We start from the raw sequence: 115343 nt of genomic DNA on the forward strand, positions 1-115343 counted from the left end.
GTGTGCTCGTTCGGATCATGCCGGGCTCGTGGGCCCCGGGACCGTGCCTCGCTCCGTGATCCGGCCCGATCCGAACGAAAGACCTCAGTCGCAGCTCAGCGTGGGACCGGCCAGCATCCCGCCGGTGTACAGGGCCTGCCCCCTCGGCATCCAGTAGCCGATCTTCGAGACCACCGTGGAGCACGTGGACCCGAGCGTCACCCGGACCCGCACCTTCTCCGGGTGACCGGGCTGCAGCGCCGTCAGCGTGCAGTCCAGCGCGTACGGCAGCCGGGTCTTCGACGGGTACCGGCCGACCAGCGGGTTGACGCAGCGCGGGTCGTCCGTGGCGATCCGCATGCCGGACGCCTCCTCGCCGATGAGTCCGAGCCGCGCGCTGCCGTCGCCGTCGTCGCTGTCCCGGCGGACGGTGTAGGTCAGGGTGGTGGTCGCGCCCCGGCGCAGGGCGGTCCGGTCGACGGCGATGGCGTGCGTGGGCGCGGGCTTGGGCGCGGTGAGGGTGAGCGTCGCGTGGACGGTGCCCCGGAGGTCGACGCCGGCGGGGGCCGAGCGCACGTGCACGGACGCCGAGATGTCGTAGGTTCCCGGGCCGGAGTAGTCCTGCGTGCCCGGCAGCGTCCCGGTGACCGGAGCCCGGCCGGCGACCCGGACCGTCCAGGTGCCGTCCGTCCGGCAGGCGTAGCGCACCCGGGTGCCCGCGACCCGGCAGGTCGCCGGGGCGGAGACGGCCAGCAGCGGGGTGCCGCTGCCCGCGCACAGGCTGACCTCGGCCTCCTCGCCGTGGGTGCCGCGCAGGGTCCCGGCCGGCGCGCACAGCGTGGCCGGCGCCTCGGCCACCGGGGCCGGCGCGGGCCGTGCCCAGGCCGGCGCGACGAGCGCGAGCGGCAGCAGGGCCGCCCCCGCGAGACAGGTGAGGATGGTCGGACGTGTCGGCACCGCGTTCCTCCGGGCGGCCGGACCGGCCGGGCACCGGTCGTCTGCGCCGAGGATGATCCGACAGTACGGCCATCCGTCCGCTGCCACGCCGAACAGTCACCTGCAGGCAGCAGCCCGGCCACTCCACGAGGCCGTCCGCCGACGCACCCCGCGCACGTACGCCGCCGCTCCGGGAACGGACGCTCCCGTCACCGCGCCTCGCGCACGTACCCCGCACTCCCCGGTGTGGAGACGTCCACGTCCCGGCGGACGATGCTCAGGCGGTCTCCCCAGCGGGCGAGGGCCTTGCGCAGGCCGCTGCCCGTGTACTCGACGTCCACCACGCGGTCGTCGAACGCCCGGGCGTACACCTCGCACTCGTCGTACTGCCCGCACTCCTCGGCGACCGCGAAGTCCAGCCCCACCGCCCTTCGCCGCGCGGCCAGTTCGGCGGTGTTCTTCTGGCCGACGGCCAGGTGCCGGGCGTGCGCGTGCCGGGTGAGCAGCCGCATGAACGCGGTGGCGTCGGCGGCCGTGAGCAGGTGGCGGGAGCGGGTGTAGCTGTCGTAGTTGTCGGGCTCGACGGCGTCGTAGCCCTTCCGGGCGCAGCCGTCGACCCACCGGTTCACCCGCCGCGCCACGCGCTCCCGCTTGGCCGGGGTGCGCAGGTCGAGCAGCGGCTCGTGCCAGTCCTCGTCGATGACCACCCGGCCGCGTGCGTCGCGCAGCAGCAGGTCGGCGGGCCACGAGGAGCGCTCCTGCGGCTGCGCCTGGAAGGCGTTGACGTAGCAGATGTTGTACCGGCCCGGCGCGGGCGGATCGGACCGGTCGCGGCTGACGATCCGGACCCCGGCGGGCGGGGGATAGGCGCCGCCGATCTGGTAGTCGAAGCCGGCGTTGCGCGGGGGCAGCCGGACGGCGGCGGGCGGGGCGGCCGTGCCCCGGTGCGGGCCGCCGGACCCGCAGCCCGCCAGGGCCGGCCCGGCGACGGCCAACGCGAGCAGCGCGGCGGCGGCCCTCCCCGGGCCCCCGGCGCGGGAGACACCCTTCGGGGGCACGTCCGCTCCGTCCTGCCCGCGCCGGGCGGCGCGGCACGTCCCCGGGATCCAATCGTCCGGCCGAGGTCGCCGTCAAGCTGTCGCCGAGGGGGCCGGGAGCACGACGTACGCTCCTCAGTGACCATCGTTCCGAAGGCAGGAGCAGCAACGATGCAGTACGTGAAGCTCGGTTCGACGGGCCTGGACGTGTCGCGGATCTGTCTGGGCTGCATGACCTACGGCCTGCCCGACCGCGGCGTCCACGAGTGGACCCTCGACGAGGAGGCCTCCCGCCCGCTGATCCGGCAGGCGCTCGAGGCGGGCATCAACTTCTTCGATACCGCCAACGTCTACTCCGACGGCACCAGCGAGGAGATCGTCGGCAGGGCCCTGCGCGACTTCGCGAACCGCGACGAGATCGTCCTGGCCACCAAGGTGCACGGCCGGATGCGGCCCGGCCCCAACGGCGGGGGCCTGTCCCGCAAGGCCGTCCTGTCCGAGATCGACCACAGCCTGCGCCGCCTCGGCACCGACTACGTGGACCTCTACCAGATCCACCGCTACGACCACGAGACCCCGGTCGAGGAGACGATGGAGGCGCTGCACGACCTGGTGAAGGCGGGCAAGGTGCGCTACATCGGGGCCAGTTCGATGTACGCCTGGGAGTTCTCCAAGGCCCAGTACACGGCCGAGCTGCACGGCTGGACGAAGTTCGTCTCCATGCAGAACCACTACAACCTGCTCTACCGCGAGGAGGAGCGGGAGATGCTGCCGCTCTGCGCGGACCAGGGCGTCAGCACCCTGCCGTGGAGCCCGCTCGCCCGCGGCCGCCTCACCCGCGACTGGGGGACCGTCACCGGGCGCAGCGCGGGCGACCAGTTCGGCAGCCGCCTCTACCTGGAGGGCGACCGCGCGATCGTCGAGGCCGTCACCCGGATCGCGGGCGCCCGCGGCGTGCCGCGCGCCCAGGTGGCCCTGGCCTGGCTGCTGCAGCGCGACACGGTGGCCGCGCCCGTCGTCGGCGCCGCGAAGCCGCACCACATCGAGGACGCGGTGGCCGCCGTCGAACTCCGCCTGAGCGTCAAGGAGATCGAGGAACTGGAGCAGCCCTACACCCCGCACGCCATCAGCGGTCACTGAGCGGCCGTCGGTCGCGTTCCGTGCGGCGCGAATCCCGTGCCGCACGGATCGGTGAACAGGCGTAATGGAGAAGAATCGGCGTCATTGACGAACTGTCAATGGAGAGGCTGCCGAAGCCGGTGCCGAGAACGGGTGGATCTCTTGTTCGCCGGCGCCGGGCTGTGCAAAAGTGTGCACCGTCGGCGTGCAGACAATTACATTTCCGCTGCATGCGCCAGGCCGCTCCCGTACGCCCCCCACGCTTCAAAAGAGCTGCCCCAGGCGGACGTCCGAGCTGCCCAATCCCGTCCCGTACTTCTTGGTATGGACTAATTCAGCGTTGCGCGTGGAGGAATGCAGCCGTGAATGAGGCAGGTCCCTCGGATTCCGTCCCCACTCCGCGCCGGTTCGACGTATCGGACGAACAACTGAGCGCCGAACTGAAGAAGTGGACCGGAACGACACCCGCGCTCCATCCGGTCGGCGAACTCCTGGACCGCCACTGGGAGGCGGCCTTCGCCTACGCCCGGCTGTGCACCGACGGACCGCGCGCCGCCGGCATGCTGACCACCGCCGCCTTCACCCGGCTGTTCGGCGAGTCCATCCGCCAGGCGGGTCCCTCCGCCGCCTGGCGCCCCCACCTGCTGGTCACCGTCCGCCGGATCGCGGCGGAGTGGGACGGCGACGGCCGCCAGGAACTCCTCCACCCGGCCCTGCGCTCGCACCCCGGCACGGGGGAGCGCGCCTCCGCCCGGCTGCTGCCGCCGTCCTCCCGGCGGCTGCTGTCCCGCGCCTTCCAGCGGCTGCCGCAGTCGTCGCGCGCCGTGCTGTGGCACGCCGAGGTCGAGGCCGAACCGCTCGCCGTCCCCGCGGCACTGCTGGGCCTGGACGAGGAGGACGCCCTGATCGAACTGCGCCGCGCCGTGGAGCGGCTGCGCGAGGAGTGCCTCCAGGTCCACCGCGAACTGGCCCCCGAGGCCGAGTGCCGGCGCTACCAGCGCATGCTGGACGTGACCTTCCGTCGCGGCGGCGTCGACATCGACCCGGACCTGCAGCGCCACCTGTCCGGCTGCGGGCACTGCAGCCGGACCGCAGACCAGCTGGCGCGGTTCAACGGCGGGCTCGGCCTCGCCCTCGCCGAGGCGGTCCTCGGCTGGGGCGCCAGCGCGTACGTGGAGTCCCGGGCGGCCCGCCCCGAACAGCCCACCCCGCCGCCGCCGGCATCGGCGCTCTCCGTGCCGCCGGGCGGCGAGTCGTTCACGTCCGCGGGGGTCGCCGAGCCGCCCGGAGCCGCCGGGGGCATGCCCGGGGCCGACGGCGTCCAGGGGGCGGACGCGGGCCCGGCCGGCAGGCGGTCGAGAAGGGCCGCCCGGGGCACGCGGGCGGCCGCCGGGGGCGGACGCGCGAAGGGCTTCACGCCTGCCGCGGAAGGGCGTTCGGGAGCCGCTGACTCCCCGCCGGCCGCCCCCGGCGCCCAGCCTGGTCCCGGTGCGGCGCCCCGGACGGACGGCCGACCCGCCGGCGCCGGCTCCGCCCCCTCCCTGCCGCCGGGGTGGGACGCGTGGGACGCGGGCTCGGCCACCGAACCGGGGCCGTCCCCGGCAGCCGCTTGGGAGGCGGACGCCGGTCCCGCACCGGCTCGCCCGAGACGGAGCGCGCGCAGGGCCGGTGCGGGACCGCGCGCCGAGGGCCCGGGGCGAGCCGCTCCGGGGGCCGACCCGGTCCGCTCCGCACGGGCGGCGGGCAACGCCGCCGACCCCACCGGCCCCGGCACCTCACGTCGCTCGGCGCAGCGGGCCGCCCGGCGAGTCCGGCGGCGCAACCTCGCCCTGGCCGCCGCCACCGTCAGCGGACTGGTCGTGCTCCCGCTGGTGCTGTGGTCGGTGCTCGGCGCGGGGGACGACCCGGCGCCGGGCGGGGGCGGCACCCCCTCCCGGACACCGGGCAGGACGCCCGCGACCCCGCGCCCGTCCTGGGCCGGCACGAGCGGCGACGCCGACGGGGTGCTGCGCGGCCGGCTGCACAACCTCGCCTCCGGCCTCTGCGTCGGCGTGACCGGCGGGAAGGCCGTCAAGGGCGCCGAGACCGAACTGGCCCGCTGCTCCGCCGCGGCGGGCCAGCAGTGGGAGTACGAGACCGACGGACTGCTGCGCAACGCCTCCGCGCCCGACCTGTGCCTGGACTCCCACCTCGGCTACTCGGTCCGGCTCGCCCCCTGCACCTCCCCCGGCAGGGCCGCCCGCAGCATCCGCTACGACTTCACCCTGCAGGGCGTCCTCGTCCCCCGCTCGGACCAGGACCTGGCGCTGACCCCCGCCGCCACCGACGGCTCGGGCGCCCTCGTGCTGAAGAACCGCACGACGGCGGCCGTCCAGCGCTGGACCGTCGACACCGCCAGGCCGGACCTGGAGATGCAGATCGTCGACTGGGACACCGACAGCACCCCGTCCCCCACACCACCCCCGCCGGTGCAGCCCGCCCCGAAGGCGTCCAGGACCCCGTCCCCGACGCCCACGGCGACCGCGGCGGCCCCGACCGCCGCCACGCCGTCGGGCTCCCCCGGCACCGACTACTGCACGGCCTACCCCGCCTACTGCGACTGGGGCGGCGGCGGGTACGGCGGGGGCGGGTACGGCGACGGCACCGGCCGCCACCGCCGCTGACGTCAGGGGTGGTGCGGCGGATGGTGCGGCGGATGGTGCGGCGGCGGAGGGATCGTCGCCAGGCCGGGCGCCGCCTCCGGCCACACCAGCAGGACCGGGCACGGCGCGTGGTCGACGGTGAACCGCGCCGCCGGACCGAGGCTCCTCGGCCCGAGCCGCGACCGGTCGCCGTCCCGGGCCAGCACCAGCAGGTCGGCCCCCTCGGCGGCGGCCACCACCTCCCGCTCCACCCGGCCCGCGCGCTCCTCGCGGGCACAGGGCCGGCCCAGCCGCTCGGCCGCCGCGTCGAGGATCCCGGCCGCCGACCTCCCGCCGAGGGCCTCCAGGCGGGTCCCCGGATCGCGCTCCGGGTGCCCCCGGCCGAGCAGCCCCGCGAACGCGCCGTGCGCCACGCCGGGCACGTCGGGCCCGGTCACGTGCAGCAGCACCACCTCGGCGTCGTCCGGCGCGTGCGCGCGCACGGCGTCCACACAGGCGGGCCAGGTGCCCTCGACGAGCCAGGCGATCACACGCATCCGGTCGGCCTCCCCACACTCCGGCAACCCGTCAGAGAACCTGCAGCGACCCCCACAGTGCCACCACCGCCACCGCGAGGGAGGACGGCACGGCGAGCAGACCCAGCCGGGTGAACTCACCGAGGTCCACGCCGTGCTCGTGCTGGTGCACGATCCGCCGCCACAGCAGGGTGGCCAGCGACCCGGCGTAGGTCAGGTTCGGGCCGATGTTCACGCCGAGCAGCACCGCCAGTACCGCCCCCGCCCCCGCCGGCGCCGCGAGCGGCAGCAGGACCAGCACGGCCGGCAGGTTGTTGATGAGGTTCGCCAGGACGGCGGCCAGCGCCGCGATCCCGAGCAGCGCGGGCAGCCCGGTACCGCCCGGCAGCGCCCGCCCGAGCACGTCCGAGAGCCCGTTGTCCACGACCGCCCGCACCACGATGCCGAGCGCCAGCACGAACGCCAGGAACGCCGGTGCCGCCGCGCGCACGACCGTCAGCGGGGTCGCCTTCCGCCGCACCAGCGCCCGGCCGGCCAGCACCAGCGCGCCGGCCGCGGCGACCCAGGCCGGCTCCACGCCGAACACCGACGCCACCACGAACCCGGCCAGCGTGCAGCCCACCGTCACCAGCGCGAACAACGGCAGCCCGGGCGCCGGGCCGGTGTCCTCGGCGCCCGGGGCCGCCGCCGTGAGGTCGCGGGCGAAGAACCGCCGGAACACCAGGTACTCGGCGCCGATCGCGACCAGCCACGGCAGCGCCATCAGCGCCGCGAACCGGGTGAAGCTCAGCCCGCTGGCCGCGAACGCCAGCAGGTTGGTCAGGTTGGACACCGGCAGCAGCAGCGACGCCGTGTTCGACAGGTGCGTGCAGGCGTACACGTGCGGCTTGGGCCGCACGCCCGTGCGCGCCGCCGTGGCGAAGACGACCGGGGTCAGCAGCACGATCGTGGCGTCCAGGCTGAGCACGGCCGTGATCGCCGACGCCAGCGCGAACACCGCCGTCAGCAGCCGCACCGGCCGGCCCCTCGCCCACCGGGCCATCCACGCCCCGCACGCCTGGAACAGGCCCTCCACGTCGCAGAAGTGGGCGAGCACCAGCACCGCCGCCAGGAACCCCACCACCGGGCCGAGGCGCGCGGCCTCGGCCCGGGCGTGGTCCAGCGAGATCGCCCCGGTGGCGATCGCGACACCGGCGGCCGGTACGGCCATGACCGCCTCCGGCCACCCGAAGGGCCGCACGACGGCCCAGGCCAGCACGGCGACGAGCAGGACGGCGGACAGGGCCTCGGCGAGCGGGGTGTTCAGGGCGGGTTCCTCGCAGATCGATCAGGCGCGGTAGGCCCCATGAAAGCAGACGGATGATGCGTCCGGCCGCAAGGGGATCACGAGGAGCGGGTACCCGCCGTTCCCAGGAACTCCTCCCAGCCGCCCGCCGGCGCCTGCCCCGGCGCCAGCGTGCGCAGCTTGCGCAGCAGCGCCGGGTCCTGCGCCTCCAGCCAGGCCACGAGCTGCTTGAAGGACACGAACCGCACCTCGTCGTGCTCGGCCATCCGCCCGATCGCCTCCTCCACGGCGTCCATGTAGATGCCGCCGTTCCAGCGTTCGAAGTGGTTGCCGATGAAGAAGGGCGCGCGGTTGGTGTCGTAGGCGCGCCGGAAGCCGGCCAGGTAGGTGTCCCGGGCCTGCGTGCGCCAGGCGTCGTACCGGGTGCGGTCGCCCAGGGGGTTCCCGCCGGACTGGTTGAACATCATGTTGTAGTCCATCGACAGCACCTGGAAGGAGTGCCCGGCGAACGGTATGGACTGCAGGGGGAAGTCCCATATCCGGCCGCCCTGCACCTTGCCCGGCCAGATCTGCAGCCCGCCGGGGGAGCTGGCGTCGTACTTCCAGCCCAGCGCGGCGGCCGTCGGCAGCAGGGCCGCCTGGCCCTCCAGGCAGGGGGTGCGGCCGCCGGTCAGCTCCTTGCGGTAGTCGAAGGGGAGCGGTTCGAGGTCGGTGAAGCCGGTGTTGGTCTTCCACTTCGTCACGAAGCCCACCGCCTGGTCGATCTCGCTGCGCCACTCGGCCGGGGACCAGTTGCGCACGCCGGTCGCGCCGCAGAAGTGGCCGTTGAAGTGGGTGCCGATCTCGTGGCCCTCCAGCCAGGCCGCCCGCACCTGCTGGAGGGTCGCGTGGATGTGCCGGTCGGCGAGGTAGCCGATCGCGGACGCGCCGACCGGGTGCTGCGGCGGCTGGTAGAGGTGCTTCCTGGACTCGGGCAGCGTGTAGATCCCGCTGAGGAAGAACGTCATCGCGGCGCCGTGGTCGGCGGCCACCTTGCGGAACCGGGAGAACAGCCTGTTGCTCAGCTCCCCGGCGCCGTCCCAGGAGAACACCACGAACTGCGGCGGCTTCTGGCCGGGCTTCAGCCGCGCCGGCTTCGGCTGGTGCGGCTGCGCGCCGGTGTCGGCGGTGGAGCCGTCACCGATGAGCCGCAGCGGCCTGGCCTGCGTGGTGCCGTCGCCGGCCGTCCCGTCGACGGACAGCCCGGTGCCGGAGGAGCACGCGGACAGGGCGCCCAGCGCGCCCGCCGCCGCCCCCGCCGTCAGCACACGCCTGCGTGAGATGCCGCTCATCTTGTCCCCGATTCACTGTTCACGGCTCCCTGGCGGAGCCTTTTCGCTGTGTGGTCGAGGGGTTCGATGAGGGCGGCGGGGGGAAAGATCGCGGCGGCCGGGACGTGTTGCCGTCCTGTGACACTTGTGGCGCGCTCATGACGAACCCCGCTGCCCGGGGGCGGGCAGCGGGGTCGCCGGGGGGACGGGTCAGACGCCGGAGCCGGGGCGGAGCACCGTCAGGGAGACCGAGGAGGAGTTCCCCGAGACGGGGACGGCACCGGCCGTCCAGGCCACCTTCAGCTGGTCCCGCTCGTCCGGCGGGGTGACCAGCAGCGCGGCCGGGGTGGCCGTCTTCGCCTCGCTGATCTCGGGGTTGGAGAAGGTCAGGCCCGCCCAGGCGCTCTGCCCGGGCTTCAGGGTGATCGTCACCGGCGAGCCCGACTCGCGCCGCGGGTCGGGACCGAGCTGGCTGCCGGAGGCGCTGACGAAGGCCGCGCCCGGGTAGCCGCGCAGCGTGCAGGTCCGGCCGGACTTGTTGGTGAGCACGACGGGGAAGTTCTCCTGGCCGGCGCCCGGGTCGTTGCGCCCCACGGACGCGCCCAGCTCCGAGGTGTGGCACCGGGTGCTGGTGGCGCCGGTCTTGCCGCCGGTGCCGGTGCCGGTGCCGGTGCCGCTGCCCGCGTCGGAGGAGCCGCTCGACCGCGCCGCCGCGGACGACGCCGGGCCCGCCGGGGTGGAGGCGGCCGTGCCGGCGCCGGGGGAGGAGTCCTTCGAGGTCTCGGTCGCCGGGGCGGCCGTACCGGAGTCCGTCTTCGCCGGCCCGGCCTGGTCGTGCTGGCTGCCGCAGCTGCTCAGGAGGCCCAGTACGGCGATCGCGCCGGCGAGCAGGGCCCCGCGCCGTGCGGACCGGGATGAGTACGCCATGTCGCTCAACACTCCTGGATCGTCAGGGCACGCGGCGGTGCGCGTACCGTCGGCGCCGTGATGCGCCGTCACCACACTTGGATGCCCGCGGTGCCGGAAAAGTTCGGGACGCGCGGGATTCTTTTCCCCGATTCGCCGCCCGGGCAACGTCCGCTCGGCCCGTCGGGCGCCCTCGTTCAGGTGATTCGCAGCGAGCGGAGTATGCCGTCCGTCGCCCTCCCGTCCCCGCGCTCGCGCACCTGTACGTACACCTGCGGCTCGGCCGGGCCGCCCGCCGGGGCGAGCGCGGACTCGGTGACCGTGCCGCCGTCCGGACAGGTGTTCCAGGTGCGGGTCCGGCCGCGCCAGCCGGCGGAGGAGAAGGCCCGGCTGCCGGCGTCGTGGCAGCCGGTGTGGGTGAGGGCGGTCACCCGGGCGGCGACGTCGCCCTGCCCGCTGACCCCGACGAACACGCCGTCCACCGCGGCCCGCAGGTCGGACCAGTGCGCCAGGTCGTCGGCGACCACCAGGCCCGGCTCGTGCCCCGCCCGCAGGCCGAGCGCATGCGGGTCCCAGCCGGAGTCGCGCACCTCGCGGGCCCAGCCGGCCGGCACCTGGACCGCCACCCGGCCGGTGGAGTCCTTCACGGTGGCCGGGCCGGCGGTCCCCGGCCGGTCCAGCACCAGCGTCACGGCGACCGCGGCGGCCGCCGCCGTGACCACCGCGGCCACGACCAGGGTCACCCCGCTCAGCCGGCCCCGGACGGCGTCGAGCCGGCCGTCCCGCCGGGCACCGGAGGCCGCCGCCAGCCGGTCCAGCTCCCCGGCGAACGCCGCCGCCGTGGGCCAGCGCCGCTCCCGGTCCGGCTCCAGGGCGCGCAGCAGCGCCCGCTCCACCTGCTCGCCCAGACCGGGCCTGAGCCGTCCGGGCGGTACGACCTTCCCCGGCGGCCCGGGCACGGTGCCGGTGACCAGCTCGTAGCCGACCGCGCCCAGGCTGTAGACGTCGGCGCGGGCGTCGATGCCCTCCCCGGGCTCGGCCTGCTCCGGGGGCTGGTAGCCCGCCGAGCCCGCGGCCAGGGTGAGCACCGAGGCCTGCGCCAGGCTCTTGGCCAGCCCCAGATCGGCCAGCAGGACCCGCCGTTCGCCGTCCGGCGCCGTGTGCAGCAGCACGTTGGTCGGCTTGATGTCGCGGTGCACGATGCCCGCCTCGTGCAGCGCGGCGGCGCTCCGCGCGGCCAGCGCCGTCAGCGCCAGCGCCTGGGGCACCGGCAGCGGGCCGGCCGTCAGCAGATCGGCCAGGGTGCCGCCGTCGGCGTACTCCATCACGAAGTACGGCCTGCCGTCGGGCAGTTCCCCGAAGTCGTAGACCTGCACCACCCGGCTGGAGCCGGCCCGGCGCAGCAGCCGGGCCTCGGACAGGAAGCGGTCCCGGATGTCGAGCCGGTGCGCCCAGTTCTCGGCGAGGACCTTGACCGCCACCGGGCCGTCCAGCTCGTCGTCGCGGGCGAGCCACACGGTGGCGAAGGCGCCGGTGCCCAGGCGCCGTTCCAGGCGGTAGCGGCCGATCCGCTCCAGGGAGTGCATACGACTATCATGCCTGCCCTGAGATCGACTCCGAGGGAGACCCTGACGTGCAGGACGAGGCGACGGCCGAAGAGCTCGCGCGGCTCGCCGCGACGGGCGACCGGGCCGCCCTGGACCGGCTGCTGGCCGGACTGCGGCCGGAGGTCCTGCGCCGCTGCGGGCGGTTCCTGCCGTGCCGGGAGGACGCCGAGGAGGCCGCCCAGGACGTGCTGCTCCAGGTGGCCCGGCACATCGCCGCCTTCGAGGGCCGCAGCCGCTTCAGCACCTGGCTCTACACGGTCGTCGCCAACTGCTGCCGGCAGAAGTACCGCGAGCTGAAGCGGCGCGCCGCCGAGCAGCCCGTGGCCGTCGAGCCCGCCGAGCGCGTCGACCCGCGCACCACCAGCGTCATCGCCGGCTCCCGCGTCGACCTGCTGGAGGCCCTGGACCGGCTGGAGCGCGAGCACCCGCACCTCGTCGCCCCGCTGGTCTACCGGGACATCTGCCAGCTGGAGTACGCCGAGGTCGCCGAGCGCGTGGGCATCCCCCTCGGCACCCTGAAGTCCCGTCTGCACGAGGCCCGCAAGCAGGTGCGACCCTGGCTGCGCGGGTACTGAGCCCTACGGCTCGTCGGCCGGCACCGTCAGCTCCGCCCAGATCGTCTTGCCCTCGGCGGTGTGCCGGCTGCCCCAGCGCTGGGTGAGCTGGGCGACCAGCAGCAGCCCGCGGCCGCCCTCGTCGAAGGTCTTGGCGCGCCTCAGGTGCGGGGCGGTGTGGCTGGTGTCGGACACCTCGATGATCAGCGTGGCCGCGTCCTGGATCAGCCGCAGCCGGATCGGGTGGGCGCCGTACCGGATGGCGTTGGTGACCAGTTCGCTCACCACCAGCTCCGCGGTGAACGACGCCTCGTCCAGCGACCAGCGCTCCAGCTGCTCCACGACCTGCTTGCGGACCGGCGCGACCAGCGCCGGGTCGGCGGGGATGTCCCAGGTGGCCACCTGCTCGGCGGGCAGCCCCCGGGTGCGGGCCAGCAGCAGCGCCACGTCGTCGGCGGCGCCGCCGTGCGGCAGCAGCGCGTGCAGGACGCGGTCGCAGGTCTGCTCCAGCGGGTCGGTGGACCCGCCGAGCACCCGGTGCAGCCGCTCCCGGCCGGCGTCCCCGGCCGGCCCGGACACCATCAGGCCGTCCGTGTACAGCGCGAGGACGGTGCCCTCGGTCAGCTCCACCTCGGCCGACTCGAAGGGCAGCCCGCCCAGGCCCAGCGGGGGACCGGCCGGCAGCCGCAGCTGGCGCGGCTCGCCGTCCGGCGGCAGCACGACGGGCGGCGGATGCCCGGCCCGGGCCAGGGTGCAGCGCCGCGACACCGGGTCGTAGACGGCGTACAGGCAGGTCGCGCCGACCTCGCCGGGGCTGCCCTCGCCCCCGGACTCGTCCGACAGCCGGACCACCAGGTCGTCCAGGTGGGTGAGCAGCTCGTCCGGGGCCAGGTCGATGTCCGCGAGGGTCCGCACGGCGGTACGCAGCCGGCCCATGGTGGCCGAGGCCTGGATGCCGTGCCCGACGACGTCCCCGACCACCATCGCGACCCGCATCCCGGACAGCGGGATCACGTCGAACCAGTCGCCGCCGACCCCGGCCCGGGCCGCCGGAAGGTACCGGGAGGAGACCTCCACGGCGGCCGTGCGGGGCAGGTTGCGGGGGAGCAGGCTGCGCTGCAGGGCGAGCGCGGTCTCGCGTTCGCGGGAGAAGCGGCGGGCGTTGTCGATGCAGACGGCGGCCCGGGTGGTGATCTCCTCGGCGAGCAGCATGTCGTCCGCGGTGAACGGCTCGGGGCTGCGGTGCCGGGCGAGCACGGCGACGCCCAGGGTCAGCCCGCGGGCCAGGATCGGCACCGACATGGAGGAGTGAATCCCGAACTTCCGCACCCGCTCGCCGCGCGCGGCGTTCCATTCGGTCCACTGGTCGATCTCGCCCGCGGTCAGCGTGGCCCGGATGGTCCGGCCGCCGGTCAGGGCGTCCGCCTGCGGGGAGAAGCCCGGGTACAGCTCGATCTGCCCCGGCTCGGTCACGGCCTCCGGCACCCCCTCCAGAACCGACTGGTGGGCGGCCCGGCGCAGCGCGACCGGAGCCGTGACGCGGGCCGGGGGCTCGCCGCCGTACTCCTCCGGGTCCAGCAGGTCGATGGTCACGAAGTCGGCGAGCGCCGGCACGCACACGTCCGCCAGTTCCTGTGCCGTACGGGCAACGTCGAGGGTGGTGCCGATGCGCACGCTCGCCTCGTTGACCAGCTGCAGCCGCTCCCGGGCCCGGTGGCTGTCGGTGATGTCGTGCGCCACCAGGCACACGCCCCGCACCCGGCCGCCGTCGTCGGTGACCGGCGCCATCCGGGCCAGCCAGGCACGCGGCCGGCGCTCCGAGCCGGCGGTGTTCAGGGAGGTGCGGACGTCCAGCGGCCGGCCCGTGAGGAGGACCTGCAGCATGCTCTGCTCCAGGTCCTCGCCGTGCGGTCTGCCGCCGATCTCCGGGAGTCTGAGGCCCCGGACGCGTTCCTCCGGCAGGCCGATCAGCTCGGTCATCGCCGCGTTCATCCGGCGCAGCCGCAGCGCGTCGTCGTACACGGCGACCGCGCAGGGCGACTGGACCAGGCCCGCCTGGGCGAGCGCGTCGTCGCCGGTACCGGGCTCCTCGGCGGCCAGCGGGGTCACCACCAGCCAGTGCGGTCCGCGGCCGCCGTCCGCCGGCCGGTGGTGGGCGAGCAGCCACACGCGGACCGTACGGCCGTCCCGGTGGCGCAATCCGGCCGATCCGGCCCAGCGGGCACCGGGGGGAAGGTCCGGGACGCCGACCGCGGCGTCCCCGGCCAGCAGCCGGGCCGCCGGGCGGCCCACGACGGCCTCGGGCGGGTGGCCCAGCAGGCGCCGCGCGCCCTCGTTCCACTCCAGCACGGTGCCGTCGTCGTCGATGACAGCCCGGGCCGTCTCCGCGTCGTCGAACGGATAGACCCGGCTCATCGTCCCCGCTCCCAAGCGCACACTCACAGTGAACAGGTGGCACCACTCGCGTCCAGCGTAGTGCGTCGGCCCCGTCCGCGGACCCCGGCCCCCGGCGGGACCGGCCGGCCCGCCGCACTCGTCAAGGGGGGATCCGGCCGATGCGGGGCCACGGGCAGGCCCGGGTGATCACCTTCGGGGGGCCGCGCGGCCCACGGCGCGGGGGTCGCGGCAGGCTTCCCCGTCCGGACCGTTGACGAGATGTCATGTCGGGAACAAGCATGGGGCGTCCGCATCTGGGAGCGCTCCCATGACAGGGGGGCGTCACCCCGCACCTCCTCCGAGGAGCCCAGACGTGAAACGACGCAGAACCGCCCTGCTGTCCCTCGCCGCCCTGCTGGCGACGGCCCTGACCGCGCTGCCGGCCGGCCCCGCCGGGGCCGACGAGGCCGAACAGCTCAGGAACGGCACCTTCGACACCACCACCGAGCCCTGGTGGACCACCGGCAACGTGACCGCGGGCCTGTCCGACGGGCGGCTGTGCGCCGACGTGCCCGGCGGTACCGCCGACCGCTGGGACGCGGCCGTCGGCCAGAACGACGTCACGCTGGTGAAGGGGGAGTCCTACCGCTTCTCCTTCAAGGCCTCCGGCTCCCCGCAGGACCACGTCGTCCGGGCGATCGTGGGGCTGCAGACCGCTCCGTACGACACCTGGTACGAGGTCAGCCCGCAGCTGAGCGTCTCCGGCGACACCTACGCCTACACCTTCACCTCGCCCGTCGACACCACCCAGGCGCAGGTCGCCTTCCAGGCGGGCGGTGCCGCGGACCCCTGGCGGCTGTGCCTGGACGACGTGTCGCTGCTCGGCGGCGTCCCGCCCGAGGTCTACCGGCCCGACACCGGCCCCCGGGTCCGCGTCAACCAGGCCGGCTACCTGCCGGCCGGACCGAAGAACGCCACCCTCGTCACCGACGCCACGACCCGGCTGCCCTGGCGGCTGCGGAACGCCGCCGGCAAGGCGGTCGCCCACGGCTGGACGGTACCGCGCGGCACGGACGCCTCCTCCGGGCAGAACGTGCACACCATCGACTTCGGCGCCTTCCGCGGCCGCGGCACGGGCTACACGCTCGTCGCCGACGGCGAGACCAGCCGCCCGTTCGCCGTCGGGACCGGCGCCTATGAGCAACTGCGCCTGGACTCGCTGAAGTACTACTACACCCAGCGCAGCGGCATCGCGATCCGCGACGACCTCCGCCCCGGCTACGGCAGGCCCGCCGGCCACGTGAACACCGCTCCCAACCAGGGTGACGCGGACGTGCCCTGCCAATCCGGCGGGTGCGACTACACGCTGGACGTCACCGGCGGCTGGTACGACGCCGGCGACCACGGCAAGTACGTCGTCAACGGCGGCATCTCCACCTGGGAGCTGCTCAGCACCTACGAGCGCTCGCTGCTGGCCCGCACGGGCGAACCGGGACGGCTCGGCGACGGCAGCCTGGCCCTGCCCGAGAGCGGCAACAAGGTGCCCGACATCCTCGACGAGTCCCGCTGGGAACTGGAGTTCCTGCTGAAGATGCAGGTGCCCGACGGGCAGCCGCTGGCCGGCATGGCCCACAGCAAGGTGCACGACGCCCAGTGGACCGGACTGCCGCTGCTGCCCAGCGACGACCCGCAGAAGCGGGAGCTGCACGCCCCCACCACCCAGGCCACCCTGAACCTCGCGGCGACGGCCGCCCAGGCCGCCCGCCTCTACCGGCCCTACGACAGGGCGTTCGCGGCGCGGGCCCTGACGGCCGCGCGCAAGGCCTGGACCGCCGCCCTGGCCCACCCCGAGGTGTACCCCGACCCGAACGACGGCACCGGCGGCGGCGCCTACCCCGACGACAACGCCTCCGACGAGTTCTACTGGGCGGCCGCGGAGCTGTACCTCACCACCGGCGAGAAGCAGTTCGCCGGCCACGTGCTGTCCTCGCCTCTCCACACCGCCGACGTCTTCGGCCCCCTCGGCTTCGACTGGGGCCGCACGGCGGCGGCCGGCCGCCTCGACCTGGCCACCGTGCCCAGCAGGCTGCCCGGCCGGGACCAGGTCCGCAGGTCCGTGATCAAGGCCGCCGACCGCTACCTCGCGACGGCCGGAGCCCAGCCCTACGGCATGCCCTACGCCCCCGAAGGCAACCTCTACGACTGGGGCTCCAACGCCCAGGTCCTCAACAACGCCCACGTCATCGCCACCGCCTACGACCTCACCGGCGCGGCGAAGTACCGTGACGCGGCCGTGCAGTCCATGGACTACGTCCTCGGCCGCAACGCGCTGAACATCTCGTACGTCACCGGCTACGGCGAGGTCAGCTCCCACCACCAGCACAGCCGCTGGTACGCCCACGAGCTCGACCCGAACCTGCCGGACCCGCCCCGGGGCACGCTGGCCGGCGGGCCCAACTCGGGCATCCAGGACCCGTACGCGCAGAGCAGGCTCAAGGGCTGCACGGGCCAGTTCTGCTACATCGACGACATCCAGTCCTGGTCCACCAACGAGACGGCCGTCAACTGGAACGCGGCGCTCGCCTGGATGGCCTCCTTCGCGGCGGACCAGGGATAGCGGGACCGTACCCGCGCCACCCGGTCACCTGCGGTACCCGAGGACGGTCATCATGCCGCTCTCGGAGTGGTACTGGTTGTGGCAGTGCAGCATCCACAGGCCGGGGTTGTCGGCGTCGAAGTCGACGACCAGCTTGCGGTGGGGGAGCACGATGGCGGTGTCCTTGCGCGCCCCCACCGCGTCCAGCCCGGCCAGCGCGAAGGTGTGGCCGTGCAGGTGCATGGGGTGCCACATGTCGGTCGCGTTGATCAGGGACACCCGCACCCGCTCACCGGCGCGGACCGGGTGGCGCTGGCGCACGTCGTACGGCCGGTGGTCGAAGCCCCAGTCGTACTTCGCCATGCTGCCGGTGATCCTGATGCGCAGCTGCCGGTCCGGTTCGCGGTCGTCGAGGGCCACGGAGTCGTCCGGGACGAGGCGGCGGGCGGGCAGGATCCTGCCGTCGAGTTCGTCCGGGCGCACACCGGGGCCCGGCACGTCGCGCCCCTTGCCGGTGCGCAGGACGGCGAGGGCCTGGCCCGGCTTGCCCTCGGCCAGGGCGACGAAGGGGAAGACGCCGTCCTTGGCGGTGACGAGGACGTCGTACCGCTCGGCCATGCCGATGAGCAGGGCGTCCGTCGTGGTGTGCCGTACGGGGTAGCCGTCCGTGTGCGTGACGGTCATGGCGTGGCCGCCGAGCGCGACGCGGAAGGCGGTCTCGGAGCCCGCGTTGATGATGCGCAGCCGGATGCGGTCGCCGGGACGGCACCGGAACGTGGACGGGGCGGTGGCCAGCCGCCCGTTGACGAGGTGGTAGGGGTACGCGACGCTGCCGGCCATCCCGTGCAGCAGGCGGCTGTGGGAGTCGCGCAGCAACCGGGACGGGCCGGTGGACCGGTGGGAGGGCGACGAATGGGGGCTCGCCGTCCGGCCGGGATCGGGACGGCCGCCTTCGGGGCCCATGGCCATCCCGGCCATCTTCATGGGGGAGCCGCCCGGGAGCAGCTGGCCGAGCACCCGGTCCGGGGTGGAGCCCTGCACGCCGTCGAGCCAGTCGTCCAGGAGGATGACCCACTCCTTGTCGTAGGCGAGCGGCTCCTTGGGGTCGTCCACGATGAGCGGGGCGTACAGACCGCGGTCCGGCTGCATGCCCACATGGGAGTGCACGAAGTAGGTGCCCGGGTGGGCGACCGTGAACCGGTAGGTGAAGTCGGTCCCGGACGGGATGGCGGCCTGGGTCAGCTCCGGCACGCCGTCCATGTCGCAGCGCACCCGGACCCCGTGGGAGTGCAGCGTGGTGGTCGCCGGCAGCCGGTTGGCGAGGGTCAGGCTGAGGACGTCACCGGCGGTGATCCGCACCAGCGGGCCGGGCACCGACTCCTGGTAGGTCCAGGTCCGCACGGTCCGCCCGCCGAGATCCACCAGGCTCTCGGCGGCCGTGAACCGGACCATGTGCACCGGTCCGGAACCCCGCCGGCGCTCGGCGGCATGCACCTCCGGACCCGACGGGTCGACATATCCCCTGGGTCCGGCGGGAACGAAGTTCCCCTCACCGGTCCTCACGGCCCCGGGGCCGGAGGAGGTACGCGGGCCGTCGCGGGTGCAGGCAGCCAGGAGCCCCGCGCCGGCGGCAGCGATCGGGGCACGAAGGAGAGTACGCCGCGAAGGTGTGTGCATGGAGGAAATAAGACACGTTTTGTGCTCATATCTGATGGATCTGAGGCGGCGCGTCTACTGGTGTCGGTCCCGGCGGATCTCGCCTCGCTCCCCGGCAGGTACCGTAGCGAAGTGCCCATGACCTGGGGATATTTACGCGTGAGTACCCGCGCGGTACCGTGAGGGGCATGCCAGCTCTCAACGTGGAGTTCAGCGAACGCGAACTAGAGGACCTGCGGCAGATCGCCAAGGAGCGGGGAACGTCGATGAAGGCCCTCGTCCGTCAGGCCGCCGCCGCCGACATCGCGCGGCACCGGGCGCTGCAGGAGGGCGCGGAGGCCTTCCGGAGCTTCTTCACCGCCCACGCCGAGGAGTTCGCGGCCGCGTTCCCCGACGACGAGCCCCCCGCCCAGGGCGAGCCCCCCGTCAAGGGCCGGGCCGCCTGAGCGATGTCCTCCGTCATCCACATCGACGTCCCCTGGCTGCTGCAGCGGCACGAGGAGGTCCTGCCCGACCAGCCCACGGTCGACGACTTCTCCGCCCTGGTCGCCGCCGTGGCCCGGCACCGGGTCGACCCGCCCCGGCTCGGCGTGGACTCCGACGCGGCCTGGCGCGCCGCCGCGCTGCTGCACACGCTCGCCGTGCTCAAGCCGCTGCCCGCCGCCAACGCCCGCTTCGCCTGCGCCACGGCCGTCGCCTACATGTTCGTCAGCGGTGCCGGCATCGACCCGCCCTACGGCGCCCTCGTGGACCTCGCCCGCGACCTGATCTCCGGCAAGACCGACGTGTACGGCGCGGCGGACCGGCTGCGTTCCTGGCAGTTGTGACCGCCCCGGCCGGCGGGGAAGCGGCGCGCGGCCACCGGCCGGGGAGTCCGCCCGGGGCGGGGCCGCCGGCCGAGGGGCAGGAGGAACGGGGCCGGCGGCCGGTTTCGCGCGGAGAGCTGCCCGTCCGCGCGCGGCCTTCCGAGGTGGCCGAGGCCCAGTCCACTCCCCTCGCGCGCCCCTCGGGAGCGTGCGTGGCCGTCCGGTGCGTGCGCGTTCTTCACACGGGGCGCGCGGGGACCGGAAGCCGTCGCGGAGAGCCTGCCGGGCCGGGAATTCTGACTTTCCTTCAAAGCCGTCGATGTGCCGCGACCGCCTTGTTGCGTGTGGAGAAGTTGTGCAAGGGTTGCGACACCCGTGCGGGGAGTAATCGCCGATCCTTCCTTGGCAGTTGGGGAACCGGGCCACCGGGCCGGTAGGGCACCGCCGGAATTCCCGCTCCCCGCGCGCATCCAGAGATACGGCACCAACGCACCATTCACGCACCTAAGGAATCTCCTCAGTGCTCACCCCCCACCCCCCTCTTCCTCCTTACCCGCCCGCGGGCGGCGATCCCGGGGAGTCCGACGAGGCCCTCACGGCCCCGCTGCGCGCCGGCTCGGACGCGGAGGCCTCCCGGTCCGCCGCCCTGCTGATGGCCCGGCACTGGCGGCCGGTGCAGGACTACGCGGTCGTCTGCCTGGCCGCGCCCGGACCCCTGGCGCACATGGTCACCGCCGCCGCCTTCCACCAGGTCCTCGGCCGGCTCGCGCTCGGCGAGCCCGCGGACGCGCTGCGGCCCCGCCTGCTGGTCGCCGTCCGGGACACGGTCGCCAACTGGTCCGCCACGGACCGGATAACGGGCGTACTGCCCGGACTGCTGAAGCCCGCCGGTGGCCGCGGCCTGCGCAACGCGAAATCCCTGATACCGGAGAACCGCGCCCTTTCCGAACGCGCATTCCACAGCCTCCCTCGCTTCGAACAGGCGCTGCTGTGGCACACCGAGGTCGAGGCCGAGCCGATAACCGTCCCCGCCGGACTGCTCGGCATGGACACCGCCGGCGCTTCGACCGCACTCGAACAGGCCCGCGACACATTCCGCGAGGGCTGTGTCCGCGCCCACCGGGAACTCGCGCCCAGCACCGACTGCCGCCACTACAACCGCCTGCTCGACGTGCCGATCCGGCGCGGCGGCGCGCTGCTGCCGGACGTCCGGCAGCACCTCGCCGGCTGCTCCTACTGCCGGCACGCGGCCGAGCAGCTGAGCCAGATCGAGGCGGGACTCGGCGTGCTGCTCGCCGAAGCGGTCCTCGGCTGGGGCGCCCGCCGCTACCTCGAGTCCCGCCCGGGCCGCAGGGGTCCCGGATCCACCGGTCCCCGCACCGCCTCCCGGCGCTCCGGGGGCGGCCGCAGACGCGGCGGCGGGAAACCCGGGCTGCTGTCCCGGGTCCCCGGGCCGGGCGGGCGCAGGCGGGCCGGCGGCGAGCCCGGCTGGTCGTCCCGGACGCTGCTCACCGGAGTCGGCGTCGCCTCGGCCGGGCTGCTGGCGACCGTCCTCGTGCTCAGCCTGCTGCCGGACGGCGGCGACGGCACCGACCCGGTCGCCTCCACCGGCGCCCCGACCCCGCCGGCCTCCACCGCACCCCCCGGCACCGCGCGCCTGCCCTCGACCGGTCACCCGGTCCGGCTGCGCAACGCCGGCGCCGGCCTCTGCCTGGACGTCAAGGGCCGTGCCCGGGCGGGCGCGGGGGCGGTGCTCGCCGCCTGCTCCCCGGCGCCCTCCCAGCAGTGGACGTACGACGCCGACGGGCTGCTCCACAGCGGGGCCGACTCCGGCCTGTGCCTGGACTCGCACGCCGACGCCGGAGTGGTCATCCTCGGCACCTGTGCCGGCGCGGGCGCGCGGCGGGGCGACGACGTGCGCTACGACCTCACGGGGCAGGGCGAGCTGCTGCCGCGCTGGGACGACACCCTCGCGCTCGCCTCGGCCGGCGCGACCGCGGGCGCCGACATCGTCGTCAAGGTCCGCGACCACTCCACCGCCCAGCGCTGGCTGACCGACCAGCCGTCCGCGAGTCCCGGCTCCCTCTCGACAGCCGGCACCCGGCCACCCTCGGCTCGGCCGGCCCGGCTCGCGGACGCAGAGGGTTAGTTCCCGCTCCCCGAGCGCCCCGGGCGGACCGCCGCCCGAGGCCCCCGCCCCCTCGGCCGACCGGCCTGCCGGATCGGCAGGGGGCGAGCGGCCCCGGGCAGGTCCTCCGCGGCGGCTGCCGCCGCCTCGACGTGTGTCGGAGCGGCACGTCCGTGCTCCGGCGCGGGCCGGGCCGGCCGCGGCGGGACCGGCCGGCGGGGCCGCTCGCCCCGTCGCTTCCGGGGCCGGCCCCGGCACATCGGTCACCCGCCGCCCGGACGCGCAACGGGGCGTCCGCCGTGAACCGCCGCCGGCGGCGTGTCAGGCGCCCGTCTCCAGGAGGTCGGACGCGGTGACGGTGAGCGGGGTCGCGTGGCCGGAGAGCGCCAGGGTGAGGTCCAGTTCGGCGAGGAGGCTGCGGATGACGTGCTCGACGCCGGCCTGTCCGTCGAGGCCGAGCCCGTAGACGTACGGCCGCCCGAGCAGGACCGCGCGTGCGCCGAGGGCGAGGGCCTTGAAGGCGTCGTCGCCGGTGCGCACCCCGCTGTCGAACAGCACCGCGAGCCGGTCGCCGACCGCCTCGGCGACCCGGGGCAGCGCGTCGGCCGCCGCGACCGACCCGGCCACCTGCCGGCCGCCGTGGTTGGAGACCACCACCCCGTCCACCCCGGCGTCCGCGGCGAGCCGGGCGTCGTCCGGGTGCAGGATGCCCTTGAGCACGATCGGCCCGTCCCAGTGCTCGCGCAGGAAGGCGAGGTCCGGCCAGGTGTGGCCGGCGTCCCCGAACAGGCCGAGGAAGTGCAGCACCGCCGCGTTCGGGTCCTCCTGCACCGGCTTGGCCAGACCCGCACGGAACGCCGGGTCGGTGAAGTAGTTGGCGGTGCCCACCCCGTGCAGGAACGGCAGGTACGCCTGGTCCAGGTCGCGTGGCCGCCAGGACAGCAGCGGCGTGTCCAGGGTGACGACCAGCACCGAGAACCCGGCCGCCCGCGCCCGGGCGAGGAAACTCCTCGTCACCTCGCGGTCCTTGCCCCAGTACAGCTGGAACCACCGCTCGGCGTCCCCCATGGCCTCGGCGACCTGCTCCATGGGCGTGCTGGACGCCGAGGACAGGATGTAGGGCACCCCCTGCGCCGCGGCGGCCCGGGCCGCCGCCGGCTCCGCGTCCGGATGCATGATCGACAGCACGCCCACCGGAGCCAGCGCCAGCGGCGCGGGCAGCACGCGGCCCAGCACCTCGACCGTCAGATCGCGCTCGTGGACGTCGCGCAGCATGCGCGGCACGATCCGGCGCCGGGCGAGGGCCGCCCGGTTGGCGCGCGCGGTGCTGCCGTCGCCCGCGCACCCCGCCACATAGCCCACCGGACCGGGCCCGAGCCGGTGCTCGGCCAGCTCCTCCAGCCGCGTCAGGTCGGTGGGGAGCCGGGGCACGGCACCCGTCATCCCGTTCAGATAGATCTCGTACTGGAAGTCGCCCCAGTGCTTCGCCATCCGTCCCTCCCGCCGGTCGTCACCGCCTCGCCCCGCGGCCCGACCATACCGGCGGGTAGCGGCACCCGCGTCCTGGGGGTCCAGCGGCGCTCCGGGGGGTTTCGCAACGCGACGAGCGGAATGTTTCAGGCCTATTAAGAAGGCGGTGTTTTTCAGCCATCCGGCTGCTTCCATCGATCAAGAACCGCCCAGTTGCACGGCCGACCTGTTCGATTTCCGTGACTTCGCGCCACTGCTTCAACACGCAATGTTACCGAAAGCCGCAGGGTCGATGTGAGTTTCCCGTGGAGACTCGGCAGAGTGGCGCTCGCCGCTCCGGCGCCGACCGGCTGGAGCCCGGCACTCGTCTCTCGAGCGGAAGGATGCACACAATGCGGAACACCGCGCGCTGGGCAGCGACCCTGGGCCTCACGGCCGCCGCCGTCTGCGGACCCCTGACCGGGGGCGCAGTCGCCGCACCGGACGCCGCCCACGCCGCCCCGTCGTCGCTCTACGCGCCCTCGGCGCTGGTGCTCACCATCGGGCACGGCGACAACGCGGCCGCGGCCACCCCGGAGCGCGCCGTCACCCTGAACTGCGCCCCGTCGGCCTCCGGGACCCACCCGGCCGCGGTCCAGGCCTGCGCGGAACTGCGCGGGGTCGGAGGCGACTTCGGTGCCTTCAAGGCCCGCGACGACGTGTGGTGCACCAAGCTGTACGACCCCGTCGTCGTCACGGTCCAGGGGGTCTGGCAGGGCAAGCGCGTCTCCTACGAGCAGACCTTCGGCAACTCCTGCGTGAAGGACGCCCTCAACAGCAGCGTCTTCGCGTTCTAGGACCGGGATCGCAGATGGTTCCCGCTGCGCCGGATCAGGCCCGCAACTGGGGAGTGCGGCCCCTGCGGCGGGGATCTGCGATCTCGCACCGGGACCGACGGGCGGAGTGGGGCCGCCCGCCGGCTCCCGGGCACACAGCCGCTCCCCGGACAGGCCCGTGGGGGGCCCGGCCGGGGAGCGGCGAAAAACAACCGGTTTCAACCAGCGGACCAGAGGCTCTAGGCCTTGCGCCGGTGGCTGGTGTCGCACCACGGGTAGCGGCGACTGCGGCGGCAGGTGCACAGGGCGACCCGGAAGCGGTCGGAGGACACGGTGCTGCCGTCCTCCAGTTCGACCTCCACGGGGCCCTCCACGAGCAGCGGCCCCGGGCGCCGCATCTGGATCCGGCGCGGCCGGTCAGCGGAGTCGTTCGGCACGGATGACCACCAGCTCTTCCTTGTCGTCGGCGGCCGACAGCAGTCCGCGCTGCCGCAGCCAGTTCTCCCGGGAGCGCAGCACCGGGCCGAAGGCGATCCAGCGCCGCCGGACCACCGCGGCCTTCAGATCCGCCTCGCGCAGCAGTTCAAGGGTGCGCTCGGGGCCGCTCAGCGCGGAGTGGACGAGCAGCAGGACGCCACCGGGCCGCAGCAGCCCGGGCGCGTCCCGGCAGATCCGGTCCAGCAGCAGCCGCCCGTCCCCGCCCGCGTCCCAGGCCCGGGCCCGCCCGCGCGGCCCGCGCCCCGCCTCGGGCGCCGGCACGTACGGCGGGTTGGCGAGGATGAGGTCGTACGACCGGCCGCGCACCGGGCCGAAGAGGTTGCCGCGCCGGATCCGCACCGGCAGCCGGGTCAGCCACGCGTTCAGCCGCACGGTCCACACCGCCCGCCGGGAGACGTCCACCGCGGTCACCTCTGCGCCGTGGCGGGCGGCCGTCAGCGCCAGCGCACCGCTGCCGGTGCCCACGTCCAGCACGCGCGTGCCGGGCCGGGGAGCTTCGTCCCGGAGGGCCTCGGCCAGCAGCGCCGTGTCGTCCTGGGGGGCGTACACACCCGGAAGCACCAAAGCGATCACAGGGCGCGGGTACCCGCGCATTCAGGATGTATGGGTTATCTCCGCAGCAAGCGGTACACGCAGGGACGTCCGTCCCGCACGCCACTCGGAGAGCAGGCGCTGGGCCAGCCGGCCCTCCAGGTACTCGGTCGCGTCGATGCCGAACGCGACGTCGCCCGCCAGCTCCGGCTCCTCCTCGAGCAGTCCGGCGATCACCTCGTGCCGGACCACCTGCTCGTGGACCGCGTCCGCCTCGACGTGCTCGTCGTAGAAGAACTCCGCGGCCGGCCCGGCACCCGTACGGCGCATCGCCTCGGCCAGCCGCCGTGAGCCGGGGGAGGAGGTGATCTCCACTTCGGCGAAGTGGCCCACCAGCGCCCCGCGCAGCTCGCGGTGCAGCCCGAACAGGGACATCAGGTTGACGACCGTGAGCATCTCGGCACAGGTCGCGTTCAGGTAGCGCCCGTACGCGGTGTCCAGGCCCAGGTCGTCCATCAGGTCCGCGAACAGCCGGGCGTGCACCCGCTCGGCCCGCCCGCCGCCGAACTCGTCGTACTCCACGGCCGCCATCGCCGCCTTCGCCCGGCCCCACAGCCGCGGCAGCACCCAGGCGTGCGGGTCGGCCTCCTTCAGGTGGTACAGCGAGCGCTGCGCCGCGTACTCCCGCAGCTGCCACAGCTCGCCCTCGTCCCGCAGGAAGTGCGAGACGCCCGTGCCGTCGACCGGTTCGACCAGCAGGGCGCCGAGCGCGTCGTCGAGACTGTCGTGCCCCGGCGTGTCGGCCCGCAGCGCGGACAGGAACCGCCGCTCCAGCGCGGCCCGGACGGCCAGCAGCCCAGGGTCCCACTCGTGCCCCGGGTCGACGCCCGCGAAGCCGCGGTAGTGCAGCTCGTAGCACAGGTACAGGGCGAGCTGGAGGTCGTCGCCGTACGGGTCGGCCGTCTCGGCGTCGGCGGGGCGGGGCAGCGGGCCGTCGCCGCGCAGGTGTGCGGCGACGGCGCCGGAGAGCGGCCCGCGCGCCGGGGGCAGCTGGGGTCCTCGCGCGTGGTGGTTCACGGGCCCCGGGTACCCGCCCCCCGGGGAAACAGCGGTGATCGACCGCACGTCCGCGGGGCCCGGCGGGCCCGGCCGGGACACCCGGCGGGCGCGCCCGGCCCCGCGCGGACGTTCACTCGCCGTGTGCCTGCTCCTGCGCCGCGACGCTGGGAGTGATGGTGTCCCCGGCCTCACCCTTCTCGTGCGCGGCCTTCTCGTGTGCGTCCTCGCCGCGCTTCTCCGCGTCCTCGGCCTCCCGGAACACCTCGCCCAGGGCGGTGTCGGGCCGTTCCTCGCGCTCCGCGCCGGTCATGACGTCTCCTTTCCGTCGTGGTCGGGACTACTGCGTGTTACCCGGCGGCGCGGTCCCAAGCGTCCCGCCGGGCGGTCACATGTGGACGACCGGAGCGGCCGCCGGGTCCTGCCGGGGCACCCCGCGCCGGTGCAGCAGGAACGCGAGGACCGCCCCCGCGGCGAAGAATCCGGCCGACCACCAGAAGGCGGTCGTGTAGCTCTCGATCGTCGCCTGGGCCCGCACCAGCCCGCTCGTGGCGTCGCGGCCCGCCAGGTAGGCGGTGGCGGCGCTCGCGGCCAGGGTGTTCAGCAGGGCCGTGCCGATCGAGCCGCCCACCTGCTGCATGGCGTTGACGGTCGCCGAGGCGACGCCGGCGTCCTCGGCCGCCACCCCCGAGGTGGCCAGCTGCATGGCGGGCGGCATGACCAGGCCGAGGCCCAGGCCGGTCACGACGAGCTGGGGCAGCACGTCGCCGGTGTAGTGGGAGCCGACGCCGATGCCGGTCAGCCAGGCCATGCCGGCCGTGGCGACCGCGAAGCCCAGCGGGATCACCGCCTTGGGGCCGATCCGCGGCAGCAGGACGGTGGTGCCGACCTGGGCGGCGACCATCAGCGCGCCGACCATCGGCAGGAACGCCACGCCCGTCCTCGTCGGGCTGAAGCCGAGGTTGAGCTGCAGGTAGTAGGTCAGGAAGAGGAACACGCCGAACATGCCCGCGCCGCTGATCAGCACCGCGAGGAACGCGGCGCCGCGGTCGCGGTCGAGCAGGATGCGCAGCGACAGCAGCGGGTGCGCGGCCCGGGTCTGCCACCAGGCGAAGGCCGCCAGCAGCAGCCCGCCCGCGATGAGGAAGCCCCAGGTCAGCGGCGAGCCCCAGTCGTGGGTCTCGGCGTTGGAGAAGCCGTACACCAGGGAGAACAGGCCCGACGCGACCAGGACGGTGCCCGGCACGTCCAGCTTGGCGCCCGCCGCGTCGCGGTGGCTGCCCAGGAGCGTCCAGCCGCCCGCGAAGGCGACGACCGCGATGGCCACGTTGACGTACAGGGTCCAGCGCCAGTCGAGCGCGTCGGTCAGCACCCCGCCGAGCAGCAGTCCGACGGCGCCGCCCGCACCGGCGATCGCGCCGTAGACGCTGAACGCGCGGGCCCGTTCCCGGGCGTCGGTGAACGTGGTGTTCAGCAGGGACAGCGCGGCGGGTGCGAGAAGCGCGCCGAAGGCGCCCTGCAGGGCGCGCGCGGTGACCAGCATGGTGAAGCCGTTCGCGGCACCGCCGAGCGCGGAGGCCGCGGCGAAGCCGACCACGCCGGTGAGGAAGGCGGGCTTGCGGCCGAACAGGTCGGCGATCCGGCCGCCGAGCAGCAGCAGGGAGGCGAAGGCCAGCGCGTAGGCGGTCACGACCCACTGCCGGTTGCCGTCGGAGAAGCCGAGGTCGGCCTGGGCGGACGGCAGGGCGATGTTCACGATGGTGGCGTCGAGGACCACCATCAGCTGGGCGACGGCGACGACCGCGAGGATCCACCACCGCTTGGCGGAGGCGCCGGCGGCGGCCTTCGCGGCGGCCCCCGTGCGGGAGCCGTCGGCCAGAGTCTTCTGGGACATGGGAACCATCCCGGGCAAGTCGTTCACGCTCGCCGACGCACAGCTGGACGCACAGCTCGTAAACGAAACGGTTTCGTACACGGTGAGGCTAGACGAGACTCAGCGAAACGGCAACGTTTCGTTTTTTCGGGGCGCGGGGGCGAGGGGGGAGTGCAGGGCCGCCGTGCGGCGGGCTCCCGGGTGCGTGGTGTTTCACGGTGTGGCCCCATGGATACTCCACGCACCCCCGGCGCCGGACGTTGTACGCGCCCGCGCCCACCGTCGCAGTGAGGTCGGTGACCATGTCCTCTTCCCTTCGTCCCGCGGGAGCGCCGAGCCGCGGCCTGCCGCTGTCGGCGGCCGTTCCTCAGGCGGGTGCCGGGGCCCGCGCCGTTCCGGGGCGTACGGCCCTCGTGACGGGAGCCTCCTCCGGCATCGGCGCGGCGGTGGCCCGCCGGCTGGCGGCCGAGGGGGGCTGGCGCCTGGCGCTCAGCGGGCGTGACGTCACCCGGCTGGAGCAGATGGCCGAGCAGTTGCCGGCCACGGCGTTCCCCGCCGACCTCGGCCGGCCCGGCGCCGGCCGGGAGCTGGCCGGCCACGTCCTGGACCACCTGGGCAGCCCGCGCCTGCTGGTGGCGGGCGCCGGCGTCGGCTGGGCCGGGGAGTTCACCGGGATGCCCCGCGCCCGCATCGACGAGGTCGTCGGCGTCGACCTGCTGGCCACCGTGCACCTCGTGCGCGACCTGCTGCCGCACATGGTCGCCGCCGGATCCGGACGCGTGGTGCTCATCGGTTCGCTCGCCGGCAGCGTGGGCGTGCGCGGCGAGGCCGTGTACTCCGCCGCGAAGGCCGCCCTGGGCGCCTTCGCCGACGCCCTGCGCTACGAGCTGCGCGGCACCGGTGTGGGCGTCAGCCTGGTGATCCCGGGCGTGGTCGACACGCCGTTCTTCGAGCGGCGCGGCGCCCCGTACCGGAGGGGCTGGCCCAGGCCCGTGCCGCCCGAACGCGTGGCCGACGCGGTGTGGAGCGCGGTGCGGTACGGCAAGGACGAGGTGTACGTCCCCGGCTGGCTGCGGCTGCCCGTCCGGGTGCACGGCACCGTGCCCGGACTGTACCGGCGGCTGGCCGCCCGCTTCGGGTGAGCGGGCGCGGGCGGGAACGCACCGGCGAAGGAGCGTAGGAGGCGAGTCATCGATGGCATCCCCGTCCGGGCGGCCGTGGCGGACCGCGGCGCTGCTGCTGCCGCTGACCGTCGCGGGCGCGCACATCGGGCCGGCGGCCACCTGGCTGCCGGCCGTGCGGCGCCTGCTGTTCCCCCGGCTCGCCGGCACCGGGCACCGCCGGCACGTCGCGCTGACCTTCGACGACGGGCCGGACCCGGCGTCGACCCCCCGCTTCCTCGACGCGCTGGACGAACTGGACGTGAGGGCGACGTTCTTCCTGCTCGGCTCGGAGGTCGTACGGCATCCCGCCCTGGTCCGCGAGCTGGTCGGGCGCGGGCACGAGCCGGCGGTGCACGGCTGGACCCACGACCGCCCGTGGTGGCCCGCCCCCGCCCGTGACGTCGCGGAGGTCCGGCGGGCCGTCCGCGCGGTCCACGACACCACCGGGCAGCGGCCCGTGTGGTACCGCCCGCCGTACGGCATCCTCACCTCGGGCCGCTGGCTGGCCGCCCGGCGGGCCGGGCTGCGGCCGGTGCTGTGGTCCGCGTGGGGGCAGGACTGGACGGCCGACGCCACCCCGGCCTCCGTACGCGCCCGGGTCGCGGCGGACCTGCGCGGCGGCGGCACCGTCCTGCTGCACGACACGGACCGGGTCGCGGCCCCCGGCTGCTGGCGCTCCGCACTCGCCGCCCTGCCCGGCATCGTCGACGGCTGCCGCGAGGCGGGCCTGACGGTCGGCCCCCTGCGCGAACACGGCCCGGGCCCGCTCCTGCCCGACGGACCACCGCCGGCCGGCCCCGGTTCCTGAGGGCCACCGCACAGACACGGGCGGGCGACCCGCCCGACGGGTCCGCGCTCCGGGGCTGCGGGGGAGTGGCACCTCGCACGCCGGTGTGCCGGATGGCCCCGGCACCGGGGTGAGGGGCGCCCCCGGGCGTGCGGTGCTCGGCCTCCACCAGGCCCATGCCGGCCGGATTCGCCTCGGCCTCGTCGATCGACTTCGCACCGAAGTCGCGGATGTCGAGCAGGTCGGCCGGGGTGCCGCCGACTGGCCTGGTGGCCGCCGGCGTGCCGTGGTCCCGCCGGCGAGTCCCGGCTCGGAGAGCCCGTACGCCGAGCGGCTCCCGCGCGTGAGCGCGCCGGGGCGGAGGCCGCCAGCGGCGGCCGGAGATCAGGACGGCCCTTCGGTCAGCCCCGCCACGCACGCCAACGCGTCGCCGCGGAACAGCGCGCGGCCGCGGGCCGCCCGGTCCGCCCGTTCGCCGCCCCCGTCCGGGAGCCGGGCGAGTGCGTCCAGCAGGGCCGGGCCGTCCGCTGCCAGCTCCGACAGCCCGAGGCCGGCCATCCGGCGCACCCCCTCCGCGCCGTGCCCGGGCAGCGGCCGGTGGCCCACGACGGGCAGCCCCGCGGCGAGGGCCTGGACCGCGGTCTGGCCGGCGGCGTTGTCCACGAGCGCGTACGAGGCGCCCATCAGGCCGGGCATGTCGTCGACCCAGCCCAGCACCACCGCGCCCGGCACCCGGGACATCCGCGCGAGGAGTCGTTCGTTGCGGCCGCACAGCAGCACCGGCAGGTACCCGGCACCGGACAGCAGCCCGGCCGTCTCCGCCGGGCGGGACGCCGCACCCCAGGCCCCCGCGGAGAGCAGGACCGGGAGGCGGCCGGGCGCGTCCGCGGCGAACCGCTCGCGCCACCGGGCCGCACCGGGGGCCGGCGCGAGGAAGCCGGGCGGGACGACCGGCCCGGTCGTCACGGCCGGGGTGGCCAGTGAGCGGCCCACCTCGCGCGCGGCCCCCTCCGTCAGGCACAGGTACCGGTCGTTGCCCGGGTGCAGCCACTGCCGGTGCACGGCGAAGTCGAGCAGGAACACCGAGCTCGGCACCCGCAGACGGCCGAGCGCCCGGAGGTGGCCGGTCAGCTGCGCGGCCAGGTGGAAGACGGACACCACCGCGTCGGGGTCCAGCCGGTCCACGAGGTCCGTCAGCCGGTCCCCGGCGAGCCCGGCCAGCGGGACACCGCTCGGCCGGGGTCCGGCGCCGCCGCGCATGAACGCGCCGTACAGCCCGGCGTACACCCACGGGAAGTGCCGCACCGACGCCTGGTAGAAGCGCCGCAGGCCCGTCCCCAGGCCGTACGGCAGCAGCTCCAGGACGTCCACCACGTGCGGCTCGACACCGTACGTCCCCGCGCGGCGGGCCAGCTCGGCGGCGACGGCGTCATGGCCGGCCCCCATGCCGGCGCTGAGGATCAGGGCCCGGCGGCGGCCGGCCGGGGCTTGCTCGTCGCGGGGCGTTCCGGCGGAAGGGGGCACGGACTCCGATTCTCCGCCGCCGAAGGACGTAAACGACGCAAGCCGGGACGCCGTGTCGCCGCGCGCCCGCCCGTTACGCCAGCTGCCTGCGCACCAGTTCGTGCAGCCGGCCGCCGGTGTCCGCGAGGAGCTGCGCGGGCGGGCCCTGCTGGATGACCTTGCCGTCCTCCATCACGATCACCCGGTCGGCGTCCAGGACCGTCGACAGCCGGTGCGCGATGACGACCCGGGTCGCGTTCAGCTTGCGGGTGCTCTCGATGACGACACGCTGGGTGTCGTTGTCCAGGGCGCTGGTCGCCTCGTCGAAGAAGAGGATGCGCGGACGGCGGATCAGCGCCTGGGCGATCATCAGGCGCTGGCGCTGACCGCCCGAGATCGCGCCGTTGCCGGCCACGATCGTGTGCAGGCCCATCGGCATCCGCCGGATGTCCTCCGCGAGCCCCGCCAGCTCGGCCGCCGCCATCGCCTCCTCCGGCGTGTACGGCTCGGTGCCGCAGATGACGTCCAGGATCGACCCGGTGAACGGCTGCGCGTGCTGCAGGACCACTCCGCACTGGCGGCGCACCGCCGACTGGTCGAGGGCCGCCAGGTCCTGGCCGTCGTACAGGACGCTGCCGGAGACCGGCTTGTCGAAGCCGATCAGCAGGCGCAGCAGCGTGGACTTGCCGCAGCCGCTCGGGCCCACGACCGCCACGAACTCGCCCGGCCGCACGGCGAACGACACGTCGTCCAGGACGAGCGGGCCGTCGTCGGCGTACCGGAAGGACAGCCGGCGGGCCTCCAGCGCGCCCGACAGCGGGCCCGGGCGGGTGCTGCCCGAGCGCACCTCGGGCGTGGCGTCCAGCACCGGCCTGATCTCCTCGAACAGCGGCAGCGCCGCCACCGCCGACACGAAGGCCCCGGTCAGCTGGGTGACCGAGGTCAGCACCATCGTCACCGAGGTGCTGAAGGTGAGGAACGCCGCCGCCGACATCGCGCCCTTCGCCGGGCCGGCCAGCAGCATGAACATCAGCAGGGTGCACACCGGCAGGTACACCGCGCCCAGCACCGAGGTCAGGTTCCTGACCCGGCCCACCTGCTGCTGGAGCTCCCGGCTGCGCGCGAACTGCCGGGCCCAGGCCGCGTACGCGTAGTTCTCCGCCGCCGCCACCCGCAGCTTCGGCAGGCCGCGCAGCGTCTGGAACGCCTGGTTGTTCAGCTTGTTGCCGAGCACCACCAGGCGCCGCTGCCCCCGCACCTGCCACAGCCCGAGCCCCAGGAACACCCCCGCGATCACGACGAGCATGCCGACCGCGGCCAGCGCCATCGGCACGCTGTACCAGAACAACAGGCCGAGGTTCATCGCGCCGACCGTGACCGACTGCGCGACCACCGGGCCGACGCCCGCCAGCAGCCGCCGGATCGCGCTGATGCCCATCGCCGCGCTGGCGAGCTCCCCGGTGGAGCGCTGGGTGAAGAACCGGGTCGGGAGCCTGAGCAGCCGGTCCCAGACGGCCGGCTGGAGCGCGGCCTCGATCCGGCCCTCCAGGCGCAGGATGGTCAGGTTCTCCAGCAGCGTGAACGCGGCCGACACCACGCCGGCGACCATCACCGCCAGGCACACCTGGACGATCAGGCCCTCCTCGGCCCGCGGCACGTACTCGCCAAGCACCTTGCCGGTCGCGATCGGCACCAGCGCGCCGATCACCACCGTCACCAGCCCGGCCAGCAACAGGTTGGCCAGGTCGCCGCGGGTGCCGCGCAGGCTGAACCGGAGCAGCCCGAACGGCCCGAGCCGCCGGTCGGGCAGCGGCCGGTAGAACATCACCGCACGCGGCTCGAACTCCTCCGCGTTCGCCTTCTCGATCGGCGTCTCGCGCCCGGTCCCCGGGTGCACGGCCACATAGCCGCCGCGCCGCCACAGCAGCGCCACCGGCGCCCCGGACAGCGCCCGGCGCCCGACCAGCGGGCCCACGTTCTCCCGCCACCAGCGGCCCTCCAGCCGCACCGCCCGGGTACGCACCCGCGAGGCCAGCGCCACCCGCTCGACCGGGTCGAGGCGCTCGCTCTCGGCGCCGCTCTGCGCGGGCTCCGCCAGCCTGATCCCGGCCGCCTCGGCGACCAGCCGGCAGGCCGCGTACCCGGCGTCGGCGTCGGCGGCCGTCGTACGGCGCGCCGAGCGCCTGCCGATCGATGCCAGCAGGGTCCGGTCGGCCTGGGCGCGCACCGCCTCACCGGCCTTGATGCCGGCCGCGGCGCGCGTCTCGTGGGTGCGCTCCAGCTGCTCGATCCAGCGGTCCAGCGCGGTCAGCAGCCGGTACTGCTGGTCGACCACGGACTGCCACAGCGCCGGGTCCATCAGCAGGTCGGCGGCGGCGTCCGCGCCGTACAGCGAGCCGTACTGCACGCTGCCCGGCGGCACCTGCATCCAGAACACGTCGTCGTCGGCGGGCGCGGCGGCCCGCTCCTCGGCCATCGGCGCCTGGAAGAGGACGGACAGCCCGCGGCCGACCCCCAGGGCGACGGCGTACTCCAGGGGACTGGTCGCCGGCGGCACGTACTGGGGGTTGCCGTACGCGTCGTACGACCAGGTCTCGGTGGGGGCCGGCTGGTACAGCTCGCGCAGGCCCACGCGGTGCACCACGCAGTCGCGCACCGGGCGCGCCACCAGCGTGTGCTGGGGCCCGGCGACCGGGCCGAGCAGCAGCCCGCCCGCCTCCAGCCGGCCGAGGTGGTGCCAGTGGCCCTGCTGGGCCGCGTCCACCGCGAACAGGTCCAGGGCTCCGGCCGCGACCAGCCACAGCACCTGCGGACCCTCCAGGTCCAGGCGGCCGGAGCCCGCGCAGTCGACCCGCGTGCCCAGCGAGCCGAGCGCCCCGAGCACCAGGTCGCCCTCCTGCCCGTCCTGAACGGCCGTCATCTCATCGCTCCCTGACCAGCGCGGCGTACGCGCCGCCGCGCGCCACCAGTTCCTCGTGGCGGCCGCGTTCGACGACCGTGCCGTGCTGGAGCACGACGATCTCGTCGCTGTCGCGGACCGTGCTCAGCCGGTGGGCGATCACCACGCAGGCGCAGCCGCGCCGGCGCAGGTTGTCCATCACGACCTGCTCGGTCTCCGCGTCCAGCGCGCTGGTCACCTCGTCCAGGACGAGGACGCTCGGCCTGCGCACCAGCGCCCGGGCGATCTCCAGCCGCTGGCGCTGACCGCCGGAGAAGTTGCGGCCGTCCTGCTCGACCCCGCTGTGGATGCCGCCGGGCCGGCGCGTCACCACGTCGTACAGGGCCGCGTCCTTCAGCGCCTCCACCACGGCCTCGTCCGGGATCGACGGGTCCCACAGGGCCACGTTGTCGCGGACCGAGCCCTCGAAGAGGAACACGTCCTGGTCCACGAAGGACACCGAGGAGGCGAGCGCGCCGCGCGGCACGTCCTCCAGGCGGCGCCCGTCGATGCGGATCACCCCGTCCCACGGCGTGTACAGGCCCGAGATCAGCCGGGACACCGTCGACTTGCCGCTGCCCGAGCCGCCGACCAGCGCGACCTGCTGCCCGGGGCCCACCGTCAGGTCGAAGCCGGTCAGCAGCGGCTGGTCCAGCGGGCTGTACCCGAAGGTGACGTTCTCCAGCTCGACGTGCCCGTGCAGCCGGCGCGTGGAGTCACCGGTGCCGGGGCGGGCGTAGAGCGGGTCGGTCCGGAAGTTCTCCACGTCCTTCAGCCGGGCCACGTCGGCCGCGAAGTCCTGGATGCGGCCCGCCACGCCGTTGAGCCGGGTCAGCGGGGCGGTGAAGCGGGTGACCAGCGCCTGGAAGGCGACCAGCAGACCGACCGTGATGTGCCCCTCGACCGCCCGCAGGCCGCCGATCCACAGGATCAGCGCGCTGTTCACCGTGGCGAGGGTCGGCGCGACCACCCCGAGCCAGGCGCTCGGCACGCCGAGCCGCTGCTGCTCCTCCAGGGTGGCGGCGTGCTGCCCGGCCCACTTGCGGAAGTAGCCGTCCTCCCCGCCGGTCGCCTTCATCGTCTCGATCAGCTGCAGGCCGGTGTACGCCGTGTTGGTGAGCCGCGCGGTGTCCGCGCGCAGCTTGGCCGTGCGGGTCGCGCGCAGCCGCACCACCAGCCGCATGGCGACGACGTTGAGCAGGGCCACGCCGATGCCGAGGAACGTCAGCTGCGGGTCGTAGGTGTAGAGCAGGACGGCGTACAGCACGACCACGACCGCGTCCACGCCGGCCGCCGCCAGGTCCCGGGCCAGGGTCTCGGCGACCTGGTCGTTGGACTGCAGCCGCTGCACCAGGTCGGCGGGGGAGCGCTGGGCGAAGAAGGTCACCGGCAGACGCAGCAGATGGCGCAGGAAGCGGGCGCTGGAGAGGGTGGAGGAGATGATCCGGCCGTGCAGCAGGTTGGCCTGCTGCAGCCAGGTCAGCACCAGGGTCAGCAGGACGCAGCCGGCCATGGCGGCGAACAGCACGCCGAGCAGCGAGGTCTGGCCCCCGATGAGGAAGGTGTCGATGTAGGTGCGGCTGAGCGCGGGCAGGGCCGCGCCGACCGCCACCAGCAGCAGGCTGGCCAGGACGGCGGCGGGCAGGGTGCCCGCGGTGCCGCGCAGCCGGGCCGGCAGCGCGCCGAGCACGCCCGGTTTCCGGCCGCCCCGGGTGAAGCCGTCGCCGGGCTCCAGGACCAGCACGACGCCGGTGAAGCCGCCGTCGAACTCCTCCATGGGGACGAACCGGCGGCCCTTGGCCGGGTCGTTGACGTACACGCCGCGGCGGCCGAAGCGGCGGCCCATGCCGTCGTAGACGACGTAGTGGTTGAACTCCCAGAAGAGGATGGCGGGTGCCCGCACCCCGGCGAGGGCCGCGAGGTCCATCTGCATGCCCTTGGCGGTCAGGCCGTAACCGCGGGCCGCCTTCAGCAGGTTGCTGGCGCGGGAGCCGTCGCGGGAGACGCCGCACGCGATGCGCAGCTCCTCCAGCGGGACGTGCCGGCCGTAGTGGCCGAGGACCATCGCGAGGGAGGCGGCGCCGCACTCGACGGCCTCCATCTGGAGCACGGTGGGCGTACGGACCGTGCCGGTACGGGACTTGGGGACCGGGCGCCGGGCGGGGGCGGCGCGCCGGCGGCCGCGGGTCTCCTGGGCGGTGGGGCTCACGGCAGCAGCCAATCGACGGGACGCCGGCCGGCCAGCCGGACCGAGGCGGAGGCGAGGGTCATGGAGTCCAGCCGGAACGGCGGACCGCCCGCGGTGGACCAGCGGTAGCCGCTGCGCGTCCGCGCCGACCGGTCGAGCTCGACCAGGACGGCCACCGGGCGGCCCGTGCGGGTGAGCTGCTCGCCGAGCTGGCTGTCGCCGAGGAACGCGGCGACCGACTGGGCGGACTGGGCGGTGCGGTCCACCGACTTCACCCGGCCGCGCAGCACGCCGTACTTCTGGGCGGGTACGGAGGACACGGTCAGGTCGACGGAGGCGTGCGCGGGGATGGCGGCGGCGTTCTCGGCGGGCACGTACACCGTCGCGTACAGCGGGTCGGAGGCGTGGGCGACCTTCTCCACCGCGGCGACGTCGGTACCGGTCTGCACGATCTGGCCGAGGGTGGCGGCGAGCGCGGTGACCCGGCCGGCGGCGACCGTGCGCACCACCGAAGTGCCCTGGGCGGTGCGCACCTTGAGGACGGGCGCGGCGGCCGGCAGCCGCTGGCCCTGCCGGGCGAGCACGGCCGTGACCTGCCCGGCCACGGGGCTCTGCAGCACGTAACTGCCCTGCCCGTGGGTGAGGACGGCGGGCGCGGCGACCGTGGAGGCGACCGAGCCGGTCACCGCCCAGACGGAGGCGGCCGCCATGACGAGGACGGTGACGCCCAGCGCGAGCCAGCCCTGGGGGCGGGCCAGCCGCACCGGGAGGTCGAGCTCCTCCGGCGACTGGAGCTTGGCGAGGGCCTGTTGGCGGAACTGCACGGAACTTCCCCCACCTGCCTGTGGGTCGGGCGCGTCGGGTTCAGGGCATCGATGAGTCCCGGAACCGGGGGAACGGCTCCGGGACTCAACGGTGAGGCGGTGCGATCAGAGACCGGCGACCAGGTTGGTGACCGGCTGGGTGTTCAGACCGGTGACACCCTCGACCGTGCCGATGGCCGTGTCGACCAGGCCGGAAACCGGGGCGACGCCGTTGACGGCACCGGTCACGGTGGAGAGGGCGTTCACGGAAAGACCGCCGGAGACGGCGTCCAGCTCGGCGTCCGAGATCTCGGCGGTCTCGACCTGGGGGGTGGAGTTCATGGTGGAACTTCCCTTCATATGGATATTCACAAGGGGGAGAGCGGCCCCCTCTGGGGGACAGACGGACGGCCGCGACCGCGGGCGCCGGGCACCCGTCTCCGGGACCCCGGGGCGAGCCCTGCGGTGCGATGGATCAAAGCACGCACGCGGGCCGGGCTTCCAATCAACCAGACCCCTCACCAGGCAACTTGGTCGAAGTGCCGACGCAACCGTGCAGGTGCGCGCACGGCATGTCGGCGACTCCTTCACATGGCGCACGGCATCGGCGCATCCGCGCCCTTGCCCGTCCCGGGCGAATTCCGGCACTCGGCGCCAAAGGCGTGCCGGGGGGCGCGCGGATGTGCAGATCCGCGGGCGGCGGTGCCCTGCTTGGGCATTCGATGTGCAGATTCCCTGAAGCAGGCATTCCGGTACGTGTTCGGAACCGACCGCTACCGAGCGGTCGCTGAACGTGTCGGTCGCGCGGCGATCCGCGGGCGTGCTCTGGCGCGAAGGTGCCGCACGGTGGCCGATTCCCTGTCGCGGGGCGGAAGTTGACAAGCGGAATTGAACGCACCGCTCGACCCGCCCGTACCTACAGCCATCCAGGCGCCCCCCGAACGACTGCCCGACAACGGCAGACCCCCGTACCCAGGAGGTCGAGAAGTTTGAGTCACAAGCGAATGCCCAAGCGCAAGGCCGCGATAGCGGTGGGCGGTGTCGCGGCGCTCGGAGCGGCGGCTCTCCTGCTGCCCAACGCCAACGCGTCCCAGGACAAGGACCAGGCCGCGGGCGCGGCCGGCACCGTGAAGACGCTGAAGGCGGCGGACGCCTCGAACCTGTCCGCGCACTTGCAGAAGGCCCTCGGTGACGCCCTCGCCGGGTCCTACTACGACGGTGCGAAGCAGCAACTGGTCGTCAACGTCGTCAGCGGCGACAAGAACGTGATCGTGCAGGCGAAGAAGGCGGGCGCCGCCGTGCGTCGGGTGGACAACACCACCGCCTCGCTCAAGGCCGCCGCGAGGACGCTGAAGACCAGGGCGACCATCCCGGGCACCGCCTGGGCCATCGACCCGCGCACCAACAAGGTCGCCGTCACCGCCGACTCCACCGTGACCGGCGCCAAGTGGGACAAGCTCCAGTCGACCGTGCGGAGCCTCGGCTCGGGCATGGCGACCCTGAAGAAGTCCGCCGGCGCCTTCAAGACCCTCGTCTCCGGCGGCGACGCCATCTTCTCCCAGGTGCAGGGCGGCGGCGTGCGCTGCTCCCTCGGCTTCAACGTCACCGCCTCCGACGGCACCCCCGCCTTCCTGACGGCCGGTCACTGCGGGGTCGCCGCCAAGGACTGGTCCGACTCCCAGAACGGGCAGCCCATCGCCACGGTCGACCAGGCCACCTTCCCGGGCAACGACTTCTCCCTCGTGAAGTACAACGACGCCACCACGCAGGCGCCCAGCGAGGTCAACGCCGGCAACGGCCAGACCGTGCAGATCACCCAGGCCGCGGACGCGACCGTCGGCGAGACCGTCTTCCGCATGGGCTCCACCACCGGGCTGCACAACGGCCAGGTGACCGGCCTCGACGCCACCGTCAACTTCCAGAGCGAGACGAACCCCGGCGGCGTCGACACGGTCAACGGCCTCATCCAGACCAACGTCTGCGCCGAGGCCGGCGACAGCGGCGGCTCCCTGTTCACCCAGGACGGCGGCGCGGTCGGCCTCACCTCCGGCGGCAGCGGCGACTGCACCAGCGGCGGCGAGACCTTCTTCCAGCCGGTCACCGCGGCCCTGCAGGCCACCGGCGCCACCCTCGGCAACGGCGGCAACGGCGGCAACGGGGCCGGCGGCCAGGCGGGTGCCGGCGACCAGAGCGGCACCGCGGCCCCCTCGGCCTCGCCCGGCGACAACGGCGCCGGGAACGGCGCGGGCGACCAGTCCGGCACCGCCGACCCGTCCGCCACGGCCGGCGACCAGAACGGTGCCGGGACCGGCACGGGTACGGGCGACCAGTCCGGCACGGGTGACGGCTCGTCCCTCAACGGCTCCAACTGACAGGTCCGGCACCGGCTCCGGGCTCCCTGGACCCCCGGGCCTGAGCCGCTCCGAGACTCCCTGACCGGCCCACCGCGGTTCCGGCCGGCAGGGACGGTCCGGTCCTCCGGCGGGAGGGCCGGACCACACCCGTTCCCGGTCGTGGCCCGGGATCCTCACGCACCGGCCCCGGCCCGAGGCTCAGTCGGCCCCATGGGCCCGCAGCAGCAGTACGGCCACGTCGTCCATTCGTCGCCGGGCCGCCGCGCTGTGCCGGACGAGTGCGTCGGCGAGGTGCTCCAGCGGCTGGTCGCCGGCCTCCGCCAGCAGGGCGCCGAGGTCGACGAGGGAGTCCTCGATGTCCACGCCGGGGGACTCCACCAGGCCGTCCGTGTACAGCGCGAGCACGGAACCGGGGGCCAGGGACACCTCGGTCGTCGGGTACGTGGCCGACGCGTCGATCCCCAGCAGCGGCCCGCCGGCCAGGTCCAGCACCCGCACCCGCCCGTCCGGGCGCCGGAGCAGGGGCGGCGGATGCCCGGCGCGCGCCATCACGGCCCGCCCCCGCACCGGGTCGAGCCGCAGGTACAGGCAGCTCGCGAACAGCTCCGCGCCGAGGTCGGCGAGCAGCCGGTTGGTGCTGCGCATGACCTCGTGGGGCTCCTGGCCCACCGTCGTGTACGCCCGCACTCCCGTGCGGATCTGCCCCATCAGCGCCGCCGCCGTCACGTTGTGCCCCTGCACGTCCCCGATCACCGCCGCCGCCAGCGGCCCGGTGGGGACCAGGTCGTAGAAGTCGCCGCCGATCTCCATCCCCTGCGTCGCCGGCAGGTAGCGGGCGGCCGCCTCGATACCGGGCAGCGGCGCCAGCGAGTGCGGCAGGAGCGACTCCTGCAGTCCCTGGGCCAGCCCGTGCTTGGCGTCGTACAGCTGGGCCCGTTCCAGGGCCTGCGCGATCAGCCCGCCGAGGCTGGTGAGCACCGCCCGCTCGTCGGCGGGGAAGACGTGCGGTTCGGCGTAGGCCAGCACACACGTGCCCACCGGCCGCCCCGACGCGATCAGCGGCAGATACGCCCAGGCCGCGAACGGCGTGTCCCAGTGCCGGTCGGGATACAGCCGCCACAGCTGCTCCCGCGAGTCGAAGAACGCCGGCACGCCGCTGACCAGGACGTGCGTGCCCGGGGTGCGCTCGGTCAGCGGCAGCCCGTCGAACCGCTCCACGACCCGGGGGTCCGGGTAGCCGCGGTGCCCCAGCACGTGCAGCCGGCCGCCCTGGGAACCGAGGACGACCAGCGCCTGACTGCCGACCGCCGGGGCGACCTCGTCGGCGACGAGCTGCACCACGTCCTGGACGCCCACCGCCTCCGTCAGTGCCCCGGCCAGGCTCAGCACCTGCGAGATGGTCACCAGCCGCGAGGGCCCGGAGCCCGGCTTTCGCGCCGGACCCGCCATCTCCGCCACCGGCCGGGCCCGGCTGATGCGCAGGCTCAGTCCCGTCGTGCTCGGATACAGACGGAACGACAGCCACTGGCCCGGCGGGCGCAGCGCCACGAACGACGTCACGTGCTGGCTGATCAGCGCGGCCCGGTAGCGGTCCTCGTACATCGGGTCGTTCAGCCACGGCACCGACACCCAGGGCAGGGTGCCCAGCAGCTCACCGGCGGGCCGGCCGAGCAGTTCGGCGGCCGCCGGGTTGGCGAAGGCGATCCGGCCGTGCAGGTCCAGCGAGACCAGGCCGTAGGGCAGGCGGGCCACCATCCGCGCCGCCTCCACCGACCCCAGCGTGCCCGCCACCCCGGAGACCGGTGCCGCCAGCAGGTCGGCCTCGCGGCCCAGCGGCCGGTTCTCCTCGGCGGCCCGCGCCAGCCGGTCGCAGCCGGCCCTCAGCCGTTCGCGCTCCCGGTCGGTCAGCTCCGGCGGATGCCCGCCCGGCCAGGTCACGAACACGGCGCCGTACACGGTGTCCGCCGTCGCCAGCGGCAGCGCGGCCAGCGCGAACGGGTACGGCAGCACCACCGCGATCCGCGGATAGCGGCGCGCCATCTCCTCCTCGCCGCTCACCCACACCAGACGCCGCTCCCGGACCGCGTCCGCGACGGGGATCGGCGCGCTGAGCCCGACCCGCTCCCACGGCGCGGCGAACGCCCGGGGCATGCCCGCCATCACCGCCATCTCCAGGACGGGCTCTTCGGGATGGAGGAGGTAGACCGCGCCGGAGTGCGCGTGCAGCTCCTCGAGCAGGGCTGCCAGCGCCGGCGACAGCAGTGGCCGGCGGCTGCGCGCCGTGGCGGGCGCCGGCGCCCGCCCGGCCTCCGGCCCGTCGGACACGCCGACCACCTCCTCGTACGGCCGCGCGTCGCTCCCCGGGATTCAAGGCTCTCTCGTGCGGACCCCCGGCGCACGGCGAGCGGGGACACCTCGTACCGCCCGTCCGCGACGCGGGGGTGCAGACGTGCTCGGCCGCGTTCGGGCGGCCGGGGCCGGTGCCGTGCCGGGAGCCCGCACAGGGGCTGCGCGACCGGCTCATACGCGCTGTAATGGCGAAGTGGCCAGTGAGGGCGCCGCGGTGCGCAGAACGAGGACGGAACGCGCGGAAGTCGCCCTCTCCACGCTGACCGCCACGCCCGCCGCCCCCGACCGGCTGCGCCGCGTCCTGGAACAGGCACTGGTCTTCGCGGGAGCCGCGTTCGCCGGGGTGTACATGCCCGGCGACGACCCCGCCGTGCTGCGCCTGGCCGAGTCGGCCGGCCTGCCCCGCACGCTGTACGGCCTGCGCGACGGCTACGCGGTGACCAGCGACTCCGTGATCGCCGAGGCGCACCGCACCGGACGGTCGGTGTGGCGCAGCCCGCAGGAACTGGCCGCCTGCTCCGAGTCCCGCCGCACCCCGTCCCCGGACTTCTCCCTGGCCGCCCTGCCGCTCGGCCCGGCCGGCCGCGGCTGCCTCCTCGCCGTCAGCGAGCAGCCGGGCGGCTTCGGCTCGGACGACCGGGCCTGCCTGGAGCTGATCGCCCGGGTGATCCACGTGCCCGCCCCGGCCGGCCCCGCCGCCGACGCCGGCGAACTGACGGCCGACGGCTTCAGCCTGGCCATGGACACCGGCCGGGTGGAGGTGGGCGACTCGATCCTCGGGCTGTTCGGGCTCCGCCGGGAGGAGTTCGACGGCCGGGTGGAGACGCTGCTCGGCCTCACCGTGCCCGAGGACCTGCCCGCCCTGATGTCGGTGGTCGAGGCCGACCACATGTCCATCGGCGAGCGCGAGCTGGAGTTCCGCATCCTGCAGCCCTCCGGCCCGCCCAAGTGGCTGCGGCTGCGCGGCCGCCTGCTGCCCGGCGGGGAGGGCCGCCCGGCCCGGCTCGTCGGCACCGTCGCGGACGCCTCCACCCTGCGCTCCGACGTCACCGACGTCGCCCGCGTGCAGCGCCTGGCCGCCGCCCTCGCCACCGCCGGCACCGTCAAGGACGTCGGGCAGGCCGTCGTCGCCGCCCTGCGCAAACCCCTGCGGGCCGACCGCATCGCCCTCGCCGAACTGGAGAACGACCGCCTCGTCGTCACGGTCCTCGACCCGCCCGAGCCCGAGGAGTGGCCCGACGTGTGGCGCTCGGAGTGGCGCACCGAATGGCCCGACGCGCCGGTGCGCGCCATGCCCACCCTCGGCGCCGCCCTGCGCGAGGGCCGCTCCCGCATCTGGCCCGCCGGCAGCCCGCTGGAGCCCGCCCTCGCCGGCGTCGGGCCCGGCGGCCTCGCCGTGCTGCCGCTGCCCGCCGGGGGCCGGATGGCCGGCGCCTGCCTGATCGGCTGGGACCGGCCGCACGTCTTCGGGCCCGACGAACGCGCCCTGCTCACCGCCTGCGCCGCCCTGGCCGGCCAGGCCCTGCTGCGCGCCCACGCCTTCGACGCCGAGCACGAACTCGTCGGCATGCTCCAGCGCACCCTGCTGCCGCGCCGGCTGCCCCGGCTGCCCGGCGCGGTCGCCGTCGCCCGCTACCTGCCCACCACCGCCGGGCTCGAGGTCGGCGGCGACTGGTACGACGTGATCCAGCTCGCCGACAACCACGTGGCCTTCGTCATCGGCGACGTACAGGGCCACAACGCGGGCGCCGCCACCCTCATGGGCCAGATGCGCACCGCCCTGCGCGCCTACGCCGTGGAGGGCCACACGCCGGACGTCGTCGTCGCGCACGCCAACCGGCTGCTGCTGGACATGGAGACCGACCTCTTCGCCACCTGCGCCTACGTCGACGTCGACATGGAACAGGGCACCGCCTGGTGCGTACGCGCCGGGCACCTGCCGCCGGTGCTGCGGCACCCGGACGGCGCCACCGAGATCCTCGCCGCGGAGGGCGGGCCGCCGCTCGGCGTGCTTCCCCAGGCGGACTTCCCGATGACCCCGCTGCGGCTCCAGCCCGGTGCCATCCTCGCGCTCACCACCGACGGCCTGGTGGAGACCGCCCAGGAGGACCTCGACGTCGGCATGGCCCGGCTCTGCCGCGCCCTGACCGCCGCCGACCCCGGCCACCTGGGCCTGGTCGCCGACGCCCTGCTCACCGGCGCGCACCGGGTCGACGACGTGGCGCTGCTGCTGATGCGCTACGACGGCATGGCCGTACGGCCGCTGCGCGAGAGCTGGACCGTGTGGCGGGTTCCGGAGGCCGCCCGGCACGCCCGCCGCTTCGCCAAGCGGACCCTGCGCACCTGGAACGTGCCGCCGGACGCCCTGGACTCGGCCCTGCTCGTGGTGTCCGAGCTGGTCACCAACGCGCTGGTGCACACCGACGGCCAGGTCCGTCTCGACCTCAGCCTGGTCGGCCACCGGCTGCGGCTCGCCGTCGCCGACACCTCGCCGCGCAGCCCGGTCAAGCCCACGCACATCGGCTGGGAGGCCACCGGCGGCCGGGGGATCCTGCTGGTGGAGGCGGTGTCCGACGCCTGGGGGACGGTGCCGGTCAGCGGCGGCAAACAGGTCTGGGCCGAGCTCCTGGCCGACGGCTGACCCGCCACACGGGTGCTTCCCCCCGGCGTGGAGAGGCGCACCCGGCCGCCGGTGCCTAGGGTCGGTTGATGTGGCACACACCTTCGAAGAACTGGTGCAGAAGCAGCGCGCGGCCGACGCGGCCCACACCACGGTCGAGGACCTGCGGGACGCCTACGGCCCGCCCGCCGAGCGGGGGATGAGGGGCGCCCAGTCGGGCACCTACGAGACCGCCCTGCGCGCCTGGCGCGACCTGGCCCGTGACGCGCAGGCGGCCCTGGCCGAGTACGCCAAGCAGACCGGGCGGTCACGGAGCGAGATCGAGGCCGAGGTGCAACGGGCGGCATCGAGACCGGAGCACGCCTGAGCCGCCGGGCACGGTCTGTCGCGGGTCCGGCTCGCGCTGTGCCGGGCGCGGGTGCGGCCTGCGACGCCGTGCCCGGCTCGTCTCCCACCGGTCGCGCTTGCGCTCCGCCCGTCCGGCCTGGCCCGGCGGGCGGGGGCCGTGCGCCGCCCGTCCGGCCTGGCCCCGGCGTGAGTAGGGCCGTGCTCCGCGCACCCCGCGCACCGCGTCGGTGCCCGGTGTCCGGTGCCGGGTGGCGGCCTTCCCCGGCCTCGAGAAGCCGGGCGGGCCGGTCGCCGGGGAAGCCGTGCCTCCGGGGCCTGAGCCTGCCGTGCTCGGTGCGTCGGCCGCCGGATTCTCCGTGTGCCACCGGACGGCGAAGCTCGCCGGTGCCGTCGCCGCCCCACGCTCGCCGCCGCTGCTCCGATCGGCTGACAGGCCTCCGGTCAGGCATCCGGCCCGCCGCCCCGGGTACCCGGCGCTCATGGACACAGCCATGTACCAAGCAGCCGGAGGCGGCCGGGCCTTTGGATACATCCTTCTCCTCGTCGGGGGGTTCGCCCTGGCCATCGGTCTGGCGTGGGCCGTCTGGGTGGGCATGCGGGTGCGCCGGCGGGAGTCGCCGCCGCCGCGGCCCGAGGAGCAGCCGAAGCTGCCGCCCACCGGCCCGGTCCGCGAGACCCAGGAGATCCGGGAGCCCCACGAGGTGCCCCGGGCGGCCGACGGGAGTGAACGGCTCACCCCCCACCAGCTCGGCAACGTCGGGACCCGGCCGGCCGAGGACCAGAGCCGTCCGCGCTGGTCGCCCGGCTCCAGCGGGTCCTTCGGCGGCGGGGGCGGCGGCCGCACCTGACCGGTGCCGTCCGGCGTGTCCGGGTTTGCGTGCCGTGCGGCGCGGGGACCCGGACACGCACACACCGGACACGGGCCGGGACGCAAGGGCAACGCCGCCACGGCCCCGGGCAGCAGAAGGAAGATGAGCGACGTGACGACCGCGCGCACCAGTGACGAACCCGCCGTCCCCGCCACCGAGACGGGCTGGGAGAAGGCTCCCCGAGGGCCGGGCAAACGCATGCGCACGTGTCTGCCGGCCGTCCTCGAGCGCGACGCCCGGCCCGAGGCGTGGGCGGGCCCGGAAGGCAACATAGTGCGCGGCGAGGACTGAGCCCGAGCCGGAGTCGGAGCCGGCACTTGAGGCCATGACAAACCGGTAGGACAAGCCGGTATGACAATCCAGGGCCACATCGGGTCGATCGCCGTTAAGGTATGGCCAATGAAGGCTCTGGTGCTCTCCGGTGGGTCCGGTACCCGGTTGCGGCCGATCACCCACACGTCGGCGAAACAGCTCGTGCCGGTGGCCAACAAACCCGTGCTGTTCTACGGGCTCGAGTCCCTCGCCGACGCCGGGATCACCGAGGTCGGCATGATCGTGGGGGAGACCGCCGCCGAGATCGAGGAGGCCGTCGGCGACGGATCGAAGTTCGGCCTCGACGTCACCTACATACCCCAGGAACGCCCCCTCGGGCTCGCCCACGCGGTGCTGATAGCCAGGGACTTCCTCGGCGACGACGACTTCGTGATGTACCTCGGCGACAACTTCGTCGTCGGCGGGATCCGCACCCTGGTCGAGGAGTTCCGCGCCAGCCGCCCCGACGCCCAGATCCTCCTCACCCGCGTCCCCGACCCGCGCGCCTTCGGCGTCGCCGAACTCGACGCGGACGGCCAGGTGATCGGCCTGGAGGAGAAGCCCGAGCACCCCAAGAGCGACCTCGCGCTCGTCGGCGTCTACCTGTTCACGCCCGCGATCCACCAGGCCGTCCGCGCCATCCGCCCCTCCTGGCGGGGCGAACTGGAGATCACCCACGCCATCCAGCACCTCATCGACGACCGCGCCGACGTGCGCTCCACGGTCATCCGGGGCTACTGGAAGGACACCGGCAACGTCGGCGACATGCTGGAGGTCAACCGCACCGTCCTGGAGGGCGTGCAGCGGCGCCTCGACGGCGATGTGGACGAGGCGTCCGAGACCGTCGGCCGGGTCGTGATCGAGGAGGGCGCGCGGATCGTCGGCTCCCGGATCGTGGGACCGGCCGTCATCGGGGCCGGCACCGTCGTCACCGGCTCCTACGTCGGGCCGTACACCTCCATCGCGGAGAACTGCCGGATCACCGACAGCGAACTCGAGTTCTCCATCGTGCTGCGGGACTCCTCGATCGCCGGCGTGGGCCGGATCGAGTCCTCGCTCATCGGCCGGCACGTCGAGGTCACCCCGGCGCCCGGAGTACCCAGTGCCCACCGCCTCGTCCTCGGAGACCACAGCAAGGTGCAGATCCGTTCATGAATCTCCTCGTCACCGGCGCCGCCGGGTTCATCGGCTCCCACTACGTCCGCATGCTCCTCGCCGACGACCCGCCGGGCGCCCCCCGCATCACCGTGCTGGACCGGCTGACCTACGCCGGCACGCTCACCAACCTCCCCGCCGGTCACCCCCGGCTCGACTTCGTGCACGGCGACATCTGCGACGCCGGACTCGTCGACAAGCTGATGGCGGACGCCGACCAGGTCGTCCACTTCGCCGCCGAGTCGCACGTCGACCGGTCGATCGAGGGCGCGGGCGAGTTCGTCCGCACCAACGTCGTCGGCACCCAGACCCTGCTGGACGCGGCGCTCAGGCACGGCGTCGGCACGTTCGTGCACGTCTCCACCGACGAGGTGTACGGCTCCATCGAGTCCGGCTCCTGGCCCGAGACGCACCCGCTGGCGCCCAACTCGCCGTACTCCGCATCCAAGGCGTCCTCCGACCTGCTGGCCCTCGCCCAGCACCGCACCCACGGCCTCGACGTCCGGGTCACCCGCTGCTCCAACAACTACGGGCCGCACCAGTTCCCCGAGAAGGTGATCCCGCTCTTCGTCACCAACCTCCTGGACGGCCTGCCGGTCCCCCTGTACGGCGACGGGCGCAACGTCCGCGACTGGCTGCACGTCGACGACCACTGCCGGGGCATCGAGCTGGTGCGCACCCAGGGCCGCCCCGGCGAGGTCTACAACATCGGCGGCGGCACCGAGCTGAGCAACAAGGAGCTGACCGGACTGCTCCTCGATGCCTGCGGCGCCGGCTGGGACCGGGTCGAGTACGTCACCGACCGCAAGGGCCACGACCTGCGCTACTCGGTCGACTGGAGCAAGGCCCGCGACGAGCTCGGCTACCGGCCCCGCCGCGACTTCACCACCGGGCTCGCCGAGACGGTCGCCTGGTACCGGGAGCACCGGGACTGGTGGGAGGCCCTGAAGCACCGGAACACGCGATGAGGTGGCTGGTCACCGGCGCGGGCGGCATGCTCGGCCGCGACACCGTCCACGAACTGGCGGGCCGCGGTGAGGACGTGACCGGCCTGGACCGGTCGGCGCTCGACATCACCGGACCCGGCGCCGTCCGGGACGCGTTCGACGCCCACCGCCCCGACGTCGTCGTCAACTGCGCCGCCTATACGGCCGTCGACGACGCCGAGACCGACGAGGCGCGCGCCCTGCGCGTCAACGGCGACGGCCCCCGGCTGCTCGCCCGCGCCTGCGCCGCGCGCGGCGCCCGCCTGATCCACCTCTCCACCGACTACGTCTTCTCCGGCGAGACCCGCGCCACCCCCTACCCCGAGGACCACCCGCCGGCCCCGCGCACCGCCTACGGCCGCACCAAGCTCGCCGGGGAGCGGGCGGTGCTGGAGGAACTCCCGGGCGCCGCGGTCGTGTTGCGGACCGCCTGGCTGTACGGCGCGCACGGCCGCAACTTCGTGCGCACCATGCTGGAACTCGAGGCCCGCCGGGACACCGTGGACGTCGTCGACGACCAGCGCGGGCAGCCGACCTGGAGCGCGGACGTGGCCGCCCGCGTCGCCGACCTCGGTGCCACGTCCGCGCACGGCGTTCTGCACGCCACCAGTTCGGGCGAGGCCAGCTGGTACGAACTGGCGCGCGAGGTGTTCCGGCTGGCCGGCGCCGACCCGGACCGGGTACGGCCCACCGAAAGCGGCTCCTTCCCGCGGCCGGCACCCCGCCCCGCCTACAGCGCCCTCGGGCACGCACGCTGGCGGGAGGCCGGTCTCGCGCCACCGAGGGAGTGGCGCTCCGCCCTGTACGAAGCACTGCCTCACATCCGCAAGGAGATGTCCCAGTGAAACGGCACGAGTTCCTGCGGGAGCTCCACAAGGTCACCGCGAACCGCAACTACCTGGAGATCGGCGTCAACGACGGCCGCAGCCTGACGCTGTCCCGGGTGCCCAGCATCGCGATCGACCCCGCGTTCAAGGTGGTCACGGAGATCCGCTGCGACGTGCACCTGGCGAAGGCGACCAGCGACGACTTCTTCGCCCGCGAGAACCCGCTCGCCCATCTGCGGGGCGGCCGGCACCCGCTGCGCAACCTCGCCCGCAACCGCAGCCCGTTCGGCTACTGGCGGCGCACCACCCTGGACCTGTCGTTCATCGACGGCATGCACCTGTTCGAGTACGCGCTGCGGGACTTCATCAACATCGAGAAGCACGCGGACTGGGCGAGCGTGATCGTCTTCGACGACATGCTCCCGCGCAACGTGGACGAGGCCGCCCGGGACCGGCACACCGACGCCTGGACCGGGGACGTCTACAAGCTGGTCGAGATCCTGGGCCGCCACCGCCCCGACCTGGCCCTGGTCCTGGTCGACACGGCGCCCACCGGCCAGCTGGTGGTGTTCGGCGCCGACCCGGGCAACACCGTGCTCCAGGACAAGTACGACGACATCATGGCGGAGTTCGAGGTTCCGGACCCGCAGAAGGTCCCCGAGTCCGTCCTGGAGCGGACCGTCGCGGTCAAGCCGGAGGAGTTCCTCTCCGCCGGCTTCTGGAAGCCGCTGGTGGCCGCCCGGAACCGGGGCACCAAGCGCGCCCGGGGCTGGGAGCCGCTGCGCCGCGCGGTGGCGCAGTACGCCGTCGACCGCTGAGCCGCCCGCACGCCGCCGGCCGGTGAAGCCGGCCGGGGAGGCCACCGCCCGCCGACACCGACGCACGGTGTCGGCGGGCGGTGGCCTCTCATCGCGTCAGCCGCCCGACCCTGCCGAGCGCAGCCGCTCGTAGTGGGCGGCGCAGTCGGCGTAGGAGGGCAGCAGCCCGGACCGCTCGGCCTCGGCGAGCGTGGGCGCCGCGGCGTCCTTCTCCGACAGCACCGGCTCGATGCCCGCGGGCCAGTCGATGCCCAGGGCCGGGTCGAGGGGGTGCACCCCGTGCTCGCGCCCCGGCGCGTACCCGGTCGAGCACAGGTACACCACGGTGGCGTCGTCGGTCAGCGCCATGAAGGCGTGCCCGAGGCCCTCGGCGAGGAACATCGCGTGCCGGGTGTCGTCGTCGAGCCGTACCGCCTCCCACCGCCCGAAGGTGGGGGAGCCGACCCGGATGTCCACGACCACGTCCAGCACGGCGCCGCGCACGCAGGTGACGTACTTGGCCTGGCCGGGGGGCACGTCGGCGAAGTGCACGCCGCGCAGCACGCCCAGCCGGGACACCGAGCAGTTGGCCTGGGCGAGCGCGAGGTCGTGGCCGGTGGCCTCGCGGAACTCCTCGCCCCGGTACCACTCGTGGAAGCTGCCCCGCTCGTCCGGGAACACCTTCGGCTCCAGCACCCAGGCGCCGGATATCTCCAACTGCCGCATTCCGTCAGGCCTTTCGCGTCGTCATCGGTCCGCCGAGCAGGCCGCCCAGCATGCGCCGGGCCCGGCCCGCCACCCGCCGCAGCAGTCCGCGCGGCGGCCGGCGGACCACCTGGACGTCCGCCCGGCCCGCCCGCAGCAGCAGCGGCAGCCCGAGCCCGCGGTCCCCGGCCGGCCGCAGCTCCGTGCGCCACACGCCGTTGCGCATCTCGCCCAGCGGCACCGCCGCCCGCAGCAGCGCGTGCGCGCCGTCCGCGGGAGTGAGGACGGCGGCCCGGTCGAGCGTCCGGCCGCCGGCGCCACCGGTCAGCCGGAGGGTGACCTCGGTGGTGTCCGGGACGTACAGCGGCAGCGCGACGGTCAGCACCTCGCGGTCGGAGACCGTCGCGTCGGCCGGGGTCAGCCGGTGCAGGCCCAGGGACTTCACGGCCCGGTCGACGTCCAGGGACAGGTTGCGGTGGCGCTGCGTCCAGTAGGGCAGCACCATCCGGCCGGCGACGAGGCCGGCCGTCGGCAGCGCGGGTGCGGGCGCCGGGGCCGGGCCGAGCCGGCACTCCTTGGTCCAGCCGCCCAGCGCGACGCGGACGTGGGCGTCCCACAGCCCCGCGGACAGCGGGGCGCCGCCCGCGGCGGCGGCGGGGTCGACGGTGGCCGTGCCGCGCAGCACCAGCCGTGTCCGGCCGTCCCCGGCGGGGACCCGGGCGCGGGTGAGCTCGACCGGCTGGAAGAAGGAGGCACCGCTCTCCCGGTCGCGCAGCACCAGGTCGGCGGTCGCGGTCCCGAAGCCGTCGTCGGCGGCTCCGGCCAGCCAGGCGGCCGCCTCGGCCGGGTCGGCGGGCGCGCCGTCGGCGGGCGGGCGGTGGCCGTCCGCGGTCACGGTCAGCGCGCCGCCGGCGTCGTGGTACTCGGCGTCGAACCGCACCCGCAGGGTGCCCTCGTGCCACTCGACGCCCGTCGGGGTGGCCCGGGGCCGCACGCCGGCCTCCCACTCGGCGTAGGCGAGGAGGTCGTCGTACCGGTTCTCCCGGATCAGCGCGGCGGTGATCCGCTGCGCCGGCCGCAGCCCGGGGGCGACACCGGGGCCGAAGCGCTCCACGGCCACCGCGCGCATCTCCTGGAACAGCTCGCGCCGGTAGTCGTCCGGCAGCGCGAGCAGCCGGCGCCCGGTCATCCGCTCCACCATCTCCACCCGCAGCCAGCGGCGCAGCAGCCGGTCGCGCAGCGGTCCCGGCTCGGTGTACCGCTCGACGACGTCCAGCGCCTCGCGGAGGTTCTTGAAGTAGCCGACCGGGTCGAAGCGCTGGAAGCCCGCGTTGGAGGCGTCGGGCCGGGCCAGGTGGTAGTAGCAGACGTAGTCGGACAGCACCGAGACGTTGTCCGCGCGCAGGTACGCCTCGGCGAAGAAGACGTGGTCCTCCAGCCGCCGCCGGCCCTCCGGGTAGCGCAGCCCGGTGCGCTCCAGGAAGGAGCGCCGCACCATCTTGTGCGGGGTGAGGCTGTCGATCAGCGGGGCGTTCGCCACCGTGGCGTACGGACGGTTGCGGCGGAACAGCTCGACCGGCACCGTGCGGCCCTTGCCCGCCATCTTGCCGACGACCACGTCGGCCTCGTGGGCGACTCCGTACGCGTACATCCGTTCCAGGGCCTCGTCGCCGAGCTGGTCGTCGTTGTCGACGAACATCACGAACTCGCCGCGGGAGGCCTCGATGCCGACGTTGCGGGGCTTGCCCGACCAGCCGGAGTTCTCCTGGTGGAAGACGCGGATGTGCGGGTGCTCGGCGGCGAGCGCGTCCAGCCGGGCCGGGGTGGCGTCGGTGGAGCCGTCGTCGACGAAGATCACCTCGTACTCGTCGGGAGGCAGCGACTGCCGCAGCAGCGAGGCGATGCAGTCCTCGATGTACGGTCCGGGGTTGTACACGGGTACGACGACGCTGACCTTGACCGGCATCCGGTTTCCAAGCCCCCTTGGTTCGCCCTTCCGTCGCCTGGGCGGCGCGGCTGCGTGGCCGCATGGTAACCCGGCCCCCGGTACGGGCGTGGGTCCGCCCGTACCGGGGACCGCCGGTCATGCGTGGGTGCGCTCCAGCAGCGCGAGGACCTCGGCGGTGGTGCCGGACTCGCCGAGCCGCGGGAAGATCCGCCGCACGCTGCCCTCGTGCGCCTCGGGGTCGCTGTCGGCCATGGCGTCCGTGGCCAGGGTGACGTGGTAGCCGTGGGCGTAGGCGTCACGGGCGGTGGACTCCACGCCGATGCTGGTGGCGATGCCGGTCAGCACGATCTGGGTGATCCCGCGGCGGCGCAGCTGGACGTCGAGGTCCGTGCCGTGGAAGGCGCTCCAGTTGTGCTTGGTGACGCGGATGTCGCCGGGGTGGCCGGACAGCTCGTCGACGACGAGGTCCCAGCCCTCCGGGAACGCGAGGCCCCGCGCCTGCCGCTCGGTGCGCCCGGGCACGGCGTCCGCCCAGTCGGGCGCGAAGGAGACCCGCACCAGCACCACCGGCAGGCCGCGGGAGCGGAAGGCGTCGGCGAGCTCGGCCGTACGGGAGACGACCTCCTTCGCCGGACACGGCTCGGTGGGCATGCCGACGATGCCGTTCTGCAGGTCGATCGCGACGAGGGCGGTCCGGGGGTCGAGCGTGGTGAGTGCCATGGGTGGTTCGGGCCTTTCCAGGGTGTGGTCCGGAGTGGGGCCGGCCGAGGCTACGGCCGGCGGGGAGTGTCACCGGCCGGGCGGCCGGGCCGGTGAGCGGGCAGAGGGAGGGCCGCCGTGCGGCGGACGTGCCCAGGAGCGCCGGGGTCCGGGCGCCTCCGCAGCCGGCCGGCGGTCTGCCCGCGGACGCGGCGTGCCGGGCGGGCGGGGCGGCGGGTCACGCCTTCACGGCCGGTGCCCGGAGCGCCGACCGCCGGGCGGGACCGGACCCCGTTCACCGCAGGACGGCGGCCCCTCACGGCCGCGAGAGTCGTTCCAGCAGGTCCAGTGCGGTCAGGACGGTCTGCCGCTCCTCCGGGGTGAAGCGGTCCTCGAAGGCGCGGGCCAGCCACTCCTCGCGCAGCTGCTTGTTGCCCTCGACGCGGGCCCGGCCCGCATCGCTGAGGGTGACCAGCTGGCGGCGGCCGTCGTCGGGATCGGGTGCGCGCCGGATCAGGCCGTGCTGCTCCAGGGCGGCCAGCGTGGTCGCCATCGACTGCGGCCGTACGCCCTCCGCGGCGGCCAGCGCGCTGGCCGTGGCCGCCCCGTGCTTGCCGACCAGCGACAGCGCCGACTCCTGCGACGGCGTGAGGTCGGCGTCCTGCGCCACCTCGCGGATACGGCGCCGCAGCCGGCTGAACACCACGCGCAGGTCACGCGCCGCACGGGCGGCGGACTCGGAGATCTCGGGCATGCCCCCACCCTATGACCGACAGTCCAGACTGTCCAGTCGCACCTGCTCAGCCCAAACTGTTGTTGCACAGGGCAAGAGAGGGGTACTCGCCGGTCCTGGAAAGCGCCAAGGACCCCGGCGATCTCGAGGAGTGCACATGACCCCTCCGGACAACTCCGGCCTGGAGGCGGCGCTCCGCGCCGAAGTGGACGGCGAGATCCGCTTCGACGCGGGCAGTCGCGGCGCCTATGCCACGGACGGATCGAACTACCGCCAGGTCCCCGTCGGCGTGGTCGTCCCCCGCACGGTCGAGGCGGGCGCGCGGGCGGTGTCCGTCTGCGCGCGCTTCGACGCCCCGGTGCTGTCCCGGGGCGGCGGCACCAGCCTCGCCGGCCAGTCGACGAACACGGCCGTGGTGATCGACTGGGGCAAGTACTGCACCAGACTGCTGTCCGTCGACCCCGGGCAGCGCACCTGCGTGGTGGAACCGGGGATCGTCCTCGACGAACTCAACCGCCGACTGTCCGGCCACAAGCTGCAGTTCGGGCCCAAGCCGTCCACGCACAGCCACTGCGCGCTCGGCGGCATGATCGGCAACAACTCCTGCGGCGCCTCGGCCCAGGCCTGCGGCAAGACCGTCGACAACGTGCGCCGCCTGGAGATCCTCACCTACGACGGCCTGCGCGCCTGGGTCGGCCCCACCTCGCCCGGCGAGCGCGAGCGGATCGTCGACGGCGGCGGGCGGCTCGGCGAGCTGTACGCCGGCCTCGACCGCATCGCCGCCGCGTATCTGGCCGACATCCGCCGCGGATACCCGAAGATCCCGCGCCGCGTCTCCGGCTACAACCTCGACTCCCTGCTGCCCGAGAACGGCTTCGACGCGGCCAGGGCGCTCGTCGGCAGCGAGGGCACCCTGGTGACCGTGCTGCGCGCCGAACTCGACCTGGTGCCGGTGCCGCCGTACCAGTCGCTCCTCGTCCTCGGCTGCGACGACATCTGCGCCGCCGGCGACGACGTCCCACGGCTGCTGGAGCACTGCTCGCCGAGCCAGCTGGAGGCGCTGGACGGGCGCATGGCCCAGCTGATGCGCGAGGAGGGCGCCTACCTCGACTCCCTCGCCGTGCTGCCCGAGGGCGACAGCTGGCTCATGGTCCAGTACAGCGGCGACAGCCAGGACGACGTCGACGAGCAGGCGCACGCGCTGCTGCGGGCCATCGGCCGCCACGAGAAGGACGCGAACGTGGCCTTCTCCGACGACCCCGAGCGCGAGCAGAAGATGCTCAGGGCCCGCGAGGCCGGACTCGGCGTCACCGCCCGCCCACCGGACGACCGGGAGACCTGGGAGGGCCTGTGGCCGGACACCTTCAGCACCTGCTTCCACCCCTCCATCGCGATCTCCGCCGTCCGTGTCCTGGAGGACGCCGGCTTCCGGGTCGCCGTCCCCGCCAAGCCCGTCTGCTGCGGCCTGACCTGGATCTCCACCGGGCAGCTCCCCGTCGCGAAGAAGGTGCTGCGCCGCACCCTCGGCGTGCTCGGCCCCTACCTGGAGGCGGGCACCCCGGTCATCGGCCTCGAACCCTCCTGCACGGCCGTCTTCCGGTCCGACGCGCCCGAGCTGATGCCCGCCGACCAGGACGTACAGCGGCTCGCCGGACAGTTCCGCACCTTCGCCGAGCACCTCGTCCACCACGCGCCCGGCGACTGGCGGCCGCCGCGGCTCGCCCGGCAGGCGACCGTGCAGACCCACTGCCACCAGCACGCGATCACGAAGTTCGACGCCGACCGCGAACTGATGCGCCGCGCCCACCTGGACGCCGAGGTCCTCGACGAGGGCTGCTGCGGCCTGGCCGGCAACTTCGGCCTCGAACGCGGCCACCACGAGGTCTCCATGGCCGTCGCCGAACACGGCGTGCCGCCCGCCGTACGCGGGGCGGCACCCGGCAGCCTGGTCCTCGCCGACGGCTTCAGCTGCCGTACCCAGATCGAGGAGGGCGGCACGGGCCGGCGCGCCCTGCACCTCGCCGAAGTCCTGGCCCTCGGGCTCGACGGCGCGGGGCTGCCCAGCGAGCACCCGGAACGCCTGGCCACCCGCCCGCCCGAGCCGTCCCGCACCGCCCGCTGGACGACGACGGCCGCGGCGGCCGCCCTCACCGCGGCGGCCGGAGCAGGCGCGGCGCTGCGGCTGCGACGGAAGCCCTGAAGAGACAAGTCGACAAGTGCACGTGTGAAGCTCCGGAAAACCCGGCAACCCCGGCGACTTCCGGCGGCCCCGAAACGTCAGAACAGGAGAACGATCATGTCCCCCACCGTCGTCATCACCGGAGCCAGCGCCGGGATCGGCCGCGCCACCGCCCGCCTGTACGGCCGCCGCGGCGCGAACGTCGTCCTGGTCGCGCGCGGCGAGGGCGGCCTGCGGGCGGCGGCCGACGAGGTCGCGGCGCTCGGCGGGCGCCCCCTGGTCCAGCCCGCCGACGTGGCCGACCCCGCCCAGGTTGAGGCCGTCGCCGAGGTCGCCGAGAAGGAGTTCGGGCCGATCGACGTCTGGATCAACTGCGCGTTCTCCACGGTCTTCGCGCCGTTCGAGGAAATCACCGCCGAGGAGTTCAAGCGGGTCACCGAAGTGACGTACCTGGGCTTCGTCAACGGCACCCGCTCGGCCCTGAAGCGCATGCTGCCCCGGGACAGGGGCACGATCGTGCAGGTCGGCTCGGCGCTCGGGGAGCGGTCCATCCCGCTGCAGTCGGCGTACTGCGGCGCCAAGCACGCCATCAACGGCTTCACCTCCTCCCTGCGCACGGAACTGCTGCACCGCGGCAGCAACGTGCACGTCACGGTCGCCCAGATGCCCGCGGTCAACACCCCCCAGTTCGACTGGGTGCGCACCCGGCTCTCCAAGCACCCCATGCCGGTGCCGCCGATCTACCAGCCGGAGGTCGCCGCGCGGGGCGTGGCGTACGCGGCCGACCACCCGCGCCGCAAGCAGTACTACGTCGGCGCCACCACCCTGGCGACCGTCTGGGCCAACCGCTTCGTACCGGCCCTGCTGGACCGCTACCTGGCCCGCACCGGCTTCGACTCCCAGCAGACCGACCGCATCCCGCCCGCCGGCCAGGACAACCTCTTCGAACCGGTCGACCGGGAGCGCGCCGCCGACCACGGCGCCCACGGGGCCTTCGACGACAGCTCCCACGCCCGGTCCTGGCAGGCGACCCTGGCGAGGCACCCGGCGGCCACGGCCGTCGGCGCGGGCGTCGCCGCCCTGGGCGCCGTCGGCACCATCCGCCGCCTCGCCTCCTGACCGGCCTAGGCTGGTGACGTGCGCCTGCTCCTGACGTCCGACACCCACCTGCCCAAGCGCGCCAAGCGGCTGCCGGAGGCGCTGCTCGACGAACTCCCGCGCGCGGACGTCGTGTTCCACGCCGGCGACTGGGTCGACGCCGCGACGCTCGACCTGCTGGAGGACCGCAGCCGCCGGCTGGTCGGCGTGTACGGCAACAACGACGGCCCCGACCTGCGCGCCCGGCTCCCCGAGGTGGCGTACGCCGAGCTGGGCGGCCTGCGCTTCGGCGTGGTGCACGAGACCGGCCCCGCCCAGGGCCGTGAGGCCCGCTGCGCCGCCCGCTTCCCGGACCTGGACGTGCTGGTCTTCGGCCACAGCCACATCCCCTGGGACACCACCGCCCCCGGCGGGCTGCGCCTGCTCAACCCCGGCTCCCCGACCGACCGCCGCCGCCAGCCCCACTGCACCTACCTCACGGCCCGCCTCACCGGCGGCGCCCTGACCGACGTGACCCTGCACCGCCTGCCCCGGCCCTGACGCCTGGCGCCTGTGGCACGATGCCGGGATGATCTCCGGCCCCGGCATACCCGACGTCGTCCCCCCAGGCCGCCTCGCCGACGGCGAGCAGCCCGTGCTCGCGCTGCCCGGCGGGCTCGAGCTGCGACCCTGGCGGCTTGACGACGCCGACGCGGACGCCCTGCTCGCCGCCGGCCAGGACCCGTCGATCAGCCGGTGGAACCTCTTCACCGTGGCCGGCCGGGCGGAGGCCCGCGCCCGGATCGAGCGCCTGCACGCGCGCCGGCGTGCCGAGACCGGTGTCGTCTGGGCCGTGGCCCCGCCCGGCGGCGCGGCCCTGGGCCTCGCCGGACTGAACGACGTCGACCTCGCGGGCGGAACCGCCGAAGTCGTCTACTGGGTGCTGCCGCCTGCGCGCGGCAACGGCGTAGCCGTCGCGGCGGCCCGGCGCCTGAGCCGCTGGGCCCTGGACGAGCTGGGCCTGCACCGGCTGGACCTCTACCACTCCACCGCCAACCCGGCCTCCTGCCGGGTGGCCGAGAAGTCCGGGTTCGCCCCCGAGGGCACTCTGCGCAGCGCCCAGCTGCACGCCGACGGCTGGCACGACCTGCACCTGCACGCACGGGTGGCCGGCGACCCCGAGTAACCGCGCGGTGGCCCGGCGTCGGCTCGCCGCCTACGGGCGCGCGACCGCGCGGCCGGTCCGGTACGTCGAGGGGCGTCGCCCTGCCTGGTGTGCGCCTGGCCGTGGGCGGGTCGGCCGCGCGGGCGCGGCGGCCGGGATGCCGAGTTGGCGTGTGGTGGGCAGGCGCTGGTTCGTCGTCTACCTGCGCATGGCGGGTGCGGCTGGTGCGTCGGGGGCCGCCGCCCTGCCCGCTGTGCGCCTGACCATGGGCGGGGCAGTCGCGCGGGCGCGCTTGGCCCGGCTGCCGAGTGGCCGTGCCGTGGACCGGCGTCGGCTCTACGGCCGACGGCGCCGCCAGGTCGCCCGGCAGGACCGGCGCCGTCGCCTGGTCGCCCGGCAGGACCGGCGCCGTCGCCTGGTCGCCCGGCAGGACCGGCGCCGCCGCCAGAGGCGGGTGGCCAGCAGTGCCAGCGCGCCGAGGGCCGCCGCCGCGCCCGCCGCCCGCTTGGCCACCGGCAGGCCTGCCGTGCGCAGCAGGTCCACCGGCTCCGGCTCCGCCCGGGGCGGCTGAACCGGTTCCTCCGCCGCGGCCTCGGCGGGCCGCTCGGTCAGGCGCTCGGCGAGGCACTGGGCGAACTGGCCGACCAGCCGGTCGCCCACCTCCGCCAGCACCCCGCGCCCGAACTGCGCCGGACGGCCGGTCACCGCCAGATCCGTCAGCACCGACACCGCCGTACCGCCCTCGTGCTCGCTCAGCGTGCCGGTCACCGTCGCCCGGGCCGTGCCCTGCCCGCGGGTCTCCCGGCCGCTCGCCACGAGCACCAGCCGGTGCGCCGCCGCGTCCTGCTCGTCGAAGACCGCCGTACCGCGGTAGTTGACGGTGACCGGCCCGACCTTGACCTTGACCGAGCCCTTCACCGTCCTGCCGTCGTACTCCTCGACCACCGTGCCCGGCAGGCACGGCGCGACGCGCTCGATGTCGAGCAGCGCGTGCCAGGCGTCGTCGACCGGGACGGGGACGGTGAACTCGTGCCGCAGCTCCATGGTTTAGCTCCTCGCACTCAGTGGCCGACGGGCGGATGGACGGCCCCGGTGGTCGCGGTCAGCGGCGCGCCGCTGCCGCCCCAGCGCAGGGCGACGATCTCGGCGGCGACGGACACCGCGACCTCCTCGGGCGTACGGGCCCCCAGGTCGAGCCCGAGGGGCGAGCGCAGCCGGGCCAGTTCGGCCCCGGTGAGACCGGCCTCGGTCAGCCGGGCGCGCCGCTCGTCGTGGGTACGGCGGCTGCCCATCGCCCCGATGTAGGCGGCCGGCCGGCGCAGCGCCTCCTCGAGCAGCGGCACGTCGAACTTCGGGTCGTGGGTGAGGACGCAGATCACCGTGCGGTCGTCGGTGCCGGTCCCGCTCAGATACCGGTGCGGCCAGTCCACGACGACCTCCACGCCCGTCGGGAAGCGCTTGGGCGTGGCGAAGACCGGGCGGGCGTCGCACACGGTGACCCGGTAGCCGAGGAAGTCGCCGATGCGGGCCACCGCGGCCGCGTAGTCGATCGCGCCGAAGACCAGCATCCGCGGCGGCGGCGCGAACGACTGCAGGAACACGCTGACGGCGTCCTCGCGGCGCTCGCCGTGCGCCCCGTAGTGCCGGAGCACCGAGGCGCCGAGGGCGAGTTCACCGCGGGCGTCGGCGGTGACCGCGACGTCGAGCCCCTCGGCGCCGAGCGTCCCGGTCACGGACCCGGGCCAGACCCCGAGGGCGGCCCCGCGCGGTGCCGGCCCGTCGACCACCGTGGCCACGGTCACCGGTTCACCCGCGGCGACGGAGGCGGCCACCGCGCCGAACGCCGGGTCCGTGGCGGCCGTCACCGGCCGCACCAGCAAGGTGATCTCGCCGCCGCAGGTGAGTCCGACCGCGAACGCGTCCTCGTCGCTGTACCCGAAGGTCTCCAGGCGCGCCTCACCGCTCGCCGCCACCTCCTGGGCCAGTTCGAACACCGCCCCTTCCACGCAGCCGCCGGACACGCTGCCCACGACCTCGTCGCCGGGCCCCACCGCCATGGCGGCACCGGGTCCGCGCGGCGCGCTGCGGCTGACGGCGACGACCGTGGCGAGCCCGAACGGGATCCCGGCCGCGTACCAGCGCGCCAGCGCCGGCAGGATCTCACGCACGCTCCGCTCCTCTCACCGGGGCCGCACCGGCCGCACCGGCCGCCCCGCGCACCGCCGCCGCCAGCTCCTCCAGCGCCGCCAGGCTGTGCCCCCCGACGAACACGTCGACGCTCGGCAGGGCCGCCGCCATCCCGGCGGCCAGCGGCGCGTAACCGGGGCGCGCCTTGCGCGGGTTGGCCCAGATCACCTGGTGGGCCAGGGCGTGCAGCCGGCGCATCTGCGCGCCGAGCAGCTCCGGGTCACCGCGCTCCCACCCGTCCGACAGCAGGACGACGACCGCGCCGCGCGCCATGCCGCGCTGCCCCCAGCGGTTCAGGAACTCGCGCAGCAGCTCGCCGAGCCGGGTGCCGCCCCGCCAGTCCGGCACGGCCGCCGCGACGGCCGCCATCGCCAGGTCCGGGTCGCGGTGGGCGAGTTCGCGGGTCGTCCGGGTCAGCCGGGTGCCGATCGTGAACACCTCGGTGCGGCCCCCGCGCACCGCCGCGTGCGCGAACCGCAGCAGCGCGTCGGCGTACGGCGCCATCGAACCGCTCACGTCGACGAGCAGCACCACGCGGCGCGGCCGTTCCACGCGCGCGTGCCGCCGCAGCCGAGCCGGTTCCCCGCCGCGGCGCAGCAGCTCCCGCACGGTGCGGCGCGGGTCGACGTCCCCGCGCCGGGCGGGCCGCCGCCGGGCCGAGCGCCGGGTCTGCCCCACGAGCGCGAACTCGGCCAGCAGGCGCCGCAGCTGGGCGCGTTCGGCGGCGTCCAGGCCGGCGACGTCGCGGTGCCGCAGCACCTCGGCGGAGCTGGCGAGCGTGACGGCGGGCGGCCCGGACGGCTCGCCCTCGCCCGGCGTGCGCGGGGCGGCGGAGGCCTCGCGCGCGGCGACACGCGGCCGGGGCGGCGGCACGGCGCGGGGCGCGCGCGGCGCGGGCTCGCCCTGTGCCCCGAAGTACGCGGCGAACACCCGCTCGTAGCGCTCCAGATCGTCGTGCCCGCCGCACAGGGTCGACCGTCCCGCCCAGTACACGTCCGCCCGCATCCCGGGCCGCAACGCGTCGACCGCGCGCAGGAAGGCGTGCAGCCGCTCGCTCCCGGCGTCGAGCCCCGCCGCCCGCAGCGCCCGCACGAAGCCGAGCAGCACGGCGTCCGCGCCGAGCGGTACCGCGGCCGCGCCGGCAGCCTCCGCACCCATCGCCGTCACACCCCCCGGGCCGCGAGGACCGCCGCGAGGTCGAGCCCCCGGGCCCGGTCGGTGTCCTCGCGGTACTTCAGCACCGAGCCCAGCGTCGCCACGGCCAGCTCGGCGTCCACCTCGCTCGCCCCCAGCGCGTCCAGGGCCTCGGCCCAGTCGATCGTCTCGGCCACCCCGGGCGGCTTGACCAGGTCCGCGCCCCGCAGCGCCTGCACCAGCGCGGTGACCTGCTCGGCCAGCCGCGCCGACACCCCGGGCAACCGGCGCCGCACGATGGCCAGTTCGCGGGCGAAGGAGGGGTGGTCGAACCAGTGGTACAGGCACCGCCGCTTCAGCGCGTCGTGCACTTCCCGGGTCCGGTTCGAGGTCAGCACGACCACCGGCGGCTCCTCGGCCCGCAGCGTGCCCAGTTCGGGGATCGTCACCGAGTACTCCGACAGCAGCTCCAGCAGGAACGCCTCGAACTCGTCGTCCGCCCGGTCGATCTCGTCCACCAGCAGCACCGACGGCTGCGTCTGCAGCGCCCGCAGCAGCGGCCGGGCGATGAGGAAGCGCCGGTCGTACAGCTCGCTCTCGAGACGGTCGGCGTCCGTGGCCCCGGCGGCCTCCGCGGCCCGCAGGTGCAGCAGCTGGCGCGGGAAGTCCCAGTCGTACAGGGCCTGCGCGGCGTCGATGCCCTCGTGGCACTGCAGCCGGATCAGCGGCGCGTCCAGCGTCTGGGCGAGGGCGGTCGCGAGCGCGGTCTTGCCCACGCCCGCGTCGCCCTCGCAGAACAGCGGCCGGTGCAGCTTCAGCGCCAGGAAGCAGGTGACGGCCAGCCCTTCGTCGACGAGGTACCCCGTCTCCTCCAGGCGGGCCCGCACCTGCTCCGGGTCGTCCATGCGGGTGATCGGCGCTCACCCCGTTCCGGTGGCGGTCAGCACCGCCCGCCTGGTCAGCACCCGCGCGAGGTGCTCCCGGTACTCGGGCGAGGCGGACAGGTCCTGGGAGGGCCGGGTGCCCTCGGCCGCCGCCTCGGCCGCGCGGGCCACGGCCCCGGGGCCGTCGGCGCCGGTCAGCGCCTCCTCGGCGGCCGTGGCGCGCAGCGGGGTCGGGCCCATGTTGGTCAGTGCGACGCGTGCCTCGGCGATGTGCCCGTCGTCGCGCCGCACGAGCGCCGCGACGGCGACGATGGCCCAGGACTGGGCGACCGCGTGGAACTTCTCGTAGTGGAAGCCCCAGCCGGCCCGCTTCGGGATCCGCACCTCCAGCAGCAGCTCGTCGGGTGCGAGCGCCGACTGGAGGTAGTCGACGAAGAACTCCCGCGCCGGGACCGTGCGCCGCCCGCCCGGGCCCGCCACGACCAGTGCGGCGTCGAGGGCGAGGGCGACGGCGGGCAGGTCGCCGGCGGGGTCGGCGTGCGCGAGCGAGCCGCCGAGGGTGCCCCGGTGCCGTACGGCGGGGTCGGCCACCGTGGCCGTCGCCTGCGCCAGCAGACCGGCGTGCCGGCGCACCAGCGGGTCGTGGACCACGTCGTGGTGCGTGGTCATCGCGCCGATGACGAGCGTGTCGCCGTCCTCGCGGACGCCGCGCAGCTCCGGGATCCGGCCGACGTCCACGACCAGTTCCGGGAAGGCGAGCCTCAGCCGCAGCAGCGGCAGCAGGCTCTGCCCGCCGGCCAGCACCTTCGCCTCCTCGCCGGCGTCGGCCAGCGCGCGCACCGCCTCGTCGACGCTGCCGGGACGGGTGTACTCGAACGCGGGGGGAATCATGCCGGACCCTCCTTGCCGGACGAGCCGGTGTCTCCGGACGAGCCGGTGTCGCCGTACTGGCCGATGTCGCCGCCCTGCGCGGCCTGCCCGGACTGCCCGGACTGCGCGGGTCCCGTCCCGGCCGGCTCGGCGGCCCGGCCGGACCGGGCCGCCCGGACGGCCTGCCAGACCCGGTGCGGCGCGCACGGCATCCGCACGTCGTCCACGCCCAGCGGCCTCAGCGCGTCCACGACGGCGTTCACGACGGCCGGCGTCGACGCGATCGTCCCCGCCTCGCCGACGCCCTTGACCCCCATGGAGTTCGAGGCCGCCGGGGTCTCCGTGCGGTCGGTGACGAACTCCGGCAGGTCGGCGGCCGAGGGCACGAGGTAGTCGGCCATGGTGCCGGAGACGAGGTTGCCCTCGTCGTCGTAGACGGCCTCCTCGTACAGCGCCTGCGCGATGCCCTGCGCGAGTCCGCCGTGCACCTGGCCCTCGACGATCATCGGGTTGACGACGTGGCCGACGTCGTCGACGCAGACGTACTTCCGGATCTCTGTCTTCCCGGTCTCCGTGTCGACCTCCACGGCGCACAGGTGGGTGCCGTGCGGGTAGGAGAAGTTCTCCGGGTCGACCAGCGACTCGGCGTTGATGGTCGGCTCGACGCCGTCGGGCAGGTTGTGCGCCATGAACGTCTCCAGGGCGATCTCCTGGATCGTCTTGCGGGCCTCCGGCGAACCCCTGACGGAGAACACGCCGGCCTGGAACTCCAGGTCCTGCTCGCTCGCCTCCAGCAGGTGCGCGGCGACCTTCCGGGCCTTGTCCACCACCTTGACCGCCGCCCGGTGCACGGCCTCGCCGCCGACGGTCAGCGAGCGCGAGCCGTAGGTGTCCATGCCCTGCGGGGCCGCCTTGGTGTCGCCGTGCACCACCTCGACGTCCTCGAAGGGGACGCCGAGCACGTCGGCCGCGATCTGGCTCCAGCAGGTGACGTGGCCCTGCCCGTGCGGGCTGGTGCCGGTGACGACCTCCACCGTGCCGGTGGGCAGCATGCGGATGCTCGCCGCCTCCCAGCCGCCGGCCCCGTACCTGAGGTCGCGCAGCACCCGGCTCGGCGCGAGCCCGCACATCTCCGTGAAGGTCGACACGCCGATGCCGAGGCGTACGGTGTCGCCGCGCTCGGCGCGCCCCCGCTGCTCGGCGCGCAGGTCGTCGTAGCCGAACAGGGCGAGGGCCTTGTCGGTGGCCGACTCGTAGTCGCCGGTGTCGTAGGTCAGTCCGGCGATGGTGGTGTACGGGAACTCCTCGTGCCGGATCCAGTTGCGGCGCCGCAGCTCGATCGGGTCGAGGCCGAGTTCGTGGGCCAGGTCGTCCATGATCCGCTCGATGGCGAAGGTGGCCTCGGGGCGCCCGGCACCGCGGTAGGCGTCGGTCGGGGTGCGCGTGGTGAAGACACCGGTGCAGGTGAACGCGTAGGAGTCCATCTTGTAGATCGCCGGGTACATGAACGCGCCGAGGATCGGGATGCCCGGGGTGACGAGCATCAGGTAGGCGCCCATGTCGGCGGTCAGGTCCACCTTCAGCCCGAGCAGCCTGCCCTCCCGGGTCGCGGCGATCTCGACGTCCTGGATCATGCCGCGGCCGTGGTGGGTGGCGAGGTACCCCTCGGAACGGGACTCGGTCCACTTCACGGGGCGGCCGAGTCTCCGGGCCACGGCCAGCGCCAGGGCCTCCTCGCCGTACACCTGGAGCTTGGAGCCGAAGCCGCCGCCCACGTCGGGGGCGATCACCCGGAGCTTGTGCTCGGGGACGCCGGTGACGGCCGACAGCATGATCCGCAGGATGTGCGGGATCTGGGTCGCCGAGTACACCGTGTACTCGCCGGAGGCGGCGAGCGGGGTGACGACGACCGCGCGCGGCTCCATGGCGTTGGGGATCAGCCGCTGCTGGTGGTAGCGGCGCCTGAGGGTGACCTCGGCGCGCTCCCGGACGGCCTCGAAGCTCTCGCCGGTGGCGAGCGGCCAGGTGTAGCAGCGGTTGGTGCCCTTGTCGGCGTGGACCAGCGGCGCGCCGTCCGCGAGCGCGGCCTCCAGGTCCAGCACCGGGGGCAGCGGCTCGTAGTCGACCTCGATCGCCTCCAGCGCGTCGGCGGCCGCGTACCGGTCGCGGGCCGCCACCACCGCGACCGGGTCCCCGGCGTAGCGGACCTCGTCCACGGCGATCGGCGGGTGCTCGGGCAGCACGATGTCCTCGGTGACCGGCCAGGCGCAGGGCAGCGACCCCAGCCCCTCGGCGAGGTCGGCGCCGCTGAAGGCGGCGAACACCCCGGGGCGTTCGAGGGCGGGGGAGACGTCGACGCGGGTGACGCGGGCGTGGGCCATCGGGCTGCGCAGGATCGCCAGGTGGAGCAGGCCGGCGACCTGGATGTTGTCGGTCCAGTTGGTCTGGCCCGTGATCAGCCGCGCGTCCTCCTTGCGCAGCCGGGCGCGGCCGATCTCGGGTTCGACGGCTTGGCCGGTCATGCCGTGGCCTCCTCGGCGACCTGCTGTCCGGCGGCGGCGAGCACCGCGTGGACGATGTTCTGGTAGCCGGTGCACCGGCAGAGGTTGCCCTCCAGGGCGTGCCGGACCTCCTCGGCGCCGGGATGCGGGTTCTCGCGCAGCAGGTCCCGCGCGGCCATGAGCATCCCGGGGGTGCAGTAGCCGCACTGCAGGGCGTGCCGCTCGTGGAAGGCCCGCTGCAGCCGTGTCCACTCGCCGTCCTTCGCCAGCCCCTGGACGGTGGTCACCTCGCACCCGTCCGCCTGCACGGCGAGCACCGAGCAGCTCTTGGCGCTCGCCCCGTCCAGCTCGACGGTGCAGGCCCCGCAGTTGGAGGTGTCGCAGCCGATCGGCGTACCGGTCAGGCCGAGGCGGTCGCGCAGGTAGTGGACCAGGAGGAGACGGGGCTCCACGTCGTCCTCGTACGTCGTGCCGTCCACCTTCACCGTGATGTGGGTCATACGGCCTCCAGACCGTGCGGGCAGGAGTGAGGGGCATCAGCCGAACGGCGTGATGCAGATCACTCTATGACCGGGCCCGGAAGGCGGCGAGCGCTGCGAGACGCAGCTGTTGAGCGTTAATCCATTGCGGTCGCCGGGACGGCGTGCTGCACTGCCCGGGACCCGTCGGCACCACCGAGAGGAGCACACCGATGCGCCCTGCGTGCATGTCCCCCCAGGCAGGAATCCCACCCACGGCGAAGGACATCACGCTCAGTGCATCTGCTCAATCTCGGCATCCTCGCGCACGTCGACGCGGGTAAGACCAGCCTGACCGAACGGCTGCTGCACACCGCCGGAGTCACCGACGAGCTCGGCAGCGTCGACGCCGGCAGCACCCGGACGGACACCCTCGCGCTGGAGCGCCGGCGCGGCATCACCATCAAGGCGGCGGTCGTGTCGTTCCCGCTCGACACGGTGACCGTCAACCTCATCGACACCCCCGGCCACCCCGACTTCATCGCCGAGGTGGAACGGGTGCTCGGCGTGCTCGACGGCGCCGTCCTGGTCGTCTCGGCCGTCGAGGGCGTCCAGGCGCAGACCCGCGTCCTCATGCGGACCCTGCGCCGGCTGCGCATCCCCACCCTGGTCTTCGTCAACAAGATCGACCGGCGCGGCGCCCGGGGCGGGGCCGTGCTGGCCGAGATGACCCGCAGGCTGGCCGTACCGCTGGTGCCGGCCGGGACGGCGCACGGGCTCGGCACGCGCGACGCCCGCTTCGTCCAGCGGCTCGGGCCGGCCGCGCTGGACGCGCTCGCCGACCACGACGACGACCTCCTCGCCGCCTACGTGGCCGGCCGCCTGCGCGACGACCGTCCGGACGACGACGGCCGCCTGCTCCGCTCCCTCGCCGACCGGACCCGACGGGCACTGGTCCATCCGGTCTACTTCGGGTCGGCTCTCACCCGCGCGGGAGTGGACGAGCTGGTGACCGGCATCGAACGGCTGCTGCCCGCCGCCGGCGGCGACCCGGACGGCCCGCCCTCCGCCGCGGTGTTCAAGGTGGAGCGGGGCCCGGCGGGGGAGAAGGTCGCCTACGCGCGGGTCTTCACCGGCACCCTGCGCGTACGCGACCGTATTCCGTTCGGGGACGCGGGGGAGGAGGGCAGGATCACCGCGCTCGCCGTCTTCGACCGGGGCGCCGACGCCCCGCGGGAGAGCGCCGGCGCCGGCAGCATCGCCAAGGTGTGGGGCCTCGGCGGCATCCGGGTCGGCGACGCGCTCGGCGTGCCGGGACGGCCCCGCGGGCACCACTTCGCGCCGCCCACCCTGGAGACCGTCGTAGTCCCGGGGCCCGGCACGGACCGGCGCTCCCTGCACCTGGCGCTCACCCAGCTGGCCGAACAGGACCCGCTCATCGGCGTGCGCCACGACGAGGTGCGCGGGGAGACCTCCGTCTCCCTCTACGGCGAGGTGCAGAAGGAGGTCGTCGAGGCCGCTCTCGCCGAGGACTACGGCCTGGCGGTCACCTTCCGGGAGACCACCACGCTGTGCGTCGAACGGCCCGTCGGCACCGGCGAGGCGGTCGAGTTCAACAAGACGGACGGCAACCCGTTCCTCGCCACCGTCGGCCTGCGCGTCGAGCCGGCCCCACCCGGGGCGGGCGTCGCGTTCCGCCTGGAGGTGGAGCTGGGCTCCATGCCGTACGCCTTCTTCAAGGCCGTCGAGGACACCGTCCGCGAGACCCTCGGCCAGGGCCTGCACGGCTGGCCGATCCCCGACTGCACGGTCACCATGACCCACAGCGGCTACTCGCCCCGCCAGAGCCACGCCCACCAGCGCTTCGACAAGAGCATGTCGAGCACCGGCCACGACTTCCGCGGCCTGACCCCGCTCGTGCTGACCGAGGCGTTGCGCCGGGCGGGCACCCGGGTGCACGAGCCGGTGCACCGCTTCCGCGTCGAGGCGCCGGCGGACACCCTGGGCGTACTGCTGCCGGTGCTGACCCGGCTGGGCGCCGTACCGGCGGCCACCGAGGCGCGGGGCCCGGCCTGCGTCCTCGAGGGCGCGGTGCCCGCCGCGCGGATCCACGAACTGGAGCAGCGGCTGCCCGGGCTCACCCGGGGCGAGGGCGAGCTGGAGACCGCCTTCGACCACTACGCGCCCGTCACCCGGGGGCCGGTCCCCGAGCGGCCGCGCACCGACCACAACCCTCTCGACCGGAAGGAGTACCTGCTGCACGTGACGCGCCGGACGGGCGACTGACGGCGGCGGCCTTGCGGCCGGCGCACCGACGACCGGCGTACGGCCTCCAGCGAGCGCTCCTGGAGGCCGTACGTCCGTCAACTGGCCGACGGGCCCGTCCAGTCGGCCTGCACGTGTCCCAGCCGGACGCGCTGCGGGTGGTCGCCCACCGGGACCGACGCGACCTTCCGCCCGGTGGCGAAGTCGATCGCGGTGACCTGGTCGGCGCCGCTCTCGGAGACGATGCAGTCCTTGCCGTCGCCGCTGACCGTGGCCCAGTACGGCTTGGACGCGGGCACCAGCGGACCCTCCTGGAGGGTGGACCGGTCGACCACGGTGGCGTAGTCGTCCATGGTGCCCGCGACGCACAGCTTGGTGCCCTCGGGGTTCATCGAGATGCCGTGGTGGCGCGAGTCGTTGACCCAGGTGGTGCGGTCCTCGCTGGTCGCGGGGTTCTTCGGCAGCGTCTTCATCCGGGTGATCTTGTCGGCGGCGACGTCGTACTCCAGGAAGCCGTTGAAGAACGACACCTGGAAGTACAGCTTGGACTCGTCGGGCGAGAAGACCGCGGGCCGGACGGCGTCGGAGAAGTCCTTCAGCCCGTACGCGTCCAGCCGCTGCCGCATGTCGATGACCTTGACCTGCTTGTACGTCGTCGCGTCCACGACCGTGATGTGCCGGTCGCCCTTGGTCCAGTCCCAGCCCGGGTCGTCGAGGGAGGTGTTGACGTCCCCGATGGACATGTTCCAGATGTACTTGCCGTCCCTGGTGAAGATGTTCTCGTGCGGCTTGTCGCCGGTCGCGAACGCCCCCAGCTGCTTGCCGGTGGCGATGTCCAGGACGTGCACGGTGTTCGCGGTGGACGCGGAGACGGCGACCCGGGTGCCGTCCGGCGAGACCGCCATGTGGTCGGCGCGGTAGCCGGCCACCGGGAAGCGCCAGTTGATCCTTCCGGTGGCCAGGTCGATCGAGACCACGTCCGCGAAGCTCGGCCGGGAGACGACCACCGACCTCCCGTCCGGGGTGGAGTACATGTCGTCGGCGAACTGGTCGTGGCCCTCGCCGACGCTGTTGCGGATGGCCTGGAAGTACACCCACTTGATCGGGTCGGCGTTGATCTCCGCCATCCGCTGGTCCTTGTCCGGGATGACGTTGATCCGGCCGACCTCGGCGAAGTCGCCGGAGGACTTGATGACGTCCGCGGTGCCGTCCCAGTTGTTGCCCACGAACAGCACCTCGCGCAGGCCGGAGGCGCCGGACGCGGCGGAGGCGGCGGTCGCCGGGGCGGCGACGGTCAGGACGAAAGCGGCGGCCACGGAGCAAAGGTGCCTGGATCTGGAGGCAGGCATGACTGCTCTCTTTCCTCGGGGAAATCTGAACACGGTCGCTTTCACAGTGAACTTACTGAAAAGTAAGGAGGGTGCGGCCTTCTCGACAAGATGCGTGCACGACAAGATTGGGAGGCCGGCGGGGCGACGGAGGGCGACCGAGGGGGGAAGCGTGACGGGGAGGCTGAGGGCGCCGACGGGCCGCTACGGCGGCCGGTCCGCCGAGGAACGGCAGGCCGAGCGCCGCCGCCGCTTCCTGGAGGCCGCTCTGCACCTGTTCGGCGACCACCCGGGCTACCGGGCCACCACGGTCGCCGCGCTGAGCCAGACCGCGGGCCTGTCCACCCGCCAGTTCTACGAGGAGTTCCGCACCCTCGAGGACGTCCTCGCCGCGCTGCACCTGGAGGTCAACGGCTGGGCGGAACGCGCGGTGCTCGACGCCCTCGCGGCCGCGGAGGGGCTGCCCCTGGCCGAGCGGGTCGCCGTGCTGTTCCGCGCCTACGCCCGCGACGTCACCTGCGACCCGCGCCGCATCCGGATCACCTTCGTGGAGATCGTCGGAGTCAGCCCCCGCCTCGAGGAGCAGCGGCTCGCCCGCCGGGCCCGCTGGGTCGACCTGATCCGCGCCGAGGCCGACGCGGCGGTCGCGCGCGGCGAGGCGGCGCCCCGCGACTACCGCCTCGCGGCCACGGCCTTCATCGGCAGCGTCAACGGCCTGCTGCACGACTGGAGCGCCGGCTGGGTGGACGCGAGCCTGGACGAGGTCGTCGACGAGCTCGTCCGCCAGCTGCTCGGCATCCTGCGCCCGGCGGGCTGGCACCCCGGACCCGGCTGAGGGCCCCGCCGGGTGGCGCCGTGCCGAACCGTTTCGGCGCGCGCGATCGGTCCGGAGCTGGTCTGCTGGAACGGGGGGGCGACCCACCGATTCGCAGCCGTCTTCGGAGCACCCCATGAGCACGTATCGAGTCGCGCAGGTGACCGCCTCGGGCGGCACGTTCGAACTGACCGAGCGGGAGGTGCCGCGACCCGGCGCCGGCCAGGTGAGGATCGCCGTCGACGCGTGCGGGATCTGCCACAGCGATGCGCTCTTCGTGAGCGGGGCGCTGCCCGGCGTGTCGTTCCCGCTGGTGCCCGGGCACGAGATCGCCGGGCGGATCGAGGAGCTCGGCGAGGGCGCGGCCGACCGCGGCTGGCAGCTGGGCGACCGGGTGGCCGTCGGCTGGTTCGGCGGCTCGTGCGGCCACTGCCGGGCCTGCCGGGAGGGCGACTTCATCGTGTGCCGGAACCTGAAGGTGCCCGGGTGGGCCTACGACGGCGGCTTCGGCGGGCAGGTGATCGCACCCGCCGACGCCCTGGCCCGGATTCCCGAGGCGCTCTCCGCGGCCGACGCCGGGCCCATGGCCTGCGCGGGCGTGACCACGTACAACGGGCTGCGGCGCAGCTCCGCCCGGCCCGGGGACCTGGTCGCCGTGCTCGGTCTCGGCGGCCTCGGGCATCTCGGGGTGCAGTACGCGGTCGCCATGGGGTTCGAGACGGTCGGGATCGCCCGCGGCGCGGAGAAGGCCGACTTCGCCAAGCGGCTGGGCGCCCACCACTACATCGACAGCACCTCCGGCACACCGGTCGCCGAGGCGCTGCAGTCCCTGGGCGGCGCCAAGGCCGTCCTGGCCACCGCCGGGAACTCCGAGGCCATCACGGCCACCGTGGACGGCCTGACGCACCGCGGGGAGCTGGTGGTCATCGGCGCGGACACCGCGCCGCTCGGCGTCAGCCCCGCCCAGCTGCTGATGAGCGGCCGCGTCGTCCGCGGGCACCCGTCCGGCACCGCGCAGGACGTGGAGGACACCATGGCGTTCAGCGCCCTGCACGGCATCCGCCCCATGACCGAGACGGTACCCGTCGACCAGGCGGACGAGGCCTACCGCAAGATGCTCTCCGGCAAGGCCCGCTTCCGGATGGTCCTCACGTACGGCTGACGTCCTCCCGGGGCGAGGTGCCCACGCCCCCTCATCCGCTCCTCCCTGCTCCCGGCCGGGGCCGGCCGCTCAGGTCTCCCGCGCGTTCACCGGACCGGTGGCGACCTCGTCCGGGCACTTCCGGCGAGTTCCCCGTGTCCGCCGGTCGCGGCGCCAGTCGAACGTCGCGAGGGCGAGGGAGGCCGCCATGCCGACGAGGGCGGCGCCCAGCGCCGCGAAGAGGGCACCGCGGTAGTCGTCGCTCCCGGCGAGCACCACGTAGAAGAGCCCGGGCAGGGCCGCGGTGCCCACGGCCGCGCCGAGCCGCTGCCCCGTCTGCAGCGCGCCGCCCGCCGCGCCCGCCATGCGCACCGGCACGTCCCGCAGCGTCATGGTGATGTTGGGGGAGACGACGAAGCCACCGCCGAAGCCGCCGAGGAACAGCAGCGGGGCGGCGAGCCAGGGAGCGCTGCCGGCGGGCCCGTAGCGCAGCAGCAGCGCGGCGCCGCCGAGCCCGAGGATCACGCCCGTGAGCCCGCACACCGTGAGCAGCCGGCCGAACCGCTCCACCAGCCGTCCGGCGACCACCGCGGTGATCGCCGAGCCGACGGCGAACGGGGTCACGGCCAGCCCGGACCGCAGCGGGGTGAAGCCCAGGCCGTGCTGGTAGAAGAGGGCGAAGACCAGCCAGACACCGCTGAAGCCGATGAAGTACAGCGTGCCGACACCGGCGCCGACGGCGTAGCCGCGCACGGTGGTGAACAGACGCGGGTCGAGCAGCGGCTGCGCGCCCCGGGCGACGAGGCGCCGCTGCCACTGCGCGAAGACGGCGAGGACCGCGACGCCCACGGGGAACAGCCACCACAGCTGCCCGATGCCGCCCGACTCCGCCTGGACCAGCGGATACATGAGGCAGAGCACGCCGAGACCCAGCAGCAGGACCCCGGGCACGTCCACGTGCCCCCGGCCGGACCGCCGGGTGCGGGGCAGCAGCCGGCGGCCGAGCAGGACCGCGAGGACGCCGATGGGGACGTTGACGTAGAAGATCCACCGCCAGCCCTGGGCGCCGGAGGCGAGGGCGAGGATGACACCCCCGGTGATCGGTCCGACGGCCGAGGAGATCCCGACGGTCGAGCCGAAGAGCCCGAAGGCGCGACCGCGTTCGGCGCCGCGGAACAGCTGCTGGATGAGCGCGGAGTTCTGCGGGGCCATGAAGCCCGCGGCCAGGCCCTGGGCCAGCCGGGCCACCACCAGCAGCGTGATGTCGGGGGCCGCGCCGCAGGCCGCGCTGAAGACCACGAAGCCGCTGAGGGCCAGCAGGAAGATGCGCCGCCGGTCCAGGGCGTCGCCGAGGCGCCCCGCGGTGACGAGGGCGAGGGCGAAGGTGAGGGCGTACCCGGAGACCACCCACTGCACCTGGGCGGCGGAGGCGTGCAGGTCGCGCTGGACGGTGGGCAGGGCGACCGCCACGATCGTCACGTCGAGCAGGCTCATGAAGCCGGCCACCAGGGTGATCCACAGGGCCCGCCAGCGGCGCGGGTCCGGCTCGTACCCGGCCTCCTGGGCGCCCGGGGCCCGCCCGCCCGCCTCCGACGCTGTCACAGGGGGGTGCTCCTCTCATCACGCCCGAACCAGGACGCACCAGGTTCCCCCGCCGGGCACGGCGCACACCTGGCCGCCGCCCCGCGTGAGGACCGGCCGGGGCCGCCCCGGGCGGCCGCCGGTGCCGGGGCCCGTCGCCGCGAGGGCGCGTCCTCAAGGACGCACCGGGCGGCCGGTCGCGGGCGCAGCGCCCGGTACTCCGTCCCGAACCGCCGCCCAGGCCCGGCCGGGGTCCGGGATTCCCGCGGCGCTGCTCAGGGGACGTGGAGGACTGCAGCGTCCGCTACTCGTCCCACGCCTGGATCATGATCTGTTCGGCTATCTTCCCGTCGCGCAGCGTGATCATCGACTCGGCGAAGACCCGGGTGCCGTCGCCGTACTCGCAGGACTCGCTGAACGCGGCGTGGTCGCCCTGCACCACGCACCGGTCCAGCTTGTGCGTCATGTCGCGGCGGTAGACGTCGTCGAGCAGCTCGGCGATCTGGATGCGGCCGTGCAGGACCCGGGGGTGGCTCGGCCGGCTGTCGCGGTCGACGATGCGGATCTCGGCGTCGTCCGCGTACAGGGACAGCAGGGTGTTGCCGGTGTTCCCCTCGATGCCCCGGCGCAGTTTCTCGGTGTCGAAGGCAGAGCCTGTCGCGGTACCCATGGTGACCTCCTTCGGGCGCCCGCGGCCCGGCGGGGAGCGGGCCGCACGGACCCCACGTCCGAGACTCCTCCGCGCCGGCGGGCCCGGCAAGCGCAGCGGGCACCCCGCCCCCGGGCCCGGAAAGATCCACCGGCGCCGTCGTGTCCGTGCCGCCGCCGATCACCGGCGCGTAGGGTCGGCACCAAGGCATGTCGATCGAGAAGGGGCCTGGCCATGGCGCAGGAAGTTCGCGGCGTGATCGCACCGGGGAAGGACGAACCCGTACGGGTCGAGACGATCGTGGTTCCGGACCCGGGACCCGGCGAGGCCGTCGTGCGCGTCCAGGCCTGCGGTGTCTGCCACACCGATCTGCACTACAAACAGGGCGGAATCTCCGACGACTTCCCGTTCCTCCTCGGCCACGAGGCCTCCGGCGTCGTGGAGTCGGTCGGGGACGGCGTCACCGAGGTGGCCCCCGGTGACTTCGTCATCCTCAACTGGCGTGCCGTGTGCGGCAACTGCCGGGCCTGTCTGCGCGGGCGCCCCTGGTACTGCTTCGACACCCACAACGCCAGCCAGCGGATGACCCTCGCCGGCACCGGGCAGGAGCTCTCCCCGGCCCTCGGGATCGGCGCCTTCGCCGAGAAGACGCTCGTCGCGGCCGGGCAGTGCACCAAGGTCGACCCGGCCGTCTCGCCGGCGGTCGCCGGACTGCTGGGCTGCGGGGTGATGGCCGGCCTCGGCGCCGCGATCAACACCGGCGACGTCGGGCGCGGCGACTCCGTCGCCGTCATCGGCTGCGGCGGCGTCGGCGACGCGGCGATCGCCGGGTCGAACCTCGCCGGCGCGGCGCGGATCATCGCCGTCGACATCGACGACCGCAAACTGGAGAAGGCCCGCACGCTCGGTGCCACGCACACCGTCAACTCCAAGGAGACCGACCCGGTCGAGGCGATCCGGGAACTGACCGGCGGGTTCGGCGCCGACGTCGTCATCGACGCGGTCGGCCGCCCCGAGACCTACCGGCAGGCCTTCTACGCGCGCGACCTGGCCGGCACCGTCGTCCTCGTCGGTGTCCCCACCCCCGAGATGAAACTCGAACTGCCGCTGCTGGACGTCTTCGGCCGCGGCGGCGCGCTGAAGTCCTCCTGGTACGGCGACTGCCTGCCCTCCCGGGACTTCCCCATGCTCGTCGACCTGCACCTGCAGGGCCGCCTGCCGCTGGACGCGTTCGTCACCGAGACCATCCGGCTGGACGAGGTGGAGCAGGCCTTCGAGCGGATGCACCACGGCGACGTGCTGCGCTCGGTGGTGGTGCTGTGACGACCGCCCGCATCGAACGCCTGGTCACCTCCGGGCAGTTCACCCTCGACGGCGGCACCTGGGACGTCGAGAACAACGTGTGGATCGTCGGCGACGACCACGAGGTGATCGTCATCGACGCCGCCCACGACGCCGAGGCCATCGCCGCCGCGGTCGGCGACCGCCGCCTGACCGCCATCGTGTGCACCCACGCCCACAACGACCACATCGACGCCGCGCCGGCCCTCGCCGACCTCACCGGCGCCACGATCTGGCTGCACGCCGACGACATGCCGCTGTGGAAGCTCACCCACCCCCACCGCGACCCCGACCGGCACCTCGTCGACGGGCAGGTCCTCGAGGCCGCCGGCGCCGACCTGACCGTCCTGCACACCCCGGGCCACGCGCCCGGCGCCGTCTGCCTGTACGACCCCGGGCTCGCGACGGTGTTCACCGGCGATACCCTCTTCCGGGGCGGACCCGGCGCCACCGGGCGCTCCTACTCCCACTTCCCGACGATCATCGACTCCGTCCGGGACCGGCTCCTCACCCTCCCGCCCGAGACGAAGGTCCTCACCGGCCACGGCGACTCCACCACCATCGGCGAGGAGGCCCCGCACCTGGAGGAATGGATCCGGCGCGGCCACTGAGGACCCGCCCGGCCGGGCGGCCCGGCGCCTTCCGCCGTCCTCCCGGCCGGGGCCTCACCCCGGCGGCCGCCCTGGACAACGTGGCCACCGAGTAGTTGGCGCGCCGGGCCATCTCCCGTACGTCATACCGCCGGCCTCCCGGCGCAGCTCGCGCACCTCGGACGCGAAGCGCTGCACCGGGCCGGCCGCCGGGTCCAACGCGCCTTCGCGACGCGCCATCCCCGTCCCCCGCTGACGACTCCGACCGGTCAGGCACCCCCGTCGCATCGCCCCGAACCCGTGGCAACGCCTCTGAACAGCGCGTTCCGGCCGATTTCCGGCACGGTTCACCCGCTCGCCCAAGGTGCCGCCCCGGCCTCGCGGAGACGTCCTGACCGGTGCTGCACGGCGGGCGCCGTGCCTCCGCCCGGCTGGGGGACGGCGTGGTACCGCTGAAGAAGCGCGGGGTACGGCGCCGGACCCCGGTGGCGGCGACAGGACGGGGCGACGTCACGGTGCCGGGGCCGGCGGCTGACCGTCGAATGGACGGGCGGCGGGGCTCGGACGGCGGCGAGCGGGCCGACGTCACCTGCGACCCCGCGGACCCGGCGGTGGCGCTGCTCGTCCGACCGTGCGCGGTAGTTCACCGTTGCGTCACAGCCTGGCCGGAACCACAACCATCGGCCCGCCGCACTGGTCTAGTAGGCCGAGAGCGCGGGAACCGCGCAGGGAACGCCCCGGGGCATGCCCCAGGGGACCGAGGGGACAAGGGGAAGAGGCCGACATGGGGGACATACGCAGAAGGGGTGCCGTCGCCCTGGGCGTCACCGGACTGGTGGCACCGCTCACGCTCGCCATCACCGCGGCACCGGCCCAGGCCGCGAGCTGCACCACGCAGGCGGGCCCGTACCAGAAGCAGGTGGAGAAGTTCCTCGGCCGCCCGGTCGACGGAAGGCAGTCCTCCACCGACTGCAAGGCCATCCAGGCCTTCCAGAACAAGCACGGCATCACGCCCGCCATCGGCTACGCCGGCCCCGTCACCTGGGGCGTGATGGACCTGATGAACAAGCAGAAGGCCGTGGGGGACAACCCCAACAAGGCCGGCAAGTGCCCGGTGAACAAGGGCCGCATCGCCTGCGTGAACCTCACGCTCCAGCTCAGCTGGATCCAGGACGGCAGCAGGCTCGTGTACGGGCCGGTCCCCGTGCGCACCGGCCGCAAGGGGTACGTCACCCGCACCGGCCTGAAGAAGATCTACTGGCGGGACATCGACCACGTCTCGAACATCTACGACGTGCCGATGCCCTACAGCCAGTTCTTCGACGGCGGTCAGGCCTTCCACTCGGTGAACCTCAGCATGTGGAACCCGCCGGGATCCCACGGCTGCGTGAACATGACGACGACGACCGCCAAGAAGTACTGGTCGCTGCTGAAGACGGGGGACGACGTCTTCGTCTACGGCCGCAAGCCCGGCACCTGAGCCGCCGGCGGGACCGGCCGCCGGAGGCGTGCGCGCGGCGTATTGACGTGATGAGCAACACGGTCCGGTATGTCCGGTTCCGGCGCCTTTATTCACAGCGCCTTCACGTCCTCCGGCATATGCTTCACAGCATGTCCACCACTGTTGAAACCGCCTCCGAGCGATCGGCCGCGGAGGTCAACGAGGAGATCCGGGCCCTGTGGCGCCGGTCGGGCGGGACACTGACCACCGAGCAGCGCGCGGAGTACCAGCGCCTCGTGTTGGAGTGGGCCGCCGCGGCCCCGCAGCCGTCCCGGGCGGCCTGACCCGGCGGGGCGGGCACCGCCCCGGCCACCCCGGCACCCGTGAACGCACGGGTGCCCTTCTCGTGACACCTTCCCTCCCCGATCACCACAAAGAGCCTGGCCGGCGCCCGCGAGGGCCCGGCCGTCAGCCCCACGTCGCGGAGTAGTACCGCTGGTACGCCTTGCGGTCCTGCTCCGCACGGATGTAGCGGGTCGCGACGAGGGCGATCAGGCTGCCGGCGATCACCAGCAGCCCGGGACCGAGGTTGCGGGTGTCCGTCAGCCGGGCCAGCAGCGTCTCGCCCTGTGCGGTACCCGTCACCGGCGCCGAGGAGCCGGGCGAGGCCGCGCTCGGCGCCACCGCACCCTGCGTGGCCGACGGCGCGGGCGCCGGCGAGGCGTTCCGGGCGCCGCCGGCGTTCTGCGCCGACACCAGCAGCTTGACGTTCAGCGCCGCCAGCGCCCTGGTCACCGGCTGGAAGAACGTCGTGCCGCCCGTGGTGCAGTCCCCGCTGCCGCCCGAGGTGACGCCCAGCGCGACGCCCTCGGAGAACAACGGGCCGCCGCTGTCCCCCGGTTCGGCGCACACGTCGGTCTGGATCAGCCCGGTCACCGTCCCCTCGGGGTAGTTGACCGTCGCGTTCAGCCCGGTCACCTGCCCGTCGTGCAGGCCGCTCGTGCTGCCGCTGCGGAACACCCGCTGCCCTACGGCCGGATCGGCGACCCCGGTGATCCGCACGCCCTTGCCGCCGCCGACGGCCACCACGTCGGCCCCGTCACCGGCCCGGCCCGAGGTGTACTGGACCAGCGAGAAGTCGTTGCCGGGGAAGGTGCTGCTGACCGTCCGCCCCAGCTGCTGGTTGCCCTGGTTGTCGGCGAACCAGATGGACCCGGAGGGGCCGCAGTGGCCGGCGGTGAGGATGAAGTCGGTCCGGCCGTCGGTCACGTTGAAGCCGGCCGAGCAGCGCCCGCCCGTCGACAGGATCGGCTGCGCCCCGTTCAGTCGGGTGGTGAAGGTGCCCTGCGTGCGCTCCATCCGCACGAAACCGCCGATGCGGGCGGCGACCCGGGTCATCCGCGACCAGTCGGCGGCCGACACGGTGCGGTCGGCCTGCACCACGACCCGGTTGGTCCGGTAGTCCACGGACCAGGCCGTGCCCGCCACCCGGGGCGCCGACCGCAGCGTGGCGGTCGCCGACTTCAGCTCGTCCATGCTGTGCGCGACGAGCTTCGGCTCGGCCCCCGCGCGCCGCACCACCCGGGCCGCAGAGGAGTCGGTCACCGCCACCACGGGACGCCCGTCGGCGCCGATCCAGTCGCCCGCGGTCCGCGCCGTGCCGAGCTCCGCCACCAGTGCGGCACCGGTGCCCGTGGCCGTCCCGGGCGAGCTGAGCGCTCGGGCGGACGCCGGGGGCGTCTCGCTCGCCATGGCCGCCTGGGTGACCATCGCTCCTCCCAGGAGGAGTCCGCCGACCGCCGCCAGCCGTGTCACCCGCCTCACGACCCGTCGTCGTGCGTGCCTCATGCCTGGCTCCCGAAACCCCGACGCGCGATGCCCGAACGGCACCGCGGGGCCCTCCGGTCGCGAGCGCCCGACTCTCAGTACGCGCCCCGGCCCGGCACCGTTCAGCCGCGCGGTGATCTTCCGGGCCGGCCGGGCCGGTTCAGCGTCCTCTTCTGCGTCCTCGCGGACGCGCACACGCCCCGTCCGTCCGGCCCGCCCCGTTTCCGCTCATGCCACAGGCCCCTATCTTGGGCCGCATGACCAGCATCCCGCAGCACCCGCCCGGCGAACCCGACCCGCTGCGCGCCCTGACCCTCGGGCAGCTGCGTCGGCGGACGAGCATGAAGTGGCGCACCTACCCCGAGGACGTGCTGCCGCTGTGGGTGGCCGAGATGGACGTCCCGCTCGCCGGGCCCGTCGTCCGCGCCGTCACCGACGCGCTCGCCCTCGGGGACACCGGCTATCCGGCGGGCACCGGCTACGCCGAGGCGCTGGCCGGCTTCGCCGCCAAGCGCTGGAACTGGGACGGGATCGCCGTGGAGCGCACGGCGATCGTTCCGGACGTGATGCTCGGCGTGGTCGAGATGCTCCGGCTGGTCACCGGGCCCGGCGATCCGGTGATCGTCAACTCCCCGGTGTACCCGCCGTTCTACCAGTTCGTCACCCACCTGAACCGCCGCGTGGTGGAGGCCCCGCTCGGCGCCGGTCTGCGCCTCGACCTCGACCTGCTGGAGACGACGTTCCGGGCGGCCACCGCGGGCGGCGGCCGGGCCGCGTTCCTGCTGTGCAGCCCGCACAACCCCACCGGCACCGTGCACACCGCCGCCGAGCTCGCGGCCGTCGCGGAGCTCGCCGAGCGCCACGGCGTCCGGGTCGTCGCGGACGAGATCCACGCCCCGCTCGTCGCCCCCGGCGTCACCTTCGTGCCGTATCTCAGCGTGCCCGGCGCCGGGCGGGGCCTGTCGCTGATGTCCGCGTCCAAGGGCTGGAACCTGGCCGGCCTCAAGGCGGCGCTGGCCGTCGCCGGGCCCGGAGCCGCCGCCGACCTCGCCCGGATGCCGGAGGAGGTCGGCCACGGCGCCAGCCACGTCGCCGTCATCGCCCACACCGCCGCCCTGAACGACGCCACCGGCTGGCTGGACGCGCTGCTGGCCGGCCTCGACGCCAACCGGCGCCTGCTCACCGCGCTGCTGGCCGAGCACCTGCCCGCGGTCCGCCCCCACCCGGGCCGGGCCACTTACCTGGCCTGGCTCGACTGCCGGGCGCTCGGCCTCGGCCACGACCCGGCGGCGGTCTTCCTCGACCGCGGCCGCGTCGCCCTCAACTCCGGGCTGCCCTTCGGCACCGGCGGCGCCGGGCACGTGCGCCTGAACCTGGCGACCTCACCGGAGATCCTCACCGAGGGGGTGCGGCGCATGGCGGCGGCGCTCACCTGAGGCGCCCGCGCGCCACGACAGCCCCCGCGCCGTGCCCGGGCGAGGCGCGCCCTCCTAGACTGCCGCCATGGACGACACGCGGCTGGACCGGCTCGGCGCCGGAAAGTACCTGCTCGTCACCAGCTACCGCAAGGACGGCCGGCCCGTGGCCACGCCCGTGTGGGTGGTCCGGGACGGCGACGCCCTGGGGGTGTGGACGGCCGCCGACAGCTTCAAGGTCAAGCGGATCCGCCGCCGCGCCGACGTCCTCGCCAGCCCCTGCGACGTGCGCGGCCATCCCACCGGCGACCAGCTCCCGGCCACCGCGCAGATCGCCGACGCGGCCACCACCGCCCGCTACCGCGATCTCATCGCCCGCAAGTACGGCCTCATGGGCCGCCTCACCCTGCTGGGCAGCCGGCTGCGGCGCGGCGTGGACGGCACGGTCGGGATCCGGGTGACCCTCAAGCCCTGAGGCTCCGGGGAGCCGGCGCTCCCCGGAGCCTCAGGGCGGCTACGGCGCGTCGAGCACGGTGCCGGTCATCTCCAGCCCGCCGGAGCGCGGCTCACCGGTCTGCGGGTCGATCTGCCGGAACCGCACCGACTCCGCGGGTTCGGCGACCCGGTCCGTCACCGTGGGGACGGCGACGTCGGCGCTGGTCTTCCCGGGCGGGATGTCCACCCACAGGGCGAGGCCGCCGTCCACCTTCGACAGGGGCCGCTCGGGGTCCGGCGACGCCCCGGCGGTGTCGCGCAGCCAGCGCGCGGACACGTCCTTGGTCGACAGCTCCGGCGACACCGGTACGGCGGCGAAGATCGTGCCCATGTCCACGTCCACGGCCTCCGACAACGCCACTCGCCACTTGAGGGACTGGCCCTCGGTGACCCGGTCGGCGACGGGGGTGACGGTCACCGCGGGCGCCGGGTCGTCGTCGTGCACGGTGAGCCCGCCCCGGTAGGAGCCCACTACCGCGCCCCGCACCGCCTTGACGAGGATGTCGTGCGACACGTCGGTGCCGTAGCGGGTGTTGCCCCGCACCTCGACCGGCACGTCGATGTCGTGGCCGCCCGGATGCACCGTGACCAGCCGGTTCTTCGTCCGGCCGGTGTCCGGGTCGATCACGTACACCCGGACCTGGCCGCTGCCGTGCCCGGACACCTCGACCGGCACCCGGTAGGTGCGCACCCCGGAGTCGCCCTCGTCGACGCTGGTGCGGCCGACGTCCACCCGCGGCAGGGCGGCCGCCCGCACCGCCGGCAGGCCCGGCCGCCAGCCCCAGGCGTCCATCAGCCAGGCCCGGCCCGAACCCGAACGGGGCGTCAGCTCCAGCGACCTGACGTGCCGCAGGTCCAGGTGCGCCCGCCCGGCCGCCGCCAGCGGCAGGCGGAACTCGCGGGCCCAGTAGGACGCGGTGCGCTCACTGCCCGGCAGCCCGTCGGCGTCGATCCGGCCGAGGAGCGCCCGGCGGCCGGAGGCGTCGGTGACCGCCACGTCCAGGCGGGTGCCCCGGGAGTTCGGCGGCACGAACAGCCGCAGCGCCAGCGCCTTGTCGCCCGCCAGCGACAACGGTTCCGCGGCCCGCACCCGGGCCGCGGAACCGGCCCGCGTCCAGTGCAGCGCGACAGCGTGCCGGCCGGCCTCCGGCCCCGTCTCCCACTGCGCGAAGTGCGGCGAGACGCCCTTGGCGCCCTGGTCCAGACACGACTTGGCGGGGGAGGAGTCCACCGCCGAGCACAGCCGCCCGCCGGTGACGGACACCGTGCCGTCCGGCAGGAACCCGGCGCCCCGGCGCCCGCCCACCGCGTGCGTGAGGACCCGCGCCGGATCCGCCGACGGCGCCCGCTTCCCGGAGCCGTCCAGCAGCGGCCGGACCCGGTCGTCACCGGCGACGAACAGCCGCGCGGCCGCCGCGATGTAGGTCGAGCCGGCCCGGTGCTGCTGGTCGGCGGTCAGCCGGGTGGCCGCCCGCTTGCCGCACACCGGGTCGGGGTGGTGCGGGTCGTCCGAGAAGTCGTCCTCGGCGGGCGCGGCGGCCTGCCCCGGAGTCCACTCGGAGTTGAAGAAGTTGTGGTCGGCGCCGACCACGTACACGGCGCTGTGCAGGGCGGTGCCGCGGCTGACGGCGCGCGTGCCGTCGACGTACACCTCGCCCTGCAGGTCGGAGACGTCTCCGTCGCAGCCCGGCAGGATCGTCGCCGACGGCACGTCGGGCACCGGGTTCTGGCCGAAGACGGTCGGGCCGATGAGGACCAGGCCGCGCACGGTCCAGCGCACCGGGCCGTGGTAGCCGTCCTGCGCGGCGGGCGGCGGGTACAGGCTGTCCAGCGCCGCCCGGCTCACCCCCTCGCCGCCGCGCGAGTGACCGACCAGCAGGACGCGGGACAGGTCGGCGCGGGGCGCGTCCCGTACGACGGCCGGCGCCGTCGCGGGGTGTGCGGACCAGTCGGCCCAGTGCGCCAGATGCAGCCGCACCAGGGACGAGCGGGCCTGCGCGCCGCCGTCCTCGGCGGCGAAGTCCTGGCCGTTGACGCCGTTCGCGGAGATCGACACGGTGTCGTAGCCCTGGGAGGCCAGCAGCTTCTGGTCGCGCAGGTAGCCGCGGTGGCTGGGCACGGCCTTGGTGCCGGCCGGGCAGGGCCAGTCGCCGGTGATGTCGTGGCCCTTGTAGCAGGTGTAGTGGCGGCCGTGCAGGAACAGCGCGAGCGGACGCGGGCCGTGCGCACCGGTGGGGGAGACCACCACCGCCCGCATCTCCACCGGGGCGGCGAAGCCCGGCAGCCGCACCGAACGGAGCCGGTACTCGCCGGACTTGGTGTGGTACGGCCCCGGCTTGCCCGGGTCCACGGCATTGGCGGGCAGCGGGGCGGGCGGGCGGACCGCTGCGCCGGGGGAAGCGGTGGGCCCCGTGCCGTCCAGCCGGCGTCCGCCGGACCAGACCTGCAGGCCCCGCAGTTCACCGGTCCGCGGTCCGTCGAGGCGCAGCCCGAAGGTGTGCCCGTCCCCGCCCGGCCGCGGGACTCCCAACAGCCTTCCGTCCGCCCGGAATTCGACGCGGGCGTCGCCCATGGGCACCGGCCGGTCCGACCGCCACACCAGCCGCGGCGCCGACCGCCCGCCAGTGATCGCCCAACCGGGCGGCAGCGTCCGGCCCTCCGTGACGCTCGACGCCCCTGTCGCCGACGGTGGTTGATCCTCCGCGACTGCCGCCCCTGGGGATGCTCCCGCCACCGCGAGCAACGCGGTGGCGGTGACCCATATGTGCCGGGCACGGACCACAGTTCCTCCTCGAACCCCGACCTCGGGCGTCCCGGCGGTCCCGGGCGCCCCTCGCCTCACGGAGGACGGGGAGGACACCCTGTGGGTTGTCTGTGTGGAGGAAGTGGATGATCACCATGCGCGGTTATCGGCCAACCAGGGGCGGGCGCACGGCCGATGGGCTCAGGTCCAGGCGCGGTACGGCTCGTCGACCAGCTGGAAGACCGGCTCGCCGCGCACCGGGTCCTTGGCGGTGGACAGCCGCACCCGGTCGCCGCTGTGGATGCCGACGGGCGGCCCCATCACCCGGCCCCGGACGACGAAGCCCTCGGCCATCTCGATCAGGGACACGTTGCGCGCCGCCGGGGTGTTGCGGTGCACCACGGTGGAGTGGCGCACCGTGCCGATGCCCTCGCTGCGTTCCGTGCGCAGGTCGCTGCCCTGGCACACCGGGCACAGCAGCCGGTGGTACATCGCGGTGCCGCACCAGGTGCAGCGCTGGAAGCAGATGGCGTCCCTGGAGTCCGCGGCCCCGGGTTCGAGCACACCCGTCGCGGAGCCGGCCGCCGGGTGCGAGACGCTTGCTGAGTGGTGGAACACGCTGGTAACTCCCTGCGCTCGGCCGGAATCCGGCGTGCCCGGACGCAAGCCGCGCACGCCTGTGCGCGGTTGCCGTGCCACCGTGCACGAGCGACAGGGTATGGCACTCAGTGTCACTCGTAAAGGCACTCCGTACCCCGAATCTGTGGAGACCCGGTGTGCGCGCAGGGCCGGGGTCCGGGCCGGGTCAGGCCCGGCCGAGCGCCGCCTCGAGTTCCCGCACCATCCGCCACAGCGGTGCGTCGCGCCGCGTGACGAGCACGACCACGTCGTCGGGCCGCTCCGACCACGCGCCCGCGCCGGCCGGGGCGGCACGCGCGGTAGGTGCGACGGTCGGGACCGGTGCCGCCGGTGTTGCCGGGGCGGGCTCCGGCCGGGCGAACGCGGTCTGCACGTACCCCAGCGCGTGGTCGACCCACGCGTCCGCGTCGCCCTCGCCGTCCGAACGCAGCCAGGAGCGCAGGGCGTTGTTGTGCGCCGCCACCACCGCGGCGGCGATCACGTCGGCCCGCAGCGTCCCGTCCGGCCGCCCGGCCAGCCGCGTGCGCAGGTACTCGGCGAGCGCGCGCTCGTAGCGCCACACCACCGACAGCTCGTAGGCGCGCAGGCCTGGCACCCGCTTGGTGAGCCGGTAGCGCTGCACCGAGAAGGCCGGGTTCTCGGCGTACATCCGCAGCACCAGCCGGGCCGCGTCGCAGACCCGCCGCACCGGCTCGTCCTCCTCCCCGCTCGCGGCGAGGAACGCGGTCATGTCGGCGAGGCAGCGCTCGTGGTCCGGGAAGACCACGTCCTCCTTGGAGGGGAAGTAGCGGAAGAAGGAGCGCCGGCCCACCCCGGCCAGCGCCACGATGTCGTCCACCGTCGTCTGCTCGTACCCGCGTTCCAGGAAGAGCTGGAAGGCCGCCGCCACCAGGGCGTCCCGCATCGGCGGCTTCGCGGCGGGCGCCGCGCTGCTGGAGCTCATGAACGGGAACGTAGCACCCGGCGGCAGTTCATGACACTCAGTGCAGTGATTGCCCCCTCGTGAGGGAACTGAGTGCTCTGACGTAACCTTTCTCCACCGTCGCCGCCCCGGCCCCCGTGCCGGTGCCGGCCCTGCTCGAGGAGACCCCGCATGCCCGCCGCCCGCCCCCGTCTCCTCTACGTCACCGACCTGGCGTACCAGGCCCGCGGGCGCCGCTACTGCGACGAGGACATCCTGCTCACCTCCCGGCTGCGCGAACACTTCGACCTGGCCCTGTGCCACCCGCTGGACGCGACCGCCCTCATGCCCGGCCACGACGCCGTCGTCGTCCGCAACAGCGGGCCCGTCCTCGGCTACCAGAGCGAGTACGAGGCCTTCCGCACCCGTGCGCTCGCCGACGGGATCCCGGTCTACAACCCGCTCACCGGCAAGGCGGACATGGCCGGCAAGCAGTACCTGCTCGACCTCGGCGCCGCCGGCTTCCCCGTCATCCCCACCGTCGACCGCGCCGCCGACGTGCAGCGGCTGCCGGTGGCGGAGCGGTACGTGGTCAAGCCGAAGCTCGGCGCGGACTCGCTCGGCCTGCGCGTCCTGCCCGCCGGGCGGCTCACCGGCCTCGCCGACGGCGCCCTGCTCATCCAGCCGTGCGTCGACTTCTCCTACGAGGTGTCGTTCTACTTCGTCGACGACGACTTCCAGTACGCCCTGTACGCCCCGGACCCGGCGCGCCGCTGGGAGCTGGAGCCGTACCCGGCCACCGCGGCCGACCTGGAGTTCGCCCGCCGCTTCATCGACTGGAACGGCCTCGGCCACGGCATCCAGCGCGTCGACGCCTGCCGCGCCCCGGACGGCGAACTGCTGCTGGTCGAACTGGAAGACCTCAACCCCTACCTCTCCCTGGACGCCCTCGCGGAGGACGCCCGGGAGGCCTTCGTCGCCGCGCTGACGTCCTCCCTGGGCCGGTTCGTCCACGCGGCGCGCGTCCCGGCCTGAACGGGGCGGCCGCTCCCGCCGTATCCCCGCACGGGACCGCGACTCCCGTGGACGGAGAGGAGAGCAGAGTGCCGACACCGCCCGACCCCCACCGGCCGCCCCCGGGTCCGGTCCTGGAACCCGTCCGCGTGCAGCGGCTGCGCCGTTTCGACGCCCTCGCCGAGCTGATGCGGGAGATGCGCCCGGAGCGGGAGACGTACGAGTCCTTCGGCCCCGCGCCCCGGCCGGACACGGCGACGCCCCGGCCACCCCGCGCCGAGGACGAGACCCGGGAACTCCCCCCGTTCCCGGCCGGCGGCCGAGGCGGCGCCCCCGGAGCCTCCGGCCACGGCCGCGGCCTGCGCCGGGCCGCGGTCACGGTCGCCGTCGGCGCGGCCGCCCTGGTCGGCTTCGCCTGCGCCCTGCTGCTGCCCGGCCGGCCCGCGACCGCCACCGCGGAGCCCGCCCGCACCGCCCCGACGACCCCGGCCGCCACCACCGCCCCGGCCCCACCCGTCACCACCGCACCCGCCGACGACCCCGACGGCGCCGGCACCCTGCGCCAGGGCGACTCCGGCCCCCGGGTCACCGACCTGCAACTGCGCCTGCTGCGCATCCCCGACGTCTACCGCGACGGCTCCACCAGCGGCACCTACGACGCGGTCCTCACCGAGGCCGTGGCCCGCTTCCAGCTCTGGTACGGCATCAGCGGCGACGAGAGGGGCGTCTACGGCGACGACACCCGGCGCGCCCTGGAGTCCCGGACCGGCCCGGGCACCGGCGGCTGACCCGAGGGCCGCGTCGGACGCGTGTCCCGGGGCATGCTGAGGACGCGGCGACGGCGCGGAGGGAGCGGAGCGGCATGACGGACCTGGACGGCTTCTTCGACCGGCTCGACCCGGACATGTGCGTCGTGACGGCGACGGCGGACGGTGAACGGGCGGGCTGCCTGGTGGGCTTCGCCTCGCAGTGCTCGATGCGGCCCCGGCGGTTCGTGGTGTGGCTGTCCAAGGCCAACCGCACCTACCGGGTGGCCCGCTCCGCGCACTGCCTCGCCGTCCACCTGCTCACCCGGGAGAAGCGCGGTCTCGCGGAACTCTTCGGCGGGGAGACCGGCGACGAGGTCGACAAGTTCGCCCGGGTGGCGTGGCACGAAGGACACGGCGGGGCGGCCGTCCTCGCGGACGCGGCGGCCTGGTTCGTCGGCACCGTCCTGCACCGCACCGACGGCGGTGACCACGTCGGCTTCGTCCTCGACCCGGTCCGGTGGGGCGAGGGCCCCGGCGGGCCCCTGCTGCGGCTGTCGGACGCGCTGCCGATCGAGGCCGGGCACCCCGTGGAGTGACACCGGCGGGACCGGGACGGCGACCGGGGAGGGCGGGTGGCCGGACGCTACTCGCCGTCCACCGGCATCCGGATGTCCAGCAGGCACACGTCGTCCCGCCGCCGCTGGCCGAGCATCGTGTCGAGCAGCGCGTCCAGGGACCCGGAGGGGCCGCAGGTGTGCACCCGGACCGCCTCGGCCAGCCGGGCGAAGCCCATGTCCAGGCCCTCGCCGAGGCGCTCCATGAGACCGTCGGTGTACATCAGCAGCCGGTCTCCGGGCTCCAGGCGGATCTCGGCCGACTCGTAGACCGGGTTCGCGCTCGCGCCGAGCAGCATGCCGCCGGGGCGATCCAGGAAGCGCACCTTGCCGTCGCGCACCAGCAGCGGCGGCGGGTGGCCGGCCTGCGCCCAGGTCAGGACGCGGCTGCCGGGGTGGTAGCGGGCGAGGACCATGGTGGCGGTGGTCCGGCTGTCCCTGGAGTGCAGCAGCAGCCGGTTCAGCCGGCCGAGGGCCCCGGTCAGCGACGAGCCGGTGCTGACCATGCCCTTGGCGGTGAACCGGAGCTGGGCCATCGTCGCCACGGCGCCGATGCCGTGGCCCGCCACGTCGCCGACCACGAACAGTGCGTCGTCGTTGGGCAGTTCGACGGCGCTGAACCAGTCGCCGCCGACGTGGATGCCCGACTGCGCGGGCAGGTAGGCGACGTCGACGCACAGCCCGGCCAGCCGCACCGGCTCGCTGGGCAGCGGCAGCAGCGCGTGCTGCAGCCGGGCGGCCAGCGCCCGCTCGGCCTGCAGGATCCCGCGCTGCAGCAGCACCGCTCGCTCGCTCTCCACCAGGGCCAGTTCGGCACTGCGCTGGGGGGTGAGGTCCTGGACGAAGCCGTGCACCTCGGCGGGGGTGCCGTCCGGCTCGGTGACGGCTTCGGCGACGAACCTGAGGTGCCGTACGTCTTCGGCGGCGCGGACCCGGAACGGCACGTCGAACGGCCGGCCGTGCCGGACCAGGTCGGCGATGGCGTGGGCCAGGGTGCCCGCGTCCTCCGGCAGCGCCAGGTCCGGCAGCTCCTCCAGGCGGACCGGCCCGCGGGCGGGGGCGCGGCCGAGCACCGCGTACGCCTGCGCGGACCAGGCGATCTCCTGGGTGACCAGGTTCCAGTTGGCCCAGCCGAGATTGCCCAGGCGCTGCACGTCGGACAGCCGCTGCTCCTGGCGCTCCACGGGGTCGTGCCGCAGCCAGGTCACCAGCAGCCCGGCGCCGAGCGGGGCGGCCCGCACCGAGTAGGTGGCGGTGACGGGCACCCCGTCGGCGACGTCCTGGTAGGCGAACGGCTCGCTCTCGAAGGGCACCTTGGTGGTGAGCGCGTCCAGGTAGCCGCGCCACAGCGGCTCACCCGCGACGGACGGATAACTCTCGAGGATGTGCTTGCCGAGCATGTCCCGTCCGGCCCGGCCGAACACGTCGACCGCCTCGGGGGTGGCCGCGTCGATGCGGTAGTCCTCCACCTCGCCGGAGCCGGAGAGCAGCGGGGTCAGCAGCACCGTCGCACCCGGCAGGGCGTCGAGCACCGCCTGCACGGTCTGCGCGACACGGTCCCCGGTACCCTCCTGCGGGGCGTCGAAGGCGCGCAGCCGGCCCGCGCACAGCCGGGCGACGGCCCGCAGCAGCTCCCGCTGGCGCCGCGGGAACGGGCCCGCCTGGCGGCGCATCACCCCGAGCGCGACGCCGGGGGAGCCACCGGGCGGAACGGGCAGCCAGGCCCGCGACGGCCACCGCTCGGGCCGGCCCCCGATCAGCAGGTGCCCCTGACGTTCCCGGGACACGTCCTCGAGCCAGCACGCCTCCCTGGTCTCCAGGATGTCCAGCGGCGTGACGCCGCTCAGGGGCGGCACCCGGCGCCACTGCGCGGCGAGGGGCGCGTCCAGACCGGCGTGCCCCATCAGTTCGAGCCCGCCCTCGGGCAGCCGCCCGTAGAAGATCACCGCGTCGGCGCCCACTTCGGGCCCGAGGTGCTCCAGCAGGCATCCGGCCAGCTCCTGCGGGGAACGCACCCCGACCAGGTCCCGGCCGACGCGGGCGAGGACCTCGGCGATGTCCCCGGTGCCGGCGGGCGCGCTCTCCCAGACGGCGGCGGAAGGGGCGTCCGCCGCCCCGGGCGGTTCCAGCCCGGCCGTCGCGGCGGCCTGCTGCTCCGGCGGCAGCAGGGCGCCCAGGGCGAGCCAGCACTCCTCCAGCAGCGTGCGGCCCCCTGCCTTGGCGCGCTGCACCAGCTCCTCGTGCGCGCTGTCGGGGGAACAACCGGTCGTCGCCATCAGGGCGCCCTTGGCGCGCTCCAGTACGGCCGTGACCGCGGCCGCGTTCCGCAGCCGCTCCATCTCGGCCCGCTGCCGGGCCACGACCTTGGCCAGCGCCGTCACGTCGGTGCCGGTGCCGGGGTCCACGGAGGGCGCGGGCTCGCTCGTCACGCGACGAGCATCGCACAAGTGGGCCGCTCCGATCACTCGTCTGCCCGGCCGTCTTCCCACCTGGACGCCTCGGCCGGGGGTGGCGCCCACGGGTTCACGGGGCTCCGGGGGATACGACCGAAACGACCAGGGCTTGCCCAGAGGGAGTCCGGGCCCGGCCCTCGCGGAAAGGGCACGGAGACTCCGTGATCGGCTCGCGGTCGGTGAACTGTCGGTAAGAATGCGGGGAGAGGGCCCTCGGGGCTGCCCGGGGAAGGCGCGTCCGGTTTCCGGGCCGCCTTCGGGTGCCTGGGCCGCCGCGGGGGCGCGTACGGGAAGGCGTCAGCGGCCGGTGCCGCGTGCCGCCAGTGCCTCGGTCACCGCGCGGACGCTGCGGGCGATGTGCTGGAGCTGCAGCACCTCGGCCGCGTACAGCTTGATCGTGTGTTCGATGACCGACTCCGGCAGGCCGAGGACGGGCAGCTCGGCCCGGGCGGTCTGCAGCGCGGTCCGGGCCACCCGTATCTCCTGCTGGACCTGGATCTGCGCGTGCCGGGCGAGCAGCACCGGATGCCGCATCAGCGCCGGGTAGCTGGCGTAGCGCGCGGGGATCAGGTCGCGCAGCCACTTGGCCGCCGAGCGTTCCCAGTCGTAGCTGCCGGGCATCTTGACCTGGCAGGGCCAGTCGGGGCTCGTGCGCGTGGTGGTCAGGGGCATGGTCTTCGCTTCCGGTGTGCGGCGTCGTGAGGGTGGTCCGACGGTGTGGGGCGGCCCCGGCCTAGGGGATGACCGGGGCCGCCACGGGCGCGTCGCCGAGGCGGCGCGCCACCGAACACCCGCGGCGCCGACGTGGGTAGGGGACGGCGGCTTGGGGTGTCCGAGCGGGGGCCCCGTCGGTCGGGAACCGGCGCGTCGAGCGGGTGTGCAGGCGCATGGGCGGTTCGTCGACTTTCTCGGGGCGGTGGTGCGAGCGTGGGGCCCGCGGGGTGGAACGCGCCGGGATGGGTCGGGTGCGATCCGTGAGCAGTATTTATATATGCCGTCCGCTTGGCAAGACGTATGAAAACATTCATGCGTGCTGGGTGGTGAATGATCCCCGTACGGTGGGAGGATCTCCGCCCGCGCCTCAGTCCCTGAGGAAGAACTGCTGCTGGTCGGCCACTTGCTCGTACTTCTCCAGCCGTCCCTGGGTGCGCTCCGGGTCCGCGTCGGTCATGGCCTGCAGCAGCGCGGCGGCCATCAGGCCGGGCGCCGCGTAGGAGTCGAAGACCAGGCGGGAGCCGGTACCGGTGGCGAAGGTGACGTCGGCCTCGTCGGCCAGCGGACCGAGCGCCAGGTCGGTGATCAGCGCGACCTTCAGACCCGCGTCGCGCGCGACCCGCAGCGCGGTGAGCGTCTCCTGCGCGTGCCGGGGCATCGCGAACGCCAGCACCCAGGTGCCGCCGGCCTCACGGGACTGCAGCAGCGCGTCGTAGGCCACGCTGCCGCCCCGCGTCACCAGCCGTACGTCGGGATGGATGCGGCGGGCGGCGTAGCCGAAGTACTCGGCCAGCGACACGGAGATGCGCAGGCCCAGCACGGTCAGCGGGGCGGAGCGGGACAGCTCGCGGCCGACCCGGATCACCCGGTCCGGGTCGGCGAAGTCGCGGCGCAGGTTCTCCAGGTTCTGGATCTCGGCGTCGACCGCCGCCTGGAGCTCGTTGGCGCGGTTCACCTCACCCGGCCCCCCGGCCAGCGTGCTCAGCGCGATCGACTGCAGCTTCTCCCGCAGCGCGGGATAGCCGCTGAAGCCGACCGCGGCGGCGAAGCGCGTCACCGAGGGCTGGCTCACGCCGACGCGGTCCGCCAGCTCGGTGATCGACAGGAAGGCCGCCTCGGTGATGTGCTCGATCAGGTACTGCGCGACCCGGCGCTGCCCCGGGGACAGCCGGGGTCCGTCGAACAGCTCCCTGAGCTGGGAGGTCGGCGCGGCCTCGGCCTCCGGCGCGGTCTTCCCGGACCTGATCGCTGACGCCTGGGCGCGTGCCTGCTGCGGCGAGGACACCGGTCGGCCTCCTTTGTCTCCCACGACCACTCAACATAGTGCACCGGCCGCGTCTAGCAGGGACGATGACGGTCGGTACGCTGTCGCAGCCGTCTCCTTCGCGCAGGGCGGGCGGTACCGGGAGTGCGACGTCCGGGGAGCCTGCCATGACCGCCGTCGGCCGGATCAGGTGCGGCAGCGGCGCGTACGGTGCCGCCGCCGTCAGCCGTCAGCCGTCAGCCGTCAGCCGCCGGCCGCACCGCGCGCCGTGACGGCGCTGAGGATCGCCGTCAGGAACCGCTGCCGGACCCATTACGGCGCATCCGCTCTCCGCACGCCGTCACCCGGCCCCCGGCCGCGCGGCGCCCGGGGCGTGCCGGGGCCTGCTCAGGTCCCAGGGGCCCGGGGCGACGAAGGGGAGGTGTGCCCCCTGCGGCTGCCGTGCGCCCGGCTCCAGCACGGTGAGAGCGGGGTCCCGAGGAGCACCGCCCCAGCGACACTCCCGCCCCCCGGCGGCGTCACCGCCTCACGAGTCGTACCGACAGGCCCTCCGCCGTGTACACCGGTACGGCCCGCAGCCCGGCGCTGTCGACCTCCACGCGGGCGAACTGCCCGCACAGCCGGGGCGCGGCGAGTACCGGCACGGTGCTGCCCGGTGCCGGCGGCCGCCGCTCGTCGAGGCGCAGCGACAGCACGGCCGAGCGGCCCAGCACCGCCAGGTGCCTGACCATGAGCGGAGCCTTGCCGCCCGCGCGCAGGGTGACCTCCAGCGTGCCCGCGTCCTGGGCGTGGCCGCCGCGCACCCGCAGCCGCCCCGGCACCCGCAGGGTGCCGTCCGAGACCCGCACGTCACCGTGGCCGAGGGCGTCCTCGGAGCCCGCGACCAGCGTGCCCCCGGCCAGCACCGTGCCGCCCGTGTAGCGGTTCCGGCCGGTCAGGGCCAGCGTGCCCGTGCCCCGCTTGGTCAGGCCGCCCCGCCCGTCGATGTCGTTGCGCCAGGCGTCGGCCGCCGAGAAGCCGCCGGCGGCCGCGTCCAGGGTGACCGTGACGCCGGAGTCGAAGGCGCCGTAGCCGTCGGCCGCCGCGAACAGGTTCAGCCGGCCCCACTGCTCGAAGCCGTCGAGCAGCACGTACCCGGAGGGCAGCCCGGTGGTGCGCAGCACCTCGCGGCGCTGGGCCGCGTCCAGGTAGGGCAGCCGGGTCTCCAGCAGCACCTCGGCGCCCTTCGGCACGGTCAGCGGCAGGTCGCGGCCCTGCCGGGTGAGCGCGTACGTCAGCCGGGCGCGCACCGCGCGGGCGTTGGCCTCCCGGTCGGCGTACGGGTCGGTGTCCGGGTGCGCGTAGGCGCACAGCGAGTCGGCGGTGGTGCCGGTCCGCTCGGTGAAGTACGCCAGGGCCTGGGCGCGGGCCGCCGCCTTCAGGCCGGCGTTGGCCGGGTCGGCGAGGGCGGCGGCCGCCAGGGCGGTGGCCATGATCCGGCCGCCGATGACGTCGACGGTGTGGTGCATGCCCGCCACGATCCGGGTGTGGCTCAGTTCGAAGGCGCGCGTCACCAGCTCCTGGAACCGCTCCGGCACGGCGTACGCGTAGGCCAGCGCGGCCAGGTGGAAGGCGTTGGTGTGGCCGCTCGGGAAGCCGCCGTCGTCGGCCGCGGAGGTGCCGCGCTGGCGCAGCAGCTGGGGCGCGACGACCACGGGGGAGTCGTACACCGGGAAGCCGAACGCGTCGGTCCTGCCGGTGTCGACGACCTCGCTGTCCTCGTTCAGCCGCCACGGGCGCGGGTACTGGTAGGCGTACTTGGCGGGGTTGCCGGAGGCGAACGGGCCGCGCACGGTGTCGACCAGTTCGGCGACCCTGCCGAGCGCGGAGTCGTGGGAGCCCGCGCCGAGCGCGGAGCCGGCCGGGGCGTCCGGGGGCAGGATGTCGCTCACCGTCGTCGCCGGGGTGCCGTCGGGGGCGCTGGTGATCGAGGTGACCGCCTTGGCGCCCGCCGTGTACAGGCCGGCCAGCGGGCCGAGGCCGTCGATCATGGCGTAGCTCTGGTGCCGGCGGTCGTAGACGAAGGCCTCTTTCGCCTGTGCGTCCGTGCGCTCGGCGGTGGCCCGGGCGCAGTAGCGCATGTCGGCGCGCAGCACCTCGGGGCTCAGCGGGACGCCGGTGTTCCAGGCGGAGCCGGTCTTCCACACCTGGGCGAAGCCGCCGAGGACCCGGACGACGGCGTTGGTCTCCGGGGTCAGGTTCGCGGCGGTGTTGCTCCTGTAGTCGTCGACGAACGCGGCGGGGGCGGTCGCGGCCTTCGCGTCGGCCGCTGACAGCCAGGCGGCGAAGGTGGGGGTGGCCAGCACGCCCGCCGAGGCGCCCAGCGAGGTCTTCAGGAACCCGCGCCGGTCCGGAGCGGCGGCGCGGGCCGGCGAGGAGGTGCGGTGCCCGGCGAGTGACGGCATGCGTGTGCCTCTCTTCAGTTCTGATCTTCGGTGGTGCGACACGGGGGAGGGCCCACGGGAACACCGCTCGCGTTGTGCGCGGTTGTGCGATCCCGTCGGGAAAGCAGGGGAGACGGAGGGGAAATAAGCAGGAAAATGGTGAACGGGTGCATGTCTAGGACTGGTTGATGACCCGGCGGGGAGGCGGCGGCCGCCCGGAGGTGTGCGACGGGTGAACGCGTAGTGCGCCGCTCACCGCGCCGGTCACCGCAGCGAACGCGCCAGCTCCACCGCACCGTTGACGGGCGGCACCCGCAGCGGCCGCGGCCGGGCCCCCGGCAGCGCCTCGGCCAGCGCGGCGGTGAAGGCGCCGTACAGCGGCGGCTGGACGAGCACGGTGCTGCCCGCCACCACCACGTCGTCCACGACGACACCGCGGCCGGCGAGCCGGCCGACGAGCGCGGCCAGCGAGCGGCCCCCGGCGTCGATCACCTCGCGCGCGAGCCGGGAGCCCGCCGCGGCCGCCGAGAAGACGACGGGGGCGTGCCGCCCCCACTCGGCGGAGACGTCCGTGGCGCTTTCCAGCGCCGCTCCCAGCGCGGGTACCTCGGGTACGCCGAAGGCCTCGGTGAGGGCGCCGGCCAGCGCGTCGGGCGGCTCGCCGCGGTCGTGGGCGGCCCAGCAGGCCCGCGCGGCCTCCCGGACCAGGCCCGCCGAGCCGCCCTCGTCCCCGAGGACCGCGCCCCAGCCGCCGACCTGCACCCGGGTGCCGTCGGCCGCACGGCCCACCGCGACCGAGCCGGTGCCCGCGACGAGACCGACGCCCTTGTCCAGCCCGGCGGCCGGTACGAGGAGTTCGGCGTCGCCGACGACCAGCGCGGGCGCGTCGACGTACGACCGGAGAGCGGTGCGGATCTCCGCGCACTGGCGCGGGGTCTCGCAGGCGTGGCCGCCCACGGCCAGGGCGGACGGGCGCACACCCGCGGGCAGGGCGTCGGTGACCAGGCGGGCGAGCCAGCCGGCGGCGGCCGCGGGGTCGTGCGGCCGCCAGCCGCTGCTCGCGCGGACGCGGTCGGCCACCAGGGCGTCACCCGCGAGGGCGCGCAGACGCGTCTTGGTGCCCCCCACGTCGATGCCGACCCACAGGGGCGGGGAATCGTGCACGGGACCTCTTTCGTCGGGCGCTGAGCTGCGACGGCGGGCGAACCGTGCCGGGAACGGAACACGAGGCGGAGCGGTAGGGAAGCCCCGGGACGGGCCTCTGGCGGAGCACGGCAGGCGAGTACCGTGAGGTTCGTTAGGAAATTAACTAACGAAGTACAGTGCGTCAAGAGCGCCGCGCACCCGGCCCGGAACGCCCGTGGCGCCGGGCGCGCGGCGCCGGACATCCCATGGCCGCACTCCCTGGGCACCAGGGCTCACCGGGTGCGGCCCTGATCCGTGGGAGAACCGTGGAACACGACGTGGCTGCAGCCCCCCGCCTCACCGAGAGCGCCGGCGCGGTGTTCGCCGTGCTGGCCCAGGCGGGCAGCGCGACCAGGCCGCAACTGGCGAGCCTGGCCGGCCTCTCCAAACCGACGGTGTCCGCCGCCGTCGCGGAACTCCAGGGCGCGCGGCTCGCCGCCCTCTCCGGCACGGCCTCCAGCGGCACCGGCCGCACGGCCGCCGTCTACCGGCTCGGACCGGCCGCGGGCGCGGTGCTCGCCGTCGACCTCGGCCCCGCTCTCACCCGGGTCCGGGGCTGCGCCCTGGACGGCACCCTGCTGGCCGAGGCCACCGGCTCCCGGGCGGGTGCCGCGGACGCCGTCCGCGAGGCGCTCGGCGCCCTGCCCGCCGGGGCCCCGCTGCGCGGTGTGGTCGTCGCCGTCGGCGACGTCGCCGAGCGGCAGGGCGCGGGCATGCGGCCCGCGACCGCCAAGGCCGGCCCCGTCTTCGACGCCATGGCCGTCGCGCTGCCGCCGGGTGTCCCGGTCCACCTGGAGAACAACGTCAACTGCGCGGCCCTCGCCGAGCTGCACGAGGGCGCCGCCCGCGGCCGCCGCACCTTCGGCTACCTGCGCATCGGCGTGGGCGTCGGCCTCGGCATCGTCATCGGCGGCCGGGTGGTGCGGGGCGCGAACGGCGCCGCGGGTGAGCTGGCCCGGCTGCCCTACCCCTGGGACGAGGGCCGGGAACCGCGCCTGGAGGCGCTGGAGGACTACATGGGCGCCCGCTCCCTGCTGCGCCGGGCCGCCGGGGCCTGGCGGGACGGCGACGGCCCGTGCCCGCGGACCACCGAGCGGCTGTTCGCGCTCGCCGCGCAGGGGCTGGAGCCGGCCCGCGCCGTCGTCGCCCGTCATGCCGCGGACGTCGGGCGGCTCGCCGCCGCCGTGGTCGCCGTCCTCGATCCCGGGCTGATCGTGCTGGGCGGCGGCACCGGGGCCGACCCGCAGCTCCTGCCCGGGGTGCGGGCCGAACTGGCGCGCCTGAGCTGGCCCACCGAGGTGGTCAGCAGCACGCTCGGTGAACTCGGCACCGTCGTGGGCGCCGCCCGGCTCGCCGTCGCCCGGGGTGTCCAAAACGTGACCGAGGCCTCGCGCCCCTGAGGATTGACGGCTCACGCTCGGTCTGCCAATGTCCGGACAAGCGCTTTCTACGGCCGGTCGGGACACCGGCCCGGGTGAGCGTCCTGACCGTACGCGACGTACGGCGACCGCGCGAGGGCGTGCTCGTGCGGCCCGGCCCGGAGGGCCGGGGACCGCTCCCGACACGGGCGGCGCGGCCGGGCGAGGCCGCACCCCGGTGAGCGCACCTTCCGGACACACATGCACCCTTGGCCGCCCGGCGGCCGGGGAAATCCGTCACGCACCCTCAGGGAGGACCCGGTGGGTCACCAGATCCCGCGCAGAACCCTCTTCCGCACCGCGAGCGGGCTGGCCGTCGCCGGCGCACTCGGCGGCACGCTCGCCGCCTGCGCCGGAGGCACCGGTGCCGGCAGCAGGAGCGACAAGCTGACCATGACGTGGTGGGGCAGCGACGACCGGCACGCGGCCTACAAGAAGGCGCTCGCCCAGTTCCGCGAGAAGCACCCGGACATCGGCATCCAGGAGACCTACCAGGGCTACGACGGCTACTTCGACAAGTTCAACACCAACATCGCCGGCGGCAGCGCCCCCGACCTGCTGCAGATGGACACCGCCCTGGTAGCCCAGTACGCGCGCAAGGGCGTCCTCGCCTCGCTCGACTCCTACGTCGGCAAGAGCCTGGACCTCACCGGCTTCTCCAAGACCCTGCTGGCCGCCGGCACCGTCGACGGCAAGCTCTACGGCGTCCCCTCCGGCATCGGCGTCAACCAGCTCACCGTCAACCGCAGCGGCCTGGAGAAGCTGGGCCTGAAGTACCCGGACCCCGAGTGGACGTGGGCCGACCTGAGGAAGACGGCCCAGGACGTCTACAAGAAGAGCGGCGGGAAGACGTACGGCGTCGACGACGGCGGCGGCTCCACCCTCCAGTGCTTCGAGATCTTCGCCCGCGAGAAGGGGCAGCAGTTCTTCTCCGGCGACGGCAAGAAGCTCGGCTTCACCGCCGACACGTTGCAGGAGTGGTGGGAGTACTGGGCGCAGATGCGCCGGACGCACGCCTGCCCGCCGCCCGCGGTCACCTCCGCCGCGCACAACGACCTCACCAAGAACGCCGTCGTCATCGGCAAGGCCCTGTTCACCTTCGACTCCGGCGTCTACGGCGCGGGCGGCTCCATCACCGACGCCCAGCTGGACTTCCTGCCGACCCCGCAGGGCGACTTCTCCGGCGCCCGCGAGGGCAACTTCGTCAACGGCGGTGTGCTGCTGAGCGCCACCAGGGCGAGCAAGCGGGTCGCCGAATCCGTGCAGATCATGGACTTCTTCGCCCAGGACCCCACCGCCATCAAGGACATGCGGCTGCTGCGCGGCATCCCGCCGACACAGAAGGCCCGGAGCCTGATCTCCGCCGGCCTGAACGACACGGACAAGCGGAACATGGCGACGGCGGACTACATCTCCAGGCGCGTGTCCAAGGCCACCGACGCCCTGCCCGCCCCCGTGCCGCCGCCCCAGGGCGCCGACCAGATCTGGGACCTGCTGTTCCAGTCCAACCTCGCCGTCGCCTTCGGCAAGAAGTCGATCAAGGCGCAGCTGGGCGAGTTCTTCGACCAGGCGGCCGGGATCCTGGCCAAGTAGGCCGCGCCGCACCTTCGCAAGACCCGGGAGAGGCCAGGGAGATGAGTATGACCACCGCGACAACCGACGAGGTCGCCGAGGAGCCGCCCGCTCCGGCGGCACCGTCCGACCAGCGGGAGCGCGACCGCATGCGCCGGCGCCTCGCCAGACGGCGGGGCGGCGGCTGGTGGCCGTACCTCTTCCTGGCCCCCTGGTTCGTCGGCCTGTTCGGCCTGACGATCTATCCGATGCTGGACTCGCTGTACCTGTCCTTCACCGACTTCGACCTGCTCACCCCCGCCAGGTGGGTCGGCCTGGACAACTACACCCGCATGTTCGCCGACGACCCGGTCTTCTGGGACTCGGTGCACGCCACCCTCGTCTACGTCCTCGTCTCCGTGCCGCTGAAGCTGGCCCTCGCCCTCGGCGTGGCGATGCTGCTCAACCGGGACCTGAAGGGCATCGGCCTGTACCGGGCCGCGTTCTACCTGCCGTCCCTGCTGGGCGGGGCGGTGGCCGTCGCCATCGTGTGGCGGCAGGTCTTCGGCGGGGACGGCCTGTTCAACGACTTCCTCGCCTGGTTCGGCATCAAGGGCCAGGACTGGATCTCCAGCCCCGACAGCGCCCTCTACACGCTCGTCCTGCTGGCCGTATGGCAGTTCGGCACCCCGATGGTCATCTTCCTGGCCGGCCTGAAGCAGCTGCCGAAGGACGTCTACGAGGCGGCCGCGCTCGACGGCGCCCGCCCCGTCACCCGGTTCTTCCGCATCACCCTGCCGCTGCTGACGCCGATCGTCTTCTTCAACGTCGTCCTGCAGATCATCGACGCGTTCAAGACCTTCACGCCCGCCTTCGTGATCAGCAACGGCTCCGGCGGGCCGCTCGATTCGACGATGCTGTACTCCCTCTACCTGTACAAGAAGGGCTTCACCGACCTGCAGATGGGATACGCCTCGGCGCTGGCCTGGGTGCTGTTCCTGGTGATCGCCGGCTTCACGGCGGTCAACTTCGTCGCCAGCCGCTACTGGGTCCACTACGACGACTGAGCGAGGAGTAGCTCACCCATGTCCGCCCTCACCCCGAACGCGTCCCCGCTCGCGAGGCTCCGCTCGCTCACCGGCTCCCGCCGCATCCTCGTGCACACCCTGCTCGTCGGCGTGGCCGTCGTCATGCTCTACCCGCTGCTGTGGATGCTGAGCAGCTCCCTCAAGCCCGACACCGACATCTTCACCCACCCCGGCCTGATCCCCGGCCGCGTCCGCCCGGAGAACTACTCCGAGGGCTGGAGCGGCTCCGGCAACTCCTTCTCCCTGTACATCGTCAACTCGCTGATCGTCACGATCGGCGCGGTGATCGGCAACGTCGTCTCCTGCTCGCTGGCCGCCTACGCCTTCGCGCGCTTCGAGTTCCGCGGCAAGAGGATCTGGTTCGGCCTGATGCTCGGCACCCTGATGCTGCCCACCCAGGCCGTGCTGATCCCGCAGTACACGATCTTCTACAACCTGACCTGGATCAACACCTACCTGCCGCTGATCGTGCCCAAGTTCCTCGCGGTGGACGCCTTCTTCATCTTCCTGATGGTCCAGTTCATCCGCTCCGTACCGCGCGAGCTCGACCAGGCGGCCATGGTGGACGGCGCCAACCCGTGGAGCATCTACTGGCGGATCATCCTGCCGCTGATGCGGCCGGCCCTGATCACCACCACGATCTTCACCTTCATCTGGACCTACGACGACTTCCTCCACCAGCTGGTCTACCTCCAGCAGAACGACCGCTTCACCGTCCCCCTCGGCCTGACCCTGTTCCTCGACCAGACCAGCGGCTCCTCCTACGGCGCGATGTTCGCCATGTCGACACTCGCCCTGCTGCCCACGCTGATCTGCTTCCTGGTCTTCCAGAAGAGGCTGGTGGAAGGCATGGCGACCTCCGGTATGAAGGGCTGACCCGGTATGCACCTCCCGCACCAGCGCGGCCCGCTGCACGACCTGCCCGACACCCCCGACGCGTACGACGCCGTCCTCGCCGGCGTCACCGAGCAGGCCCTGGCCCGGATGACGCCGGAAGGCAGCCTCGAACACCCCGACGCCGTCGACGACGTCGGCGACACCTCTCTCGGCATCACCTCCCTGCTCGCCCTCGCCTGGCAGCGCGGCAAGGACCCCCGGCTGCCGGACGCGGTGCGCCGCAGCCTCGCCTTCCACCTGCGCGAACGCGTCTTCACCGAGGACAACCCCGGCTACCCGAACCTGCGCACCACCGGCTCCGGCCTGCCGTACGCCCGGTACGTCGTGGAGGCCGGCGCCCATCCGATCGGCGACTGGCCGAGCACCGTGTGGGCGCTGCTCCAGGCGGTGAACGTCCTCGACGCGGCCGACGGCCTCCTCGACGACGCACAGCGCGCCGAGCTGCTCCGGGTGGCCCACGGCTACTGGCGCTGGCTGACCGAGGCCACCTTCTTCAACCCGCAGGAGGCCGGCAACCAGGCCATCGGCTGCGTGGCCGGCGGCCTGATGCTGGCCCGCCACCTGCCCGGCGCCGACGGCGCGGCGGTCCGCGCCCGCGCCCTCGCCCTGTACGCCGGGGAGATCCGCGCCCACCGGGTCCGCGACCGGGGCGCCCTGCTGCCGCCGGAGCACGGCGGGGCGTACGACAACAACTACGGGCCGATCTCCCTGTCCTTCCTCGCCCAGGCCCACCGGGTCAGCGGCGAGGAGGTGTTCGCCGAGGACGGCGACACGCTCGCCCGCTACCTCGACGCCCGCCTGAGCAACGGCGGCTACGACCAGGGCGGCCCGCGTTACAGCGAGCAGCACTCCGGGTTCGAAGCCGTCCTGGGCCTCAGGTACTTCGGCGCCCGCATCGGCTCCGACCTGGGCCGCTACCGGGGCGACACCCGCTGGGGGCGGCACGCGGTGCAGCGGGACGGCGGGGTCGACGGGCACTTCGCCTTCATGCTGGTCTGGCAGATCCAGGACCCCACCCGCTGGCACCGCACCCCGTCGGCGGCCCCCGCCCGGCACCAGCTGCGCTCCGGCACGGTGTCCGTCGCCTTCGACAGCCGGATGACGCCCTCGCTCGTCGAGGCGGGCGGCACCTACTACCTGCCGGCGGCCGTACGCCGCCGGCACGGCTTCGGCCCGGTGACGGAGGGCTTCCTGCTGTGCCGGCCCATGGGCGAGGTGCGCGTCCGCGACGTGCGCGGCGGCGCGCTGACGGCCAAGCTGGTCACCAAGCCGGTCGTCGGACGCGACCACGTGCTGCGCCACGTCCGCTCGTTGTACGTCACCGACGGCACCCGCCTGTGGGTGACGGTCGCCGTCGAGCGGCTCGACGGGACACCGTACCTGCTGTCCGGGCTGCCGTACGCCGCCGACGACGGCGACCGGGTCCGCCGCACCGCCGACGGCGAGGTCGCCTCGGCGGGCGGACTGCGCCTCACCCACCCGCGCGAGACGGGCCCCGACCACTTCGACACCCGGGCCGAACTCACCCAGGAGCAGGCGGCGTTCGCGCTCGCCGCCGACCCGCGCGGCTACGGCGACCCCGACGAGGGCTGGCGCCACCTGGTCGGCTCCTCCGCCCTCGAAGCCGGCCCCGCCCCCGGCGCGCCGGACGGCCTGCACGTGTTCGCCGTGCGCTACGGGCCCGGCGGCCCCTTCACTGCCGCCTTCGACACCGGCCCGGACGGGCTGACGGTCCGCACGGAGGCGTTCACGGCGGTGGTCGGGGAGCCCGTCGGCGATGCCGGACTCGACCTCACCTGCTGAAGGTTCAGTCCTGCGGCGGCAGCGCGCCGGGCGGTACCACCAGGTCCGCCCGGTCCCGGGTCGCCGCGACCAGGTCGGCGTTGCGCTGGTCCGTGCCCCGCACCCACGCCACGGCCGCCGCACGGTCCTTGCCGAACTCCTCGTGCCGGGCGACCAGGCGCCGGATCCGCTCCTCCTCGTCCAGCTCGCAGAACCACACCTCGTCCAGACAGGGCCGTACCCGGGCCCAGCAACCCTCCCGCAGCAACAGGTAGTTGCCCTCGGTCACCACCAGCCGGGCGGCCGGCGGCACCGGGATCGCGCCCGCGAGCGGCTGCTCCAGCACCCGCTCGAAACCGGGCGCGTACACCACCTCGTCGGTGTCCTCGCGCAGCCGCCGCAGCAGCGCCGCGTACCCGGCCGCGTCGAAGGTGTCCGGCGCGCCCTTGCGCTCCCGGCGGCCCAGCCGGTCCAGTTCGGCGTCCGCGAGGTGGAAGCCGTCCATGGGGACGTGCGCCACCCAGGGCGGGCCGCCGGCGTTCAGGGCGGCCACCAGGTGCTCGGCCAGCGTGGTCTTGCCCGCGCCCGGGCCGCCCGCGATCCCGAGGATCGCGCGCCGCCCGCCCCCGGTCAGGGCGCGGGCACGCAGCAGCAGGTCGTCGAAGGTCAGCGGCACACCGCAGAGTGTGTCATCCGCGGCCGCGCGGTGGGACGCCGGTGTGAAGGCGCGAAAGTGCGCCGTCATGTGGCGCTCGCCACCCCCTTAACGGCGTCTCATGGGGAACAGTGCTGGGTATGACTCAGCTCGGTCTGCCCGACACCATCCAGGCCTGCCTCTTCGACCTCGACGGGGTCGTCACCAAGACGGCCGTCGTGCACGCGGCCGCCTGGAAGGAGACGTTCGACGCGTTCCTGCGCGAGCACGAGGGGCCCCAGGCACGGCCGTTCGACGAGGTCGCCGACTACGACGAGTACGTCGACGGCCGCCCGCGCGCCGACGGGGTCCGCGCCTTCCTCGACTCGCGCGGCATCCACCTGCCCGAGGGCGGTCCCGACGACCCGCCGGAAGCCGCCACCGTGCACGGCCTCGGAAACCGCAAGAACGTCCTGCTGCTGGAGAAGATCCGGTCCGGCGGCGTGGAGGCCTACGAGGGCACCCTGCGCTACCTGGAGGCGGTCCGCGCCGCGGGTCTGCGCACCGCGATCGTCTCCTCCAGCGCCAACTGCCGTGACGTGCTGCGGGCCGTGGACGCCGAGCACTTCTTCGACGTCCGCATCGACGGCGTCGTCGCCGCCGAGCGGCACCTGCCAGGCAAGCCGCACCCCGACACCTTCCTGGCCGCCGCCCGGGACCTGGGCGTCGAGGCGGCGCGGGCGGCCGTCTTCGAGGACGCCCTGGCCGGCATGGACGCGGGCCGCGCGGGCGGCTTCGGATACGTCGTCGGCCTCGACCGGACCGGCCAGGCCGACGCGCTGTACGCGCACGGCGCCAGCGTCGTCGTCAAGGACCTCGCCGAGCTGGGGGGCAAGCGTTGATCACCCACCGGTCGTACACCGTCGAGCCCTGGGCGGTGCGCGAGACCGCCCTCAACCTCGACGTCCTCGCGCAGAGCGAGTCGGTGTTCGCGCTGTCCAACGGCCACGTCGGCTGGCGCGGCAACCTGGACGAGGGCGAACCGCACGGCCTGCCCGGCAGCTACCTCAACGGCGTGCACGAGGTGCACCCGCTGCCGTACGCCGAGGCCGGCTACGGCTACCCGGAGTCCGGGCAGACGGTCATCAACGTCACCAACGGCAAGATCCTCCGACTGCTCGTGGACGACGAGCCGTTCGACCTGCGCTACGGCCGGCTCGTCGCCCACGAGCGGGTCCTGGACCTGCGCCGCGGGGTGCTGGAGCGGACCTGCGAGTGGACGTCCCCGGCCGGGTCCACGGTCCGGGTGCGCTCGACCCGGCTGGTGTCGCTGACCCAGCGGGCGGTCGCGGCCGTCGCGTACGAGGTGGAGGCCGTCGGCAGCCGCAGCCGGGTCGTCATCCAGTCCGAGCTGGTCGCCAACGAGCAGCTGCCCGGGTCCGACGGCGACCCGCGCGCCGCCGTCGCCCTGGAGTCCCCGCTGGAGCAGGAGGACGCCTTCGCCGCGGGCAGCCGGCTGCGGCTGGTGCACCGCACCCGGCGCAGCGGCCTCCGGGTCGCCGTGGCCGCCGACCACACGGTCACCGGGCCCGAGCGCACCACCACCCGCAGCGAGAGCGACCGCGACGTGGCCCGGCTCACCGTCACCTCCGTCCTGGAGCCCGGCCAGACGCTGCGCGTGGAGAAGCTGGTCGCCCACGGCTGGTCCGGCACCCGGTCGCTGCCCGCGATGGCCGACCAGGTCGACGCCGCCCTCGCCGCCGCCGCGCACGACGGCTGGCAGGGACTGCTCGACGACCAGCGCGCGCACCTGGACGACTTCTGGGCCCGCGCCGACGTCGAGGTGGACGGCGACGAGGAGATCCAGCAGGCCGTCCGGTTCGCGCTGTTCCACGTCCTGCAGGCCGGCGCCCGCGCCGAGCAGCGGGCGATACCCGCCAAGGGGCTCACCGGCTCCGGCTACGACGGGCACGCCTTCTGGGACACCGAGATGTTCGTGCTGCCCGTCCTCACCCACACCGCCCCCGGCGCCGTCGCCGAGGCGCTGCGCTGGCGGTACAACACGCTGGACGAGGCACGCGAGCGCGCGGCCCAACTCGGCCTCGGCGGGGCCGCGTTCCCCTGGCGGACCATCGCCGGCCCGGAGGGCTCGGCGTACTGGCCGGCCGGTACCGCGGCCTTCCACGTCAACGCCGACATCGCCGACGCGGTGGTGCGCTACGTCGAGGCCACGGGCGACACCGCCTTCGAGCGCGAGGTGGGGGTGGAGCTGCTGGTGGAGACGGCCCGGCTGTGGCGCTCGCTCGGCCATCACGACCACCGCGGCGTCTTCCACATCGACGGCGTCACCGGCCCCGACGAGTACAGCGCGGTCGCCGACGACAACACGTACACCAACCTCATGGCCCGGGCCAACCTGCTGGCGGCGGCCGACGCCGTCGAGCGCCACCCGCGCCGGGCGGAGCAGCTCGGCGTGGACGAGGAGGAGAGCGCGGCCTGGCGGGACGCGGCGGAGGCCATGTTCCTGCCCTACAACCACGAACTCGGCGTGCACGAGCAGCACGCCGGATTCACCCGCTACCAGCGCTGGGACTTCGCCGGCACCCGCCCCGACCAGTACCCGCTGCTGCTGAACTTCCCGTACTTCGACCTCTACCGCAAGCAGGTCGTCAAGCAGGCCGACCTGGTGCTGGCGATGTACACGTGCGGTGCGCACTTCGACGACGAGCAGGTCGCCCGCAACTTCGCCTACTACGAGCCGCTGACGGTGCGCGACTCCTCCCTGTCCGCCTGCTGTCAGGCCGTCATCGCCGCCCAGGCCGGCCATCTGCGGCTCGCCTACCACTACACGGCCGAGGCGGCGCTGATGGACCTGGCGGACCTGGAGCACAACACCCGGGACGGGCTGCACATCGCCTCCCTGGCCGGGACCTGGATGGCGCTCGTCGCCGGCTTTGGCGGCATGCGCCGCGACGGCGGGGGCCTGCGCTTCGCCCCGCGCCTGCCGGAGCGGCTGCGCCGCCTGGCCTTCAACCTCCAGTTCCGGGACCGCCGGCTGAGGGTGGAGATCCACGCGGACAAGGCGTCGTACACCCTGCTCGCCGGGCCGCCCCTCACCTTCGACCACCACGGGGAGCCGGTGACGGTCGGCACCGACGACCCCGCGGTCCGCGCGATCCCGCGGGCCCCGATCCGCCCGACCCCGGCCCAGCCGCCGCACCGGGCTCCCCACGGCGGCTGAGCACGCACCGGTGCGGGCCGGGGCGGCCCGCTCTCAGTGCAGGGCGCCGGACAGCAGGGCGAGCAGGTCGGACGTGGCGTCGGCGGCGAGGAGGGCCGGGAGGGCGCCCAGGGCGAGGACGGCCGCCGCCGCGGGCCACAGCCGGGGCGGCGGGCCGGCCAGCAGGGCCGCGATGCGCAGGGTGACGGAGCGGTCGGTGAAGTTCAGGGCGCAGGCCGGGCCGGAGCGGCCCGCGGTGAGGGCGGCGCGGGCCAGCGCGCGAGCGGTGGTCCGGCGGTCGCCGACGGCGGCCGCCGCCTGCTCGTCGGCCCAGCGCTCCACCAGGAACACGGCCGCCGACCGCACCGGACCCAGCAGCGGGTTGGCCGCCGCGGCGAGCGTGGCCGCCGTCACCAGCGCGCCGTGCCGGTGCGCCAGGTGCGCGCGCTCGTGGGCCAGCAGGACCCGCCGTTCGGCCGGCTCCAGGGCGCTCAGCATCGCGGACGTGACCAGGATCCGGCCCGGCCGGCCCGGAATCGCGAACGCCCGCGGCACCTGGGAGGCGGCGACGACGAGCTCCGTGTCCGCCGGCTGTCCCGCGCACAGCCGGCGCAGCGCCCGCCGGGTGCGCCGCTCGGCGCGCACGGCCCGGTACACCCGCCAGGCGACGACCGCCAGCGCCGCGGCGGCAGCGACACCGACCGCCTCCGGTACCGGGTCCACCAGCCGGTGCCCGTCCTCCCGGGCCTCGCGCACGACCGGCGGCGCGTCGCCGAGCAGCGCGGTGGCCAGCAGGACCAGCGACCAGGTCGTGGCCACCGCGGTCAGGACGGCCGCCGAGGTCAGCACGCGGGCGGCGAGCGCCGGGCCGACCCGGCCGACGACCACCGGCGCGACGACGGACAGCAGCAGCGACACGACCAGCGGGGTGTACACGTCGATCCTCATGCGCCGCCCCCGGCGAGCAGCGCGCGCAGGGCCCGCTCCTCCTCGGGGCTGAGACCGGTGACGAACTGCTGGAGCGCCGCGATCGGATCCGGTCCCCGGTCCAGGGCCTCGTGCATCGCCTCGGCGGTCAGCTCGGCCGCGTTCTTCGCCGGACGGTAGGCACCGCGCCGCCCGTCGGCGTCGCGCAGCACCAGCCCCTTGTCGTACAGGCGCTTGAGGATGGTGTGCACCGTGTTGTAGGCGAGGCCGCCGCCGATGTCGGCCTGGATCTCGGCCGGGGTCAGCGGCCGATCGGTGGCCCAGAGGGCGGCCAGCACCTCGCTCTCCAGCGCTCCCGCGCTGCGCCGCTCCGCCCTGCCGCGGGACTCCGTGCCAGCCATACGCCAACCTTACAGTGCGTAGGGTCTCTCACCGGATGGCCCTGTCCGCCCGGCAGACCGAGGTGATCCGGGTTAGTTTGGCCGTGCTTTCCCGGAACCTCCGGCCCCAGCCCTACGTCTTGTAGGGTGACGAACGCCCTACAACTCGTAGGGGCAGAGAGGTGGTCATGGCCGGCAGTACCCGAGTCACAGCCGTCGCGGCCCGGCGTGAGCGCTCCCGCCGGGTCTTCCCCGCCCCGGCGCGGCCTCGAGGGAGCCGGCCGCTCGCGGCCGTCGCCGCCGCCTTCACCCTGGCCCAACTGCTCCTCGTCCGGCCCGGCATGGGTCTCGGCTGGGACGAGACCGTGTACGTCAGCCAGGTCAGCGGACACGCGCCCGCCGCCTTCTTCAGCGCACCCCGCGCCCGCGGCGTCTCCCTGCTCGTGGCCCCCGTCGCCGCCTGGTCGTCGTCCACGGCACTGCTGCGCGTCTACCTCGCCGTCCTGTCCGGCCTCGCCCTGTACCTGGCCCTGCGCACCTGGCGGGGGCAGTTCCCGACGCGCGTGCTCGCCCTGGCCGGCGCCCTGTTCGCCTCCCTGTGGGTGACCCTGTTCTACGGCCCTCAGGCCATGCCCAACTACTGGGTGGCCGTCGGCGCCCTCGCCGCCGCCGGCTGCTTCCTGCGCGCCCGCGCCGCCCGCTCCGACCGGGCCGCCCTGTGGGGCCTGGCCGCGAGCGCCGCGCTGATGGCCTGGATGCGGCCCACCGATGCCGTCTTCGCCACTCTGCCGCTCCTCGCCCTCGGCCTGGCCCGCCGCACCTGGCGGCCGACGCTCGTCCTGCTCGGCGGGCTCGCCGCCGGTGCGGCCGAGTGGGTCGTCGAGGCGTACACCGCCTACGGCGGTCTCGCCCGCCGGCTGCACGACGGCTCGGAGATCCAGGGCGGCCTCGGCTTCCACGTCGCCGTCACCGACCAGCTGCGCAGCCTCGGCGGCCGGGCCCTGTGCCGGCCGTGCACCGGAGACCTGCCCGATCCGAGCGTGACCCTCTGGTGGTTCGTCCTGCCGCTGCTCGCCGCAGTCGGCCTCGTGATCGCCGTCCGGGCCCGGCACACGCTGCCGACGCTGCTCGCGCTCGCCTGCGCGGCGACGGCCGGCTTCCCCTACCTGTTCATGATCGGCTACGCGGCGCCCCGCTTCCTGCTCCCGTACTACGCCCTGCTGGCCCTGCCGGTCGCCGCCGCGCTCGTCCACCTGACCACCGCGCCCGCCCGGCCCTGGCGGCAGGTCGCCGTGACCCTCGTCGTGCTCGGGCTCGCCGCCCACCTCGCCGTCCAGCTCGCCGTCCTGACCCGCACCGTGGAGCGCACCACCGCCGCACACCGCGCCTGGTCCCGCACCGCGGCCACCCTGCACCGGGTCGGCGTCACACCGCCCTGTCTGCTCACCGGGCACGAGGCCATCCCGGTGGCCTTCTACGCCGGCTGTTCCTCGGCCGCCGCTTCCGGGCACAACGCCAACAGCACGGTAGCGGCCATCGCCGGCACCGCACGCCGCACCCCGGTGGCCGTCCTGGTCGCCCACGGCTCCCGGCCACCCGGGTACGCCGCCCACTGGCCGTCCGTGCCGCTCGACGGACTGCGCCTCTACTACGCCGTACCCGAGGCCCGTTCGTGACCTGGCGCCGTGACAGACGCAGGGGAGGGGGTCCATGACCCAGCACGCCGTACCGGAGGCCCCGCCCGACGCCCCGTGCCCGCTCCCGGGCCCGCCGGCCACCGCCGCCGCGGACGTCCGGCCCGGCCGCCGGCAGGCCTGCTGGCACACCCTTGTCTGCCTCACCCTCCTGCTCGGCGCGGCCTACCTGGGCCGGCGGCACTGGCCCCTCGTGGAGAGCGGCGCGCTGCGGCTGGCCGTCGCCCGCCAGGGCTGGCTACTGGCCGGTGCCGTGGCGGCCCTGGGCACCTGGCCCGCCGCGGCGCTCGCCCAGCAGGGCGCGGTCGCCCGGCGCCTGCCCGGACCCCGGCTGCTCGCCGCGCAGTTCGCCGCCTCCGCCGCCAACCACCTGCTCCCGGCCGGGCTCGGCGCGGGCGCGGTGAACCTGCGGTTCCTGATGCGCTGCGGGCTGCCCGTCGGCCGCTCGGCCGGCGCGCTCGCCGTCAAGGCCACCGCCGGCGCCGCCGTCCGTCTCGTCCTCATCGCGGCGCTCGCCCCGCTCTGCCCCGGCCTGCTGCGCCTGCCGCCCGTCTCACCCGCCGCGCTCGCCGCCGTCACCGGACTGGCCGTCCTGCTCGCCGCGCTCCTCGCCGGGCCCCTGCGCCCGCGCTGCCGCCGCGCGCTCGCGGCCGTCCTGACCGACATCCGCGCGGTCCACGCCCGCCCGGCCCGGGCGGCAGCCCTGTGGGGCGGCTCGCTGGGCTTCACCGCCCTGCACGCGCTGGTACTCGTCGCCATGGCCCAGGCCGTCGGACTGTCCCTGCCGCCGCTCCAGGTGGCCCTGCTCTACCTCGCCGCGAGCGGCGCGGCGGCCCTCCTGCCCACCCCGGGCGGCTTCGGCTCCCTGGACGCCGCGCTGGCCCTCGCACTGACCATGTCCGGCGCACCGGGCGCGACCGCGGCCTCCGCCGTCCTCGGCTACCGACTGCTGACGGTCTGGCTGCCACTGCTGCCGGGCCTGGTGGTGCTGGGGGTGCTGGTGCGGCGCCGGGCTGTGTGAGACGGCGGGATCAGTCGCGGCGGCCAGGGGCGCGGGGCGCGTGCCCGTCCGGGGCGGCGCCGAGCCGGCACCGGCTTCGGCTGCTCTCGACCGCCAGGCCGCCGCGCACAGCCGGGCAGTTGGCCGGCCGACGGCGAAGACCCAGCTCCGGGCTGCTGTTGCCGGCGGTGCTGGTTCTGCTCCGGGCGCTGTGAAACCGCGAGAACAGTTCTGGCGGCCAGGGCTTCTGGAGCAGCGCCGAGCCGGCACCGGATGCGGCGGGTATCAGCCGTCAGGCCGTCGCGCACGGCCAGGCGCCGAGCCGGCCGAAGGCGATCGGTCATGCCTGGCCTGCCGGTGCGGGCGAAGTCGATGCGGCGCCGGGCCGTTGAGACCGCGGGATCAGTCCCGACGGCCGGTGTCCCGGGGCGCGTGCCCCTCCGGGGGAGCCCCGGCCGCATCACCACCGGCCAGGGCGCCGGAACCGGACGCGGCGGCGGGTATCAGCCGATCGGGCAGCCACCAGGCCGCCGCGCACAGCCAGGCGCCGAGCCAGCCGACGGCGAACAGCCAGCCGCCCAGCACATCGGTGGCCCAGTGCACGCCGAGGTAGACCCGGGTCAGGCCCACCCCGGCCGCCCAGCAGGCCACCGCCAGGCACATCCGAAGGCGGCCGTGCCGGGCGCGCAGGCAGAGCGCGAGGAGCAGCAGCCCGGCCGTCAGGGCCGAGGTGGTGGTGTGCCCCGACGGGAACGACAAGCCGGAGGCGTGGGTCTGCCAGTACCGGTACGGCGGCCGGGCCCGGCCGGTCAGCTCCATGACGCCGTACCGCACGGCCTGGCCCGACGCGAGACAGGCCACGCCGAGCAGCGCGGTGACCGGCCGCTGCCGCCGGGAGCCGCCCACCAGCAGGCCGGCCAGGGCCACCAGCGCGTACGGCAGTACGCCCGTGCCGGTGGCCGTCAGTCCCCGCGCCACGGCCACCGCCGTCGCCGGGCGGTGGCCGACGGACCAGCTCAGCAGCGAGCGGTCCAGGTGCAGGGGAGCCCCGTGCCCGCCGGTCACGACGAGTGCCAGCACCGCGAACCCCGCCCAGGCGCCCAGCGCGGCGCTGCCGGCCAGTTCGGCGACGCCCTTGCGGTTCGTCATGTGATCGGCCCGGCCACGGACGAGCCCCTGCCCGCGCCGATCATCCGCGCGCCCCCTTGGCCGCCCGACGAGAACGCAGCACCTCGGCGCCCAGCGGGATCAGGGACACGGCGACGATCAGCGCGACCAGCGGCAGCAGATAGGTGTCGACGTTCGGGATCGCGGACCCGAGCGCGTACCCGGCCAGGGTGAGGCCGAGGCTCCACACCAGGCCGCCCACCGTCTGCCAGAGCGTGAACGCGCGGGCGGGCACCCCGAGCGCGCCCGCCAGCGGGTTCAGCACCGTCCGCACCACCGGCACGAAGCGGGCGAGGACGATCGCCTTGGCGTGCCCGTACCGCTCCAGCAGCTCCTCGGCGCGGGCGGCCCCCTCGTGCAGCCGGGCCGACCGGCTGCGGGCCAGCAGTGCGCCGCCCGCCCTGCGCCCCAGCAGATAGCCGCACTGCGCGCCCGCGAGCGCACCGACGGCCGCCGCCACCAGCAGCGGACCCAGGGAGAGGTGCACGCTCCGGCCGGACGTGCCCGTGCACAGCAGACCCGCCGTGAACAACAGGGAGTCGCCGGGCAGGAAGAAGCCGATCAGCAGGCCCGTCTCGGCGAACAGCACCACCCCGACCCCGAGCACGCCGAACGCGGCCAGCAGTGAGTGGGCGTCGAGCACGTTGACCGCGAGCTGCGACGACAGGTCGGAGGGAGTGGCCATGGCCGCACGCCCTTTCCTTCGGTGGCTTCCGAACACAAGTGTGACTACACATTTGTAGACGCATTAGTGGACCATGAACGACCGACAAGCCCGCACCGTTCCCGGGCTTTGCCTCGACATTGCCGTTTCATGGCCGGCCGAATGCACTTGACGTGGACGGCGGGCCTCGGCGGGGAGCGGCCGAGCAGGTGGTGTCTCTCCGGTCGTGATCACGGCGGGGCGCGGCCCGGTTCGCGACCTGGTCTGATGGGAACTTGCGACAGAGGCGGCCCCGTGCGGGCAACCCCGGCAACCCGTGCGACCCGCGCAGAGAGGACGAGTACGTATGGCGGTGCATCACAACCGCGGTCAGAACCGTGACCTGGAGATCAACCCGGTGTTCAGCCGCGAGCCCGTCCGCGTGCCCCGGTACGCGCTGCCGCGCGGGGAGATGGAGCCGGACACCGCCTACCAGGTGGTGCACGACGAGCTGATGCTCGACGGGAACGCCCGGCAGAACCTGGCCACGTTCGTCTCCACCTGGGCCGAACCCGAGGCCCGGCGGCTGATGGACGAGTGCGCCGAGAAGAACATGATCGACAAGGACGAGTATCCGCAGACCGCGGAGCTCGAGGCGCGCTGCGTGCACATGCTCGCCGGGCTCTGGCACGCGGAGAACCCCCGCCAGGCGATCGGCTGCTCGACCACCGGGTCGAGCGAGGCGGCCATGCTCGGCGGGCTGGCGCTCAAACGGCGCTGGCAGCACCGCCGCCGCGCCGAGAACAAGCCGACCGACCGGCCCAACATCGTCATGGGCATCAACGTGCAGATCTGCTGGGAGAAGTTCGCCGACTACTTCGAGGTCGAACCCCGCTACGTGCCCATGGACGGGGACCGCTACCACCTCACGCCCGACAAGGCGGTCGAGCTGTGCGACGAGAACACCATCGGCGTCGTCGCCGTGCTCGGCTCCACCTTCGACGGCAGCTACGAACCCGTCGCGGACATCGCCGCGGCCCTGGACGACCTGCAGGCCCGCACCGGACTCGACGTCCCCGTCCACGTCGACGGCGCGTCCGGGGCGATGATCGCCCCCTTCCTCGACCCGGACCTGGAGTGGGACTTCCGGCTGCCGCGGGTCGCCTCGATCAACACGTCCGGGCACAAGTACGGCCTGGTCATGCCCGGTGTCGGCTGGGCCCTGTGGCGCGACAAGGACGCCCTGCCCGACGACCTGGTCTTCCACGTCAACTACCTCGGCGGCGACATGCCGACCTTCGCGCTCAACTTCTCCCGGCCCGGCGCCCAGGTCGTCGCCCAGTACTACAACTTCCTGCGTCTGGGCTTCGAGGGCTACCGGCGGGTCCAGCAGACCGCCCGTGACGTCGCCACCCGGCTGGCCCGGGAGATCGCGCGGCTGGGTCCGTTCGAGCTGATCACCGACGGCAGCGACATCCCCGTCTTCGCCTTCCGGGTGCGCGAGGGCATCGACCACTTCAGCGTCTTCGACGTGTCCGCCGCCCTGCGCGAACGCGGCTGGCTCGTGCCCGCGTACACCTTCCCGAAGAACCGGACCGACCTCGCCGTCCTGCGCGTCGTGGTCCGCAACGGCTTCAGCCACGACCTGGCCGATCTGCTCCTGGAGGACCTGCGCCGCGTCCTGCCCCGGCTGGACAAGCAGGGGGAGCCGCACCGCGACGAGGACGACGCCGGCGGCTTCGCCCACGGCGCCGAGACCAAGAACCCCCGCCGCCACGGCCGCCACTGACCACCGACCACGACCGCCGGCCCGCCACCACGACGGCGGGCCGGCCCCCGGAGGAAGCCCGTGTGCCGCCTTTTCGGCCTCAGCAGCGCCCCGCTCCGCACGCACGCCACCTTCTGGCTCCTCGACGCCCCCGACAGCCTGAGCCGGCAGAGCCACCGCGACCCCGACGGCACCGGCCTCGGCCACTTCACCGCCGACGGCACCCCGCGGGTCGACAAGGCGCCCATCGCCGCCTACCGCGACCGCGCCTTCGCCGAGGAGGCCCGGCAGGAGGAGTCGGCGACCTTCATCGCCCACGTCCGCTACGCCTCCACCGGAAGCCTCGACGTCCGCAACACCCATCCCTTCGAGCAGGACGGGCGGCTCTTCGCGCACAACGGGGTGATCGAGGGCCTCGACAGGCTCGACGACCACTTGGGCGAGGACCGTTCGTCGGTCCGGGGCGACACGGACTCCGAGCGCTTCTTCGCCCTGATCACCCGGGAGACCCGGCGGCACGGCGGTGACGTCACCGCCGGCATCCGGCAGGCCGCCGGGTGGATCGCCGGGAACCTGCCCGTCTTCGCGATGAACCTGATCCTCGTCACCCCGCGAGAACTGTGGGCCCTGCGGTACCCGGACACTCACGAGCTGTACGTCCTGGAGCGTCCGGCGGGCGGCCAGCACGGCAGCCGGCACCTCGACCACAGCGGCAGTCACGGCCGGATGCGCGTCCACTCGTCGCACCTCGCCGAGCACCCCGCCGTCATCGTCGCCAGCGAGCGCATGGACGACAACCCCCACTGGCGCCTGCTGGAGCCCGGCGAGCTCCTCCACGTCGGCCCCGAGCTGCACGTCACCCACCAGATCGCCCTGCCGGATCCTCCGGCGCACCGGCTCACCCTCGACGACCTGCGCCCGGACGCCGCCGCTTCCCAGAAAGCGGCCTGACGGCGCGGGAGTTCGCCGTACGCGCCGCGCATCGGGACGGGCGGAAAACAGTAGCCATGTACATAGTAGCCATGTACGGTATCGGTACGTGAAGGCAGCCGACGAAGAGGAGCAGCCATGACCACCACCGCGCCCGGCCTCAACGGCCGGGTCATAGCCCTGGCGCACTACGCCGCGCGAGCCCTCCTGGAGGGCGTCCTGACCCGCCGCGGCACCACCTTCCACCAGAACGTGACGCTCCGGGCCGTGGTCGCCGCGGGCGGGGCCCTCGGCCGGGACGAACTCGTCGCCGACGTCACCGGTTCGCTGAAGGTGGACGAGTCGGCCGTGCGCGGCACGCTCGGCGAGCTGACGGCCGCGCGGCTGCTGGAGCAGGACCCCGCGCAGCCCTCCCGGGTCCGGC

Annotated in this window: 96 protein-coding genes (1 of these 96 running past the window's edge); 47 read left to right on the forward strand and 49 right to left on the reverse strand. The window is 74.6% G+C overall.

Annotated features, from left to right (window positions below):
• Window positions 1–84: 84 nt before the first annotated feature.
• Window positions 85–936, reverse strand: coding sequence for a hypothetical protein (locus tag AQJ66_RS28155; protein ID WP_061927685.1), 852 nt, complete (start codon window positions 934–936; stop codon window positions 85–87).
• Window positions 937–1124: 188 nt separating this feature from the next.
• Window positions 1125–1973 (reverse strand): endo alpha-1,4 polygalactosaminidase, encoded by an 849-nt coding sequence (locus tag AQJ66_RS28160; protein WP_061927687.1) that lies wholly within the window; start codon window positions 1971–1973, stop codon window positions 1125–1127.
• A gap of 150 nt (window positions 1974–2123) precedes the next feature.
• Between AQJ66_RS28160 and AQJ66_RS28165 the strand changes: the two genes are divergently transcribed.
• Window positions 2124–3092: an aldo/keto reductase gene (locus AQJ66_RS28165; RefSeq protein ID WP_061927689.1), complete on the forward strand. Its 969-nt coding sequence runs from the start codon at window positions 2124–2126 to the stop codon at window positions 3090–3092.
• 341 nt (window positions 3093–3433) lie between these two features.
• Entirely contained in the window at window positions 3434–5734 is a 2301-nt protein-coding gene (locus AQJ66_RS28170; RefSeq protein ID WP_061927691.1) for a ricin-type beta-trefoil lectin domain protein, read from the forward strand.
• Window positions 5735–5736: 2 nt separating this feature from the next.
• Here AQJ66_RS28170 and AQJ66_RS28175 read toward each other — a convergent pair whose 3' ends face one another.
• From AQJ66_RS28175 to AQJ66_RS28195, 5 genes are all read right to left on the reverse strand, one after another.
• Entirely contained in the window at window positions 5737–6249 is a 513-nt protein-coding gene (locus tag AQJ66_RS28175; RefSeq protein ID WP_061927693.1) for a universal stress protein, read from the reverse strand.
• Window positions 6250–6280: 31 nt separating this feature from the next.
• Window positions 6281–7534, reverse strand: coding sequence for an arsenic transporter (locus AQJ66_RS28180; RefSeq protein WP_208611476.1), 1254 nt, complete (start codon window positions 7532–7534; stop codon window positions 6281–6283).
• A 77-nt stretch (window positions 7535–7611) separates the two neighbouring features.
• The gene (locus AQJ66_RS28185) at window positions 7612–8844 is read right to left on the reverse strand and encodes a polysaccharide deacetylase family protein (RefSeq protein WP_061927697.1); all 1233 of its coding nucleotides are present in this window, start codon (window positions 8842–8844) and stop codon (window positions 7612–7614) included.
• 189 nt (window positions 8845–9033) lie between these two features.
• Window positions 9034–9750, reverse strand: coding sequence for a DUF4232 domain-containing protein (locus AQJ66_RS28190; RefSeq protein WP_061927699.1), 717 nt, complete (start codon window positions 9748–9750; stop codon window positions 9034–9036).
• 176 nt (window positions 9751–9926) lie between these two features.
• Complete coding sequence (locus tag AQJ66_RS28195; RefSeq protein ID WP_061927701.1) at window positions 9927–11315, reverse strand: serine/threonine-protein kinase; 1389 nt, start codon at window positions 11313–11315, stop codon at window positions 9927–9929.
• 47 nt (window positions 11316–11362) lie between these two features.
• On the opposite strand from AQJ66_RS28195, the gene AQJ66_RS28200 reads away from it, so the two are divergent.
• Window positions 11363–11911 carry an RNA polymerase sigma factor gene (locus AQJ66_RS28200; RefSeq protein WP_061927703.1) on the forward strand — a complete coding sequence of 183 codons (549 nt, stop codon included), beginning with the start codon at window positions 11363–11365 and terminating at the stop codon, window positions 11909–11911.
• A gap of 3 nt (window positions 11912–11914) precedes the next feature.
• Here the strand turns inward: AQJ66_RS28200 and AQJ66_RS28205 are convergent, their stop codons facing one another.
• A complete protein-coding gene (locus AQJ66_RS28205; RefSeq protein ID WP_061927705.1) occupies window positions 11915–14305 on the reverse strand; it encodes a SpoIIE family protein phosphatase in 2391 nt (796 codons plus the stop codon).
• A 334-nt stretch (window positions 14306–14639) separates the two neighbouring features.
• Between AQJ66_RS28205 and AQJ66_RS28210 the strand changes: the two genes are divergently transcribed.
• Complete coding sequence (locus AQJ66_RS28210) at window positions 14640–16883, forward strand: glycoside hydrolase family 9 protein (RefSeq protein ID WP_061927707.1); 2244 nt, start codon at window positions 14640–14642, stop codon at window positions 16881–16883.
• A gap of 24 nt (window positions 16884–16907) precedes the next feature.
• Here AQJ66_RS28210 and AQJ66_RS28215 read toward each other — a convergent pair whose 3' ends face one another.
• Window positions 16908–18539: a multicopper oxidase family protein gene (locus AQJ66_RS28215; RefSeq protein WP_061927709.1), complete on the reverse strand. Its 1632-nt coding sequence runs from the start codon at window positions 18537–18539 to the stop codon at window positions 16908–16910.
• Between the two features lie 167 nt (window positions 18540–18706).
• Here AQJ66_RS28215 and AQJ66_RS28220 point away from each other — a divergent pair, with 167 nt between their 5' ends.
• The 3 genes from AQJ66_RS28220 to AQJ66_RS28230 all read left to right on the forward strand — a co-directional run bounded on the left by AQJ66_RS28220 (window position 18707) and on the right by AQJ66_RS28230 (window position 21473).
• Window positions 18707–18964: a hypothetical protein gene (locus AQJ66_RS28220; RefSeq protein WP_061927711.1), complete on the forward strand. Its 258-nt coding sequence runs from the start codon at window positions 18707–18709 to the stop codon at window positions 18962–18964.
• 3 nt (window positions 18965–18967) lie between these two features.
• Entirely contained in the window at window positions 18968–19345 is a 378-nt protein-coding gene (locus AQJ66_RS28225; RefSeq protein WP_061927713.1) for a hypothetical protein, read from the forward strand.
• Window positions 19346–19844: 499 nt separating this feature from the next.
• Window positions 19845–21473 carry an RICIN domain-containing protein gene (locus AQJ66_RS28230; RefSeq protein ID WP_061927715.1) on the forward strand — a complete coding sequence of 543 codons (1629 nt, stop codon included), beginning with the start codon at window positions 19845–19847 and terminating at the stop codon, window positions 21471–21473.
• Window positions 21474–21773: 300 nt separating this feature from the next.
• On the opposite strand, the gene AQJ66_RS28235 is transcribed toward AQJ66_RS28230, so the two are convergent.
• Window positions 21774–22943: a lactate 2-monooxygenase gene (locus tag AQJ66_RS28235; protein ID WP_061927717.1), complete on the reverse strand. Its 1170-nt coding sequence runs from the start codon at window positions 22941–22943 to the stop codon at window positions 21774–21776.
• A 371-nt stretch (window positions 22944–23314) separates the two neighbouring features.
• Between AQJ66_RS28235 and AQJ66_RS28240 the strand changes: the two genes are divergently transcribed.
• The gene (locus tag AQJ66_RS28240) at window positions 23315–23758 is read left to right on the forward strand and encodes a protease inhibitor (protein ID WP_061927719.1); all 444 of its coding nucleotides are present in this window, start codon (window positions 23315–23317) and stop codon (window positions 23756–23758) included.
• Between the two features lie 218 nt (window positions 23759–23976).
• On the opposite strand, the gene AQJ66_RS28245 is transcribed toward AQJ66_RS28240, so the two are convergent.
• The 5 genes from AQJ66_RS28245 to AQJ66_RS28265 all read right to left on the reverse strand — a co-directional run bounded on the left by AQJ66_RS28245 (window position 23977) and on the right by AQJ66_RS28265 (window position 27716).
• A complete protein-coding gene (locus AQJ66_RS28245) occupies window positions 23977–24174 on the reverse strand; it encodes a CDGSH iron-sulfur domain-containing protein (protein WP_061927721.1) in 198 nt (65 codons plus the stop codon).
• Complete coding sequence (locus AQJ66_RS28250) at window positions 24155–24829, reverse strand: HemK2/MTQ2 family protein methyltransferase (protein ID WP_061927723.1); 675 nt, start codon at window positions 24827–24829, stop codon at window positions 24155–24157. The genes AQJ66_RS28245 and AQJ66_RS28250 overlap by 20 nt, the downstream gene beginning before the upstream one ends.
• Entirely contained in the window at window positions 24830–25843 is a 1014-nt protein-coding gene (locus tag AQJ66_RS28255; RefSeq protein ID WP_061927725.1) for an iron-containing redox enzyme family protein, read from the reverse strand.
• A 112-nt stretch (window positions 25844–25955) separates the two neighbouring features.
• A complete protein-coding gene (locus AQJ66_RS28260; protein WP_061927727.1) occupies window positions 25956–26135 on the reverse strand; it encodes a hypothetical protein in 180 nt (59 codons plus the stop codon).
• 75 nt (window positions 26136–26210) lie between these two features.
• On the reverse strand, window positions 26211–27716 hold the full coding sequence (locus AQJ66_RS28265; protein WP_061927730.1) for an MFS transporter: 1506 nt from the start codon (window positions 27714–27716) through the stop codon (window positions 26211–26213).
• Between the two features lie 281 nt (window positions 27717–27997).
• Here AQJ66_RS28265 and AQJ66_RS28270 point away from each other — a divergent pair, with 281 nt between their 5' ends.
• Both AQJ66_RS28270 and AQJ66_RS28275 read left to right on the forward strand, forming a co-directional pair.
• A complete protein-coding gene (locus tag AQJ66_RS28270; protein ID WP_061927731.1) occupies window positions 27998–28837 on the forward strand; it encodes an SDR family NAD(P)-dependent oxidoreductase in 840 nt (279 codons plus the stop codon).
• A 52-nt stretch (window positions 28838–28889) separates the two neighbouring features.
• Window positions 28890–29666, forward strand: a complete 777-nt coding sequence (locus tag AQJ66_RS28275) for a polysaccharide deacetylase family protein (protein WP_061927733.1) — start codon at window positions 28890–28892, stop codon at window positions 29664–29666.
• Window positions 29667–30029: 363 nt separating this feature from the next.
• Here the strand turns inward: AQJ66_RS28275 and AQJ66_RS28280 are convergent, their stop codons facing one another.
• The 5 genes from AQJ66_RS28280 to AQJ66_RS28300 form a co-directional block, all read right to left on the reverse strand.
• Window positions 30030–31169, reverse strand: a complete 1140-nt coding sequence (locus tag AQJ66_RS28280) for an MGDG synthase family glycosyltransferase (protein ID WP_425264311.1) — start codon at window positions 31167–31169, stop codon at window positions 30030–30032.
• A gap of 73 nt (window positions 31170–31242) precedes the next feature.
• Window positions 31243–34068, reverse strand: coding sequence for an NHLP bacteriocin export ABC transporter permease/ATPase subunit (locus AQJ66_RS28285; RefSeq protein WP_061927735.1), 2826 nt, complete (start codon window positions 34066–34068; stop codon window positions 31243–31245).
• A 1-nt stretch (window position 34069) separates the two neighbouring features.
• Entirely contained in the window at window positions 34070–36187 is a 2118-nt protein-coding gene (locus AQJ66_RS28290) for an NHLP family bacteriocin export ABC transporter peptidase/permease/ATPase subunit (protein ID WP_425264313.1), read from the reverse strand.
• Window positions 36188–36291: 104 nt separating this feature from the next.
• Window positions 36292–37098, reverse strand: a complete 807-nt coding sequence (locus AQJ66_RS28295; RefSeq protein WP_061927739.1) for an HlyD family efflux transporter periplasmic adaptor subunit — start codon at window positions 37096–37098, stop codon at window positions 36292–36294.
• Window positions 37099–37203: 105 nt separating this feature from the next.
• Window positions 37204–37419: a hypothetical protein gene (locus AQJ66_RS28300; RefSeq protein WP_061927741.1), complete on the reverse strand. Its 216-nt coding sequence runs from the start codon at window positions 37417–37419 to the stop codon at window positions 37204–37206.
• 647 nt (window positions 37420–38066) lie between these two features.
• Here AQJ66_RS28300 and AQJ66_RS28305 point away from each other — a divergent pair.
• Window positions 38067–39449, forward strand: coding sequence for a S1 family peptidase (locus AQJ66_RS28305; RefSeq protein ID WP_167359192.1), 1383 nt, complete (start codon window positions 38067–38069; stop codon window positions 39447–39449).
• A gap of 180 nt (window positions 39450–39629) precedes the next feature.
• Here the strand turns inward: AQJ66_RS28305 and AQJ66_RS28310 are convergent, their stop codons facing one another.
• Complete coding sequence (locus AQJ66_RS28310) at window positions 39630–41765, reverse strand: SpoIIE family protein phosphatase (RefSeq protein ID WP_425264312.1); 2136 nt, start codon at window positions 41763–41765, stop codon at window positions 39630–39632.
• Between the two features lie 208 nt (window positions 41766–41973).
• On the opposite strand from AQJ66_RS28310, the gene AQJ66_RS28315 reads away from it, so the two are divergent.
• The 8 genes from AQJ66_RS28315 to AQJ66_RS28350 all read left to right on the forward strand — a co-directional run bounded on the left by AQJ66_RS28315 (window position 41974) and on the right by AQJ66_RS28350 (window position 49715).
• Window positions 41974–44421 carry a SpoIIE family protein phosphatase gene (locus AQJ66_RS28315; RefSeq protein ID WP_061927743.1) on the forward strand — a complete coding sequence of 816 codons (2448 nt, stop codon included), beginning with the start codon at window positions 41974–41976 and terminating at the stop codon, window positions 44419–44421.
• Window positions 44422–44491: 70 nt separating this feature from the next.
• On the forward strand, window positions 44492–44767 hold the full coding sequence (locus AQJ66_RS28320; RefSeq protein ID WP_061927745.1) for a hypothetical protein: 276 nt from the start codon (window positions 44492–44494) through the stop codon (window positions 44765–44767).
• A gap of 460 nt (window positions 44768–45227) precedes the next feature.
• Entirely contained in the window at window positions 45228–45596 is a 369-nt protein-coding gene (locus AQJ66_RS28325; protein WP_244162962.1) for a DUF6479 family protein, read from the forward strand.
• A 123-nt stretch (window positions 45597–45719) separates the two neighbouring features.
• On the forward strand, window positions 45720–45908 hold the full coding sequence (locus AQJ66_RS28330; RefSeq protein WP_061927749.1) for a hypothetical protein: 189 nt from the start codon (window positions 45720–45722) through the stop codon (window positions 45906–45908).
• A 108-nt stretch (window positions 45909–46016) separates the two neighbouring features.
• Complete coding sequence (locus tag AQJ66_RS28335; protein ID WP_061927751.1) at window positions 46017–47084, forward strand: glucose-1-phosphate thymidylyltransferase; 1068 nt, start codon at window positions 46017–46019, stop codon at window positions 47082–47084.
• Window positions 47081–48052, forward strand: coding sequence for a dTDP-glucose 4,6-dehydratase (rfbB, locus tag AQJ66_RS28340; protein WP_061927753.1), 972 nt, complete (start codon window positions 47081–47083; stop codon window positions 48050–48052). The genes AQJ66_RS28335 and rfbB overlap by 4 nt, the downstream gene beginning before the upstream one ends.
• Window positions 48049–48915, forward strand: a complete 867-nt coding sequence (rfbD, locus tag AQJ66_RS28345; RefSeq protein WP_061927755.1) for a dTDP-4-dehydrorhamnose reductase — start codon at window positions 48049–48051, stop codon at window positions 48913–48915. Before rfbB ends, rfbD begins: the two co-directional genes overlap by 4 nt.
• Window positions 48912–49715, forward strand: coding sequence for a class I SAM-dependent methyltransferase (locus tag AQJ66_RS28350; RefSeq protein WP_061927757.1), 804 nt, complete (start codon window positions 48912–48914; stop codon window positions 49713–49715). The genes rfbD and AQJ66_RS28350 overlap by 4 nt, the downstream gene beginning before the upstream one ends.
• A gap of 96 nt (window positions 49716–49811) precedes the next feature.
• On the opposite strand, the gene rfbC is transcribed toward AQJ66_RS28350, so the two are convergent.
• The 4 genes from rfbC to AQJ66_RS28370 all read right to left on the reverse strand — a co-directional run bounded on the left by rfbC (window position 49812) and on the right by AQJ66_RS28370 (window position 53800).
• Complete coding sequence (rfbC, locus tag AQJ66_RS28355) at window positions 49812–50420, reverse strand: dTDP-4-dehydrorhamnose 3,5-epimerase (protein ID WP_061927759.1); 609 nt, start codon at window positions 50418–50420, stop codon at window positions 49812–49814.
• A 4-nt stretch (window positions 50421–50424) separates the two neighbouring features.
• A complete protein-coding gene (locus AQJ66_RS28360; protein ID WP_061927761.1) occupies window positions 50425–52365 on the reverse strand; it encodes a glycosyltransferase family 2 protein in 1941 nt (646 codons plus the stop codon).
• A 117-nt stretch (window positions 52366–52482) separates the two neighbouring features.
• The gene (locus AQJ66_RS28365) at window positions 52483–53067 is read right to left on the reverse strand and encodes an isochorismatase family protein (protein ID WP_061927763.1); all 585 of its coding nucleotides are present in this window, start codon (window positions 53065–53067) and stop codon (window positions 52483–52485) included.
• A 295-nt stretch (window positions 53068–53362) separates the two neighbouring features.
• The gene (locus AQJ66_RS28370; RefSeq protein ID WP_061927765.1) at window positions 53363–53800 is read right to left on the reverse strand and encodes a MarR family winged helix-turn-helix transcriptional regulator; all 438 of its coding nucleotides are present in this window, start codon (window positions 53798–53800) and stop codon (window positions 53363–53365) included.
• A gap of 136 nt (window positions 53801–53936) precedes the next feature.
• On the opposite strand from AQJ66_RS28370, the gene AQJ66_RS28375 reads away from it, so the two are divergent.
• From AQJ66_RS28375 to AQJ66_RS28390, 4 genes are all read left to right on the forward strand, one after another.
• The gene (locus AQJ66_RS28375; RefSeq protein ID WP_061927767.1) at window positions 53937–55979 is read left to right on the forward strand and encodes an FAD-binding and (Fe-S)-binding domain-containing protein; all 2043 of its coding nucleotides are present in this window, start codon (window positions 53937–53939) and stop codon (window positions 55977–55979) included.
• Between the two features lie 96 nt (window positions 55980–56075).
• Window positions 56076–57077 (forward strand): SDR family oxidoreductase, encoded by a 1002-nt coding sequence (locus tag AQJ66_RS28380; RefSeq protein WP_061927769.1) that lies wholly within the window; start codon window positions 56076–56078, stop codon window positions 57075–57077.
• Between the two features lie 18 nt (window positions 57078–57095).
• Entirely contained in the window at window positions 57096–57596 is a 501-nt protein-coding gene (locus AQJ66_RS28385; RefSeq protein WP_061927771.1) for a metallophosphoesterase family protein, read from the forward strand.
• Between the two features lie 28 nt (window positions 57597–57624).
• Window positions 57625–58221 (forward strand): GNAT family N-acetyltransferase, encoded by a 597-nt coding sequence (locus tag AQJ66_RS28390; protein ID WP_061927773.1) that lies wholly within the window; start codon window positions 57625–57627, stop codon window positions 58219–58221.
• 315 nt (window positions 58222–58536) lie between these two features.
• Here the strand turns inward: AQJ66_RS28390 and AQJ66_RS28395 are convergent, their stop codons facing one another.
• The 7 genes from AQJ66_RS28395 to AQJ66_RS28425 are packed head-to-tail and all read right to left on the reverse strand — an operon-like array spanning window position 58537 to window position 66276.
• A complete protein-coding gene (locus AQJ66_RS28395; RefSeq protein WP_063804101.1) occupies window positions 58537–59244 on the reverse strand; it encodes an SRPBCC family protein in 708 nt (235 codons plus the stop codon).
• 17 nt (window positions 59245–59261) lie between these two features.
• A complete protein-coding gene (locus AQJ66_RS28400; RefSeq protein ID WP_061927775.1) occupies window positions 59262–60368 on the reverse strand; it encodes an XdhC family protein in 1107 nt (368 codons plus the stop codon).
• A complete protein-coding gene (locus AQJ66_RS28405) occupies window positions 60361–61545 on the reverse strand; it encodes a vWA domain-containing protein (protein WP_061927777.1) in 1185 nt (394 codons plus the stop codon). The genes AQJ66_RS28400 and AQJ66_RS28405 overlap by 8 nt, the downstream gene beginning before the upstream one ends.
• Window positions 61546–61550: 5 nt before the next feature.
• Window positions 61551–62426: an AAA family ATPase gene (locus AQJ66_RS28410; protein WP_061927779.1), complete on the reverse strand. Its 876-nt coding sequence runs from the start codon at window positions 62424–62426 to the stop codon at window positions 61551–61553.
• 15 nt (window positions 62427–62441) lie between these two features.
• Complete coding sequence (locus AQJ66_RS28415; RefSeq protein WP_061927781.1) at window positions 62442–63296, reverse strand: FAD binding domain-containing protein; 855 nt, start codon at window positions 63294–63296, stop codon at window positions 62442–62444.
• Window positions 63293–65797, reverse strand: coding sequence for a xanthine dehydrogenase family protein molybdopterin-binding subunit (locus tag AQJ66_RS28420; protein ID WP_079060487.1), 2505 nt, complete (start codon window positions 65795–65797; stop codon window positions 63293–63295). Before AQJ66_RS28420 ends, AQJ66_RS28415 begins: the two co-directional genes overlap by 4 nt.
• On the reverse strand, window positions 65794–66276 hold the full coding sequence (locus AQJ66_RS28425) for a (2Fe-2S)-binding protein (protein WP_061927783.1): 483 nt from the start codon (window positions 66274–66276) through the stop codon (window positions 65794–65796). The genes AQJ66_RS28420 and AQJ66_RS28425 overlap by 4 nt, the downstream gene beginning before the upstream one ends.
• Window positions 66277–66531: 255 nt before the next feature.
• Between AQJ66_RS28425 and AQJ66_RS28430 the strand changes: the two genes are divergently transcribed.
• Window positions 66532–68520: an elongation factor G gene (locus AQJ66_RS28430; RefSeq protein ID WP_061927785.1), complete on the forward strand. Its 1989-nt coding sequence runs from the start codon at window positions 66532–66534 to the stop codon at window positions 68518–68520.
• Between the two features lie 77 nt (window positions 68521–68597).
• On the opposite strand, the gene AQJ66_RS28435 is transcribed toward AQJ66_RS28430, so the two are convergent.
• Window positions 68598–69848, reverse strand: a complete 1251-nt coding sequence (locus AQJ66_RS28435; protein WP_061927787.1) for a YncE family protein — start codon at window positions 69846–69848, stop codon at window positions 68598–68600.
• A 151-nt stretch (window positions 69849–69999) separates the two neighbouring features.
• Between AQJ66_RS28435 and AQJ66_RS28440 the strand changes: the two genes are divergently transcribed.
• The gene (locus AQJ66_RS28440) at window positions 70000–70662 is read left to right on the forward strand and encodes a TetR/AcrR family transcriptional regulator (RefSeq protein WP_061927789.1); all 663 of its coding nucleotides are present in this window, start codon (window positions 70000–70002) and stop codon (window positions 70660–70662) included.
• Window positions 70663–70777: 115 nt separating this feature from the next.
• Window positions 70778–71803 carry an alcohol dehydrogenase gene (locus tag AQJ66_RS28445; RefSeq protein ID WP_061927791.1) on the forward strand — a complete coding sequence of 342 codons (1026 nt, stop codon included), beginning with the start codon at window positions 70778–70780 and terminating at the stop codon, window positions 71801–71803.
• Between the two features lie 69 nt (window positions 71804–71872).
• On the opposite strand, the gene AQJ66_RS28450 is transcribed toward AQJ66_RS28445, so the two are convergent.
• Both AQJ66_RS28450 and AQJ66_RS28455 read right to left on the reverse strand, forming a co-directional pair.
• Window positions 71873–73384, reverse strand: coding sequence for an MFS transporter (locus AQJ66_RS28450; RefSeq protein WP_107119073.1), 1512 nt, complete (start codon window positions 73382–73384; stop codon window positions 71873–71875).
• Window positions 73385–73667: 283 nt separating this feature from the next.
• Window positions 73668–74033, reverse strand: a complete 366-nt coding sequence (locus AQJ66_RS28455) for a nuclear transport factor 2 family protein (RefSeq protein WP_061927793.1) — start codon at window positions 74031–74033, stop codon at window positions 73668–73670.
• A 213-nt stretch (window positions 74034–74246) separates the two neighbouring features.
• Here AQJ66_RS28455 and AQJ66_RS28460 point away from each other — a divergent pair, with 213 nt between their 5' ends.
• The 4 genes from AQJ66_RS28460 to AQJ66_RS28475 all read left to right on the forward strand — a co-directional run bounded on the left by AQJ66_RS28460 (window position 74247) and on the right by AQJ66_RS28475 (window position 77728).
• Window positions 74247–75335, forward strand: coding sequence for an S-(hydroxymethyl)mycothiol dehydrogenase (locus AQJ66_RS28460; protein WP_061927795.1), 1089 nt, complete (start codon window positions 74247–74249; stop codon window positions 75333–75335).
• Window positions 75332–75964 (forward strand): MBL fold metallo-hydrolase, encoded by a 633-nt coding sequence (locus tag AQJ66_RS28465; protein ID WP_061927797.1) that lies wholly within the window; start codon window positions 75332–75334, stop codon window positions 75962–75964. The genes AQJ66_RS28460 and AQJ66_RS28465 overlap by 4 nt, the downstream gene beginning before the upstream one ends.
• Window positions 75965–76727: 763 nt before the next feature.
• Entirely contained in the window at window positions 76728–77423 is a 696-nt protein-coding gene (locus AQJ66_RS28470) for a L,D-transpeptidase (protein WP_061927799.1), read from the forward strand.
• A gap of 119 nt (window positions 77424–77542) precedes the next feature.
• Window positions 77543–77728: a hypothetical protein gene (locus AQJ66_RS28475; protein ID WP_061927988.1), complete on the forward strand. Its 186-nt coding sequence runs from the start codon at window positions 77543–77545 to the stop codon at window positions 77726–77728.
• A 124-nt stretch (window positions 77729–77852) separates the two neighbouring features.
• On the opposite strand, the gene AQJ66_RS28480 is transcribed toward AQJ66_RS28475, so the two are convergent.
• Window positions 77853–79232, reverse strand: a complete 1380-nt coding sequence (locus tag AQJ66_RS28480; protein ID WP_061927802.1) for a S1 family peptidase — start codon at window positions 79230–79232, stop codon at window positions 77853–77855.
• A gap of 236 nt (window positions 79233–79468) precedes the next feature.
• Between AQJ66_RS28480 and AQJ66_RS28485 the strand changes: the two genes are divergently transcribed.
• Complete coding sequence (locus tag AQJ66_RS28485; RefSeq protein WP_061927804.1) at window positions 79469–80647, forward strand: MalY/PatB family protein; 1179 nt, start codon at window positions 79469–79471, stop codon at window positions 80645–80647.
• Between the two features lie 67 nt (window positions 80648–80714).
• Window positions 80715–81101, forward strand: a complete 387-nt coding sequence (locus AQJ66_RS28490; protein WP_061927806.1) for a PPOX class F420-dependent oxidoreductase — start codon at window positions 80715–80717, stop codon at window positions 81099–81101.
• A gap of 39 nt (window positions 81102–81140) precedes the next feature.
• Here AQJ66_RS28490 and AQJ66_RS28495 read toward each other — a convergent pair whose 3' ends face one another.
• The 3 genes from AQJ66_RS28495 to AQJ66_RS28505 all read right to left on the reverse strand — a co-directional run bounded on the left by AQJ66_RS28495 (window position 81141) and on the right by AQJ66_RS28505 (window position 85446).
• Window positions 81141–83903, reverse strand: a complete 2763-nt coding sequence (locus tag AQJ66_RS28495) for a hypothetical protein (RefSeq protein WP_061927808.1) — start codon at window positions 83901–83903, stop codon at window positions 81141–81143.
• 162 nt (window positions 83904–84065) lie between these two features.
• Window positions 84066–84482, reverse strand: a complete 417-nt coding sequence (locus tag AQJ66_RS28500) for a Zn-ribbon domain-containing OB-fold protein (protein ID WP_061927810.1) — start codon at window positions 84480–84482, stop codon at window positions 84066–84068.
• 187 nt (window positions 84483–84669) lie between these two features.
• Window positions 84670–85446: a TetR family transcriptional regulator gene (locus AQJ66_RS28505; RefSeq protein ID WP_061927812.1), complete on the reverse strand. Its 777-nt coding sequence runs from the start codon at window positions 85444–85446 to the stop codon at window positions 84670–84672.
• A gap of 150 nt (window positions 85447–85596) precedes the next feature.
• On the opposite strand from AQJ66_RS28505, the gene AQJ66_RS28510 reads away from it, so the two are divergent.
• The 3 genes from AQJ66_RS28510 to AQJ66_RS28520 all read left to right on the forward strand — a co-directional run bounded on the left by AQJ66_RS28510 (window position 85597) and on the right by AQJ66_RS28520 (window position 87763).
• Window positions 85597–86439 carry an ATP-grasp domain-containing protein gene (locus tag AQJ66_RS28510; RefSeq protein WP_061927814.1) on the forward strand — a complete coding sequence of 281 codons (843 nt, stop codon included), beginning with the start codon at window positions 85597–85599 and terminating at the stop codon, window positions 86437–86439.
• A 68-nt stretch (window positions 86440–86507) separates the two neighbouring features.
• Window positions 86508–87206 carry a peptidoglycan-binding protein gene (locus AQJ66_RS28515; RefSeq protein WP_061927816.1) on the forward strand — a complete coding sequence of 233 codons (699 nt, stop codon included), beginning with the start codon at window positions 86508–86510 and terminating at the stop codon, window positions 87204–87206.
• A 74-nt stretch (window positions 87207–87280) separates the two neighbouring features.
• Window positions 87281–87763 (forward strand): flavin reductase family protein, encoded by a 483-nt coding sequence (locus AQJ66_RS28520; RefSeq protein ID WP_061927818.1) that lies wholly within the window; start codon window positions 87281–87283, stop codon window positions 87761–87763.
• Window positions 87764–87810: 47 nt separating this feature from the next.
• Here AQJ66_RS28520 and AQJ66_RS28525 read toward each other — a convergent pair whose 3' ends face one another.
• The 5 genes from AQJ66_RS28525 to AQJ66_RS28545 form a co-directional block, all read right to left on the reverse strand.
• A complete protein-coding gene (locus tag AQJ66_RS28525) occupies window positions 87811–90186 on the reverse strand; it encodes a SpoIIE family protein phosphatase (protein WP_061927820.1) in 2376 nt (791 codons plus the stop codon).
• Window positions 90187–90531: 345 nt separating this feature from the next.
• Window positions 90532–90906, reverse strand: a complete 375-nt coding sequence (locus tag AQJ66_RS28530) for a hypothetical protein (RefSeq protein WP_061927821.1) — start codon at window positions 90904–90906, stop codon at window positions 90532–90534.
• Between the two features lie 409 nt (window positions 90907–91315).
• Window positions 91316–92233 carry a MurR/RpiR family transcriptional regulator gene (locus AQJ66_RS28535; protein ID WP_061927822.1) on the reverse strand — a complete coding sequence of 306 codons (918 nt, stop codon included), beginning with the start codon at window positions 92231–92233 and terminating at the stop codon, window positions 91316–91318.
• Window positions 92234–92730: 497 nt separating this feature from the next.
• Window positions 92731–94656: a phosphatase PAP2 family protein gene (locus tag AQJ66_RS28540; RefSeq protein ID WP_061927823.1), complete on the reverse strand. Its 1926-nt coding sequence runs from the start codon at window positions 94654–94656 to the stop codon at window positions 92731–92733.
• A gap of 243 nt (window positions 94657–94899) precedes the next feature.
• Window positions 94900–95799: an N-acetylglucosamine kinase gene (locus AQJ66_RS28545; RefSeq protein ID WP_061927825.1), complete on the reverse strand. Its 900-nt coding sequence runs from the start codon at window positions 95797–95799 to the stop codon at window positions 94900–94902.
• 299 nt (window positions 95800–96098) lie between these two features.
• Here AQJ66_RS28545 and AQJ66_RS28550 point away from each other — a divergent pair, with 299 nt between their 5' ends.
• From AQJ66_RS28550 to AQJ66_RS28570, 5 genes are all read left to right on the forward strand, one after another.
• Complete coding sequence (locus AQJ66_RS28550) at window positions 96099–97220, forward strand: ROK family protein (RefSeq protein WP_244162963.1); 1122 nt, start codon at window positions 96099–96101, stop codon at window positions 97218–97220.
• A 279-nt stretch (window positions 97221–97499) separates the two neighbouring features.
• Window positions 97500–98831: an ABC transporter substrate-binding protein gene (locus AQJ66_RS28555; protein ID WP_061927829.1), complete on the forward strand. Its 1332-nt coding sequence runs from the start codon at window positions 97500–97502 to the stop codon at window positions 98829–98831.
• A gap of 47 nt (window positions 98832–98878) precedes the next feature.
• Complete coding sequence (locus tag AQJ66_RS28560; protein ID WP_061927831.1) at window positions 98879–99856, forward strand: carbohydrate ABC transporter permease; 978 nt, start codon at window positions 98879–98881, stop codon at window positions 99854–99856.
• Window positions 99857–99874: 18 nt separating this feature from the next.
• Window positions 99875–100753 carry a carbohydrate ABC transporter permease gene (locus AQJ66_RS28565; RefSeq protein ID WP_061927833.1) on the forward strand — a complete coding sequence of 293 codons (879 nt, stop codon included), beginning with the start codon at window positions 99875–99877 and terminating at the stop codon, window positions 100751–100753.
• Between the two features lie 6 nt (window positions 100754–100759).
• On the forward strand, window positions 100760–102577 hold the full coding sequence (locus AQJ66_RS28570; protein ID WP_061927835.1) for a hypothetical protein: 1818 nt from the start codon (window positions 100760–100762) through the stop codon (window positions 102575–102577).
• A 4-nt stretch (window positions 102578–102581) separates the two neighbouring features.
• On the opposite strand, the gene AQJ66_RS28575 is transcribed toward AQJ66_RS28570, so the two are convergent.
• The gene (locus AQJ66_RS28575; RefSeq protein WP_061927990.1) at window positions 102582–103232 is read right to left on the reverse strand and encodes a nucleoside/nucleotide kinase family protein; all 651 of its coding nucleotides are present in this window, start codon (window positions 103230–103232) and stop codon (window positions 102582–102584) included.
• A 119-nt stretch (window positions 103233–103351) separates the two neighbouring features.
• Here AQJ66_RS28575 and AQJ66_RS28580 point away from each other — a divergent pair, with 119 nt between their 5' ends.
• Complete coding sequence (locus AQJ66_RS28580; protein WP_061927837.1) at window positions 103352–104092, forward strand: HAD family hydrolase; 741 nt, start codon at window positions 103352–103354, stop codon at window positions 104090–104092.
• On the forward strand, window positions 104089–106431 hold the full coding sequence (locus tag AQJ66_RS28585; RefSeq protein WP_061927839.1) for a glycoside hydrolase family 65 protein: 2343 nt from the start codon (window positions 104089–104091) through the stop codon (window positions 106429–106431). The genes AQJ66_RS28580 and AQJ66_RS28585 overlap by 4 nt, the downstream gene beginning before the upstream one ends.
• 33 nt (window positions 106432–106464) lie before the next feature.
• Here AQJ66_RS28585 and AQJ66_RS28590 read toward each other — a convergent pair whose 3' ends face one another.
• Window positions 106465–107358: a M48 family metalloprotease gene (locus AQJ66_RS28590; RefSeq protein ID WP_061927841.1), complete on the reverse strand. Its 894-nt coding sequence runs from the start codon at window positions 107356–107358 to the stop codon at window positions 106465–106467.
• A complete protein-coding gene (locus AQJ66_RS28595) occupies window positions 107355–107738 on the reverse strand; it encodes a BlaI/MecI/CopY family transcriptional regulator (protein WP_079060488.1) in 384 nt (127 codons plus the stop codon). The genes AQJ66_RS28590 and AQJ66_RS28595 overlap by 4 nt, the downstream gene beginning before the upstream one ends.
• A 167-nt stretch (window positions 107739–107905) precedes the next feature.
• On the opposite strand from AQJ66_RS28595, the gene AQJ66_RS28600 reads away from it, so the two are divergent.
• A complete protein-coding gene (locus AQJ66_RS28600; RefSeq protein ID WP_061927843.1) occupies window positions 107906–109393 on the forward strand; it encodes a hypothetical protein in 1488 nt (495 codons plus the stop codon).
• Window positions 109394–109427: 34 nt separating this feature from the next.
• A complete protein-coding gene (locus AQJ66_RS28605; RefSeq protein WP_061927845.1) occupies window positions 109428–110432 on the forward strand; it encodes a lysylphosphatidylglycerol synthase transmembrane domain-containing protein in 1005 nt (334 codons plus the stop codon).
• A gap of 381 nt (window positions 110433–110813) precedes the next feature.
• On the opposite strand, the gene AQJ66_RS28610 is transcribed toward AQJ66_RS28605, so the two are convergent.
• Window positions 110814–111560, reverse strand: a complete 747-nt coding sequence (locus tag AQJ66_RS28610) for a phosphatase PAP2 family protein (protein WP_061927847.1) — start codon at window positions 111558–111560, stop codon at window positions 110814–110816.
• Window positions 111561–111600: 40 nt separating this feature from the next.
• Window positions 111601–112263: a DedA family protein gene (locus AQJ66_RS28615; RefSeq protein WP_061927849.1), complete on the reverse strand. Its 663-nt coding sequence runs from the start codon at window positions 112261–112263 to the stop codon at window positions 111601–111603.
• 325 nt (window positions 112264–112588) lie between these two features.
• Here AQJ66_RS28615 and gad point away from each other — a divergent pair, with 325 nt between their 5' ends.
• The 3 genes from gad to AQJ66_RS28630 all read left to right on the forward strand — a co-directional run.
• The gene (gene gad / locus AQJ66_RS28620) at window positions 112589–114010 is read left to right on the forward strand and encodes a glutamate decarboxylase (protein ID WP_061927851.1); all 1422 of its coding nucleotides are present in this window, start codon (window positions 112589–112591) and stop codon (window positions 114008–114010) included.
• Window positions 114011–114070: 60 nt separating this feature from the next.
• Window positions 114071–114940, forward strand: a complete 870-nt coding sequence (locus AQJ66_RS28625; protein WP_061927852.1) for a class II glutamine amidotransferase — start codon at window positions 114071–114073, stop codon at window positions 114938–114940.
• 117 nt (window positions 114941–115057) lie between these two features.
• Window positions 115058–115343, forward strand: the 5' portion of a protein-coding gene (locus tag AQJ66_RS28630; RefSeq protein WP_061927855.1) for a winged helix DNA-binding protein. Its footprint extends 161 nt past the window's final position; only the first 286 of its 447 coding nucleotides appear in the window; the start codon lies at window positions 115058–115060; its stop codon lies off the right edge, out of view.

The sequence above is a fragment of the Streptomyces bungoensis genome, from assembly GCF_001514215.1.
Lineage (GTDB): Bacteria > Actinomycetota > Actinomycetes > Streptomycetales > Streptomycetaceae > Streptomyces > Streptomyces bungoensis.

Bases quoted from the DNA above. Each gene is read 5' to 3' on its own strand.
- AQJ66_RS28605 (WP_061927845.1), top strand. From the start codon at position 109,428: ATGACCCAGCACGCCGTACCGGAGGCCCCGCCCGACGCCCCGTGCCCG.
- AQJ66_RS28505 (WP_061927812.1), bottom strand. From the start codon at position 85,446: ATGAGCTCCAGCAGCGCGGCGCCCGCCGCGAAGCCGCCGATGCGGGAC.
- AQJ66_RS28510 (WP_061927814.1), top strand. From the start codon at position 85,597: ATGCCCGCCGCCCGCCCCCGTCTCCTCTACGTCACCGACCTGGCGTAC.
- AQJ66_RS28520 (WP_061927818.1), top strand. From the start codon at position 87,281: ATGACGGACCTGGACGGCTTCTTCGACCGGCTCGACCCGGACATGTGC.
- AQJ66_RS28455 (WP_061927793.1), bottom strand. From the start codon at position 74,033: ATGGGTACCGCGACAGGCTCTGCCTTCGACACCGAGAAACTGCGCCGG.
- AQJ66_RS28415 (WP_061927781.1), bottom strand. From the start codon at position 63,296: ATGATTCCCCCCGCGTTCGAGTACACCCGTCCCGGCAGCGTCGACGAG.
- AQJ66_RS28560 (WP_061927831.1), top strand. From the start codon at position 98,879: ATGACCACCGCGACAACCGACGAGGTCGCCGAGGAGCCGCCCGCTCCG.
- AQJ66_RS28185 (WP_061927697.1), bottom strand. From the start codon at position 8,844: ATGAGCGGCATCTCACGCAGGCGTGTGCTGACGGCGGGGGCGGCGGCG.
- AQJ66_RS28410 (WP_061927779.1), bottom strand. From the start codon at position 62,426: ATGGACGACCCGGAGCAGGTGCGGGCCCGCCTGGAGGAGACGGGGTAC.
- AQJ66_RS28475 (WP_061927988.1), top strand. From the start codon at position 77,543: ATGCTTCACAGCATGTCCACCACTGTTGAAACCGCCTCCGAGCGATCG.
- AQJ66_RS28235 (WP_061927717.1), bottom strand. From the start codon at position 22,943: ATGGCGAAGCACTGGGGCGACTTCCAGTACGAGATCTATCTGAACGGG.
- AQJ66_RS28570 (WP_061927835.1), top strand. From the start codon at position 100,760: ATGCACCTCCCGCACCAGCGCGGCCCGCTGCACGACCTGCCCGACACC.
- AQJ66_RS28445 (WP_061927791.1), top strand. From the start codon at position 70,778: ATGAGCACGTATCGAGTCGCGCAGGTGACCGCCTCGGGCGGCACGTTC.
- AQJ66_RS28240 (WP_061927719.1), top strand. From the start codon at position 23,315: ATGCGGAACACCGCGCGCTGGGCAGCGACCCTGGGCCTCACGGCCGCC.
- AQJ66_RS28270 (WP_061927731.1), top strand. From the start codon at position 27,998: ATGTCCTCTTCCCTTCGTCCCGCGGGAGCGCCGAGCCGCGGCCTGCCG.
- AQJ66_RS28435 (WP_061927787.1), bottom strand. From the start codon at position 69,848: ATGCCTGCCTCCAGATCCAGGCACCTTTGCTCCGTGGCCGCCGCTTTC.
- AQJ66_RS28195 (WP_061927701.1), bottom strand. From the start codon at position 11,315: ATGCACTCCCTGGAGCGGATCGGCCGCTACCGCCTGGAACGGCGCCTG.
- AQJ66_RS28470 (WP_061927799.1), top strand. From the start codon at position 76,728: ATGGGGGACATACGCAGAAGGGGTGCCGTCGCCCTGGGCGTCACCGGA.
- AQJ66_RS28460 (WP_061927795.1), top strand. From the start codon at position 74,247: ATGGCGCAGGAAGTTCGCGGCGTGATCGCACCGGGGAAGGACGAACCC.
- AQJ66_RS28565 (WP_061927833.1), top strand. From the start codon at position 99,875: ATGTCCGCCCTCACCCCGAACGCGTCCCCGCTCGCGAGGCTCCGCTCG.
- AQJ66_RS28370 (WP_061927765.1), bottom strand. From the start codon at position 53,800: ATGCCCGAGATCTCCGAGTCCGCCGCCCGTGCGGCGCGTGACCTGCGC.
- AQJ66_RS28610 (WP_061927847.1), bottom strand. From the start codon at position 111,560: ATGACGAACCGCAAGGGCGTCGCCGAACTGGCCGGCAGCGCCGCGCTG.
- AQJ66_RS28260 (WP_061927727.1), bottom strand. From the start codon at position 26,135: ATGACCGGCGCGGAGCGCGAGGAACGGCCCGACACCGCCCTGGGCGAG.
- AQJ66_RS28175 (WP_061927693.1), bottom strand. From the start codon at position 6,249: ATGCGTGTGATCGCCTGGCTCGTCGAGGGCACCTGGCCCGCCTGTGTG.
- AQJ66_RS28530 (WP_061927821.1), bottom strand. From the start codon at position 90,906: ATGCCCCTGACCACCACGCGCACGAGCCCCGACTGGCCCTGCCAGGTC.
- AQJ66_RS28190 (WP_061927699.1), bottom strand. From the start codon at position 9,750: ATGGCGTACTCATCCCGGTCCGCACGGCGCGGGGCCCTGCTCGCCGGC.
- AQJ66_RS28540 (WP_061927823.1), bottom strand. From the start codon at position 94,656: ATGCCGTCACTCGCCGGGCACCGCACCTCCTCGCCGGCCCGCGCCGCC.
- AQJ66_RS28215 (WP_061927709.1), bottom strand. From the start codon at position 18,539: ATGCACACACCTTCGCGGCGTACTCTCCTTCGTGCCCCGATCGCTGCC.
- AQJ66_RS28275 (WP_061927733.1), top strand. From the start codon at position 28,890: ATGGCATCCCCGTCCGGGCGGCCGTGGCGGACCGCGGCGCTGCTGCTG.
- AQJ66_RS28285 (WP_061927735.1), bottom strand. From the start codon at position 34,068: ATGACGGCCGTTCAGGACGGGCAGGAGGGCGACCTGGTGCTCGGGGCG.
- AQJ66_RS28480 (WP_061927802.1), bottom strand. From the start codon at position 79,232: ATGAGGCACGCACGACGACGGGTCGTGAGGCGGGTGACACGGCTGGCG.
- AQJ66_RS28380 (WP_061927769.1), top strand. From the start codon at position 56,076: ATGTCCCCCACCGTCGTCATCACCGGAGCCAGCGCCGGGATCGGCCGC.
- AQJ66_RS28290 (WP_425264313.1), bottom strand. From the start codon at position 36,187: ATGGAGGCCGTCGAGTGCGGCGCCGCCTCCCTCGCGATGGTCCTCGGC.
- AQJ66_RS28300 (WP_061927741.1), bottom strand. From the start codon at position 37,419: ATGAACTCCACCCCCCAGGTCGAGACCGCCGAGATCTCGGACGCCGAG.
- AQJ66_RS28595 (WP_079060488.1), bottom strand. From the start codon at position 107,738: ATGGCTGGCACGGAGTCCCGCGGCAGGGCGGAGCGGCGCAGCGCGGGA.
- AQJ66_RS28405 (WP_061927777.1), bottom strand. From the start codon at position 61,545: ATGGGTGCGGAGGCTGCCGGCGCGGCCGCGGTACCGCTCGGCGCGGAC.
- AQJ66_RS28265 (WP_061927730.1), bottom strand. From the start codon at position 27,716: ATGTCCCAGAAGACTCTGGCCGACGGCTCCCGCACGGGGGCCGCCGCG.
- AQJ66_RS28375 (WP_061927767.1), top strand. From the start codon at position 53,937: ATGACCCCTCCGGACAACTCCGGCCTGGAGGCGGCGCTCCGCGCCGAA.
- AQJ66_RS28225 (WP_061927713.1), top strand. From the start codon at position 18,968: ATGTCCTCCGTCATCCACATCGACGTCCCCTGGCTGCTGCAGCGGCAC.
- AQJ66_RS28390 (WP_061927773.1), top strand. From the start codon at position 57,625: ATGATCTCCGGCCCCGGCATACCCGACGTCGTCCCCCCAGGCCGCCTC.
- AQJ66_RS28490 (WP_061927806.1), top strand. From the start codon at position 80,715: ATGGACGACACGCGGCTGGACCGGCTCGGCGCCGGAAAGTACCTGCTC.
- AQJ66_RS28485 (WP_061927804.1), top strand. From the start codon at position 79,469: ATGACCAGCATCCCGCAGCACCCGCCCGGCGAACCCGACCCGCTGCGC.
- AQJ66_RS28325 (WP_244162962.1), top strand. From the start codon at position 45,228: ATGGACACAGCCATGTACCAAGCAGCCGGAGGCGGCCGGGCCTTTGGA.
- AQJ66_RS28220 (WP_061927711.1), top strand. From the start codon at position 18,707: ATGCCAGCTCTCAACGTGGAGTTCAGCGAACGCGAACTAGAGGACCTG.
- AQJ66_RS28330 (WP_061927749.1), top strand. From the start codon at position 45,720: ATGAGCGACGTGACGACCGCGCGCACCAGTGACGAACCCGCCGTCCCC.
- AQJ66_RS28365 (WP_061927763.1), bottom strand. From the start codon at position 53,067: ATGGCACTCACCACGCTCGACCCCCGGACCGCCCTCGTCGCGATCGAC.
- AQJ66_RS28615 (WP_061927849.1), bottom strand. From the start codon at position 112,263: ATGGCCACTCCCTCCGACCTGTCGTCGCAGCTCGCGGTCAACGTGCTC.
- AQJ66_RS28600 (WP_061927843.1), top strand. From the start codon at position 107,906: ATGGCCGGCAGTACCCGAGTCACAGCCGTCGCGGCCCGGCGTGAGCGC.
- AQJ66_RS28205 (WP_061927705.1), bottom strand. From the start codon at position 14,305: ATGAGCCGGGTCTATCCGTTCGACGACGCGGAGACGGCCCGGGCTGTC.
- AQJ66_RS28335 (WP_061927751.1), top strand. From the start codon at position 46,017: ATGAAGGCTCTGGTGCTCTCCGGTGGGTCCGGTACCCGGTTGCGGCCG.
- AQJ66_RS28360 (WP_061927761.1), bottom strand. From the start codon at position 52,365: ATGCCGGTCAAGGTCAGCGTCGTCGTACCCGTGTACAACCCCGGACCG.
- AQJ66_RS28165 (WP_061927689.1), top strand. From the start codon at position 2,124: ATGCAGTACGTGAAGCTCGGTTCGACGGGCCTGGACGTGTCGCGGATC.
- AQJ66_RS28395 (WP_063804101.1), bottom strand. From the start codon at position 59,244: ATGGAGCTGCGGCACGAGTTCACCGTCCCCGTCCCGGTCGACGACGCC.
- gad (WP_061927851.1), top strand. From the start codon at position 112,589: ATGGCGGTGCATCACAACCGCGGTCAGAACCGTGACCTGGAGATCAAC.
- AQJ66_RS28425 (WP_061927783.1), bottom strand. From the start codon at position 66,276: ATGACCCACATCACGGTGAAGGTGGACGGCACGACGTACGAGGACGAC.
- AQJ66_RS28580 (WP_061927837.1), top strand. From the start codon at position 103,352: ATGACTCAGCTCGGTCTGCCCGACACCATCCAGGCCTGCCTCTTCGAC.
- AQJ66_RS28590 (WP_061927841.1), bottom strand. From the start codon at position 107,358: ATGAGGATCGACGTGTACACCCCGCTGGTCGTGTCGCTGCTGCTGTCC.
- rfbD (WP_061927755.1), top strand. From the start codon at position 48,049: ATGAGGTGGCTGGTCACCGGCGCGGGCGGCATGCTCGGCCGCGACACC.
- rfbC (WP_061927759.1), bottom strand. From the start codon at position 50,420: ATGCGGCAGTTGGAGATATCCGGCGCCTGGGTGCTGGAGCCGAAGGTG.
- rfbB (WP_061927753.1), top strand. From the start codon at position 47,081: ATGAATCTCCTCGTCACCGGCGCCGCCGGGTTCATCGGCTCCCACTAC.
- AQJ66_RS28250 (WP_061927723.1), bottom strand. From the start codon at position 24,829: ATGCGCGGGTACCCGCGCCCTGTGATCGCTTTGGTGCTTCCGGGTGTG.
- AQJ66_RS28420 (WP_079060487.1), bottom strand. From the start codon at position 65,797: ATGACCGGCCAAGCCGTCGAACCCGAGATCGGCCGCGCCCGGCTGCGC.